Source organism: Nitrosomonas sp. Is37, assembly GCF_033063275.1.
In the GTDB taxonomy this organism is placed as follows: Bacteria; Pseudomonadota; Gammaproteobacteria; order Burkholderiales; family Nitrosomonadaceae; genus Nitrosomonas.
Window position 1 is genome coordinate 1 of sequence record NZ_JAWJYP010000013.1, and the last position, 88,633, is coordinate 88,633.

Consider the following 88,633-nt stretch of genomic DNA (forward strand, 5'->3'; position numbering starts at 1 on the left):
GATCATCACAGGGGGTGGGTTCTTGCTTCTTTGGCTTCATCAATTCACCAGAAATTAGGGGTCAATAGTATTAATTCTGGCAAATTCCATACCTTTTGAATATCCCTCAATGCCAATATTTATGCTGGTTTCTATAGTATTTCAGGGGCGACTAAGTAGTGTCGCACGAACAAAATGAATTTCCATCAAATTATTAACGGTCGAAGCAAATTTGCACTCAGCTCTCAAATCTTGACAGTAGAGCACACCACACAACAATTTCTTTATAGTTCAGCAGTTTATGAATATAAATTAAGGTTAAAGAATTAGATATATACTTTTCTATAACTCGTTAGTATACCAGAAAGCAATCTTAGATATTTCTTACAGTAACAAAAATTCCAAATTACTTTAATTCTTCGCTGGAGCATACGGCTTACAATAAACCCTTGCAGGAAAAGCTTCACTGCGACGCGAGTTTTTAATGACATCTCCCCCATTTTTTATACAAGCCATTGTTGACTTATCAAGGCTAGCAAAATACTCATTAGTTCCAGGAGGTGAAGAGATGGGAGCCACTTCGTCTCGGATCCGCTTGCATGTTTCTGGCTCATCCTCTGCAATCACATCAGTAGTCATTGGAGGTAAAGAGCATAACCGACAGGGATCACCCACACAAAGACATCCCTTACATGATGCCTGTACCAAAGTAGCTAATGAGCTTAAAAAAATACTTAATATTAGTACAATTAATACTCGTATTAAATCAACCAGTTTTAGTTGCATAAAATGATCTCCAAAAATATTTATTCCCAATGTCAGGCAAGAACTGCTGGACAACAAATCGAGGTAATAAAAGAACGATTACGGTATTTTAAACAAAAGGTTGCAGAAGCTGAATAGGGACTCGAAATTGTTTACGAAAAATCAAAAGAAACAAATGCGAGAATGAAATTAGCAAAAAAAAGTAGAATGAGCTCTCAATAAGCTCACTCAAGAATGGAGGAAACGAAAAAACAATAGATAAAAATGAATACGAAAATTATTCAAATGGATGCCTAGAAACGATAGTTTCGTCACGATCAGGACCCGTCGAAATCATATCTATCGGTACCTCACAGATTTCTTCCAGCCTTTTTAGATAATTTTGTGCTGCTTTCGGTAATTGCTCAAAATCTCTTAATCCTTGGGTACTCTTGGTCCATCCAGGCATCTCTTCATAGATAGGTTCACAGGCTATCAACTCTTCAGCGCCTACTGGTAAAATGCTAAGAGATTTTTCCATGGCAGTATTACTGCTATTTAACTTATATCCTACGCAAAGCTTCAAGGTTTCAAGGCCATCAAGAACATCTAATTTGGTAATACATAAGCCCGATACGCCATTGATCTGGGTAGAACGTTTCATTGCTACTGCATCAAACCAACCACAACGGCGGCGACGCCCTGTTGTTGAGCCGTACTCGTTACCACGAGAAGCTAAATACTCACCTACATCATCGTTAAGCTCAGTAGGAAATGGCCCCGAGCCCACGCGAGTCGTATACGCTTTAGTAATACCCAGAACATAATGCAACATCTGTGGCCCTACCCCACTGCCGGATGCTGCCGCACCAGCAATACAATTGCTAGATGTCACAAAAGGATAAGTGCCATGATCAATATCTAGCAACGCTCCCTGGGCGCCTTCAAACAGAAGGTTATTACCTTCTTTATTGGCTTCAAATAGCAATTGCGGCACATCTGCTACCATAGGCCTAATACGCTCAGCCTCAGTGAGGCTTTCATCAATTGTCTTATTAAGATCGACTATAGGCGCTTGGTAATAATTTCTCAAAATAAAATTATGATAATCGAGTATTTCTTCTAGTTTAACAATAAATCTCTCACGGCAAAGTAAATCTTGCAAACGTATTGCACGTCGCGCAACTTTATCTTCATAAGCTGGGCCAATACCACGACCAGTAGTGCCAATTTTGTCTGAACCTCTAGCTATTTCTCGCGCATTATCAAGCGCAATGTGATGAGGTAATATGAGCGGACAAGCTTCACTAATTCGCAATCTTTGACAAACATCGATGCCTGCCTTCTCAAGCATATCAATTTCTTCAAGCAAAGCCTGCGGAGAAAGTACTACTCCATTACCAATATAGCAAACAACGTTCTCGCGCAAAATTCCAGAAGGCACAAGGTGCAAAACAGTTTTTTTGTTGCCGATTACCAACGTATGACCAGCATTATGGCCACCCTGAAAGCGAACGACACCTGCTGCATGATCAGTTAGCCAATCGACTACTTTGCCTTTCCCTTCATCTCCCCATTGTGTTCCAATGACTACTACATTTTTGGTCATATCTCAGAATTCCTTCATCTTGATGTATATGGACAATTTATATTCCCACTACTTGCCATACACCATTGTGCAAGATAATCTTCCTGTCATAGTAGAGGGTATTTTCTTCGCTTTCACTTCCAGGCAATTCTGTTATAACGATATGACCTTCATTTCTCAACTGCTCAATTATTTTTTCCAGTGTTTTATCATCTCTTTTGTAAGGCGCCAGAATTCCTTTAGAGCATGTATCTGATCTGACTAACCTCGACAATTCACGTAAATCCATACTGAAGCCTGTAGCCGGCCTCGCTCTTCCAAACGCTTTGCCTATTTCATCGTACCGTCCTCCCAATGCAATAGCGTTAGCGCTTCCTTGCGTATAAGCTGCAAATACCATACCTGTGTGATAATGATAGCCGCGCAGATCAGATAAATCGAAAGTTATTGTATCTACATATGTCTTTAACTCTTCTTCAACCACCTCAAGCTGATCTAGTGCATTTTCGATTTCTGGATAATCAGGTAGCGTTTTACGAGCGTATGCAAGTATTTTTTTACCACCATATAATTCAGGAAGAAGCATCAGAGCATCTCGAATATGCTTATCTAGCCGTTTATCAAGCCCAGTGCATAGAAGCTCCCTCAGAGCAGCTGTATCTTTAGTTTGTAATACATTGTACAAATCCACTTCAAACTCAGGGAGAATCTCTGAATCCTTAATCAAACTTCGGAAAATATCTACATGACCCAGATCGAGATGAATTTTGTCAACCCCAGACACTGCAAGACATTTCAACATTAAACGTTGAATCTCAAGATCACTTTCCAGACTAGAGTGACCATATAATTCCGCCCCGATCTGAAAGGGTTCACGAGTACGTGTAATTTCGCAAGGAACAGCATGTAACACGCTATTTGCATAGCAAAGACGAGTCACTCCTTTAGCATTCAGTAAATGTGCATCTATGCGTGCAGTTTGGGGTGTACTATCTGCGCGCAACCCCATCATTCTTCCGCTTAATTGATCTAACACTTTAAACATGCGCAGATCCATATCACTGCCACTGCCTGACAATAATGATTCCACGTACTCCAATAATGGTGGAATAACAAACTGATAGCCATGTACAAGAAGTAAATCCAAAATGCAGCGACGCATTTTTTCGATACGTAATGCCTCGGACGGCAGAACATCTTCGACATATTCAGGGAGAAACCAGTTACGCATTCTTGTAATGATTTAGGAGTTGCTTAATTTATCAACTACCAAGCAAAAGAGAAGGTTATAAGAATTTAATTCACTAAATAGAGCACTATTAGCCCTATTACCATTGACGTCAATCCAATGAATCGGATCTGATTATCTTCCAATTCAACAAGTTTTCTAAAAGTATCACGCCAAGCATTAGGGAATGTAAAAGGAAAAATACCTTCCAATACCAACATTAATGCAATGGCCATCAGAAAGATATCCCACATACAACGGTATCTCCAACAAAATTCTTGATGATCCAGCGTTTTCCATAATGAAATCTACTCACCAGATCAAATTCTCCCAAAACTGAGCAAAAAGATCAAAACACTGTTCAAAGTGTTTTGACCTGACTTTTATTTTTTACTTACTGCGTTATTTTTACTTTCTGCACTATTCAAATATTTAAAAAATTCTGAGTTGGGTTCAAGCACTAATATATCCCCTTTTTCCTTAAAGGAATTTTTATAGGCCTCCAGGCTTCGGTAGAACGCATAAAACTCTGGATTCTTTTCGAAGGTGCCTGCATATGTAGCAGCAGCCTGGCCATCACCTTCCCCCATAATCTTCTGAGCGTCACGATAAGCTTCAGCCAATATTACTTCACGTTGCCGATCAGCATCCGCACGGATCTTTTCAGCTTCCGCAGCACCAGTTGAACGCAATTCATTTGCTACCCGTTTTCGTTCAGCTTCCATCCTGCGATACACTGAATCGCTAACCTCTTGGGGTAAATCAACACGTTTCAAACGCACATCAACCACTTCAACACCGATTTTTTTTGCATCCACATTTGCTTTCTGACGCATGATTTCCATGATCCTATCACGCTCACCAGAAACCACTTCATGCACAGTGCGGTTACCAAACTCGTCACGCATACTCGAATTCACTGTTTGTACCAATCGAGTCCGTGCTAATGCTTCATCTCCTCGCACACTAATATAGTATTGCTTCACGTCAACGATACGCCATTTCACAAAAAAATCTACCAAAACGTTTTTCTTTTCTGAAGTAATAAAGCGTTCCGGCTCTTCTGTATCCAAAGTGAGTATGCGTGAATCAAAGTAACGTACATTCTGCGCTACAGGAATCTTAAAATACAACCCTGGCGAAGTTTTTACATCAACCACTTCCCCCAGTTGAAATAAAATTGCTTGTTCGCGCTCATCAACAATAAATATTGCAGAACCTCCCACTAAAACTAATACAGCGACTATGCCCGATAATATTGATGATAATTTTCCCATTTTTATCTTACCTCTCGTTCACGACTGCGAAATGATTCACGTGTACGCGTGCTCACATCAGGAGCTTCTGGAGCTGTTGGCGTGGGCATTGTCATGGGTGGTTTCGAGATGCCACCTTCCCTTTGAATCAATTTATCTAATGGTAAATACAACAAGTTACTACCACTTTTCTGATCAATCAGAATTTTACTCGTATTGGAAAGAACCTGTTGCATCATATCTAAATATAGACGATTGCGCGTCACGACTGGTGCTTTACTATATTCGACGAGAATCTTGTCGAAACGACTGACATCACCTTCTGCGCTTGAAATAACACGCTGCTGATATCCACTCGCCTCTTCCAATAAACGTGCCGCAGCACCTCTTGCTCTAGGAATCACATCGTTGGCATAAGCCTGACCTTCATTACGTTGCCGCTCTCTATCTTGTCCAGCCTTAACTGCATCATCGAATGATGCCTGCACTTGTTCTGGTGGCTGTGCATTCTGCATCGTTACTCTACTGATAGTAATACCTATCTGATAGCGATCCAGAATAGTTTGCATTATTTGTGTTGCCCGGGCGGCTACTTCCTCACGCCCCTCGTACAATACAAAATCCATTTTGCTTTTTCCGATAATTTCACGTATAGCCGTTTCGGCGATTTGCAACACGGCATTGTCTGGATCACGATTATTAAACAAGAAGTTCTCAGGATTATTTAAAATGTATTGGACAGCAAACTGAATATCAATAATGTTTTCATCATCGGTCAACATCAACGACTCTTTCAGCACTTTGCTTCTGACATTATTCCGATAACCAATTTCTATCGTGCGCACTTGGCTAACGTTAACAGTTTCCACTTTCTCAATCGGGTAAGGCATATGCCAACGCAACCCCGCTTGAGTAGTATCAACATGCTTACCGAAGCGAAGCACGACACCGCGCTGACCCTCATCTACAATGTAAAAACCGCTGGCAGCCCAAACAACTAGCAGCAAGAAGATGATGACCATGATATTACCACTAATTTGTCTTTTTGGACCCTCTCCTCCAGGACCCTCACCACCATCGCCCTTTCGGCCAAAAAGCTCATTAATTCTTTTGCTGACATTACGCAGCACATCATCCAGATCTGGAGGGTTAGAATTGCCTTTTCTTCTTCCCCATTGAGGATCATTTAATCCCATGATAATTTAATCCTTCCTCTCGTTCTAAAAAAGGTGTAGCACTGCTATCGTTCACTCTCCCAGCTTCCAAGAAGCTCTCTCTTAAGTCTACAGAATTCTGCGCAATCGCTTCTGCCAGGGCCAATCTAACAAATTCTAGCCCATCGCCGGTCTTAGCACTTAGCTGAATAGATATTATTCTACCATACTCATCCCGCTTATAATCTGCAGTCCTGCTTGATTCGGCACGATCGATTTTATTCAATACCAAAATTTGTGGAATGGTTTCTGCTCCAATTTCTTTAAGCAGTTTATTTACTTCTGCAATGTGCTCATTACGGGATGAATCAACCGCATCAACTACATGTAAAAGTATATCAGCTTGTACTGTCTCTTCTAACGTAGCGCGAAATGCAGCAACCAAAGTGTGAGGCAGTGCACGAATAAACCCAACCGTATCTGAAATAACCAATCCCCCGCAGTTTGGAATAAATAATCTACGTGTCGTCGTATCTAGCGTAGCAAATAATTGATCAGCTGCATATGCCTGAGAACGGGTTAGGCTATTGAACAGAGTTGACTTACCTGCATTAGTATAGCCAACAATAGATACAGACATCACCTTGGTACGCTGCCTCGCCCGTCGCTGGATTTCTCGCTGGCGTTGAAGCTCTATGAGTTTCTCTCTCAGAAATTTAACTCTCTTGGTAAGTAACCGTCGATCTGTTTCAAGCTGCGTTTCACCTGGACCGCGCAAACCTATCCCACCTTTTTGTCGCTCCAAGTGCGTCCACCCTCGTACTAACCGTGATGCAAGATGTTCTAACTGAGCAAGTTCAACCTGCAATTTACCTTCACGGCTTTTAGCACGCTGCGCAAAAATATCAAGAATTAAGCTCGTACGATCAATAACACGACACTGAAGCCGCTCAGTTAGATTTCGCTGTTGTATCGGGGAAAGATCATGATTGAATATTACCAGTGATGCGCTAGTCCGACTCAAAATTTGATAGATTTCATCTAATTTACCACTGCCAACGAAAGTTGCAGGATCAGGCCGTGAGCGCTTTCCTTCCACGACAGCTAAAACTATGAGCTGATCACTCATAGCAAGCTGACGCAATTCTTCTAAGCTTTCTTTATCACTATCGCCTAGATTGAGACCCACTAAGATAGCAGTGTTATTCTTATCTGTTATTAGCTCTGTGTGATCAATCATCACGTAAAACTGGTGTTTCAATTGGGAAAGTAACAGCCCTAGCTGGAACTACTGTAGAGATCGCGTGTTTATATACCATTTGTGTAACTGAATTTTTTAATAGCACAACGTATTGATCAAATGAATCAATATGTCCTTGCAATTTAATACCATTGACCAAATAAATAGATACTGGAATATGTTCCTTCCGTAGAATATTTAAAAATGGATCTTGCAACAACTGCCCCTTAGCACTCATGAACAACCCTCCCTGTTTTGTTTCTAATCATCTCTAATTTTAATTATTAGATAAGAGACTCTACTTTATTTTTCTAAGTTGGCCACATCCGCCCAACAGGATTACCATCGAAATATACAAATAGTAGAATAAGATATTGCAACCGGATATTAACAAATGCAAGAGGTATATTTGAAAAAAATTTAAATGCTGAGTTTGGCAAAGGCAAATAAAGTTAGTATTAGTGCAAATGAGGACCAAGCTTATCAGAATTTAGGCATTTATCCTAAGAACAGCCTATATGCTGGGTTATTGCTTTCATCCCAATATCTATATCCAAGATTGTCAAGAAAATTTTTAAAATCAGTTTTTTCACCGGGTGGCACCTCCATTCCTACCAATACACGCCCAAAATCAGCCCCATGGTTGCGATAATGAAACAAACTGATATTCCAAAGATGGCTCATATTATTAAGAAAATTCATTAAAGCACCTGGCCTATCAGGAAATTCAAAACGATAGAGAATCTCATTCTTGACATCCCTGGAACGCCCTCCTACCATGTAACGAATATGCAACTTTGCCATTTCATTGCCGCTCATATCTTCGGTACGCAATCCACTTGCTTCCAGACTCCCGATCAGATTAAGTGCTTCTTCACGATTATGAACCGAAACCCCAACAAATACATGCGCTTCTTTAGGATCTGCATAGCGATAATTAAATTCAGTAATACTCCTTGTCCCTAACAAGGCACAAAATTTCTTGAAACTACCAGGCTCTTCAGGAATCCTAACCGCCATCAGTGCTTCACGTTGCTCTCCTAGCTCTGCACGTTCAGAGACATGACGTAAACGATCAAAATTCATGTTGGCACCTGACGCTATCGCTACGAGTTTTTTATGAAGTAATTTTTCACGTTCAACATAGGCCTTTAGTCCAGCAACAGAGAGCGCTCCAGAGGGCTCAAGAATGGCACGGGTATCTTCAAATACGTCTTTAATAGCCGCACAAATAGCGTCCGTATCCACTAGAATAATCTCATCAACCAACTCTTTACACAGACGAAAAGTTTCCTTACCAACATGTCTAACTGCCACACCATCAGCAAATAATCCTACTTGCGAAAGTTTAACGCGACGCCCTTTCTGTAACGAACGATACATAGCATCTGAATCAACTGGCTCGACTCCGACAATCTTGATTTCCGGGTATAGTCTTTTTACATAGGCGGCAACCCCGGAAATAAGTCCTCCTCCTCCTACCGGCACGAATATGGCGTGAATTCCTGCTCCATGCTGGCGTAAAATCTCCATACCAATTGTCCCCTGCCCTGCTATTACATCTGGGTCATCATAAGGATGAACAAAAGTAGCATCTTCTTGCTGCGTAAGCTCTAAGGCATGTTCATATGCATCATTATATGAATCACCATAGAGTAACACCGTGGCGCCAAGTGCCATCACTGCATTGATTTTGATCTGAGGAGTCGTCACTGGCATCACAATCGTAGCAGAACAGTCCAATTTCTGAGCAGCTAATGCTACACCTTGCGCATGATTACCAGCCGAAGCGGCAATCACACCACGTTTGAGCATGGCAGAGGATAACTTTGCCATTTTATTGTAAGCGCCACGCAGCTTGAACGAGAATACTCGCTGCATGTCTTCTCGTTTCAAAAATACTTGGTTATGAATGCGTGCTGAAAGATTAACTGCCTCCTCTAGTGGTGTTTCTATAGCGACATCATAAACACGGGCGGTAAGCACTCTTTCGAGATAATCATTCCTCATAAGATTACGCTTTGGAAATGGTAAACAAAGTTAAGAGCATGGATTTGCATGGATTTACAAGATGTGCAGATTCTATCATGCTAAACGAATTGCAATCGGTAAGAGGCAAAATCTCATAATTATTTAAATGAAAAATGAAGCAATATCACCACTAATTGTTGATACATGCCAAAGTTAGGAAATTCTACTAGAACGAGAAAGTGAAAATGCTATAAAAACTGAAGATTTCATAACGTAATCCCCTCATACTTGACACGCTGACACGTCTTACCAAGAATGAGACCGATCAACAAGCTACATGCAAAGAGTAACTACTGACAAAATTGTTGACTTACTTGAAAGACAAATAAAATACATCAAATTACCTAAGGCGTGACTTTTAAATAATTATACGCTAAGGAACAGCATTGGACTAACACTATGTTTGTTGCGACATCAACAACGCTAACTCCATTGCCAGAATCATCCTCAAAATTTACTTTAGGCAGTTAAAGTCATTCTAAATACAAAAAAATAAACTTTTATTGATGAGAAATAAACTGAAAATTCAAACTCAACACAATATATTTTTTTGAAATTTTTAAATTAAAGGATAAAGAACTACTCATTGTAATGCTAGAAAATAAAAATTCCTTACAAATTCACCCAGATCATCATGAGCCTGGGTGAATCAGAAGGTATTTCAAAAATTCCAGATTATTTCTAATCCAAGCGCATTCTTTAAGACCATTTATTCAAATGGCTGAGGTCTTGGGGTTGCATTATTAGAAGGTGGCAAAATAGGTAATTTGAAATCAGGTTGTTTACCAGTCAGTGTTTTCAAGAAGGCCACAATATTGGCAATTTCTTCTTTGCTGAACTCGCGGTTAACTTGGATCTTGCCCATAGTATTTACCGCTTCTTCTAGCGTTGCAGCACCACCATCATGGAAATAAGGGTATGTCATTTCTACATTTCGTAATGTAGGCGCCTTAAATACAAAACGATCTTCTTCCTTACCTGTCACATCCATGCGACCTATTGCAGCACTTTTTGTTTCATAAGGTTTATAAACACCCATTTTTTCAAATGAATTCCCACCAACTGCTGGACCGTTGTGACATTTTGCACAACCTGCACTCTTGAATAATGTGTATCCATCCAATTCTTCCTTAGTCAGCGCACCTTTATCACCTTCGAGCCATTTATCAAAACGAGAATCCGGTGTAACCAAAGTTTCCTCAAAGGTTGCAATCGCGGTAGTAATTCGATCTATATCAACTCCCTCCGAACCAAAAGCCTTCTTAAATTGTTGCTGATATTGAGGCATAGAGTTAATCACTTTTACCGCCATTTCATGAGTGGAAGCCATCTCGCCAGGATTAGCAATGGGTCCGCCTGCCTGTTCTTTGAGATCCTTTGCACGTCCATCCCAAAACTGCGCCAGATTCATGCTCGCATTCAGCACAGTAGGTGCATTGATCGGACCTTGTTGCCATTTATGGCCAATGGAAGTTTTAATGTTATCAGTACCTCCCATGCCCAAATTGTGGCAGGAATTACAGGAAATAAAACCAGATTTTGACAATCGGGTATCAAAAAATAACATCTTCCCAAGCTCAACCATTTCGGCATTTTCTGGTTTTACCGGTTTAATGGGCTGTATCGGCTCGTTAGCAGCAAAAACATGCCCGGACATAAACATTACACCAATCGATAATAGCGAGGCAGTTAGCTTACGCATCATCATTGAGAATCTCCTAAAAAAACACGGCTGTAATGGCGCAGCCGGTTACGCCTAAATGTACTCTCTCAAAATAAAATTCATTAAAAATAGCTGGTTGTAATTTACTTAGCTCATTTTAGGTCATCTACTTTTATATCACTGGCAAAAACTCATTTTTTCTGCCTTTTCACAGAAGCAGCAGTCTTCGAAATAATTTGATCGCCTTCTACATAACCGTAATCACAACCTTGTCCAATATCACAATTAAGCAAGTGAGATAGCTCTATAAGCGCCTGCCGATAGACTTGACGCTTAAATTCCACAACTGAGTCAAGCTCCACCCAATATCGATTCCACCGCCATGCATCAAATTCAGGGTGTGGACTTTTTCTGAGCGATACATCGGTATCACGCCCAAGTAAGCGTAGCAAAAACCAAATCTGTTTCTGACCCTTGTAGCTTCTGCGCCATTCACGCCTTATCCAGCATTCTGGTACGTCATAACGCAGCCACTCCCGAGTGCGCCCCAAAATTTCTACGTGATAGGGTTGTAGCCCTACCTCTTCAGTTAATTCTCGATACATCGCCTGTGTTGGGGTTTCACCTGATTTAATGCCCCCCTGAGGAAATTGCCAAGAATCCTGCTTGACACGTTTCCCCCAGAAAACTTCATTTTTCGAATTCAGTAGAATAATTCCAACATTAGGACGATATCCGTTACGGTCTATCATTTGATTCATCCGTCATTTGAGACGTCAATTACCAGCCATTTTTCCATACTTTTTCCTAGATTAAAAGTCATCATAAAACAAAAAATCAGGACATACCTTCCTTTAATTTTTTCATCTCTCCCTTTCTTAAAACTGGATATGATAGTCGCAGTGAGTTTAAACCACATAGGTAACCAACTTTTTCAGGGTAAAATTACTCTTTCTTATTTTTAATATAACGATAAAACATACGGAATCAATACCCCATGCGTGTTTCTCAATTCTTTATTTCAACGCTCAAAGAAGCTCCTACAGAAGCTGAATTGATCAGCCATAAACTGATGCTCCGGGCTGGTCTCATCAAACGCCTTGGCAGTGGCCTTTATACCTGGATGCCTTTGGGTTTGAAGGTTTTGCGAAAAATCGAGTTCATTATTCGCGAGGAAATGAACAAAAGTAGTGCGATTGAGCTTTTAATGCCCGCAGTTCAGCCTGCAGAACTCTGGCAAGAAACTACCCGCTGGGAATTATTCGGGCCACAAATGTTGAAAATCCAGGATAGACACCAACACAATTATTGTTTTGGTCCTACTCACGAAGAAGTAATCACAGATATAGCACGCAGGGAAATCAAAAGCTATCGCCAATTACCTCTAAACTTTTATCAGATCCAAACCAAATTTCGCGATGAAATTCGCCCTCGTTTTGGCGTCATGAGAGCGCGTGAATTTATAATGAAAGACGCCTACTCATTTCATGCCGACCTGAAAAGTCTGGAGCAAACCTATCGTCTGATGCATGACACATATAACCGCATATTTACCCGTATCGGCCTGAATTTTCGGGCTGTGGCAGCAGACGCTGGCGCGATGGGCGGTAGCAGTTCACATGAGTTCCATGTACTAGCAGATTCAGGTGAAGATGCGATTGCTTTCTGTCCCAATTCGGATTATGCAGCTAACATCGAATTAGCCGAGGCCATTTCTTCTGGAAAAGCTCGCGAGACACCAGATGGCGTAAAGCAAAGAATTTCAACACCCGACCAAAAAACCTGTGAGGAAGTTGCAAATTTTCTTGGTATTCCCATACAAAAAACCGTAAAAACATTGGCTATTACCGCAGATGATCATTTTTATCTCTTGCTGCTACGTGGTGACCATCAGCTAAATGAAACAAAAGTTAGAAAAATCCCATTTTTAAGCAATTTCGAATTGGCAAGTGAAGAAAGAATTCTAGCTGAAATTGGCTGTCGGCCAGGTTATATCGGGCCTGTTGGATTGGAAAAATGCATCATCGCTGACAAAGCTGTTATGGAAATGAGTAATTTCGTCTGCGGCGCAAATGAGGAAGGTTTTCATTTCACTCATGTCAATTTTGAACGTGATTTGAAATTACCTGATCATATTTTTGATATCCGCAATGTCGTTGCGAGGGATCTATCACCAGATGGTAAGGGAGCATTGGAAATTTGCCGGGGCATTGAGGTGGGTCACATTTTTCAATTACGCACAAAATACTCAGAAAAAATGAAAGCTACCTACCTGGATGAATCCGGGCAAATAAACGTAATGGAAATGGGATGCTATGGCATCGGGGTGTCGCGCATTGTAGCAGCAGCCATTGAGCAGAATCATGATGAGCACGGCATCATATTTCCCCTTGCGATTGCTCCCTTCCAACTTGCAATTATCCCAATCGGTCTGAAAAAAAATCCACAAGTACAAGCTGAGACCGAAAGGCTGTATCACGAACTTTCAGCAGCCCATATTGAAGTAATTATAGATGATCGTGATGAACGTCCTGGTGTAATGTTTGCTGACATGGAATTAATAGGCATTCCCCATAGAATCGTTATCAGCGAGCGAGGCCTAAAAGATGCCACGATAGAATATCGTGGACGACGTGATGAAAAATCTCAAATGATCCCTCTGAAGGAGATTACTTCATTTGTCATTTCAAAGATATGTGGAAACTGATTGGCTTTGTTGTAATTCTTACTCCGCCAATTGCTCAGGCAGGCGCCCAAATGCATGAACCTTTGTCCGCCAGTACCAGAACAGTATTACAAAGGGCTGTGAGCGATCAGGCCATTTCGCATTTTATTACACTGCCCGAGGCAGAAAGTAAGGCTTGGCTTACTACCATGTCTGAACAATTAAAAAAGCACATGCCCGATCAAAACGAGCGCGACAACTTCCTCACTACGGTTCATTACGAGGCCACCCGTGCAGGGCTCGATCCACAATTAGTGTTGAGTATTATTCAGGTCGAAAGCGGTTTCAGAAAATATGCTATATCAACCGCAGGTGCGCGCGGCTATATGCAAATCATGCCCTTCTGGGTTGATGCCATTGGCAGCAAAGAGCATAATCTCTTCCATCTACGGGTCAATTTACGTTATGGATGCACGATTCTGCGTCACTACCTTGATATTGAGAGAGGGAATTATTTTCGTGCTCTCGGAAGATATAACGGAAGTCTAGGACAAGCAACCTATCCAGAGCTTGTATTTAATGCGTGGCGCAAATATTGGCACTACCCTATAACCCAAGGGTTAGCACAGAATTAGCAAAATTTCTACTCAGCATGAAGGGGATCAGCTGCCTTCGATGGACTCGTGCTTCCTAAATAATTCTGTATGAATTTTTCAATATCCTCTCGTGTAAGTAATCCAATCTTTCGTGCTGCTGGTTTACCAGTAGGGTCAAATAAATAGGTACTTGGCAGCATCGATAGCTCATCAAGCTGCGAAGCAATCTCTCTGTTACCGAAAACGATCGGATAAGGAACAGACATTGCTTCAGTAAATTTTATTACAGTTTCCGTATCTGCATAATCCATTGCGATGCCAATGATCATGACATCATTCCGCTCTTCATAAAGCGAGATCAGATCGGGAATTTCCTCCAAACAAGGAGGACACCAGGTTGCCCAGAAATTTACCAGCACCCACTTTCCTCTATAATCGCTTAATTGATGTATTTTTCCCTTGCTATCCTCAAATCTGAACTGGAATTCTTCTGCCTGAATATAAAAAGATAGGAAATTCAATAAAAGAAATAAGCAAGGGAAAAAGCGTTTCATTTCATCAGACCTGCGGATGGGCTTTCTCAAGCTTGCTATACAGTTTATTGAATGCGCTGAGATAAGCTTTAGCAGAAGCAACTACAATATCTGTATCTGCTCCATGACCATTTACGATTCTGCCGGACTTCTGCAATCTGACAGTCACCTCACCTTGTGCATCTGTTCCACTGGTAATATTATTCACCGAAAATAATTGTAGTTCGGCACCACTATTCAGAATTTTTTCAATCGCACGATAGGTTGCGTCAACTGGGCCGCTCCCTTCAGACTCAGCATGCAGCTCATTATTCCCGGCAGCAATCACTACCCGAGCAAAGGGGATCTCACCTGTTTCACTATGTGCAATAAGTGAAAGCAATCGATAATGCTCTTCAGGAGTCTGTGCCTCATCCGAGACTAGTGCGTGCAAATCTTCATCAAAAATTTCATGCTTTTTATCCGCCAAATCCTTGAAGCGCATAAACATAGTATTTAGCATTTCTTCTGATTCAAGCTCAATTCCAAGCTCCTTCAAGCGACTGCGAAACGCGTTACGGCCAGAATGTTTACCCAGCAACAATTTATTGGCTCCCCAGCCCACATCTTCCGCACGCATAATTTCATAAGTTTCACGATGTTTGAGTACACCATCTTGATGAATTCCAGATTCATGGGCAAAAGCATTTGCTCCAACAATAGCTTTATTAGGTTGAACTGGGAAGCCAGTGATTCCTGAAACCAATTTACTGGCGGGTACGATATGTGTTGTATCTATGCGGGTATCACATGAAAAAAAATCCTGTCGTGTGCGGACGGCCATTACAACTTCTTCAAGAGCAGCATTTCCAGCACGCTCACCCAATCCATTAATGGTACATTCTACTTGTCTCGCACCATTTTTGACTGCTGAGAGTGAATTAGCTACCGCCAATCCTAAATCATTGTGACAATGAACTGAAAAAACCACTTTATCTGAATTAGGAATACGTTCACGCAATGTCCGAATAAGCTGACCAAACTGATCTGGCATGGTGTACCCAACTGTATCTGGAATATTCAGTGTCTTTGCCCCTGCATCAATCACCGCTTCCAAGACACGGCAAAGAAAACTAATTTCAGAACGACCGGCATCCTCTGGAGAAAATTCAACGTTGTCTGTATACTGACGCGCCCACTTTATAGCCTTCACTGCTTGCTCGATCACTTGCTCCGGAGACATGCGCAATTTATTCTTCATGTGTATAGGTGAGGTAGCAATAAAAGTGTGAATGCGCGCCGCATTAGCACCACACAAAGCTTCACCAGCACGATTTATATCGGCTTCAATAGCGCGCGCAAGCCCACAAACCACACTATCCTTAATCGTATCGGCCACTGCCTTGACTGCTTCAAAATCCCCATTAGAAGCTGCCGGGAATCCTGCCTCAATGACATCTACACCCATACGCTCAAGTTGTCGAGCAATACGCACCTTCTCTTCTTTTGTCATGGAAGCGCCGGGACTTTGCTCCCCATCACGTAAGGTTGTATCAAAAATAATCAAATGATCGCGCATCATTTTCTCCATCGAATGCAATCTAAATTACAAAAAAAAGATTAAAAATTCGGGTTACGAATTTTTTAGATTATCAACAAGAGATCGAAATAAAGTATTGAATTTTAGCGCCCACGGCGCAGCAGGTAGCCTCTTAAGTGTAGCAAGGCCAAAGAAGAGAAGTATAGAGAAGCTGGAGAATTATCTATTAACTTAACCATAATAAAAATATAAAATATTTTCAACATTTCTGCAATAGCAAGATCACTGCGTCATATTCTGATTTTGTGTTTCATCGCTCTTTTTACTTTTACCAAGCCGCCATAGCTTCATGAAATAACCTGATAAAGCATATAGAGAAAACAGACCAAATAACACAACAGGCGGATGACTCGGTATCAATACAAAAAAGAACAATAATAATAATAAAATTGAGAAAAAAGGTACCCGTCTACGCAGATTGAATTCTTTACCGCTATAGTAAGGCAAGTTACTAACCATGGTAAGTCCAGCAAACAATGTGATTGCCCATACCAGCCACTTGATATCCACACCTTGTATTTGAAAGTCCAATGCTACCCATACCAATCCAGCAATCAGGGCAGCCGCTGCAGGACTAGGCAATCCCTGGAAGAAACGCTTATCGACTACTTCTATGTTGGTGTTAAAACGTGCCAACCGTAATGCGGCACAAGCGCAATAAATAAACGCCGCTATCCACCCCAATTTACCCATATCTTTTAGTGCCCACTCATATGCTACGAGTGCAGGGGCAACCCCAAAAGAAACCATATCCGACAAACTGTCATACTCTGCGCCAAATTCACTTTGAGTATGAGTTAGACGCGCCACTCGTCCATCCAAACCATCCAACACCATCGCAATGAAAACAGCTATTGCAGAATGCTCGTAGTTACCATTCATCGCCTGCACGATCGCAAAGAAACCCGCAAACAATGCCGCTGTGGTAAATAAATTCGGCAATAGATAAATTCCTCTGCGTCGTAAGCGGGACTTAAGCACAAAGCGCACTGAGTTTGGTTCATGCATTTTCAGTATGAACTACATAAAACCCAAGGATGGGATATAGAAAAATAAATAGCAAAAAACAGGAAATAAGAAACCTCTGCATAACTGTGTTTTTAGAGTTTTTCTGCGTATGTATTACTCATAAAATCAATCACTTAAAAATACTAAACTATCCAAAAAGCCAGTTATGCAGAGGTCTCAATAATATTATCCTCCCAACAAACTGTTACACAGCAATGATAAGCATGTTACACAACAATAATAAGCAAATTTGGCTAACTGCGTAACTCAGCTAATATCGTTAGTGTCGCATAGACTTTGTCACCAATATTGACATTGATTTTAGTATCTGTAGGAAGATAAACATCTACTCTTGAACCAAAACGAATAAATCCAAACCGCTGTCCACGCGAAAGATGATCCCCAGGTTTGGCATGACATATAATGCGTTTCGCAATCAACCCCGCAATCTGCACACAAGTAACATCAAGACCTCTACCTGTTTTTATCCAGAGAGCATTACGTTCATTTTCTAATGAGGCCTTCGGTAAGCTAGCATTAATAAATTTACCCGGAAAATACCAACGGTCTTTTACTTCACCATCAACAGGGCTACGATTGGAATGAACATTAAATACATTCATGAATACACTTACTTTAATCGCCTCACGATTAAGAAAAGGATCCTGTGTTTTCTCGACAGCCACAATCCGACCATCTGCAGGGGCTAATATAGCATTAGCCTGTAACGGAATGATACGCGGGGGATCACGAAAAAACTGCAAGACGAACAGTGCAATTAACCAGAAAGGTAGTGCCCACAACCAGCCTAAAAATAGGTGGACAAATAAAGAAATTAGAAACGCTACGGTGATATGAACCCAACCTTCGCGGGCAATGATAGGATGCGGATAAGGTGACATGAGTAACTTAGATAGAAGATTAGCCCGATATTTAATGGAAATATCGGGTTAAAAATGCGAAGTATTTTAAATAATTTTAGACAAAAATGTGCAGATTAATTCCTCACTAATTCTTTCCTTGATCGACTAATTTATTTTTCTTGATCCAAGGCATCATATCGCGCAATTTTGCGCCAGTTGTTTCAATCGAGTGCTCAGCTGCAAGGCGACGACTAGATTTCAACATAGGCGCTCCCGCATGGTTCTCCAGTATAAATTCCCGTGCATACTGACCTGTCTGAATTTCACGCAGAATCTTGCGCATTTCTGCACGAGTTTCTTCAGTAATTATACGAGGACCACGCGAAATATCCCCATATTCAGCATTATTAGAAATAGAATAGCGCATATTAGCTATGCCACCCTCGTAGATTAAATCCACAATCAGTTTTACTTCATGGAGACACTCAAAGTAAGCCATTTCAGGTGCATAGCCAGCTTCTACCAATGTCTCAAAACCAGTTTGAATTAATGCAGTAAGACCGCCACACAATACTACTTGCTCACCAAATAAATCTGTCTCTGTTTCTTCGCGGAAAGTTGTTTCAATCACGCCGCCGCGTGTACCACCATTAGCAGCTGCATAGGATAGGGCTAAATCGCGTGCATGCCCTGACTTGTCTTGATGAATCGCAATAAGTGAAGGCACTCCCCCGCCTTGAGTATATGTTGAGCGTACAAGATGTCCAGGTCCCTTAGGCGCAATCATAATGACATCAAGATCTTCACGGGGAGTCACTTGTCCATAATGAATATTAAAACCATGGGCAAATGCTAGCGTTGCATTACTTTTTAAACCTGCCTCGATCTCTGATTGATAGATAGCAGCAATTTGCTCATCTGGAAGCAGCAACATCACCACATCTGCATCCTTAATTGAGGAAGCAATTTCTTTTACTGTAAAACCAGCTTTTTTTGCCTTTTCCCAAGATGCTCCACCCTTACGCAAACCTACTGTAACCTTGACACCGGAATCACGCAAATTGTTAGCATGTGCATGTCCTTGGGATCCATAGCCGACTATCGTTACTTTCTTTTTTTTAATTAGAGACAAATCGGCATCTTTATCGTAATAAACTTTCATTATGCTCCTTTAATAATATGTACCCAGCTGGCGCAAAAAATATCAAAATAAAATTTTAATAACTAACACTGCATAGGATCAGTTAGTTATCTTTATCGAATCAATCTGTTATATCTTCAAGATTCGCTCTCCACGACCTAAACCGGAAGCACCAGTTCGGATAGTCTCTAGAATCATATTTCGCTCTATTGTTTCAAGAAATGCATCAAGTTTTGAGCTTGTGCCTGTCAACTCTATGGTGTATGACTTGTCTGTTACGTCAATAATATTGCCGCGAAAAATATCTGCCAATCGTTTCATTTCTTCACGATCATCTCCAATGGCTTTTATTTTCACCAGCATAAGCTCTCGCTCGATATGATCTCCTTCGCTCAAATCAACTATTTTGACAACCTCAATTAATTTATTCAGTTGCTTAGTAATTTGTTCAATAACTTCATCCGAGCCTATTGTGACCAATGTCATACGAGACAAAGTTGGATCTTCAGTCGGCGCTACATTGAGTGACTCAATGTTATAACCTCGTGCCGAAAATAAGCCTGCTACTCGAGACAGAGCACCGGCCTCATTTTCCATCAATAAAGAGATAATATGTCGCATTTCTTATACCAGAATCATTTCAGACAAACCTTTACCACCTGGCACCATAGGAAATACATTTTCCGTCTGGTCAGTAATAAAATCCATAAAAACTAATCGCTCTTTGAGTTTAAAAGCTTCCTCCAAAGCGCCTTCGATATCTTCTGGTTTCTCTATCTTCATTCCGACATGACCATAGCTCTCAGCCAGTTTGACAAAATCTGGAAGTGCATTCATATAGGATTCTGAATAACGATTTCCATGAAAAAATTCCTGCCATTGCCGAACCATGCCCATATACCGATTATTAAGATTAATGATTTTAAGTGGCAAGTGATACTGTTTACAGGTTGATAATTCCTGGATGCACATTTGTATACTTGCTTCACCTGTAATACAGGCTACTACTCCATTGGGATTAGCTAATTGCACACCCATTGCTGAAGGCAACCCAAATCCCATGGTACCTAGTCCACCCGAATTAATCCAACGGCGAGGCTTATCAAATCGATAAAACTGCGCAGCCCACATCTGATGCTGTCCAACATCTGACGTAATAAATGCATCGCCCTTTGTCACCGCATAAAGTTTTTCCACGACCATTTGCGGTTTAATAACTGTACTCGTACGATCATACCTTAGGCAATCTCGTTCGCGCCATAAATCTATTTGCTTCCACCATTCCGTGAGTGCATGAGCATCTGTTTTTTCTTTACTGGCCTTGATCAATTTAATCAGCTCATTCAATACTTCGGAAACACTCCCCACTATTGGAACATCTACCTTGACACGCTTGGAAATAGACGAAGGATCAATATCAATATGAATTATCTTTCGCTCTTCACTGTAAAAATGCTTGGGATTACCAATGACACGATCATCGAAACGCGCGCCCACTGCAATCAATACATCACAATATTGCATCGCCATATTGGCTTCATAGGTTCCATGCATACCTAGCATACCGACAAACTGTTTATCTGTCGCAGGATAACCGCCAAGTCCCATTAATGTGTTAGTACATGGAAAATTCAGCGAGCGCACCAATTCTGTCAAAGCTTCAGATGCATCATCCAGAATCACACCTCCCCCTGAATAAATCATCGGCCGCTTTGCACTCAAAATCAATTGCGCCGCTTTTTTTATCTGTTGGGAATTCCCGTTGCTAACCGGATTATAGGAACGCAAACTCACACTGCTCGGGTAATCAAATATCGTCTTTTGTTGTGTGACATCTTTCGGAATATCAACTAAAACGGGCCCCGGACGGCCGGTTGACGCAATATAAAAAGCCTTTTTTATCGTTGATGCAAGCTCAGTGATGTTTTTCACCAAGAAATTATGTTTTACACAAGGACGCGTAATTCCAACTGTATCCACTTCCTGAAACGCATCTTGGCCAATTGCTGCTGTAGGAACCTGTCCACTAATAATAACGAGGGGAATAGAATCCATATAAGCAGTCGCAATACCTGTCACAGCGTTCGTTACCCCAGGTCCCGATGTCACTAAAGCAACACCCACATTGTTACTGGACCGAGCATAGCCATCCGCTGCATGAAGGGCTGCTTGCTCATGGCGAACCAGAATATGCTTTACTTTATCTTGCTTAAATAGCTCATCATAAATAAACAACACTGCACCGCCAGGATAGCCAAAAATATATTTCACCCCTTCTTCCTGCAGGCAACGCACCGTAATCTCGGCACCTGTTAGTTCTACACTCATCCTTTGTGTATCCTGGTATCAAAAAAAAATCTAAAATCTAAAAATAAGAACTTAGTTAAATGCATCTTCGCTCTGCTATTTTCTATCACTACTATATCTCATATATCTCGGATATCTCAGTCATAATTTAATTATGACTTTTAGTTAGTCCTCAGTTAACTCTCAGTTTTTTTAAACTCAAGCTGCAGGAATCAATCCTGTTAACAAACGATAACGCCTATATCATCAGACAAACCGCTATTCGTTTTACAATACAAAGAAATGCATGCATCTGCATATATTACTAGGAATCTGGGTTTTATTCCCGACTAACTGACGCTGAGAAAATATCCTGGATTTATAATTAATCAGCAGTAAGATCGCTGACTCCGTCAACCGCCTGTTCCTCCCACGGTTAATCCTTCCACTCGCAATGTTGGCTGCCCAACGCCTACTGGCACACTCTGTCCCTCTTTCCCACATGTGCCGACTCCTGGATCAAGCGCCATATCATTACCTATCATGGAAACACGTGTCAGAACATCTGGGCCATTACCGATTAAAGTTGCGCCCTTTATTGGGTAAGAAATTTTCCCATTCTCTATCATGTAAGCTTCTGCAGCAGAAAAGACAAATTTACCACTCGTGATATCTACTTGCCCACCTCCAAAATTTGCGGCATACAATCCATGTTTCACTGACGCAATAATTTCTTCTGGATTTTTATCTCCATTGAGCATATAGGTATTTGTCATGCGTGGCATGGGAATATGTGCAAAAGATTCGCGTCTACCATTACCTGTAAGGGGTTGCTTCATGAGTCTTGCATTTAGGCTGTCTTGTAAATAGCCTTTGAGTACACCATTCTCAATCAATACCGTACATTGGGTTGGATTCCCTTCATCGTCAATATTCAAAGATCCACGACGATTAGCAAGCGTACCATCATCCACTACAGTCACACCATCGGCCGCAACTCGTTCACCAATGCGTCCAGAAAAAGCCGAGCTACCTTTACGGTTAAAATCGCCTTCCAATCCATGACCAATGGCCTCATGCAGCAGGATACCAGGCCAGCCATTTCCTAAAACTACTGTCATAGTGCCTGCCGGAGCAGGCCTCGCATTCAGATTTACTATCGCTTGGTGTACTGCCTTTTGTGCATAGTCGTTTAATATTTCATCAGTGAAATAGGTGTAATCAAATCGCCCACCACCGCCAGCAACGCCTTGCTCACGCCGGCCTTTTTCTTCTGCTATCACCTGTAATGACATTCGCACTAATGGCCTCACATCAGCAGCTAGTAAACCATCGCTACGTGCAACCATGATAACCTCGTACTCACCCGCAAGCGATGCCACAACCTGAATGACGCGTTTATCTATCGCACGCGCAAATCGTTCAAGTCTCTCCAACAATGCCACCTTGTCGCTATCTTTAAAGTTTGCAATGGGGTCCTGAGGAAGGTAAAGCGACCTACTGTTATAGGATGCCACCTGCTTAGCAACTCGGGCCGGATGCATGCTTCTCTGACCAGCAATGGCGCGCGTTGCTTTTGCTGCAGATACGAGTGCATCAAGACTGATCTCATCTGAATAGGCGAACGCCGTTTTTTCACCACTGATTGCGCGCACCCCTACACCTTGGTCAATATTAAAGCTACCTGATTTAACGATACCTTCTTCGAGAACCCAACCCTCAGAACGGTTATATTGAAAATAAAGATCGGCATAATCGATCTTGTGTGTAAGTATTTGCCCAAATATCTGATGCAATCTATTCGCATCCAGCTCATAGGGCATCAATAGGCAACGATCAGCAATGGTAAAAAACTCGTTCATCTTAAAATTATATTCACTTCTATATCACACATTCTAACTTTTTGGGTAAGAAACAGATTAAAATCTATCATTCTTCAATACCTCTACTCACCCACCCTGTTCATAGTGAACAGTCTTCCTTTCTGCATTTAACATGGGTATAAGCATAAGCAACGATGTTCTAGTGCGGGCAAACTTGCGCGCACGCTAGATTGGTATGCACGATCCAACGTTGCCACCACAACTCCGGATCCACGTGCCAGTCGATCAATCACAACACCCCAGGGATCAACAATCATACTATCTCCATTGGTTTCACGGCCACTGACATGAAACCCTCCCTGAGCTGGCGCAATCACATACGCCTGATTCTCTATAGCACGTGCACGGATCAAAGTTTCCCAATGTGCTTTACCAGTAATTGCAGTAAAAGCAGATGGGGCAAGAATGATATCAACCTTTCCCATCAGACGATAAAGTTCGGGGAATCGAAGATCATAGCAAATAGATAAGCCTATACGCCCAAAAGGAGAATCTATTGCAACTACTTTATCTCCGGCTTTGATTGTTTTTTCTTCTGCGAAGCGTTCTTCACCCAATTCAAGGCCGAACAAATGAATCTTATCGTAGCGTGCTACTTGCCTGCCTTCATTATTATAAACCAGGCAACTATTATAAATCTTATCAGATATCTGGCTCTCCAATGGCACTGATCCGCCCACCAACCAAATCCCAAAACGTTTAGCCGTCTCGCTCAAAAATGATTGGACCATACCTTCGCCTGGCTGTTCACGAACACTTAACTTATCGGTATCGCGCAACCCCATAATACAGAAATATTCCGGAAGTACAACCAGCTTTGCTTCTTGTGATACCGCCAGCTCAATCAAGCGGAACGCCTCTTCCAGATTTGCAGATACACTTGGCCCTGATGCCATCTGAATAGCCGCAACACGTAATGTATTGTTACTCTCTTTTTCTGGCAGTTCCTTTGAGAAAATGCCCGAATGATTCAACATAACTTCCTCCCGTACGAGTCCCCATTTTCACTGAATTCGGGCAAGAACAGAATTTTGCTCACAAAAGCAATAAAGTAGCTCATAATATGCCTCTCCCCAAAAAGCAATCCATACCAGTCAATTCTCATTACGCTTGAATTCTTGTTGTGATTCCTTAATTTCTTGTGAATTTTGCGATTTAACCACTACAGGCTTATCCCACGTACCCGTTATAACATATTCATTAAACAAAACACGATCAAATGGATCTTTCAGCGACTGATTCGCAATCATGGAAGCAATCCCTACTACTGGTGTAGCCAACCCAAGCGAAGGAAACGTTTTGACCAGGAGCGCTTGAGTTTCTTCTGTCAGATCTATTTCTCCACTCACAGCAAGATAGGCTGCGCTTCCTGCAATTTGCAGTTCATCCGTCACCGCTACCCCTCTGGTAATTCTAACATCGCCCAATATATCATCGAAACCAAAACCTTGACTAAATACATCATAAAAATCCAATGTCAGTCTGCGAGGAAGTGATTTTAGATCAAAAATACCCAGCAATTTGCTCACCCCTGGCTTGAATCTGGTAAATTGACCACGTTGTGCAGCCACTCTCAGATTGCCAGACAGAGAAGGGAAATCTATGGAAAAAGGCTCCCCCATCCATACCAATGAACCCGCCACTTCACCTTTTCCGCGTGCAATACGCCCCGGATAGCCCAGGCGCGCCAGAAATTTGCCTATACTCTTTGCTCGCAGTTCGACTTCCGCTTGCATTTGAAAAGGGGTAATACGATTCTGCCACACTCCCTGCATCAAAAGAGAACTGTCGGCGTGAGTAATTTGCAGTTGATCGATATGCCAACCATCTATCTGCTGATGAGCCAACAAAACTAATTTACCTAATAGCCTTTCTCCAACATAGAACTCGTCAGCATGTAGATCCATGATTGGCCAATCCTTGGGTTGGTTCTTTTTTTTCACGACTGAGTCAGACTCCGGAATGGTTTCTGGTTTTACCATTTTTTTTAATCGTGCAAATGCTTCCTTCCTGACAGAATCCCAAACAATATCACCGATGACCTCTTTACTTACAACAGAAGTATGCCATTGCCCACCGTGTTTATTGGCATTCAATACAAACTCATTAAAACGGCTTCCTAAAAAGTCTAGTCTGCCGATGTTTAAATTGAAATTGACCCGATCAGTCAGTAATGCCTTAATTCCTCGACCAGCTTGTCCTGATCGGGCAGTAATTTCATCATGCCGATCGAAAAGTGCTTTCCACCGATCCCATTCCAACACGGGAATCGTACCATGTACGAATGTGACGGTATCTTTCGGCAATTCAGCTGGTGCAGCTCGAAAATTCATCGCACCACGTGCTGGATAGTAATGACCATTTTCTCCTCGTACTCGTTGAATTTCTGCCGTTACTACCTCGCCATAACGAAAGCGCAGAATCTCATGTTCTGAATCAATGGATTTCTTCTCAAAACTAAAAGGAATCATTTCTCCAGCAGTTTTGGCAAAAGGTTCAGGTAATGAAGAAGCGGCTCCCACTAACGGTGATTCGACCTTCACATCGATTCCTTTTTCACTAATATCAAAAACTGCTGACCAATCAGTGACTCCCTGCATAAACTGCAGCCACAACTGCAGAGTACTCGCCGAATGATCAGGTTTAGGTGAATGCAAGTGATCGAAATTAGCCTTGCCTGCCGCTACAATGCGCATACCTTCGTTCGGCAAGGCAATAGAATTAATCTTCACCGGCCCTCCCATCATTTGCGCACGCACATCTTCAATTGTCAAAGTAGACTCAGTAAAAGCAAGCAACCCATTAACCTTACTCAAAGCAGGCAAATCATGACCTAAATCAATCTTGTTATCGATAAACTGATAATGACCCATTAGCTCGATATGTTTACTTTTATCTCGATATAATTTTATCGGCATGGCTAATTCCAGGCGCAATTTTCCATTGCCGGTAATATTGCCTTGATAAGAAAAATCAGCAGCATGGAGATTAAGAGGACTTTTTTCAATCAAATTAATTATATTTTGAGTGGCGCCTTCGGCCCCTCCTTTCAGTTGTAAAATTGGTTGTGGTGCATCTAAATCTGCAATTCGCAGCCGTGTATCCTTCACTACAATATCGGCCATTCTTGCTCGCGAAATCGCCATTTCGAGCTGATTATCCTGAAACGAAAGATCGGCTTGAATATCTGTCACGCTCGGCCATCCTTCTGGTAAATTTACCGTTGTGTCAGTGATTTTGGTTATCAACTTCAAAGCAAGCTTATCGCGTAGCTCCGAAGAAGATTTACTCAAATCACCCTGAATAGCAAATTTGACCTCCTCCAACCGCCCCCCTACGATTACCTTATCCAGCCAATTTTGCGCAGCTTCCCGATCAGCCACGACCGCCAGATACCTCTTGACATAACTTACTTCTGCATTCGTCAACTCTCCAGCCAGATCGATTGTACCTAGTTGCTCACTGGCACCACTATGGTAGCGACCGTGCATCGTTCCGGACACATAGCGATTAGCAAATGCAATGTGATTGAATTTAAACAAAGTCTTATCCTGATCAGGCGATATCTTCCAATCAACCTGCGCGATGAGTCTATCGAGTTCAAGTGGTTCATCCAATGCCTCAAACAATTTCATGCTGGCTCTATCTGAATCAAGACTGAGCGATCCACCTTGCTCAGATACCTTGACGCTGCCACTTATTCCACTCACTGGGGGCAGCTTGCCAAACTCTTTCATGGCCAAATTGTGGAAACTTCCTTCCATAGTGAATGATAAAGGCCTTGTCCAATCCCCTTGCCAATAGATTTGGGCATGCTCTATTGCTCCCTTTGGAGATAATTCACTGAAGTGCTTTTGCAAGGAATTCTCAATAGGCAGGTAACTTATCAAGGAAGCAACAACGCTCAAATCAAGATCATCTATCCGTAATTTATTTTCTTCAGATATCTCTCCATCCAATTCCCATCTTTGCCATAAAATATTTACCGGTTTGACAAGCAATTCATTTTCAATGGCAACACTCAACTGCTGGGCAAACCATTCATCTTCCCGCTGATCCGCGTCGCTATTTCTTTTCCACCCCACGCGACCACGCAAATGGGTAAGATCAAGCCTTGGGAGATCCTTTGCCCAATGCATATATGCTTCATGAAGATTGACATCAGCTATCCAGGATGTGACAGACTTACCCTCCATGCCAATCCACGCACGAAAAGCTCCACTGCCACGATCAAATTCCAGCTCGCCTGGAAACGATAACCAAGTTTGCAAGGCACCGAGATCGACATGATTCAATTGGGCAAATAAGCGCCCGCGCCACTGATCCAATGCATTAACCGATTCACCCGTAAAATCACCGCGTATATCGATGGGAGCGGCCACTTTATCTGGCGGAGTTAGCCGCAACCCAAAACGGTGTTGGCCATCTTTATTATGCATACGTAAACCTACTTTTTTCAGATACAGGACTGGCGCAGCACGTGGTTCATCCAGCCAATAAACATCAGCGTCATTGATGAGCAGCTGGCGCTGACTTAACAGCCAATCGAAAAAGCCATTGTCAGCATCCTCTTGATCAAACGTACCGCCTGCGATGTGTATTACACCCTCTGCATCACGATGGATGTTCAGAACGGGTCGCTCAATTCTAATTTCACGGAAGAGCAATTCTCCGTATAGCAGCGATCGCCAGGAAAGTGACCCATCCAGCTCGGTCAGAATTAAAACAGGAATTCCTTGCTTATCATGCACTCGCACACCATACAAGCGTAAATATGGGTGTAATCCATCCCAGTTTGCATCAATGCGCTCTATACTGATTACTTGTCCTGCAACCTGAGAAATAGCGGCAGCGATGTTTGGTCGGTAGCGCTCAATATCGGGAAGCAGCCAATAACGCAATGACAACAGCAGCAGGAAAAAAAACATTGTGACAGCAAACACAGCCCACCCGAGCCTACGCAAAGTTAAGATGCTATGCTTAATAAAGGAATGCATCATGGCACAATTTAACCTAGATTTTCAGTTGAGCAGGATAGAGTGTGTCGTTCTGCAAGTGCAGGGTAAGGCGCAACGGCGCGGAAATAGTCGTCCCATTCCAAAGAGTTGCAACGCAGCCATGTGCTTGCAAAATCGCACAATCGGCACCGGAGCAGAAACACCCACAAGGTAAGGATGAAACTTATAGGAAAGGTTATTATATTCATAATATTAACACCAGAACCAGCAATCAACTAAAGTATCCAGGTTTAATATGAAACTCAGCTTTTAATCTGAGAAAAACTGCTTAATCCTTAGAAAACAAAAAGAAGAGTTTGATCACAATGAGTATCTAATATGAAACAGGAACATTTTCCGGTCCGGAAACCCACACAAAACACTCATTCTATCTACATATCGATATAACTGGTTTCAGCAAACCAAAAATGTTTTATTTCAACCTTGAATATGTTTTTACATCCCAACGATTCATCACCTGAATTAGCGCTGAAAAGCATTCTTCGCTTCAGCCGCTATGCGCGACGTCTCCTAGAAAGCGAGCCCGATTTACGCACCTATCTGGCTGAAAATCTCCATTGTCCTTTTGCACGAGAGGAAATGCTCACATTCCTAAACACAGCCTGCTCGATCCAAACCTTAGATGAAACGGGTCTGCATAGCGCCCTGCGTAAGCTTCGTAAACGGGTCATTCTGCGTCTGGCTGCACGCGATCTGGCTGGCATGGCTGATCTGACTGAAGTCATGGTCACGATGACCAATTTAGCAGAGGTCACCATTCGTTTTGCACTCGCGCATCATCAAAACTGGATGACCCACCCAAATCAGTTTGGTTCACCTATTGGTGAAAAAAGTTTAACCCCGCAGCAATTATTAGTCGTTGCCATGGGCAAACTGGGAGGAGGAGAGCTCAACGTTTCCTCCGACGTCGATCTGATTTTCATCTACCCCGAAGATGGAGAAACGAATGGCAGAAAATCTATCTCCAACCATGATTTCTTTACTCGCCTGGGACGCAAGCTAATTGCCAGCTTGAATGATTATACAGTGGATGGCTATGTGTTTCGAGTCGATATGCGTTTGCGTCCGCACGGAGAAAACAGCCCCCTGGCAATCAGTTTCGCAATGCTAGAAGAATATTTTGTTACGCAGGGGCGAGAATGGGAGCGGCATGCCTGGCTCAAAAGTCGGGTTATTGCAGGCCCCGCTACACCAACCGCGATCCTGATGGAGGAAATCACACGCCCTTTTGTCTTTCGCAAGTATTTAGATTTTGAGGCCTATGAAGCCATGCGTCGCCTGCATGCGCAACTACGCAAGGAAGTAGATCGTCGCGAAATGCATGACAACATTAAACTGGGTCCTGGCGGGATCCGTGAAATTGAATTCATTACCCAGGTTTTTCAACTGATACGCGGTGGACGGGACGCAGATCTCTGTATACGACCTACGCTAACTGCTCTGCAACGCCTGCAGCAGAAACAGCCTGTCCCTGCTCAAACCTTCACTGAACTCATCGATGCCTATCGCTTTCTGCGTAAGCTGGAACATCGTCTGCAATATCTGGATGACCAGCAAACCCAGAATCTGCCTGAAAACCCTGAAGATCAGGAATTAATTGCAGCAGCCATGGGATATCCCAGTTTTGCCGATTTCCTGCAACAGCTCGATATCCACCGCAACAATGTCACCCGCCATTTTGAATTGATCTTTGCTGCCCCACGCAAATCTCCAACCCATGACATCCTGGCAAGCCTCTGGCAAGAGCAGGCTGGAGACAGAACTCAGGTGGAAGCTGCCACCACTCAGCTGACGACGTTGGGGTTTACCGAGCCTGAAAAAATCTCGGCGCGTATCCAGCAATTCTATGGCGGTTATTTTTTCCAACAATTACCACCAGCCAACCAGCCAAAAATCAAATCATTGATGCCCATCCTGGTAGAAGCGATTGCTCAGTTTCCGCCGGTGGAAGCCACGCTGGAGCGTATGCTGCAACTGCTGGAGCATATCAGTCAGCATGCAGCCTACCTGGCCTTATTGTTGGAACACCCACAAACCCTGCCTCGGGTCACCAAGCTGGTCAGCGCCAGTCAATGGGCAAGTAATTATCTAGGCAGGCATCCCATCCTGCTCGATGAGCTGTTAGCACCACGGGGGCCGTCGCAACTGCCCGATTGGCCTGCGCTTAGGCAAGAGCTGGCACGCCAGCTCAACCATGTCGACAGCCCCAAAAGCAATATCACCGAATGGCAAATGGATGTCCTGCGGCATTTCCAGCATGCACAGGTTTTTCGGTTACTGGCGATCGATCTGGAAGGAAAGCTGTTACTGGAAACGCTCAGCGATCATCTGACCGAGCTCGCCGATCTCATTCTCGACAACGTACTCAACCTTGCCTGGAGAGGACTCAAGAGAAAACATTGCAAACAGCCTGCTTTTGCCATCATCGGCTACGGCAAACTGGGTGGCAAAGAACTTGGCTACGCATCAGATCTCGACATCATTTTCCTATACCAGGATAACCATCCTGATGCGCAAGAGATTTACACCAAACTAGGACAAAGCACCAATACCTGGCTAACCAGCCACACCTCGGCCGGAGTCTTGTATGAAACTGATTTACGCTTGCGCCCTAACGGTACCAGCGGTCTCCTGGCCTGCTCTATTGAAGCATTTACCCAATATCAGCATACACAAGCCTGGGTATGGGAGCACCAGGCATTGACGCGCGCCCGCTTTGTCACGGGTGATCAGCAGATTGGGACAATATTTGAACAAATCCGCAAGGAAATTCTATGTAAACAGCGTGATCTCGCTCAGCTCAGACAGGATATCTTGATGATGCGCGAAAAAATGCTGGATGCCCACCCTAATCCAACCACGCTGTTCGATATCAAGCATGACCGAGGAGGCATCATTGATGTGGAATTTATCGTGCAATATCTGGTGCTTGGCTACGCGCACAAGTACCCGCAACTCACCGGCAATATTGGCAATATCGCTCTGCTGAAACTTGCCGGTGAACTGGGGCTTATTCCAACTGAAACAGCCCAGCAAGTGCTGACAGCCTACCGCGAATTTCGTCGCTTGCAACACCGCTTACGATTAAATGCCGACCCTGAGCTTGCGGGCTCCGTTGCTTTCCAAGAAAAACCGGATGGTTTTGCCCGGATCGAAGCCGATTATCTAAGCCATGCACGCATGGCGGTATTGCAACTATGGGAACAGGTATTTGGTATATAGGGGTAGCCAACTCTAAGTAGTTTACTCAGTGCTAATTTGAGAAAAGCACCCAATAAACCGCTTATTTCAAAACACACTTTTTTCCTGAATGCCATTATGATGCCAACAGCATTCTTTTAAGTAAAAGATATTGCGCGAATTCTGCTCATATTATCCCATGCACTCAGTGGGCCGTTTTTTTCAACCCAAAGGAGAATGATTCATGCAACAAATGCAAAAAGGTTTTACCCTGATCGAGTTAATGATTGTCGTGGCCATTATTGGTATTTTGGCGGCGGTGGCGATTCCGGCTTATCAAGACTACACCATCAGGGCGCGAGTCACAGAAGGCTTAAGCTTGGCGTCCTCTGCCAAATTGGCTGTCTCTGAAACGACAACTAGCAATAATGCACTGCCTGCGACTCAAGCGGCAACGGGTTATGTAAGCCCAGATGCAACGCCAAATGTAACAAGTATTGCTATTGCAAACGATGGTACCGCTGCTATTACAATTACTTACACTGCCACAGCAGGTGGTGGCACCATAATGATGACACCGACTCTCTCGGCTAACAGCAGAGATGTTACTTGGAATTGTACCGGTGGTACCTTAATTGCTAAATATCGTCCAGCAAATTGTCGCGTATAAGATAACCTGCGTAAGGCCCAACCCCCGATCGGGTCGGGGTAACGGATTGTATCCGTTACCCCTCCCACACCACCGGATGTGCGGTTTTTAACCCGCGTAAGCGCGTAGGGCGCAATAACCAACTCGCGTAAGGTGCAACCCGCGTAAGCCCGCGTAGGGCGCAATAACCAACGGGCATTGCGCCGTATGTGCCTCACTTATCCATCCGGTGCTACAAGTTGTACCCCACCACATGAACCGCCCTCGAAAAACCCTGGGCGGTTTTCTTACATTAGGATGTTATTCTGGGCTGGGATAGCCAGCGTAGGGCGCAATAACCAGCCCGCGTAGGGCGCAATAACCAGCGGGCATTGCGCCATATGTGCCTCACTTCATCATCCGGTGCAATGCGCTGCGCTTATTGCACCCTACAAGCTGGGCGGTTTTTTTACATCCGGATGTTATTCTGGGGTGGAACTCGCGTAAGGTGCAACCCGCGTAAGGCGCAATAACCAGCGGACATTGCGCCGCATGTATCTCACTTATTATCCATCTGGTGCAATGCGCTACGCTTATTGCACCCTACAAGCTTATTGCACCCTACAAGCTGCATCCTCAAGAAGGGAAGGCTAGTCTTCATAGTTCAAGGTATCTTCCGCTCCACCAGCCCAATCTGACGGATAGACACCTCGTGCTACCCATCGATGAAATGTTGAATAGGGCCAATCTGCGACACGCTCTACTAATCCATGCTTCACTGGATTGATATGGACATAATCCATATGCGCCCTGTAATCAGCTTCATTCCGAATCAGGTGCTCCCAATAGCGGCGCTGCCAAATGCCTCGCTCACCTCGTTTTGCTCGTACTGTGGATAACCGCTCCAACTTTGGTAGCGCCTTGGAAAAGCCCATCTTGATCAAACGCCAACGCATAGCAAAATCCGCATCGCCTGGCGGCAACTCTATCACACAGTGTAAGTGATCAGGCAATACCACCCAGCCATGAATTCGGAAGGGATGGCGCTTTCGAGCCTGGCCAACAACGTTACGCAATACGTTAATATGCCGGATCAGCAAATTATTTTCATGTCGTTGTAGCAGATTAACAGTGAAAAAATAGATTCCACCCGCATGCCAAAGTCGACGATAATCTGACATAGTAACGACCTCACACGAGACGGCGCAATGCCCGCTGGTTATTTGCGCCCTACGTCATAGAGAAAATTATTCCATTTCCAAATCAAACATGACGCAAGAGCGAGCCGCAGACAGTATAAGTAATACGGCAAGGTGAGCTGACAAAGCCAGGTTTGATTTAGAAATGAAATTACTTGATGCACACCGCCCTCACCTGATGAATGTCAGTAATACCCTGCAGCACTTTATCGATGCCATCCTGTTTCAAGGTGCACATACCATTAGTGAGTGCAGTCACCAGCATCTCGGCTACGCGCGCATGTTCCTGAATGTTCTTTTTCAGGGCATCGGTTGCAGTCAGGAGTTCATGCAACGCTACGCGCCCTGAATAACCCGTGCCGTTGCATTGATCACAACCGACTGCTTCGTATAGGGTAATCTGTTTTTGCTCATCCCCATATTCTTGCATCCAGCGGTCTTCAATTTGCTGATAAGCTGCTTCAGGGTTAGCTTTGAAATGCTCGATATTTTTCAATTCTTCGCAATATTCCATGAGTAGCATCCTGATTTCTTCCTGACTGGCAGTATGCGGTTTTTTGCATTTGCATAAACGTTTCGCCAGGCGTTGCGCCAGAATGCCAAGTAAGGCATCAGAGAAATTGAATGGATCCATGCCCATATCCAGCAGACGGATGATCGACTCTGGCGCGCTGTTGGTATGCAAAGTAGCAAACACCAGGTGGCCAGTCAGTGACGCTTCAATAGCGAGACTGGTCGTTTCCTTGTCACGCATTTCACCCACCATGATAATATCCGGATCCGCCCGCAGAAAGGATTTCATTATCATGGCAAAGGTGAGGCCAGCCTTGACATTGATCTGCACCTGACGCAATCCTTTCTGGGTGATTTCAACGGGATCCTCAGCTGTCCAGATTTTGGTTTCTGGCGTGTTGAGGTGTTTCAGAATCGAATGCAGCGTGGTCGTTTTACCAGAGCCGGTCGGACCACAGACGAAAAACAAGCCATAGGGTTTACTGATAATTGATTTGAGTTCTTGCAGATTGCGGGCAGTAAAATTCATTTTATCGAGTGGAATCGGCTCTCCCGCTGACAGAATACGCATGACGACGTCTTCCAGCCCGCCGGCAGAAGGAAGCGTAGCTACCCTTAGTTCAATATCAAGCGGCGCAAACCTTCTGAATTTTATTTTGCCATCTTGCGGTTTGCGCTTCTCAGCAATATCCAGGTCACACATGATCTTGATCCGCGTTACCAGCGCATTGCGATAGCTGGCCGGAATTTCGATATAAGGCATCAGCGAGCCATCCTTGCGAAAACGAATTTTGGTTTTTTCTTTGCCAGGATAAGGCTCAATATGGATATCGGAAACACCCATTCTATAGGCGTCCATGATGATCTTATTGACCAGCTTGACCAGCTCGTTTTCAGAAGCTGCAGAAGTTTCATCTATTTCGACTACCGACTCTTCCTCGTTCTCTTTGAGCTTGGAAAGCATATCATCGATATTACCGATATCTTCAAAGGCAATGCCTTTACCACTCCCATAAAACAAATCCAATGTCGCCTTGAACTCTCGCTGGGTACAGACTGTATAAATAATTTTATGCTTGGGAAAAACCTGATTGACTATGCGCAGCGCTTTGATTTTTTCCGGATCTAGCGTCAATACCACCAAACCCTCCCGAGTTTCATCAATCGGTAGCCACTGGTTACTCTCAGCAAAATCCCGCTTGAGATTCCTCAAGACCTCGATCGGTTTAACCCGGTCAGCCCGGTATGGCTCATAGCGTACTTGGAAGTAATCAGCTAATGCTTCGCCAATTTGAGCGGGGCTGATCTGAAACTCATCGATGAGCACATCTTCCAGATCACCTCCTTTTTCACGCGCAGATCGTGCTGCCAACTCAAGCTCAGATGCGGATATGACAGCGTCTGATATCAAATGATCATATCTGGATTTTACTAATAATTGCTGTTTCTGACGTTGCTTGAAAGCAACGGCCAGTAACTGGCAAACTTCACCCATGCTCTCAACGATGATGTCAGGGAAAGGCTTATCATCCTTATGGTTAATGGCTTGTATGACACCCAGTAATTCGTTTTCCCCTCCATTCAAGATCGGTGCCATCAGCATTTGCTTGGTCCGATAACCGGTTAGTTTATCTACCTCCTTGTGAAAGCATAATTGCGCGTCCAGTTTCATCAATTCATGCCGATCGTAAACATCCTTCAAATTGATGATTCTTTTGTGCAGACTGACAAAACTTACGATGCTGTGCTCGCTAATCGGCAGCTTCAACTCCTGAAATAAACCGGATCCAGTCTTAACGCGTGAAACAATGGATGATTTGTCTTCACTCACTGTATAAATAGTCAGTCGATCCGCGTTGAACAAAGTACAGATGTCCTTACTCACTTCCGGTATGAACTCATCGAGACTACTGGCAGCCTGAATCTTGCTGGTGATCTCCTGTAATCTCTGCGAGAAATTCTGCTGGCCATTGGTTTCAGTAAAATTGTCTGGCAATGATTTAAGTGCAACTTGCATACTCATCGTGATATTTATTCAAGAAGATTAACATTCAAAAGATTGCACCTACTAACCACTGCCAGGTGCAATCAACCGATCGTTATTGGGAATGTAAGTAAAACGGAGCCAAATAAATCCACTAAACGTGCTCAAAGCATGTTTGTTTTTATCAGCTACCTGGATTCAGATTGCTATAACCTATACTCTGAATTGCAAGACGTGGTTTCTTGTCTAGATATTTAACACGATTTGCCTATTGGGCATTCTCGGTAATAGCAGAGGAATTACACCCGATTCCTGTTATTTGATCAAAAGAACTGGAATCGGTGAAAGATGTATCAGCTTACTGGCGATCGAACCCAACATCAAACCTTGTACTGTGCCAAGACCACGTGGTCCAATAACAATTTGATCACATTGCTTTTCACTCGCAAATTGAACGATCATTTTTGCCGGATCACCTACAATTATGTGGTACTGATAAGCAATGCCAGCCTGGTCCAATAAATCGCGTGCCGATTTTAAATCCTTCAAGCCTTCTTCTTGGTGATATTGCTTGATGTTTTCCTGATTGATAAACATGGAAACATCACCATGCAATGGAAGCTGGACATTGAGTAAATGAATTTCTGGTACTTCCTTATACCACTTGAGCAACTGGATAAAATGGACAATGGCCTTGTAGCAGGCAGTGGAGCCGTCAACTGGTAGCAGTATTTTTAACATGAAACACTCCTTTAAATTGTGTTTTTCATCACTTACCTAATTGTCACACTGGTTTATTCGTATCCTTCATGAGATCAACTAAAGCTATATTTTTCTGCGCTCTAGCTGCCAGCCACTTGCCAGTAACGATCACGGCTAATGCAGTACAAATCGGCATGAGCCAGTGTAGAAAAGCAGCATGCACATTGACCCATTCTTTAGTCACCGAATCGGTAATTGCCATGTCACCCGCGATCCAGCCAAGCAATCCAGCTCCAACAAAAATGGTAAGGGGGAAACGATTCATCAGTTTCATGACCAGTTTACTGCCCCAGACAATGATCGGAACACTCACCAGGAGGCCAAAAATAACCAGGGCAAGATCACCTTGAGCAGCGCCAGCAATACCTATCACATTATCCAGGCTCATGACGGTGTCAGCGATGATAATCGTTTTAATAGCTCCTAGCAGAGTTGTGCTGGCATCAATTTCATGTCCATCATCTGTCGATTCTGGTAGCAGTAGTTTGATCCCTATCCAAAGCAGCAGCAGCGCGCCAATAAGTTTCAGAAAAGGAAGTGTCAATAGATTAAGCGCAAAGAAAACCAATATGACGCGTATTGTTATCGCACCAAATACTCCCCAGAAAATTCCTTGGTTGCGCTGCTTCTCAGGCAATCGCCGGCAAGCAAGCGCAATGATCACTGCGTTATCTCCTCCAAGTACAATATCAATTGCAATAATTTGTAATGCTGCAACCCAGAATTGGGGATCAGAAAAATCCATATTTAATTTCTCTCAAGACATAGTAATGAATTTAAGAATTTCATCTTGATGTTGCATCGTGTCACGATAGCCAAGATCAATCAAGGCACGACAATAAGAAGCTTCAAATAAAACATAGCTCAACAATCTCGAACCACTCGGACTCAATGCGCCTACTGCACGATATAAATAGCGCATGGTGCGTGGCAAGGAGTGAGCATGCTGCAGGGCAATTTCGTTGATTCTTTCGCTAGGTGAAATCACCATCGATTCTATTGGACGCAGCAAAATACTTCCCTCTTTTTTTGTTTCAGGCGGAATGAGCGCTAAAGTTCCATTAATGCGCTGCAAACGCTCCAGATCAATTTCCAGGCTATCAACAAAAATACTACTCATCATATGACCCGCGATTTGTGCTACGGGCGGATAACTCGTTACTTTAACACGCTCAAGGGGAATTTCTCTTTTTTTGGTCACACTGATCACCAGGATTCGATCTGCCCCGAGATGTAGCGCTGGACTTAGCGGTGCGAGTTGTCGCATAGAGCCGTCGCCAAAGTATTCGCGGTTTAGCCGAATCGCTGGGAAAATGAGAGGAATAGCCGAAGAAGCAAGCAAATGCTGGATACCAATACGCGTTGCCACACCCACACGCATCACCCGGCTCCAGGGTTTGATACTTTCATGGCCTTGATAAAACGTTACCGATTGCCCTGAAGTATATCCCCAAACGGTCACACCCAGTGCATGCAAGGCGCCGAGATGGATACTTCGCTGGATACCACGAAACGGCAGACGGGAGCTAAGCAGCTTTCTTAACGGAGCATTATCTAATAGCGAAAAAGGTGTTCTAACCAGATCACTCGACAGTAATGAGCCAACACAACGAGCTGTGTTACGGATCACACCGAGTAGGTCTGCCCGGTGCACTTGATCAACATGCAAATCCCCCCACACTGCCTCCAGTTGTCGCACACCCGTGGCAAAATGGGTGGCCGACATGGCCAAACCAGCTGCATTAATGGCGCCTGCTGAGGTTCCACAAATAATAGGAAAAGGGCTACGCGCATGAGAAGGTAACAATTCAGCGATTGCGCGCAGCACACCTACTTGATAAGCAGCACGCGCTCCCCCACCTGTCAAAACCAGGCCTAATTTTGATAATCGTGCGGAAGTATTATTCAGCTCGCTCACTGGCAATCAGCTTCTTTCTCAGCTTTTCAAGCGCATCACACAAAGCTTTCTCAGAAAAATTATTCGCACTGAATGATAACGCATTAGCATACTGAACTCACAACAACATTTTCAGGTATTTCTATTTCTGCTATCAACATTAAACACTTACATCCTGTCTTTAGGTATGCATCATAATCATTTCCTTTAACCAGGTATACTGAATCAATGATTATTCTGCTTTAACAAAAAATTATCCTAAAAACCGCAGCTGATCGCTTGATTGAGGTGCATCATATGTCGCTCCAGGCACGAATGCGATGTTGCTCTTCGTTGCAGGGAACCACTCTGCGACCTCATCGCGCCTTGCCTCGCACCTGGATCATCACATACTCCACCCCGTTCAACTACAGTTTTTAGGATTATCTCGAGCAAATAACAAAATTCAGTAATTTGTTTTGCTTTTCCAGTATCTCCGCAATCAGTAAACTGCCAAATTTATACCATCAATAATAGAGGATGACATGTCACATAATGAGCTTTACCCAGAAATCGAGCCCTATCAACAAGGAATGTTGCCAGTCGATGCGCGGCATACCCTATATTGGGAGCAATCAGGCAACCCTGATGGCATACCTGTCTTGTTTCTCCATGGTGGTCCAGGTGCTGGATCAACACCCAATCATCGTCGCTTCTTTGATCCTGCTCACTACCGCATCATTATTTACGATCAGCGTGGAGCGGGACGCTCGATGCCTTTGGGTGAAATTCAAGACAATACCACGCCCCATCTTATCGAGGATATCGAAACACTGCGACGGTCTCTAAGTATCGAACAGTGGCTGGTATTCGGGGGCTCTTGGGGCAGCACATTGGCACTGGCGTACGGAGAAGCGCATCCCTCACGTTGCCTGGGATTCATTCTGCGAGGCATCTTTCTTTGCCGCAAAAGTGAAATCGACTGGTTTCTTTATGGGCTGCGCCATTTCTTTCCCGAACCCTGGCGAGATTTTGTCGCACCGCTCTCTCCCCATGAGCGAAAAGATATACTGGCAGCTTATTATCAACGCCTGATGGATCCCGATCCTGCCATCCATATGCCTGCCGCCCGTGCATGGAGTAGCTATGAAGGCAGGTGCTCCACTTTGCTACCCAGCCCAGAAACCGTCAATTACTTTTCAGGTGATACGGTTGCACTCGGGCTTGCACGCATGGAAGCCCATTATTTCAGTCACGATATCTTTTTGCCGCAGAATTCGTTGCTGGATAATGTCAAAAAACTCCACGGCATTCCTGCTATCATCGTGCAGGGACGTTATGATGCCGTTTGCCCGATCATCAGCGCAGATGACTTACACCAAGCCTGGCCTCAAGCCGAATATATCATTATCGAGGATGCGGGTCATTCTGCGTGGGAACCCGGTATTCGATCAGCATTAATCCAGGCCACGGAAAAATTCAAAACTATACTCAAGCTGGTGAAATAGTAGCCCTGCCAGCTGTTCAACTCCATAGAGGCTGTGAAGAAATCGTAACGAGTGCACCAAACGCAAGGCGGACGGAACGGAGCTACGAGAAAACGAACGAAGTGAGTTTCGATAAAACGAAGTTTTAGCGAAACTGCGTTTTAGCGTAGCTACATATCAAATAGATAGGCGAGGAGCGAGTACCGCCCAACACAGTGATTGGTGAGCGCAGTAGATTTATTCACAACCTCACAAGTGCGTGATATCGAGCAAGCTGGCGTATTCTCTCGCCGCTATTTTTTCGCTAAACGGCAAAACGCCAAGCAAAGGACAATTAAGGCGATGTTGCAAGGTATGAATGTTTTCTGCTTGACTCTCCATATGAGGATCAATCTGATTGGCTACCCAGCCTGCCAGGGATAACCCGCTTACATGAATAGCACGGGCAGTCAATAAGGCATGGTTGAGGCAACCCAACCGCAATCCTACTACCAGCACCACGGGCAATCCCAATGTACGCGCCAGATCGCTGCTATCGTATCGATCATCAAGTGGCACCAGAAATCCTCCTGCCCCTTCGACAATGACGACTTCTGCCATTTCCTGCAACGCTTTAAAAGCCCGTTGAACAGTTGCTATATTAATAACGATACCAGTTTGCCTAGCCGCGATATGCGGTGCAATCGACTGTACCAACGCATAAGGGTTAATCAATTCACGCGCTGCTGGTACGTTGCTGGCCTCAACAAGGCGCTCCACATCTATCCATTTACCATTTTCGCAACCTGCCGCAATTGGCTTCATGCCAATCGCCGATTTACCAGCCATGGCAAACGCGTGTAGCAACGCGCAACTTGTGAGGGTTTTACCTACACCCGTATCCGTTCCGGTCACGAAGTAACCCACTGGCATAGCGTTCAATACGATAATTTATTCCAGACCGAGCTTCTGTCTGGTTTCGGGTTTAAGAACATTTTGTCGTGGTTCTGGTTTCCAGGCATGACCATAGACTACTTCGAAGGTCGCAGGCAGCCTCCCTGCCTGACGCAATGATTCGTAATGCTTCATCACCTGTTGCCATCTTCCTTTTCCAGTCAAGCCACGCTGCCTGCCATAAGTCACATTGTGTGCACCGATCGCTTTGAGGTCACGCATGATATCCATGACTTCATGGTAAGTGAGCGTGATGTATTCCATATCCATTACGGGTGTGGCAAAACCGTTATAAACCAGCAGATCGCCGATATCGTGCATATCCATAAATCGGTTGATATGACTGTAACTGTCCACCGTTTTAAAAGCCTGCTTTAATTCTTTCAAGGTATCTGGGCCAAAGGTGCTAAACATCAGCAGTCCTCCGCTTTTCAGAACACGATGTGTTTCCGCAAAGGTTTGCTTGAGATCATTACACCACTGAATGGTTAGATTCGACCAGATCATATCCATGCATGCATTCCGCAGCGGAAGCTGTTCGATATCCGCGCCTACATAATGAGTAATAGAGCGTTTTGCCAGCGGCAACCACTGCTGCCATCGAGGAAGCGAAGGACGCGCTTGGAGATGCATTGCGAGCGCGATATCCACCGCCACCAATTTGCTGCGTGGATAACGCTCGATAAGCTTACGACTGCCATAGCCGGTACCGCTGCCCATATCGAGTATCCAACCAGGAGTATGTTTGATGTAATCGAGGCGTGATAACATGCGTTCGCATACTTCCCGCTGCAGAACGGCCGCTTGATCATAGCTGGCTGCAGCTCGTTCAAATGCTTGACGCAACTGACGCTTATCTAAAATGTGTTCATAAATCATACAGACTGGTTACAAACTGATTCGGATGCGATAAAAACGGGGCATGACCACAGTGTGGAAAGCCGATTAATTTTGCGTGAGGCAAATGCTGGTGCATCCATTTGGCTGCATCCACATGCGTGATCACATCATTTTCTCCATGCAAGAGCAAGACAGGCTGAGAAACATCAGCTAATTTTTCACGTAAATCGGTTGTCAACAAAATCTGTAAACCAGCTCTGAGCGCGTGACCATCAGGTTGTTTATGTTGAAAAAAATGGTTGCGTATTTGTGCTAATACGCTTGTCATGTCACAACCACCATTTACCTGCAGGGTAAAAAAACGGCTTAGAGTCTGAGCATAATGGCGCTCCAGATTCTCCATAAAAAGCAGCAGCGTAGATTGATCCATTCCCCACTGCCAATCATTCCGTTTGACGAAACAAGGTGTGGTCGCCACCAAAACAAGTTGACTCACTTGCGTTGGCATAGATAAAGCTAACTTTATGGCTACCTGCCCGCCGAGTGACCAGCCGCATACGATACTTTCCGCAGGCAAAATCTCCGCAACACTTGCCACGATTTCTTCGAGTGAATACGACTTCCATACCGGACTCTGGCCATGCCCTGGCAGATCGACCAAATGCAGCCGGAAATGCAGCGCCAGCTGGTCGCGGACACTGTCCCAGATACCACTATGCATTGCCCAGCCGTGCAACATCACGAGATCTGGTCCCTCCCCTAAAATTTCTACATGCAACCGATTCATATCACACTGCTATTTTTCATATTAAGTGTTTTGCTTGTTTCCAGTTAAATGATTTTTGCCAAATCATGTAAAGCTTCGATTAATCGCTCAACATCCTCTTCACAGTGTGCAGCCGATAAGGAAATCCGCAATCGAGCTTTTCCCTCCGGAACAGTAGGTGGGCGGATTGCAGGCACAAGGATTTCTCTGTCACGTAACGCTGCACTTAAATGCATGACTTCGTCACTGCGCCCTACCACTAATGGCTGAATGGGCGTCATGGAAGGCATTAATGACCAACGCAATGATTGCAACCCGGTTTTCAATTGAGTTATAAGTTTTATTAATTTTTTGCGTCGCCATGCTTCCAGTTCGATCAATGACAAACTGGTCATGAGAGTATGAGCCAATAACGCAGGCGTAGCAGTGGTATAACCATAGGTGCGCGCGAATTGGATGAGCGTTTCTATTATTTCGGGTTGAGCAGCCACAAAAGCACCGGAAACACCCGCTGCTTTACCGAGTGTAGCCATGTAAACGAGGAGAGGTGAGCGCAAATTAAATTTATCAAACGTATGCAGCACGCCGTTACCGTTTTTGCCGAGTACTCCGAAGCCATGCGCATCATCCAGTAACAACCAGGCGTGATACTGCTCACATAACGTCAATAGCTCAACAACAGGAGCGATATCGCCATCCATACTGAACACTGCATCGGTTACTACGAGTTTACATTTTGCTTCCGATTCAGCCAGATACCTTTCCAACTTGGCTAAGTCAAGATGGGGATAACGCGTAAAGGTTGCCTTAGAAAGCAGCGCTGCATCATTGAGTGAAGCATGATTGAGTTTATCGGCGAAAATGGTATCCCCGCGACCAACCAACGACGTTATCACCGCCATATTGGCCATATAGCCGGTAGAAAATAATAATGCCTGGGGTAAACCTACAAAGCTTGCCAGTGCTTCCTCAAGCGTGTGATGTGCCGAAGAATGGCCGCAGATCAGATGGGAAGCGCCTGATCCCACGCCATATCGTTGTGCTCCCGCACAAGCCGCTTCAATCAATGCTGGATGGTTGGCAAGCCCTAGATAATCATTGCTACAGAAAGCAAGATACTGCTTTCCCTCAATCGTAGGATGAATCGTCTGAGGGCTTTCGAGCATCAGTCGGCGACGATACAACCCCGCGTTTTCCCGCTCCCTCAGTTTAGCTGAGAGATTTGTTAGCATTCCGGTTTCCGGTTATAAGGTGCGTAACCCCAATTTCTCAAATAGCGCTTTGTCGCTGTCTGTTTCGGGATTACCTGTTGTCAGCAGCTTGTCTCCATAAAAAATGGAGTTAGCTCCCGCAAGAAAACACAATGCTTGCATAGTCTCTGCCATTTGCCGTCTTCCCGCAGACAATCTGACCATCGCTTTCGGCATAGTAATACGGGCTGCTGCAATGGTACGTACAAACTCGAACGAATCAAGTGCTTCCGTACCATAAAGCGGTGTACCCTCAACTTGCACAAGATAATTGATCGGCACTGATTCAGGGTAAGGATCTAGATTTGCCAGCTGGGCAATCAATCCGGCGCGAGCCAGCCGGGATTCACCCATACCCACAATACCACCACAGCATACATTAATGCCTGCCCTGCGCACTTCTTCAAGTGTATCAAGGCGATCCTGGTAGTCACGTGTGGTAATGATTTCTCCATAGAATTCTGGAGACGTATCCAGATTGTGATTGTAATAATCCAAACCAGCCTGTTTGAGTTGCTCAGCCTGCCCTGGTTTCAGTATGCCTAAAGTGGCACAGGTTTCAAGTCCCAGATCCTTTACGGCCTCTATGATTTCGGTCATGCGGTCAATATCTCGTTGCTTAGGGCCACGCCAGGCTGCTCCCATACAAAACCGTGTCGCTCCTTCCGCCTTGGCTGTCTGTGCAGCTGCCATAATGGTACCCAGCGACAACATATCCTGATTCTCAACACCGGTATGATAGCGCGCGGCCTGGGGACAATAACCACAATCTTCCGAGCAGCCACCTGTTTTCACAGAAATCAGGGTAGATAATTGAACTGCATTGGCGTCATGGTATTGCCGATGAATCGATTGCGCTTGATGAATCAAATCAGGAAAAGGTAAATCCAATAAGGCCCGGATTTGTGGAACACTCCATTGCGCCACACGACTACGATCTTGTTGATCACCAATAGTTTTCTTTTTCTCGCTTGAAACACACTTTGTACTGGATTCAATCATAATAAGGTCAGAAAATTTTGCTCGATTTATAATACGATGCTAGGAATCATCAAGGATCAGACCTCAATTGTCAAATTTTCTTTCAAGATTTTTGAACAGGCGATTAAATTTTATGCAAACCCTGTTCCCAGCAAATTGCCTTTTATGCTTGGCAGCCTGCGAAAGTGATCTGTGTCACGCATGTTATAATAACTTACCCCAATTACCTTCTGAGCATTGCCCTTTGTGCTTATTGCCAACAAAAGATTCACGTGTCTGCGGTAATTGCCTGAAGAATCATCCAGTATGGACACGTACGATCGCAGCATTACAATACGCTTTTCCCGTCGATGCCATGATTCGTTCGCTTAAATATCAAGAAAATCTGACCCTGGCGCCCATCTTGGCCAATCTATTGATTGCAAAAACGAATAATTGCCCTCCACCCGATGTCATCATCCCTGTTCCCCTCCATCCGATTAGATTACAAGAGAGAGGCTTTAACCAAGCGCTAGAAATAAGTCGACATATATCCAGGCAAATGAATATTCCACTGTTGCCTCATGCCTGTGTACGTACCAAAGACACGCTTTCTCAAACTGAATTATCCTGGAAGAAACGACAAACTAACATGCGAAATGCATTTGAATGCACAACGAATTTGGCGCATAAGCATGTTGCCTTACTGGATGATGTCATGACTAGCGGTGCAACATTGAATGAATTGGCAAAAGTGGTACGTAAACAAGGAGCAATCGAGGTAAGTGTATGGGTGATCACCAGAGCGATTCCGTCAACCGCTTTAATCAAAACAACTGAGCATCAGACTATTTTGTAGAATATGCCTTATGCTTGATGTTATTCTCTATCAACCTGAAATTCCTCCTAATACCGGCAATATCATCCGACTTTGTGCAAATACAGGAGCGACACTTCATCTGATCAAACCGTTAGGTTTTCTCCTGAATGACAAGCAACTACTCCGTGCCGGACTGGACTATCATGAATTTGCTAATGTAGTCCTACACAAAAATTGGGAAGAATGTATTCACAGCTTACCAGGACGGCGTATTTTTGCTGTGTCCACTAAAGGAACACAGCGCTATGATCAGGTTAGGTACCACACTCAAGATGTTTTTCTGTTTGGTACAGAAAGCCGCGGATTACCGATTGAGATTCTGGAGAGTTTTTCGAATACCCAACGTATCCATATTCCAATGCTACCTGACCGTCGCAGCTTGAATCTTGCTAATGCAGTTTCTATTGTAGTCTTTGAGGCTTGGCGACAACTTGGGTTTATCGTGGACAAGAAATTCTAATCCTTTAGCGCACACCTAAATTTTCATTCAAGATCCGGGGAGTAACAAAAATTAGGAGCTCCCGTTTATCATCCCGTTTTGAATTATTCTTGAAGATATTACCAAGTATCGGTACATCACCCAGCAAAGGGACCTTGTTATTAGCTATATTTTCTTGTCGCTCGAAGATCCCACCAATTACAACCGTTCCACCATTCCCGATTAATACTTCGGTTGTAATTTGTTTGGTATCAATCGCTGGTCCAGCGGGCGTATCTTGACCACGGGTGTCCTGATTGACTTGCAGTTTCATAATAATGTTGTCATCCGGAGTAATCTGCGGCGTTACCCTAAGAGCCAGTACAGCCTTTTTGAATTGAATCTGCGGCCTGCCGAGCTGGCTGACAATCTGGAAAGGTATTTCGGTTCCCTGCTCAATGGTCGCTTCTACGCGATTAGCTGTTACTAGACGTGGACTGGCAATCACTCTACCTTTACTGTCTGATTCTAGCGCGGATAGTTCTAAATTGATCAGCGAATCATCATTGATCTTGATTAAACTGAGCGCTAAAGCAGCAGGCCCTCCGGCTGCACCCGCAATTGCAGCAGCGGGTAAATTGACGTTAAGATTCTGACCACCGCTCGGGGCAGCGCCAGCAGCAAGAGCGCTGGAATTATCCAGATTGCCAGAGATTCCCAGATTACGGTTTCCTATCTGATGAGCACTTTGTACGCCAAATCGGGCACCCAGATTGCGACTAAATGTATCCGTCGCAACCACGATACGGGACTCAATCATGACTTGACGCACAGAGGTATCAAGATTTCTAACATGTTTGGCGACCTCTGCCAGTCTGATAGGGATATCGGTGACGGTCAAAGTATTACTGATATCATCAACTTCTACAGTTCCACGTTGACTCAAAATTCCTTTGAGAGGAATTGAACTGGCTGTCCGATAATTTAACTTGAAAGTTTCAGTATGCAAAGGTTCTAATTCAGAAATTTGCTGACGAGACTCCAGTTCAATTTTTTCCCTGGCAGCTAATTCCTCACGTGGAGCAATAAAAATTACATTACCCACTCGACGCTTATCGAGCTCTTGGGATTGAAGTACAATATCCAAAGCTTGATCCCAAGGAACGTCTTTCAGGCGCAAAGTAAGATTTCCTTTAACTGAATCGCTGGCAATAATATTCAGATTAGTAAAATCAGCCAGAACCTGCAAAACTGAGCGGACCTCCACATTCTGAAAATCAAGCGATAGTTTCTCACCAGTATACCCTCCCGTGACCAATTTCTTGTGGGCAGGAACATCTGCACTCTCGACGATCGGTTTGACGTCTAGAATAAATCTAGTCCCTGCGTGATAGGAAGTATGCTCCCACCGCCCTCTGGGTTTTATGATCATCTGTACGTTATTGTCTTTTGTCATTGTTTCTATGGTTTGCACAGGTGTGGCAAAATCCACCACATCCAAACGCCGCTCTAAATGAGGGGGCAAATAAGCCTTGATGAATTCGACCAGGATCCGATTATCCTGTTGACGAACATCGATTCCTGTACCTGACGCGGAAAGATCGACTTCCACACGGCCTTCGCCATTCAGACCACGCTTGAAATCGATATCTTGCAGGCTAAGTAGCTTTTTTTCCTGAATATCTATGTTGTTAGGAGGATGAACGGAAGCACTGGCAGCTTTTTTTGCATTAAGTCCATTGAGCGAAATAAGCAGGTGATTTCCGACAATTTTAGTCTCATATGTCATAGGCCTTAACAAGTTCATCACCATGCGGGTACGATTTTCAGTTTGAACAATGTTAATGCTATTCAAATCTCCTTCACCTACTTCTTGTATTCTTTTACCAAGTGCATTAACAGTATTGATAAAATCAAAATAAATCCTGTCCGGATTATTTAAAGAAATGCCTACAGGAGCAGTATCAAGCAGTTGATCAAGCGATACTTTAACCATGATTTGTCTGCTTCGATTGCTAACCACATCAATTGCATTGATTCTGTTCTGCTGCGTTGACCCCGCACGTGCCAAATTATCCGCCGTGACGATAGGAATCTGAAATAATATGAATAATAGTATGAGTTGGGATGCATATCGCCACCTATAGAAAAATTCTCTCGCTATCGTCATTTTCATTATTTCTGCTCCTGCACTTGCAATGCAAGAGTACTAAGACGCTCGGCCCAATCATTGGCACTGTCTTGTATGATTTCTTCTAGTTTGACTTCTGTCTCAGAAATACCTGTAATCAATCCAAAATTCTGACCCAAGTAGTTACCAACCTTGACACGATGCACGGTATTATCAGGCGTTCTCACTAATGCAAAAATTTGCTTGTTTCGCTGCAATGTTCCAACCATTGTCAAATTTTCCAGCGGAAAATTCTCCAACGCTTCCTTGCGCCGCTTCAGGTCAGGCTGAAGAGTGTCATGCTTCTTGGATTGAATATTTTTTTGAGCATTGAAAGGATCTCGAATATTAAATGCTTCATAATTGAACTGAGTAAAAGACTTGATCTGAGGTAATGGATCTACTTTGCCACGCAACCCATCCCCCGATTTATTCACAAACTCCTCCAGATCACTGTAGTTACTTTCACTGCAGCCAGAAACCATAACAAATAGTGCACACCATAAATAATAAAACCGCTTAATCATTTATTCCCCGCACTATTACTCTTCTTCTGATTAGCAAGCTCCTCATCATCGAGATAGCGAAAAGTCTTTGCGACAGCGTTCAATACCAAATATTGCTCCTTCCCAGGAGTAATATTGAGATCATTTAACGTCACAATACGTGGTAATTGGGAAACATCGCTTGCAAAAGCTCCAATATCGTGATAATTGCCTATCACACGTACCGTTACAGGTAATTCAGCATAAATTTCCTTGATCGTCTCGCTAGCTGCGGGCTTAAATAATTCAAATTGCAATCCTCGTCCCAAACCAGCCCGATTAATATCTACCAGCAAAGCGTCTATTTCAGATTTATTGGGCAATTGTTTCAGCATGATACTTAGCGTCTGCTCGAGCTCCTGTAATTGCTGCCGCATAATATCCAAATTAACAGCGTTCCTCTTTTTGATCAGGTAAGTTTCTTTGAGCGTGACTTCCTCTGCTTTAACCCTTTCAAGAATTTCCGATTGTTCCTGCCAATCCAGAAAATAACCTATAACGACAATTGCTATCAGCAAGCTGGTTAATGCACCAGCCTTGATTGCTACTGGCCAGCTACCTGGATCATTGGGGTCAAGTAGTCGCAATTGTTCGAACAAATTCATCGTCATCTACCTTCTTAACTGATTGGAAATATTTGCCGGTGTATGTTCATTATCGAAGCCAGTCAACACCTCGGCGAGCCTCACATTCAAATCAAATTCATTCATGCGCATAGTATTGACATTAACTGCCTTGATCTCGATCAACAGAGGAGATTGAAATATGGGTGACGCGTCTAAATTTCGCATTAAGGTAGATACCCATGCATTTGATTGCGCATAGCCAGAAAGATGAATGTGCTGATCAGTTTGCTTGAGGCTCTTGAGATATACCCCATCTGGCATTAGTTTTGCCAGCTGATCTAATATATGAACGACATTAGTACGATTGACTTGTAATGTCTCCACTACCTCTTTGCGCGCTAGCACTTCCTGGAGTTGCTGCTTGATTTTTTTGATTTCTGCAATTTGCTTATCGAGAATAGCAATCTGGCTCTGCAAGTATTGATTACGCCCATTCTGATACTCAATTTTTCCGAAGATAGCCTCATGCCCTGCCCAGACAATCAATATTCCAAGTACACAAGCGACTCCAGCCAGTATGGCAAACTGCTGCTGGCGTGCCTTACGTTTGAGCTCACGGTGTGGAAGTAAATTAATGCGGATCATGATGGATCAAAGCTCCGCATTGCTAATCCACAGGCAATCATTAATAAGGGTGCATCTACTTTCAGCTGCCTGAGGGCGATACGGTTAGATAGCTCCATATTTACAAAAGGGTTAACGATTTGTGTCATAACTTGAGTGCGTTCAGTCATAACCTCCTCCAAACCAGGAATCACTGCACACCCACCAGAAAGAAAAATATAGTTAACCTGTGTATATTGAGTAGAAGAAAAAAAGAACTGCAAGGCACGTGTCACTTCCTGCGCAAGTGTTTCGCAAAAAGGTTGCAACACATCCGTCTGGTAGCTTTTAGGTAAATTCCCATTGCGCTTGGCTACCTCTGCTTCTTCAAATGTCAAATTAAACTGATTCTGAATCTCCTGAGTTAACTGATCTCCTCCAAATGGCTGATCACGTGTATAAACAAATTCCCCATTGTGAAGAACATTTAAACGAGTAATGCTCGCACCGATATCGACCAGGGCAATTACTTGGCCCTTGCCTCCTTCAGGCAACTGACGTTCAATTAACTCAAAAGCAGCTTGGGCAGCGAAGTGCTCGACATCTATCACTACTGCTTTTAGACCGGCAGTTAATGCAGCAGCAACACGATCTTCCACTTTTTCTTTGCGTGCAGCAGCGATCACCACTTCCACTTCATTCGGATTTTCAGGTATTGCTCTGACTACCTGAAAATCCAGATTTACTTCGTCCAGCGTAAAAGGGATATACTGGTTCGCCTCTGTTTCAACTTGAAAAACCAGATCATCTTCTCGTTGTCCAATTGGCACAATAATTTTTTTGGTAATGACAGCAGCCGCAGGTAGTGCAAGTGCGACATTCTTTACACGTGTCTCCATGCGCTTCCATGCACGACGGATACTGTCTCCTACCCCTTCTAGATTATTGACATTTCCATCAAGAATGGCTTCTTTCAGCATCGGCTCAATTACATATCTCTCAAGACGTAATGTGTTCTCAGCTTTGTTAACCATGGAAAGCTCGATTATTTTCACCGACGAAGAACTGATGTCTATACCTAGGAGCCGTGACGACTTTGTAGAGAAGAAATTAAGATTGATATCAAAGCTTTTATTAAACATTGATTTATTAGAAACAATACCTTAAAGTAAAGCGGTTTCATTATCAGATTACATGCAAAGATTTTCATTGGTATGCTGAAACCTTCGGGTCAATCCTACTTTCTTTAGCGCGCTGCTAGACGGGGTGAAATTCTGGCAGATTCCAAAACAGTTTGATTTATACAAAAACAGCAGATATACCCTCTATAATTAGAGATTGATTTTTATCCCACATAGTTAGAAACTTTACATCCCATGTTATTTCGTTGGCTGGCCTATTCTTTTCTAGCAGTGCTGGCTGCAAGCTTGATTGGAGTTTTGCTGATCGTTTTTGCAGCACTTGTGATTATCCCTACACTACCTTCACTTGAGGTTTTAACGGATTATCGACCGAAAATACCGTTACGGATCTATAGCGCAGATGGACTATTAATCGGAGAATTTGGAGAAGAGCGTAGAGATTTTGTGAAAATCAATGAAACGCCAGCCTATCTTAGACAAGCTATCCTAGCTGCTGAAGATGACCGTTTTTATCAACACGGCGGAGTCGATTACATCGGTATTCTGCGAGCAGCTTATTCCAATTTTTCTGGAGGAGGTGCTCTTCAAGGTGCGAGTACGATTACTATGCAGGTTGCGCGTAATTTTTTTCTGACCAAGGAAAAAACCTTGACCAGAAAATTCAGTGAGGCATTACTGTCATTTAAGATTGAGCACAGCCTGAGTAAAGATAAAATTCTAGAGCTCTATATCAATCAGATATATCTTGGTCAAAGAAGCTACGGTTTCTCAGCTGCAGCCCAAACTTATTTCGGAAAGCCACTAGATGAAATTAATCTAACTGAAGCAGCCATGCTGGCAGGATTACCTAAAGCCCCCTCACGATTTAACCCAGTTGTTAATCTAAAACGTGCAAAGATACGTCAACGTTATGTGCTGAAACGGATGCACGAGCTCAACTATATTACCAGCGAACAATTAGCCATGGCAGAAAAGCAACCGTTATCTATCCATCGCCAAGTACGGAATTTTGCCATGCCGGCTGAGTACGTAGTTGAAATGGCTCGACAGGTAATGTATCAACGTTTTGGCGAAGAAGCATATACAAGCGGCATTAAAGTTTATACAACTGTGAGAAAGTCAGATCAAGATGCGGCTTATGAAGCACTCCGTAAAGGCATATTAGAATATGATAACCGCCATGGTTATCGAGGACCAGAAGGTTTTGTTGAGTTACCCAGAAATGATACAAACGATACAAACCTGAAAAAAAATCTGGAAGAAGCTCTGCAAGCATTTCATGATAGCAACGATATTCTCATTGCTGTTGTGCTATCCGCTAATTTAAATTCTGTTAAAGCCTATCACAAGGGTGGAGAAGTTATTCAGATTAGCGGGGATGGACTCAAGTTTGCTAAAAGATTTCTTACCGATGATCCTAAAATTGGTAATAAACGTATTCGTCCTGGGGCATTAATTCGGATACAAAAGAATGAGAAGAATGTCTGGAAAATTGTCCAACTTCCACAAATTGAGGCCGCGCTCGTTGCAATTGATCCAACCGATGGGATGATTCGTGCTTTGGCCGGAGGATTTGATTTCAATCTCAATCAGTTTAATCATGTCACTCAAGCGTGGCGACAGCCAGGTTCTAGCTTTAAACCATTCATTTATTCAGCTTCACTGGAAAAAGGATTTACACCCGCGACCATCATCAATGATGCTCCTTTATTTTTCGATGCGGCACAAACTGGCAGTAAGTCTTGGGAGCCTAAAAATTTTGATGGCAAGTTCAGTGGTCCAATACGTATGCGCACTGCCCTGACTCATTCAAAAAATCTTGTCTCCATTCGAATTCTTCAATCAATTGGATTACGCTACGCACAGGATTACATTACTCGCTTTGGTTTTGACAGTCATCGTCACCCACCTTTTCTGCCTATGGCACTTGGAGCAGGCTCTGTAACACCCCTGCAAATGGCTGTAGGCTATGCAGCATTTGCTAATGGTGGTTTCCGCATTCATCCTTACTTTATTGAGAGAATAGAAGATGATGAAGGTAGAATTCTTGAGCATGCTCAACCTGTCGTTGCCGGCAAAAGCGCCAAGCAGGTGATTGATTCACGGAATGCATTTCTTATGACAAGTATGATGCAAGACGTTATTCAACGAGGAACAGCCACTATGGCAAAACGACTCGGTCGCAATGATATCGCCGGAAAAACAGGTACGACTAGCAATTTTATTGACACCTGGTTTTGTGGTTTTCAAAAAAATCTAGTCACAATAAGCTGGGCAGGTTTTGATGAGCCTAAGACATTGGGTAAGAACGAAACTGGGGGACGTGTAGCATTACCCATCTGGATAAACTACATGGAGAAGGCGTTAAAAGACATACCTGTTGCGACTTATACCCCTCCCCCAGGAATCACGATAGCTAGAATCAATCCGGAAACCGGTTTGAGAGAAGCGGGAGGAGCGATGACTGAATATTTTTTCAACGAACAACTCCCCCCTGAGGCTGATTTACCTGCTGAGGATTTTGGATCGATAGAAGAACTGTTGGAACAGTTATTTTGATAAACTGAATACAGACTTATAGATTTTTTCTCAACCAAGTAGCAGCATCAATTGCAAAATAAGTCAAAATTGCATCAGCTCCAGCACGCTTGCATGACAGCAAGGATTCTATGACACAAGCCTCCTCATCTAACCAGCCATTCATTGCAGCTGCCTTGAGCATGGCATATTCACCACTGACCTGATAAACAAGCGTAGGTGCTCCAAATTTTTCCTTTATTCTGCGTACGATATCAAGATAAGGCAAACCTGGTTTTACCATGACCATATCGGCCCCTTCTTGCAAATCCAACCCTACTTCCCATAATGCCTCATCCGAGTTGGCTGGATCCATTTGGTAAGTATATTTGTTACCTGACCGCAGATTAGCAGAAGATCCCACTGCATCACGGAATGGGCCATAAAAACTGGAAGCATATTTTGCCGAATAAGCGAGAATGCGAGTATGAATAAACTTATTGTTATCCAATCCTGCACGAATAGCAGCAATCCTCCCATCCATCATATCCGAAGGGGCAACTACGTCCGCTCCTGCCTGTGCATGGACAAGTGCCTGCTGTTCCAGGACCCTAACTGTTTCATCATTCATCACATAACCATTAGCATCAATCAGTCCATCTTGACCATGGCTGGTATAAGGATCAAGTGCAATGTCAGTAATAATCCCTAACTCTGGAAAATTCTTCTTCAACTGACTGACAGCTTGTGGTACTAACCCTTCCGGATTGAATGCTTCATCTGCAGTCAAATTCTTGAGTGAAGAGTCAATCACTGGGAAAATAGCTATAGCGGGAATTCCAAGTCGCAAGCACTTTTCAGCCTGAGGCATGAGCAAATCAACACTTAACCGCTCAACACCCGGCATAGAAGTTACTTTTTCTTCTCGTTTCTTTCCCTCTAGAACAAAGACAGGATAAATTAAATCGTCTGTTCGCAAATGATTTTCTCGTACCAAACTGCGGGAGAAATCGTCACGACGTAAGCGTCGCATTCTCTTTTGTGGAAACTGACTAATGAATGACATGATTACTCATCTAAAAAATAAAAATATTAATTGGGAGGGAACTTACTAAGAAATTTTATCTCATATAGATAGACGATATTTTTAATCGTCTCTCGCCTTCCCTCCCTGAGGCGAGGCCTTTGATATAAGGCGATTCCCCCCGGTTTTTTCCCCTTTAACCGGGGTTTTTTTTGTCTCTAGTTCGATAGTATGCTGATGAATCTTTGCTCCGGCTGACCCGAACCAATCAGTTAAAATGGCGGTAGCTTCTTCAATACCATATCCCACCATGCTAGAAAAAAGTTGCACTGTACAGTGTGGATATCGTTCTGTTAAGAAATACTTTACTTCTTTCAACGCATAAGCAGCTTGACTGCGACTCAGTTTATCTGATTTAGTTAACAGAACATGCACTGGTTTTTTTGTGAGCGAAAACCATTCTAGCATCTGTAGATCTAGCTTGGTCAAAGGATGGCGGATATCCATAATGAGTACCATACCGTACAGCACATCACGAGTCTGCAAATAAGTGCTGAGTAAATGCTCCCAATGCTGACGAATTGCTAAAGGCACTTTGGCATAACCATAACCAGGAAGATCAACCAGGAAGTTACTATCCTCAAGCCGGAAAAAATTAATATGCTGGGTCCGCCCAGGTGTTTTACTCACATAAGCAAGACGACCACGTTTGGCAAGAGTATTGATTGCACTGGATTTACCCGCGTTAGAACGCCCAGCAAAAGCAACTTCCACACCGGATGCCCGAGGTAAATCCCTCAGCTGATTGACGGTAGTATAAAAACTGATATTCTGAAATAACGACATATACCTATTTTCTACTGAACTATTTCAGACTTTTCTTGAGCAATAACCTTTAATCCTTCCAGTACTAAGTAGTCCACAATCATAGTAGGAATTTTAATATAAGGTAACAATAAAGCAGCACCTCCACCGCTGATAATGCAATTTAAAGTATCGCGACCCAAATTAGCTGAAAGCAACGTATACATATGGTCTAGTGCACCCGTCAATGCATGAACTACTCCGCTGTGAATGGCATCCGCAGTGTTAACCGGAAAATCTTGGAAACGACCTTCTTTTAACGTTAATAATGCAGTCTGGTTCGCGAGCGCCTGCTTCATTAAATTAAAGCCAGGCAAAATAATTCCACCTAAAAATTCTCCTCTATCAGAAAGAGTATCTACTGTCATTGCAGTACCTACATTGACCACAAGACAACCTTGTTGCCTCATTCTCCAAGCAGCGATCAAAGCCGCCCAGCGATCGCTACCCAATTGTGCTGGATTTGAGTAATGATTCCTGACACCACATTGATAAGCAGTTGCCGAAATCCAATGTGGTATTGCTTTCCAAATAGCAAACAAATTTAACAGCGCCGCTTCAGCAGAAGATCCCGCCACATTGGAAACGATAATAGCTGACGGCTCCGGTACATCTTGCCAAATTTGGCTCAGCAATAGGCGTTGGTTCTGAGCAACGATTCCTCGCTCATGCCAGTCATTACCATTGTGCAACCCCCACTTGATAGTGGTATTACCAGAATCTATAGCTAAAAGATAAGACATGGATTTTGTTTCAGTCTAATTTACGCAGACTGATCTCACCACCATTGAAACTTTGCTCGCCGATCAAAGTACTTACCAGTAATGATCCATCAGACGCAACACCACGGGCTATGCCTCGCTGTATAGAACCATTCGGTAAATGTAGCTCAATCAGTTTATTCTCAAAGGCATGATAACGTACCCATTCATCTCTAAATAATGAAAAACCCTTCTGATCGAAAGTATTCAATGTCGCTACCAATTCTCTCAATAAAACAGCCAACAATTTATTGCGATCAGGTATCTCATGAACAATGGTATAGATGTCTGTCGTCTTTTGATCTATCTTATTTTTAATATGATCAGGTAGCCTTAGATTGATCCCTATACCGATTACTGCAATAGCCGGTCCAAGCATGTCACCCTGCAACTCAATTAACACTCCCCCTAACTTGATAAACTCAAATAGTAGATCATTAGGCCACTTTAGAGTCACACCTTTGATCCCGACTGATATCAATGCTCGAACGACTGCAACACCTATCGCTAAACTCAAGCCAGATAGAAAATTGACACCTCGCTGAAACTGCCACGACAACGAAAAAGTCAGGCTGTCTCCTAAACCTGTATACCATTGCCGACCACGGCGTCCCCGCCCCTGAGTTTGCAGTTCGGCAGCAATGACATGAACTCTTCCATCATGAATGATGCTCTCTCTTGTAATCTCATGCAGCAGTAAAGTGTTAGTCGATTCAGTAACATCCAGGACTTGAATATGAAAGCGATCTGATTCTCCGGCCAGATGCGTCTGAATCACGGTTGTATCTAACCATTGCACAGGATTAAGCCAGCGATAACCACGGCCTGGAATTTTGTGAATAACCAACCCTAATCTGTCAAGATCATGCAAAGCATTTGAGATACTTGTGCGCGACATACCCAAAATCTGGGAAAGTTCTGTTCCTGAATGAAACTCGCCATCACTTAATCGTCTTAAAATAGCAAATGTAAGCGATTTCACATTTAGATCTGTGTAAAAATTTACGAGTATCCCAGAAAAAATGCTTTTATCCAGGTGAAATGGAAAGCGGAGTAATTTCTGATTGAGTATTCATGCTAATGGTTAATCTTACCACGAATACCTTCATATAGTGGCGTCCCCAAGGGGATTCGAACCCCTGTACTCACCGTGAAAGGGTGATGTCCTAGGCCTCTAGACGATGGGGACCAGAATATCTTAACAATGACTATCGAGAGATACTGGTGGAGATAAGCGGGATCGAACCGCTGACCTCTTGCATGCCATGCAAGCGCTCTCCCAGCTGAGCTATACCCCCGACTGAAGGAGAAAGGATTATACTGGTGCACTTGATTATTGTAAAGTTGAAGATCAATCTGGAAAGTAAGATATTTGTTGATTTATTCGTTTGAGGGTCTCTGTCCTCCCCAGTAACTCCAATATCGCATCAATTGAAGGCGTTTGTGTCTCGCCTGTTACAACTATACGCAAAGGCATGGCTACCTTTGGTAATTTGACATTAAATATTGTGGCTGCTTTTTTAATTTCATCATGGATAGCCTGGCGACTCCAATCAATAGAGGTAAATTTATCGATTAAATAAAGCAATATGGATTTTGCCTCCTGATTGAAATACTGAACTTTGAGTTCATGAGATGGTTCTAGTGGGCGGAAAAAATAAACAGCCGCATCAGCAAGCTCGCTAATCGTACTGACCCTTTCTTTAAGCAAGTTAATTATTTTCAATAAATATTGCTCATTAGGGATATTACAACCGTCTTTCTCAAGAAACGGTGTAATCATTTTGGCTATATGTAAATCATCTTCGTTTTTAAGATAGTGCTGATTAAGCCACATCAGTTTCTCCGGGTTAAATTTTGCTGGAGAACGACTTATTGTTGCTAAATCAAACCACTCGATCAGCTTATCAGTACTGAATATTTCTTCATCACCGTGAGACCATCCAAGTCGTGCGAGATAATTGACCAAAGCTTCAGGCAAATAGCCTTCTTCATGATAATTCATCACTGAAACTGCTCCATGCCGCTTAGATAGTCTTTCACCATCTGCCCCTAATATCATTGGCACATGTGCATACTGAGGTATAGGAGCGCCAAGTGCTTTAAGAATATTAATTTGGCGGGGTGTATTGTTGACATGATCATCTCCACGAATGACATGACTGATATTCATATCCAGATCATCCACAATAACACCAAAATTATAAGTGGGTATGCCATCACTTCTCAGCAGGACCAGATCATCAAGCTCACTATTGGCTACAACAATTTGGCCCTTGACCAAATCTTCAAAGACTACATGTCCATCTGTGGGATTCTTAAAGCGTATAACTGGCTTGACTCCATCTGGAGGAGTTTGTTTCGCATCACGCCAGCGTCCATCGTATCTTGGTTTTAGCCCAGCAGCACGTTGTTGCTCTCGTAACGAATCCAACTCTTCTTTGCTGGCATAACAGCGATAAGCTAGATTGTTCCGTAGTAATTGTTCAGCAACTTCATGATAACGCGCCAATCTCAGCATTTGATAGAAGGGACCTTCATCATAATCAAGACCTAGCCAAGCCATCCCATCAAGGATAGCTTGCACAGATTGTTGAGTTGAGCGTTCAAGATCGGTATCTTCAATTCTTAAAATAAATTTACCACCATGTTTGCGGGCAAATGCCCAAGAAAAAAGGGCTGTCCGAGCCCCTCCAATATGAAGATAGCCAGTAGGACTGGGAGCAAATCGTGTACGTACCATTATGAAAATGCTATGAGTAATATCAATTAGAAACAGAACAGTTTACGCAATTACGAAAGATAGTGTTCTATTGGAATATATTTTTTAATTTATATTTTTATTCTTAATAAAAAGCTCGAAATAAGTACAACTTAATGATCTTGCTTTATTCTTTTATTTAATCTCACACTATTTGCTATACTGAGCAACTTTAAAAAATTTCAAACAACATGAGTGAATATCTTTTTACTTCTGAATCTGTTTCTGAAGGACACCCTGACAAGGTTGCAGATCAAATATCAGATGCAGTTTTAGATGCTATATTAAGTCAAGATTCAAATGCGCGGGTAGCCTGCGAAACGATGTGCAGCACGGGGTTAATTGTTTTATCAGGTGAAATTACAACACATGCGTCAGTCGATTACAATGTAATTGCACGTGAAACAGTTAAAAAAATAGGTTATACCAGCTCCGAGATTGGTTTTGATTGGAATACCTGTGCTGTATTAACAGCATTTAATAAGCAATCACCTGACATTGCACGAGGAGTTAATCGTAGTAAAGAAGAAGAAATGGATCAGGGCGCGGGGGATCAAGGATTAATGTTTGGTTTCGCATGTGATGAAACCCCACAATTAATGCCAATGCCAATTTATTATGCTCATCGTTTGGTGGAAAGACAATCACAATTAAGAAAGAATGGACGGTTGCCATGGTTGCGGCCTGATGCCAAATCTCAAGTGTCGGTGAGATATATCAACGGTAAGCCGCAGCGGATAGATACAGTTGTCATATCAACTCAACATGATCCAGATATCTCTCATGCTACCCTGAGCGAGGCGGTTATCGAAGAAATTATTAAGCCTGTACTTCCCAAGGAAATGTTAAGTGGAAATATCCTGTATCTGATTAACCCAACGGGACGTTTTGTTGTCGGCGGACCTATGGGTGATTGCGGTCTAACAGGCCGTAAGATTATTGTGGATACCTATGGCGGTGCTGCTCATCATGGTGGCGGTGCTTTCTCTGGTAAAGATCCCTCCAAGGTAGATCGTTCTGCAGCTTATGCTGTACGTCATGTAGCAAAAAATATCGTAGCAGCTGGACTTGCCACTAAATGTGAAGTACAAGTTGCTTATGCTATCGGCGTTGCACGCCCAGTCTCTCTAATGGTTGAAACTTTCGGTACCGGAAAAATACCTGACGAGGAACTCGTTAAACTAATAGAGCAACACTTTGATTTGCGCCCAAGAGCAATTATCCACAAACTTAATCTATTACGACCGATTTACGAGAAAACTGCTGCCTATGGTCATTTTGGGCGGGAAGATCCAGATTTTACTTGGGAAAAAACTGATAAAGCGGCGCAGCTTCGCGTTGATGCTGGAATCTAATTGATTCAATTTCAAGAATAAAATCTACTTACTGAGATTACCATTCCCTATTTAAGTGTAAGCTTGAATTGTTCCCATAAACTGAGGAGCGCTGCAACGGCTATCAATCCGTCAGGCTCAGTTTATAAGGATAGCGAAAAAACGGCGCTCGTTCATTTTAGGAGAATTTAACTATGAACGGTCAATTCATTGATTACAGCGTTGCTGATATTTCCCTAGCAGAGTGGGGAAGAAAAGAAATTGCTATTGCTGAAACAGAAATGCCAGGCTTGATGGCATTGCGCCAAGAATATGCAGAACGAAAACCGCTGACAGGTGCACGAATAGCGGGATCATTGCATATGACAATTCAGACAGCAGTATTGATCGAAACACTTATTACTTTGGGCGCAGAGGTTCGCTGGGCCTCCTGCAATATCTTTTCAACACAAGATCATGCAGCAGCAGCCATTGCTGCAAAAAATATTCCGGTATTTGCCTATAAAGGTGAATCACTGGAAGATTACTGGGAATATGCTCACCGTATTTTTGAGTGGTCGAAAAGTGAAAAAACCAGCAACGCAAATATGATTCTGGATGATGGTGGCGATGCGACCTTACTACTAACACTTGGAAGTAAAGCCGAGAAAGACCCTTCAGCTATTGCAAATCCTACCAATGAAGAAGAACGCATGCTTTTTGCAGCGATCAAATCACGAATTAACAGTCAACCCAACTGGTATTCTGAAAAGCTTGCCAGCATCAGAGGCGTCACTGAGGAAACGACCACAGGTGTTCATCGTTTATATGAAATGCAAAAAAAGGGAGCTTTGCCATTCCCTGCATTTAATGTTAACGATTCAGTGACCAAATCAAAATTTGATAACCTTTATGGTTGCCGAGAATCGCTGGTGGATGGTATCAAGCGTGCTACCGATGTCATGATTGCCGGTAAAATTGCAGTGGTATGTGGCTATGGTGATGTGGGCAAAGGCTGTGCACAATCACTGCGGGGTTTGGGAGCGACTGTCTGGATTACTGAAATCGACCCAATTTGTGCACTACAAGCCGCTATGGAAGGTTATCGCGTAGTAACCATGGATGATGCATGCGATAAAGCGGATATTTTTGTGACTGCAACAGGTAATATCCGCGTGATTCATCATGATCACATGCTGAAAATGAAAAATCAGGCGATTATTTGTAATATTGGACATTTTGACTCTGAAATAGATATTGCCTCAATTCAGCAATATCAATGGGAAAATATCAAGCCACAGGTTGATCATGTCATTTTCCCGACAGGCCGTCGGATTATCGTATTAGCTCAAGGTAGATTGGTCAACCTGGGCTGTGCGACGGGTCATCCTTCGTTTGTCATGTCCAGCTCCTTTACCAATCAGGTACTGGCACAAATTGAGCTCTGGCAAAATGGAGAAAACTATCAGAAAAAAGTTTATGTATTGCCTAAGCACCTGGATGAAAAAGTAGCGCGCCTACACCTTGGAAAGTTGGGTGCAAAACTGACCGAATTAACCGACGAACAAGCACAATACCTTAATCTGGATAAAAATGGTCCTTACAAACCAGAAGCATATCGATATTAATCATGTATTAAAAGCAGGAACAATTTGAATATAATAAGATTCTTGCTTAAATAATACTTTTTGATAGAGGGGGGGTAGGTAATCATTTTTACTATCTTAGTAAGATTGCCCCCTTAACTTTGTAATGATCACAGATACTATAAGTTGAAATCACAGAAAGCTTTTTCGCCTACTTTTAGCTTTGAACTTTTCCCCCCACAAACCCCAGAAGGGGTGGAGAAATTACGAGCTGCGCGCCGCCAGCTTGCTCAGTTTAAGCCAAAGTTTTTCTCGGTCACCTTCGGTGCAGGGGGCTCCACTCGCGACCGGACATTTGAGACAGTATTAGAAATCCTGGCAGAAGGTCATCCTGCTGCGCCACATCTTTCCTGTATTGGTTCTACTCGAGAAAATATTTATTCAATCTTGAGAAAGTACCAAGAAAATGGGATTCATCACATCATTGCACTGCGTGGAGATTTACCTTCTGGAATGGCTCAACCGGGTGAATTCCGTTATGCAAACGAATTGGTTACATTCATTCGCAATGAGTTTGGAAATACCTTCAAGATGGATGTCGCAGCTTATCCAGAATATCATCCACAGGCTCGATCTGTTCAAGAAGATTTCAGGAATTTTAGAAATAAAATAGAAGCAGGTGCAGACTCAGCTATTACGCAGTTTTTTTATAATGCAGATGCTTATTTTCATTTTGTTGATATGTGCGAGGCTGCCAATCTGAATGTACCGATTGTCCCTGGTATTATGCCAATCAACAAATTTTCTCAACTAGTTAGATTTGCGGATAATTGCGGTGCTGAAATTCCTCGCTGGATCAGAAAAAAACTTGAAGGATATGGAGATGACATTGCTTCTATCCATGCTTTTGGGTTAGACGTGGTAACCGATTTATGTGAGCGGTTGCTTAAAGCAGGTGCGCCTGGACTTCATTTTTATACCCTTAACTCAGCTGTCCTGACTACAAAGATTTGGCAACGCCTTGGTTTATAAATCTATACCGCTCTTCTGCAGAATTTTTCTGATTTAACTGCCTCTATAAGCTTTGGGTATTATTGGAGGAAAATATAGATACAGCCATAACAGTTGAATAAAAAGATCACTCAGGTACACGCAATGACAACATTGTATTGGCATGATTATGAAACTTTCGGCTCTGATCCCAGATGCGACCGACCAGCTCAGTTTGCCGGTTTGAGAACTGATGAAGCACTTAATGAAATCGGTGATCCTCTAGTCATTTATTGCAAACCATCAAAAGATATTTTGCCACAACCCGATGCCTGTTTACTGACCGGAATTACGCCTCAAATAGCCGATCAACAAGGTCTCCCTGAGCCAGAATTCATTGCAAAAATTCACAAAGAACTGGCACAGCCCAGGACTTGTGGTGTTGGCTACAATACATTGCGCTTTGATGATGAAGTTACGCGCTTCACCCTATATAGAAATTTTTACGATCCTTATGGGCGTGAATGGCAACAAGGGAATTCGCGCTGGGATCTCATCGATTTGGTGCGCATGACTTATGCTCTCAGACCTGAGGGAATCATATGGCCTAGGCATGATGATGGTAGGCCCAGCTTCCGTCTCGAGGATCTAACAGCAGCCAATAATATTCATCATGATTCTGCCCATGATGCGCTATCAGATGTCAAAGCAACCATCAAGCTGGCGCGTTTGTTATGTGATAAACAACCACGTCTATATAACTGGTTTTTTCAGCTTCGCAACAAGCATAAAGCAGCTTTATTATTGGATCTAATCAATCACACCCCTGTTATCCATACTTCTCGTATGTATCCCTCAGAAACTGGCTGCACTACAATAGTAATGCCAATGATTCAAGAGCAGGGAAACGGTAACAGTATTTTGGTTTATGATCTGCGCCACAATCCAGCACCTTTTATAGAATTGAGTGTAGAGGAACTGGCAATACGCTTGTTCACACCCCAATCAGCATTACCTGAGGAAGTGTCACGCTTGCCTGTGAAATCAGTAAAGATTAACAAATGTCCTGCACTTGCTCCTCAGAATGTTCTCGATAAATCTACTGCATCACGAATTAATCTTAATGTAGAGGTTTGCAATCAACATTGGCAAATATTGCATAAAAATACGGCATTTATGCAGCGAGTAGCGCAAGCCTATTCTGGTATGGGATTTGAGACAGCTAGAGATGTAGATCTGGCACTTTATGATAATTTTTTCAGTGAGAGCGATCGCATTCTCATGACTGCAGTACGCGATGCATCGCCCTGGCAGCTTACACATAATCATTTTAATTTCCAGGATAAGCGACTCCATGAACTACTATTTCGATACCGTGCACGTAATTGGCCAGATACCTTATCGGCAAAAGAATTACAGCAATGGAGAGCGATATGCCATCAACATCTTACAGAGAAAAATTGTGGCAATAGTATTACTTTAATCGAATTCACCGAGAAAATAAGGTGTCTGCGTGAAACGCATGCAGAAAATGCTCATATTTTGCAAATATTGAACGCCATTGAGACATGGGGTAAAGAATTAGCTACAGCCAATAACATACCTTGGGATTTATTTAATATGAAAGAATAACTCCCATAGTAAATTCACATTCCTTAGAATTAACCCATGCCCTCTAATTACTCTCCATCGGAATCACATATGGGCTCAAACCAGGCTAATTTTTGATGTAATTTGACCACTTCTCCAACAATAATGAGCGTTGGGGGAACCAAGTTAGCAACCGAAGCAAGGGCAGGTAATGTTTCTAGCGAGCCAATTACGACGCGCTGTTTGTGAGTGGTTCCCTGCTGTATAATGGCTGCTGGTGTAGATGCTGGAAGACCATGCGCGATAAGCTGCTCGCACAGTACGGGTAATCCAAGCAATCCCATATAAATCACGATAGTCTGTTGCGGTCTGGCTAATGCCTGCCAATCTAAATTGATAGTGTTGTTTTTGAGATGCCCCGTAACAAAAATGCAGGATTGGGCATAATCGCGATGAGTAAGCGGAATACCTGCATAGGAAGCAACGCCTGATGCTGCTGTGATTCCTGGCACTACCTGAAAAGGAATATGATGCTGAGATAATGTTTCAATTTCTTCGCCGCCTCGGCCAAAAATAAAAGGATCACCTCCTTTCAGTCGAAGTACTCGCTTTCCTTCTTTTGCTAATCTTACCAATAAATGATTGATTGATTCTTGTGGTAAAACATGCTTATCGCGCTCCTTCCCTGCATAGATACGCGTTGCGTCGCGTCTTACCATATCGAGTATGGCTGGAGATACTAAACGATCGTATACGACAACATCAGCTTGCTGCATTAAACGCATCGCACAAAAGGTAAGTAAATCGGGATTACCTGGTCCGGCACCTACCAAATATACTTCTCCGCAAGGTAGTTCGCTTGTTTCGTGCTCAAGCGAGCTAAGCAAATATGCTTGCGCCTCCTGATCTTTTCCCGAGAAAATCATTTCAGCAAATGGGCCTTGTAAAATTTTTTCCCAGAATAGACGTCGCTTCTTGGGAGAGCTGAAACGGCGCTTGACATGCTCACGGAACTTAGTAGCATAATGGGCCAAACGACCATAAGCTTCTGGTATCAAAGTCTCCAGTCGTGCGCGTAATAACCTTGCTAATACAGGTGATGTTCCCCCACTAGAAATGGCCACTAGAATAGGGGAACGATCCAATATCGACGGCATGATAAATGAGCACAATGCGGGATCATCAGCGATATTAACCGGTATACCAAGTCGATTAGCGGTTTCAGAAACATATTGATTGACTGAGCGTTCATTCGTTGCAGCAAACACCAATACCACATCTCTCAGATGCATGGAGTTAAAAGTATCTGCATGATAAGCAATGCTGCCTCGCTGGAGAAGATTACTTAGCTCATCATTAAGATTTGGAGATACGACGCTGACTTGCGCTCCTGCTTTCAATAATAATACGGTCTTCCTGGCAGCAACCTCTCCTCCACCGACGACGAGACAGTTACGTTCTTTAATATTAAGAAAAATTGGCAGAAAGTCCATAGAATCGATAAATTTCTTATTTTGTTTATTGCTCGTTATAACATTCTCGTATATTGAAAAATTCTTGAGCTTCAATTTTTCCCGATAAGTAGATTTAACAGCGATAGGTTGATTAGCAATATACTAAATAAGTTATGTCGTTAAATCATAATCTCCTTTTTAGTTTTAGTACTTCATCAATTCTGAGATCCAATTTGCCTCGTTACCCAACAACTTGATCTTTTCATTAAGCCATGCTGGGTTAATTTGATTCTACTTGGTTATTTATCCCTGGACCGATGGCTCTCATATTTTTTTCGGCTCGACATCAGCAAGTCCTTCATACTAATTATTTACAAATTCTTTATAGGATATCAAGCGTTATTGAGCATGAGTACTGAGGTACGATCCCCCATCATTTATATCTTTTATCTATTGTAAATTAGCAGCAAGCTGAACCGCATTAGCAATCTGTTCTGCCCAATGATCAACTTTTTGCTTCATCCTGCCTTCTACCATTACCCTGATGAGTGGTTCAGTCCCAGACGCACGAAGTAATATTCGTCCATCGCTTCCAAGATCACTTTCTGCCTGCTGTGTAGACAAAGTAATCGTTACATCATTACGAAAATCAAAGCCTTTGGGAACATTCACATTAATTAACCGTTGCGGATATAGTACTACATCCTGCGTAAACTTCGCCAAAGTCAAGGATGTATCACGTAATGCATACAAAATTTGCAGCGCTGTAATGATTCCATCACCTGTTGTATGCTTATCGAGACATACAATGTGCCCAGAACCTTCTCCACCTAATTGCCAGTTATTCTTTATCAGTAATTCAAGCACATGACGATCACCAACGCGCGCTCTCATAAAAGGAATACCAAGCTCCCCAAAAGCTTTCTCAATAGCTAGGTTTGTCATGAGCGTGCCAACCACACCACCTTTCAGAATATTCTTTTGCTGACGATGTTTAGCAATAATATAAAGCAAAACATCCCCATCATAGATAGTTCCATCTTTATCAACCATCAATACACGATCACCATCACCATCGAGCGCGATACCAAGATCAGCTCCATGTTGCTTAACTGAATTCTGTAACGTGGTGATATGGGTTGCTCCACATTCGTGATTGATATTAAAACCATCTGGTTCTGCACAGATAGTGATGACATCTGCTCCCAGCTCAAGCATTACATGTCCAGCAATATGATAAGCCGCCCCATGAGCACAATCTACTACAATACGTAAACCACGAAGATCAAGATCATAAGGAAAGGTACTTTTGCAAAACTCGATATAACGCCCTGTTGCATCATTAAGACGTTGTACTTTCCCCAGTTTTGCTGAAGGCATTGTTTGAATTGGATTGTTTAATCCTGCCTCTATTTTAATTTCTATGTCATCAGGTAATTTGGTCCCTCCTGACGAAAAGAATTTCACGCCATTATCTTCGAACAGATTATGCGAAGCAGAAATGACAATTCCAGCTTGAAGGCGAAGAGCCCGGGTTAAATAAGCAATTGCAGAGGTAGGTAATGGTCCGGATAATAAGACATCGACACCTGCGGCAGAAAACCCTGCTTCCAGAGCAGACTCAAACATATAACCTGATACCCGCGTGTCTTTTCCTATCAGAACTGTTGGTCGTTCTCCTTTTGCAAGATGCCAATCAGAGGCGGCTAGTATTTTCCCAGCCGAATAACCAAGATGCATGATAAATTCAGGTGTGATGGGGAATTCCCCTACTCGTCCACGAATACCATCAGTTCCAAAGTATTTTTTATTCATTTTGCGAATTGAATCCTTAAAGCCAGAAGCTAATTACCCTCATTATTTCTTGTAATTAATGCATTATGAACCATGATAGCGTCCTTTGTTGCCTTAACATCATGGACACGTAGAATTTTGGCACCTTTAGTGACAGCAAATAAGGCTGCCGCTACACTCGCATGAACTCGGTTATCCACATCATTCCCAGTAATTGCTCCCAGCATGGATTTTCGCGATAACCCTGCCAGGATGGGCACGTTCATTTGCACAAACTGATCGAGATTTCGGAGTAACTCAAGATTATGTTTGAGTGTTTTACCAAAACCAAAGCCGGGATCTATGATGAGACGATGGTATGGAATACCACCTGAGACTGCAATATCAATGCGATGCTGGAGAAAGCTTTTAACTTCAGAAACCACATCAACATAATGAGGGCTTTCTTGCATGCTTCTTGGTTTTCCCTGCATATGCATTAAGCAGATTATTGCCTTACTTTTTGCGACAATTTCGATAGCACCTGGCGCCTGCAACGCATTCACATCATTTATTATGGACGCACCAGCGCTTATCGCAGCTTGCATGACTTCCGGTTTAGAGGTATCTACAGAAATTGGAATATTTTTTTGAGACAGAATCTCTACCACAGGTATTACACGGCGTAGCTCTTCTTCAAGACTAACACCTAAACTTCCAGGTCGCGTTGATTCACCTCCAATATCTAATATATCTGCGCCTTCTTGAATCAAACGTTCAGCAAGCTCAAGAGCCTTATCTGTTGTTGCGTAGAGGCCGTGATCGGAAAATGAATCAGGTGTTACATTAATGATCCCCATTACATAAGGACCATCAGTCAGTTTTAATTGTTGCAATTGGTTCACTGTAAGACTAAGAAAATCAGGTACCTAGCAAAATACCAAAAGATATACTATCTGGATAAAAAATATGGTCTGCGTACTAATTGATACGCAGACCATTTGATCTAGGAAAGCCTTTATTGATTATACTTCAGCTTCTTGTGCCGGTGTTTCAGTTGCAATAGCTCCTGCAGATTGCTTACCTTCTTTCTCCTTAACTGAAGCTGGAGATTGTGGCGATTGTGGGGGACGTGGTGGTCGTCCTTCCATAATGTCTTTGATTTGCTCGCTATCGATAGTTTCCCACTCAAGCAGTGCTTTAGTCATGGCTTCTATTTTATCACTGTTTTCCTCTATAAGTTTACGAGCAAGCGCATATTGCTCATCAATGATACGGCGAATTTCCATATCAACTTTTTGCATAGTCGCTTCACTTACATTCTTATGAGTAGTTACTGATCGCCCCAGGAACACTTCACTTTCATTTTCGCCGTAAACCATTGGTCCAAGTGTATCAGACATGCCCCATTGGGTAACCATTCTTCTGGCAGTTTCAGTAGCACGTTCAAAGTCGTTGGAAGCACCTGTAGTCATTTGATTCATAAATATCTCTTCTGCGATACGCCCCCCAAACATTACTGCGATAGTTTGCAGAATCTGGTCACGATCCATACTATATCTATCCTCAGCTGGCAGCTGCATCGTCACACCCAGTGCTCGTCCACGAGGGATGATTGAAACTTTGTGCACAGGATCAGTTTTTGGTAAAAGATAAGCTACCACAGCATGCCCCGATTCATGATAAGCAGTATTACGCCGTTCATTTTCAGGCATAACCACCGAGCGTCGCTCAGTACCCATCAGGATCTTATCTTTTGCGCGCTCAAAATCCTCCATATCAACTAAACGTTTGTTAGCACGTGCTGCAAACAACGCCGCTTCATTAACTAGATTTGCAAGATCTGCACCTGACATCCCAGGTGTTCCCCTTGCAATAATATCTGCATGGACATCTGGAGAAATAGGCACCTTCCGCATATGAACCTGAAGTATTTGCTCACGACCACGAATGTCAGGAAGTGGAACTGTAACTTGCCTATCAAAACGACCTGGACGTAACAAAGCGGGATCAAGTACATCAGGACGATTGGTTGCCGCAATCACGATTACACCCATATTGCCTTCAAAACCATCCATCTCTACCAGTAATTGGTTCAGTGTTTGCTCACGTTCATCATTTCCACCACCTAAACCAGCACCGCGTTGGCGACCAACTGCATCAATCTCATCAATAAAAATAATGCAAGGCGCATGTTTCTTGGCTTGTTCAAACATGTCTCTTACCCTGGATGCACCAACACCCACGAACATCTCGACAAAATCCGAACCCGAAATACTGAAAAAGGGAACTTTCGCTTCTCCTGCTATAGCCCGGGCTAATAATGTTTTTCCAGTTCCTGGATTACCCACCATTAAAACACCTCGGGGGATACGTCCACCTAATTTCTGGAATTTTGTAGGATCTCTCAGAAACTCAACTAACTCTGCTACTTCTTCTTTTGCTTCTTCGCAACCCGCAACATCTGCAAATGTCACGTGATTACTATTTTTATCCAACATCCTGGCTTTACTTTTACCAAAAGAAAATGCTCCGCCACTTCGTCCACCACCTTGCATTTGACGCATGAAGAAAATCCATACTCCAATCAGCAATAGCATAGGGAACCATGAAACGAATATGCTCATTAGCATAGAAGGCTCTTCTTCTGGTTTAGCTTCGACGATCACCCCTGCTCTGAGCAGATCACTGACTAGCCACGGATCTGACGGTGCATAAGTTATAAATTGCCGACCATCTGATTTGGTTCCTTTAAGCGTGCGCCCATCAATAATCACTTTCGCAATCCTGCCTTGATTCATTTCATTGATGAACTGAGAGTACTCCAGCGGCGCCTGTAATGATTGACGTACAGTGAATTGATTGAATACTGTCATTAGCACCAACGCAATCACCAGCCAAATAGCCATATTTTTAATTAGATTATTCATGATAGCCCCTTGGTTTGCACCTTAATGATGTGCCAGAATGTTAAATTTCTCATTCTAATCCTATTTTGTAATATTTGTGACAAAACTGGTTATTTGAAAGTATCTGGTTAAAACAAAACTTAATATCCGCCATTCAATTGACAAAACGAATATTCAGTCTAACAGATTTTCCCTAACCCCAATAAATATAGTTCGCTACTCCGATCTCGTGATGCCTTAGGTTTACGAATAACTACTTTTTTAAAGCTTGCTCGCATATCCTTCAGATATTGATCGAAATTACTTCCTTGAAAAAATTTGACAAGGAAATTCCCACCAGGGTTCAATTGCTCCCTGGAGAACATCAATGCCAATTCAGCAAGATAAGTACTGCGTGCATGGTCACTGACTCCTATACCAGCTATATTTGGTGACATATCTGAAATTACAAGATCTATGGAATAATTTCCAAGACAAATTTTAAATTTTTTCAGAATTGCTTCTTCGCTGAAATCACCCTGGATAAAAGTAACACCTGATAAGGAGGGCATCTCGAGTATGTCTAATGCAAAAACTCTCCCACTTTTTCCTATTTTTTCAATTGCTACTTGTGACCAACCGCCAGGTGCTGCGCCCAAATCTATAACTGTCATTCCTGGTTTAAAAAGTTGATCGCGCTCAGCAATTTCTTTTAATTTATATGCTGCTCGCGAGCGATAACCTTCTTTTTTTGCTTGTTTGACAAAAAAATCATTAACATGTTCTGTCATCCATGCTTTACTAGTTTTAGCAGACTTCATCACGTAGTAAAATAGAACTTTATAAAGAATTTATCTATGTTGAAACTTAATACTTCCCAACGCCGATCGCTTGCTGCGCAAGCTCATCACATTAATCCAGTCGTGATTATAGGTAAAGATGGTCTATCAACAGGCGTAATAAACGAACTCGATAGAAGTCTCTCAAGCCACGAGCTTATCAAAATTAAAATATTGAATGGAGATAGAAAAGAGAGAGCCATATTGCTTGAAGAAATCTGTCAGCGATTGGAAGCCTTTCCTATAAATCATATTGGTAAAATTCTAGTCATTTATCGTCCAGAACCCGAAGAAAGAGAGTCACCCGCTAAGATTTCTCAAGAAACCACCTTAATCACAAGAAACTAATCATTATCCTTCTAGAAGGTTCTAGAAGGAATTAATCAATACCCTAAATGTATTTTACATCCAGAATTTCATATTCCCTGATACCTCCTGGCGCTTCTACTACTGCTATATCACCCGCATACTTACCGATCAATGCACGGGAAATTGGAGAGCTGATAGAAATCTTTCCTTCTTTAATATCAGCCTCGTCATCCCCTACAATTTGGTAGGTTACTATCACTTCACTGTTCATATCCTTAAGATCAATCGTAGCACCAAAAACACAGGCGCCATCCGCATTTAGCAGCTCAGGGTTGATGATCTGAGCGTTTGAAAGCTTGGCCTCCAGTTCAGCAATGCGTCCTTCAATAAACCCTTGCTTTTCCTTTGCCGCGTCATATTCAGCATTCTCAGAAAGATCACCATGAGCACGCGCTTCTGCAATAGCGGCAATGACAGCAGGGCGCTGTACAGTTTTCATTTCATGTAATTCTGCACGCAGTTTTTCTGCGCCTATCACGGTTAATGGAACTGGACTCATAACACTTTTCCGCCTTTTATTATCGATTTTATATTATTTATTTGGAGTTCAATCTTTTTCATTATGCATGTAGTTTTTGTAAGTTATAGGCTTGCAACTCACGCATTTCAGCGATACCCATACACGCTGCACGAGCTCCAGCCATAGTCGTGTAATATGTAACTCTCGCTTGTAACGCAGCATGCCGGATCGAATATGAATCCTGAACTGCACTTCGCTTGTCGGAAACTGTATTAATAATCAGACAAATTTCTCCATTCTTGATCATATCAACGATATGTGGCCGACCCTCTGCAACCTTATTTATTTTATTAACCACTAAACCAGCCTCAGCCATCGCTTCAGCAGTACCATGAGTGGCATAAATATTGAATCCTAGTTTTGCAAATTTTTGAGCAATACTAACAGCCTCTGGTTTGTCACTGCCTCGCACGCTGATAAAAATTTTGCCAGTCATGGGCAACCGAACACCAGTAGCAAGTTGCGATTTAACGAATGCCTCTGCAAAAGTAGAACCCACTCCCATGACTTCCCCTGTAGATTTCATCTCAGGTCCCAATATAGTATCTACGCCGGAAAGTTTAGCAAAAGGGAAAACCGCTTCTTTCACTGAAAAAAAGGACAATTGAACTTCTTTTAAAATACCTTGATCGGCTATTTTCTTACCAACCATGCAGCGTGCAGCAATCTTTGCTAGCTGAAGGCCAGTTGCCTTAGAGACAAAAGGAACCGTACGAGATGCCCTGGGATTGACTTCCAGTACAAACACAGTCTCATTCTGAATAGCAAACTGTACGTTCATTAATCCTTTTACATTGAGAGCACGAGCCATCATTCCGGTTTGCCGACGCAATTCATCTTGCATGGCTGAGGAGAGATTAAAGGGAGGAAGAGAACAAGCAGAATCCCCTGAATGGACACCTGCCTGCTCAATATGCTCCATTATTCCACCAACTAAAACGGTTTCTCCATCAAATATTGCATCGACATCTACTTCAGTCGCATTGGTAAGAAAATGATCTAGCAGAACGGGTGAATCATTGGATACTTTGACGGCTTCACGCATGTAGCGCTCGAGATCACGTTGCTCATGAACAATTTCCATAGCACGACCACCAAGCACATAACTGGGACGAACGACTAAAGGATAACCAATGTCACTTGCTGCTGACAAGGCAGCCTCAGCGCTGCGCACTGTACGATTAGGCGGCTGTTTTAACCCTAACTTGTGAAGCATCTCCTGAAAACGCTCACGATCTTCGGCACAATCTATCATATCTGGACTGGTACCAATAATGGGGACACCATTAGCTTCAAGTTCCCGTGCAAGCTTAAGAGGCGTTTGACCACCATATTGCACAATAACGCCCGCCGGTTTCTCTATTGCTACAATTTCAAGCACATCTTCCAGCGTAAGCGATTCAAAATACAGTCGATCAGAAATATCATAATCTGTGGATACCGTTTCTGGATTACAATTGATCATGATGGTTTCATATCCATCTTCACGTAAAGCAAGCGATGCATGAACACAGCAATAGTCAAATTCAATTCCTTGACCAATTCGATTAGGCCCGCCACCTAGCACAACAATTTTCTTTCTGTCGCTGGGATTTGCTTCGCATTCCTCTTCGTAAGTGGAATATAAATAACTCGTATAGGTAGCAAATTCTGCTGCACAGGTATCAACATGCTTGTAAACAGGGCGTAAATTTTCTTGATGCCTACGTGCTCGCACAGCCGTCTCACTTGTATTAAGCAATTTGGCCAACCGCCGATCGGAAAAACCACATCGCTTCAATTTACGCAATGCCTGTAAATCGAGTGAGTCTAGCTTTTTATCTCTAAGCGCTTGCTCTTGTCTCACTAAATCCTCAATTTGTGAGAGAAACCAAGGATCAATATGTGTGAGATGATGAATTTCATCAAATGAAATATTACAACGGAATGCATCAGCAATATACCAGATGCGTTCAGAACCAGGATGACCTAACTCAGTTTCAATGGTTTCGATATCAGTGGTTTTTTCATCCAAACCATCTACGCCAGTTTCCAATCCACGCAATGCCTTTTGTAGTGATTCCTGAAAAGTACGGCCAATAGCCATTACCTCTCCTACGGATTTCATCTGGGTGGTTAGACGATCATTAGCTTGAGGAAATTTTTCAAAAGCAAAGCGTGGAACCTTAGTTACCACATAATCAATTGTTGGTTCAAAAGAAGCAGGCGTCATCCCTCCGGTAATATCGTTACCAAGCTCATTGAGCGTATATCCGACCGCCAGCTTGGCAGCAATTTTAGCGATGGGAAATCCTGTTGCTTTGGACGCCAATGCTGAAGAGCGTGATACACGTGGATTCATTTCAATAACCAACATACGACCATCTTGCGGATTGATGGCAAATTGCACATTGGAGCCACCCGTCTCTACACCAATTTCACGCAACACTGCAATAGATGCATCACGCATGCGCTGATACTCTTTGTCAGTGAGCGTTTGTGCTGGCGCAACTGTAATCGAGTCACCGGTATGGATACCCATTGGATCAAAATTTTCAATAGAGCATACAATGATGCAGTTGTCATGTTTATCACGCACCACCTCCATTTCAAATTCTTTCCAGCCAATGACTGATTCTTCGATAAGGAGCTCCTTAGTTGGGGAAATATCCAATCCACGCTCGCAAATTTCAACGAATTCTTCACGATTATATGCAATACCTCCCCCGCTGCCACCCAAGGTGAATGATGGCCTAATAATAGCAGGATAACCAATCATGGCTTGGACTTGTAATGCTTCTTCCAGGCTATGCGCGACTGCAGAACGTGCTGAATTTAACCCAATTCGCGACATCGCCTCTTTAAATTTTTCCCGATCTTCAGCTTTATCAATGGCCTCACGGGACGCGCCAATGAGCTCCACACCATATTTTTCGAGAACACCATGTTTAACCAGATCAAGCGCGCAATTCAGGGCTGTTTGCCCCCCCATTGTTGGCAATAGGGCATCAGGACGCTCAATCTCAATAATCTTCTCAATCATCGTCCAAGTGACGGGTTCGATATACGTTGCATCGGCTATTCCTGGATCAGTCATAATAGTCGCAGGATTGGAGTTAATCAGAACAATACGATAACCTTCTTCACGCAAGGCTTTGCATGCCTGCACACCGGAGTAGTCGAATTCGCAGGCCTGACCAATGACAATTGGCCCAGCTCCGATGATGAGAATGGATTTTAAGTCAGTACGTTTAGGCATATTCCTCTAACCAGGCAATCTGTAAAACTGAGTATGTATACAAGCTACTATGATTCAAATTGGCTTTTTTTACGTTGATTCATCTGACCGATAAAACGATCGAATAAATAATCCACATCGTGCGGACCAGGACTCGCTTCCGGATGCCCTTGAAAAGTAAAAGCCGGATTTTCAGTAAGTTCAAAGCCTTGCAAGCTATTATCAAATAGCGAAAGATGGGTAATACGTGCGTGGGATGGAAGCGTATTTATATCTACAGCGAATCCATGGTTCTGACTTGTGATGATCACTCGACCATTGTCCAGATCTTGGACAGGGTGATTTGCACCATGGTGACCAAATTTCATTTTGATTGTTTTAGCGCCAATTGCAAGTGCAAGTATCTGATGGCCCAGGCAAATACCAAAAAGTGGGATTTTTTCTTCCAGCAACCTTTGGGTAGTATTAATCGCATAATTACAGGGTTCTGGGTCACCAGGTCCATTTGATAAGAATATACCATCAGGCTGCAAGGCTAGAATTTCATTTACCGGTGTTTGTGCTGGAAATACTGTTACTTTGCAATGACGTTGCACCAGCTTTCGCAATATGGTGCGTTTAATTCCATAGTCAAGAGCAGCAACATGGAAGTGTGTTGTTTGCTGGATATGATACCCACCCCCCAACTTCCATTCACCCTCCTTCCATTCGTACGCTTGATTGCAGCTAACGACCTTCGCAAGATCCATACCGGCTAACCCTGGAAATGCTCTAGCTTCCTGCAATGCTTTGGATTCATCGATCTTACCAGCCATAATACAGCCTGCTTGAGCCCCTTTTTCTCTTAAAATACGTGTAAGCTTACGGGTATCAATCTCAGCAATGGCAACAACTTTCTGATTTTTGAGAAAGGTAGGGAGTGATTCAGTTTTTCGCCAATTACTAGAAACGGCAGGTAAATCACGCACCACTAAACCGGCAGCATAGACTTTGTCTATATTTGATGATTCTATATCTTCTGAATTAGTCCCAGTGTTACCAATATGGGGATAAGTAAGTGTGATGATTTGACGACAATAGGAAGGATCAGTAAGAATTTCTTGATAACCTGTCATAGCTGTATTAAAAGCAACCTCGCCAGTAGTTACCCCTTCAACACCGACAGAAATTCCATGAAAAACAGTGCCATCTTCCAAAACGAGGATAGCACGTGGATGTTGTGACACAAAAGGCTCCTTGTGGATCTGACCAGACATAAAGACGTAAACTTGCAATGTCCACGTTCAAAATCTCTATTGATTATACGTGAGATAAAGTGAGTTTTCTATGAACAGTAAGCATACTGTCAAGTAAACAAAATTATAGCATTATCAACAAAACACTTTTTAGTTATTATCAGCCCTCTAAATTAGGTGTGATCAGATCAATTTTTTGCTGACAGAAAGAAAATAATATCCTTAAAGGAGATTGAGTGATAAATAATATTGGCTTTATTGGTTTAGGTATCATGGGGACGCCCATGGCAGGACATCTTATTCGTGGTGGGCACAAATTATTTCTGCACTCTCGTAGCGGCGTACCTGAGGAACTTATCAAACAAGGCGGCAAGAATTGCGCTTCACCCAAAGAAGTCGCTCAAAATGCAGAAATTATTTTTCTGATGTTACCTGATACACCTGATGTTGAAAAAGTTTTATTTGGTCATAATGGAATCGCTGATGCTTTGAATGAAAATCCTGCTAAAAAAATAATTGTGGATATGAGTTCTATCTCTCCTCTCGAAACCATAAAATTCGCGACCAGAATCAATCAACTAGGTTGTGATTATGTGGATGCTCCTGTTTCGGGAGGTGATGTGGGCGCGAAGAATGCTACACTAACCATCATGGTCGGAGCCGACGAAAGTGTATTTGAAAAAATAAAGCCCATACTTGGTTTGATGGGACAAACAATCACGTTGATAGGTGCTAATGGTACGGGTCAAATTTGCAAAATTGCTAACCAGATTATAGTTGCGCTTACAATAGAAGCGGTAGGCGAGGCACTCCTGTTTGCATCCAAGGCGGGCGCTGATCCGGCAAGAGTGCGACAAGCTTTGCTGGGAGGTTTCGCCTCCTCACGTGTTCTTGAGGTTCATGGAAATCGCATGATCAAACGTTTATTTGATCCAGGATTCCGGATCGAATTGCAACAGAAAGATCTCGCTATCGCCCTTTCATGTGCATCTGACTTAGGCGCAAGTTTACCCAATACAGCTACAACCCAATCGCTTTATAATGCATGCATTGCTCATGGAGGCGCCAAGTGGGATAACTCCGCCCTTGTTTGTATTCTTGAAAAATTAGCCAATCATCAAATAAAAGAATGATATCGACCTATGTCCCGTTTCGAATTAGTCAGTAAACTGCGCTCCTTTCTTCCTCATAATGCTGTTCTATATGAAACGGAGGATTTAAAACCGTACGAATGTGATGGTTTATCTGCATATCGGCAAACCCCGATGATCGTTGCGCTCCCTCAAACAGAAGAAGAAGTGATCAAGATTCTACAGATTTGCCATGCCACCAAAACTCCGGTAGTTGCGCGTGGTGCAGGAACGGGTCTATCTGGTGGCGCGCTGCCTCATAATGAAGGTATTTTGCTATCGCTTGCCAAATTGAAACACATACTTGAAATCGATCCAGTAGCACGCACGGCACGTGTACAACCAGGGGTAAGGAATTTGGCGATTAGTGAGGCAGCTGCACCATACGGTTTGTATTATGCTCCTGATCCTTCATCACAAATAGCGTGCACGATTGGTGGTAACGTAGCTGAAAATTCTGGCGGAGTACATTGTCTGAAATATGGATTGACGGTACACAATATTCTCAAGTTACGAGTGCTAACCGTGGAAGGCCAAGCAATCGAAATTGGAAGTAGCGCACTCGATAGCCCAGGCTATGATTTGCTGGCTTTAATGACAGGCAGTGAAGGACTGCTAGGTATCATCGCCGAGATCACAGTTAAACTCCTTCCCAAACCTGAAAAAGCACAATTAGTGATGGCAGCATTTAATGATGTCCAAAAAGCTGCAGACGCTGTAGCTAACATCATCAGCGCCGGAATTATTCCGGCTGGTATGGAGATGATGGATAAAATCACTATCCATGCAGTGGAGGATTTTTTGCATGCCGGCTATGATTTAGATGCTGCTGCCATCCTATTGTGCGAAGCCGATGGCATGACAGAAGAGGTCGCAGATGAAATTCAAAAGATAAGTACAATCATGCAGGATAGTGGCGCAATCAAAATCAGCATTTCACGCGATGAATCAGAGCGACTGCGTTTCTGGGCGGGACGCAAAGCCGCTTTTCCCGCTGCCGGTAGAGTATCTCCCGATTACTACTGCATGGATGGCACGATTCCTCGCAAGCGCTTAGCCCAAGTATTACGTGACATTGAAACCCTTTCTGCTGAATATGGATTGCGCTGTTTGAATGTTTTCCATGCGGGTGATGGTAATTTACACCCTCTAATACTTTATGATGCCAATCAACCTGGAGAATTAGAGAAAACCGAAGCTTTCGGAGCTAGAATATTGGAAATATGTATCGAAGCTGGCGGAACGATCACTGGAGAGCATGGCGTTGGAGTAGAAAAGTTGGATCAAATGTGTCTTCAATTCAAATCTGCAGAACGAAACCTATTTCATGCAATCAAACAAGCTTTTGATCCAGATGGCTTACTAAATCCCGGAAAAGCTATTCCATCGCTTCATCGCTGCGCAGAATTAGGAGCTATGCATGTACATCGTGGAAAAGATAAATTTCCAACGATACCTAGATTCTGATTGAGCAATGCACTAGGAAAATCCCTCCAAACCACATTATCTTTTCTACCTTATGCCAAAGGCGGTTGAACACTTTATTCATGCTATTAATGCTGCGGTGAAAAACAAAAAACCGCTCTATATACGTGGCGGTAACAGCAAACATTTTTATGGTGGCCAGTTGACTAGTCAAGCGTCCGACACACTCGATGTAGCAACTTATTCCGGTATCGTAAATTACGAACCGAGTGAACTTGTCGTAACCGCACGAGCAGGTACACGCTTGGCTGATCTTGAAACGATATTATCCGAACATCATCAGATGCTGGCTTTTGAGCCGCCTCATTTTGGTGAAAATGCAACATTGGGTGGCTGTATCGCTACCGGGCTATCTGGACCCCGAAGAGCATATACTGGAGCAGTCCGTGATTTTGTGCTCGGGGTACGCATGCTTGATGGCAGAGGGGATGATTTACATTTTGGCGGGCAGGTAATGAAAAATGTTGCTGGTTATGATGTTTCACGTTTTGTAACAGGCGCAATGGGGACCCTAGGAGTTCTGTTGGAAGTTTCACTCAAGGTATTGCCGCTACCATCAATGGAAATAACTCTAGGCATGCAGATGAAAGAATCCGAAGCGATTGACAAGATGCATCAATGGGCAAGTAAACCATTACCTATTTCTGCCACCTGCTTTTATAATGATAATCTTTTTGTGAGACTCTCCGGCGCCGAGTCTGCCGTGCATGCCGCCCGTCTTAAACTTGGTGGAGAAGAAATTAAACAAGGAAAATCGTTCTGGCAATCCATACGTGAGCATACTCACCCCTTCTTTCATTCGGGGGGGAGACTGTGGCGCTTATCAATCAAATCTTCTACCCCGAAGCTATTATTGCCAGGACAACAATTATTAGAATGGGGTGGTGCATTGCGCTGGCTGGCGAGCGATGAAAATTTAAATGAAAAAGCAATTCGATCGCAAGCAGAAGCTGCAGGCGGACATGCCACCTTGTTTTATGGTGAAAAATCCTCTGCTCAGGTTTTTCATCCCTTAACTACTTATATGATGACACTCCATAAGCGCTTGAAACAAAAATTTGATCCTGCCGGAATATTCAACCCAGGACGAATATATTCGGAGTACTAAACCAATGCAGACTAATCTTGCTGATTTTATTAAACACACCCCAGAAGGCCAGGAAGCTGATGCCATATTGAGATCCTGTGTACATTGCGGCTTTTGCCTGGCCACGTGCCCCACTTATCAATTATTGGGAGATGAACTGGATAGCCCACGAGGTCGCATTTACTTGATGAAACAAGTCCTGGAAGGGCAGCCAGTCACTCAGAAAACACAGCGTCATCTTGATAGATGCCTTACTTGCCGCGCTTGTGAAACAACCTGTCCCTCTGGCGTACGATATGGTCGACTACTCGATATTGGGCGAGGTGTTATTCACAAAAATGTAACACGTGGTATGCGTGAGAGAAGCATCCGCTATTTATTGAACAAAACGTTGCCTAACCGATATTTATTTAAATCATTGTTCAAAATAGGCCAATTTTTCCGCCCTTTATTTCCGGGCAAATTAAAAAAATCAATCCCTCCCAAGATTCAAAATAACAAAAAGTGGCCAACAAAAAAACATCAACGAACCATGCTCGTACTCGATGGATGCGTGCAGCCGGAGCTTTCACCTAACATCAATATTGCTACCGCGCGCGTTCTCGATAAGCTTGGAATTTCGCTAATTACGGCAGAAAAAGCAGGCTGTTGTGGCGCGCTCTCTTACCATCTTGATACTCAGCAAGATGGATTGAATCACATGCGCCGCAATATCGATGCTTGGTGGTCACTTATTGATGAAAAAAAGAATACACAGCCGATAGAAGCCATCGTGATTACAGCAAGCGGTTGTGGAGTCACAATCAAGGATTATGGGCATTTATTGCACCACGATCCAGCTTATGAGGAAAAGGCTACACAAATCTCAGCATTAGCCAAAGATATCAGTGAAATCTTAGCAGCAGAAACAGATAACCTGGCCACTCTCCTTGAAAAATCAGAACCATATGACAAAACAAAGCTTGCGTTTCATTCTCCTTGTACGCTCCAGCATGGTATGCAGATTCGCGGTGTTGTCGAGAAAATACTAGGTATTGCTGGTTTTACGCTTTGTTCTGTTAAAAATGCTCACCTTTGTTGTGGTTCTGCTGGCACTTACTCCATCCTTCAGCCAAAATTGTCTCAACAATTGCTCAAAGAAAAATTAATTAACCTTACTGCCGAGAAACCAGATCAACTCGTAACTGCGAATATTGGTTGCTTAATGCATCTACAAAGCGGCACCTCATTACCCGTCAGGCACTGGATAGAAGTTTTGGATGAAATACTAAGTAACATCCCCCAAGATCATAAATAAACCATCTCTATGCCTTTATCGTAGTTTTAAGCGATATTTATATTCTTTTCTAGCTTATCTTTGATATTCTTTCCTTGCTATCTATTTCATCTGCCTTGCTTCTGCTTCAGCTCGCCCCTATATCTAAACTTTCCTTACAATTTTTTCACATTCTTTCAGGTAAAGTTTAAAGCCTCTGCTCCTGTTATATAACGGAAATCGCAGGTTTATTACTATGAGATTAGTTCAGTAACTAAAACAATCTTAGTTAATCGGATTAATTACTTTTTATTCAATAAAAATAAAATATTAGGAGCGGTTTCAGTTTATTATTAAAAATACCTATGATAGAGTTTTTGTGTGTATCAAAATAAATTTTTAAGCAATTTTATTTAGTGAGGAGAATTTCAGAATGAAAACAAAGACTGCTAATCTGATGATAATAGTTTTTTCGCTATCGCTTGCGATTGGTTTATTAGGCTGCCAACCGAGGGGCAAAATTGTAGATGCAAAACAAAGCCAATCAGAAGCTGAGGAGAAAGGGGAGAAGAAAGCTGAGAAGAAAGCTGAGTCTGAAATAATCGCAGATTCCACGAAAGGCACGCCAGAATCATTTCCAAGTGATAGCGAGGAAATTTCTAAAGAAACAACTATATCAGCTGATCAAACCATTGATACCATGCCAAATGAATTAATTGAATCTGAAAACTCATCATTAGCATTCATAAATGAAACTCAGTCGTTAGCAAAAAAATCAGAGCAGCCAATTGAAAAATATGAAGATTTGAGCGAAGTTGTCAAGGCAACCCCTGAATTAATTCGTAAAGTTCAACAGGCTCTAGCTGATGCTGGATTTAATCCTGGTGCAATTGATGGAAAAAGTGGGGCTAAGACTATAACTGCATTGAAAAATTTTCAAAAACAGAACAATCTTACAGTAGGTCAGCTAACTAAAGGAACGCTGCAAAAGCTTAATGTATCCTATCAATAGGTTTTGACAAGAAATTCGTTTCAATACAGACTGGAAAAAGATGGCTACAGATTATTCTGAAAGCATTTCTCTCAAATTAGAGAATTAATTCATTATAAAGATCTATTTTTCCAGTCTGTATCTTTATAATTATTAATTGTCACTAATTAATTTAATATATAAATATGATGATCAGATTTTTATATAAATTTAGGAATTAGAAGAATTAATATTTTTATTCTAGAATCGTTGCTTTGGTTTATAAAATATACATGCTAGCATATCGATACCTAGTAGAATAATGACAAATAGAATAGCGATTTTATTTTAAAATATTTTTATTCATAATTATTATTAAGCTATGAATTACATTGAGACTTCTTTCTTTTCATAAAAAAAGAAATGGTATTGCATTAATTAACCAGAATAAGAAAAAGATAAAAAGATGGTGTTCAATTTGTGAACAAGTTGGTAATTCCTATTTTATCGTGAAATAAAAAATAAAATTAGTACTAAAAAATAGCGGAGAGAAATTAAATGGGCATTCCTTTTTTACAAAAATACCGTGTTGGTAGTTATATATTAAAGCAGAAGATTCAAGGTAATAAACGTTATCCTTTAGTACTAATGTTGGAGCCTTTATTTCAATGTAATCTGGCATGTGCAGGTTGTGGCAAGATTGATTATCCAGATGATACTTTACGACGTCGAATGAGCGTACAAGATTGTCTAGCAGCCGTTGATGAATGTGGCGCACCCGTCGTCTCAATCGCTGGTGGAGAGCCACTCATTCATAAAGAAATGCCACAGATTGTAGAAGGTATTATCAAACGAAAAAAATTCGTCTATTTATGTACCAATGCACTATTACTAGAGGATCGAATGGATGATTATCATCCTTCGCCGTATTTTACTTTTTCAATACATCTTGATGGCAACAAAGAACGTCATGACACATCAGTTTGTCGTGAAGGAGTTTATGATAAGGTAATTCCGGTTATTCAAGAAGCTCTCAAGCGCGGCTTCAGAGTCACAGTGAACTGTACGCTCTTTCAAAATGAAACGGCAGAAGAAGTTGCAGAATTTTTTGACACTGCTACTGAATTAGGAGTAGAAGGGATCAATGTATCCCCAGGATTCAGTTATGAACATGCTCCACGCCAGGATGTTTTTTTGCAGCGATCAGTTAGCAAGCGCCTTTTTCGCTCAATCTTTCAAGAAGGGAAAAAAAGAAAGCAGGCATGGAGATTCAATCACTCCAGTCTTTACTTAGATTTCCTCGCAGGCAATCAAAATTATCAATGCACTGCATGGGGTAATCCCACACGCAACCTCTTTGGTTGGCAACGGCCTTGTTATTTATTGGTAGATGAGGGTTATGCAGCCAGCTTCCGTGAATTAATGGAAGAAACAGATTGGGATAAATACGGTGTAGGCAATAATCCCAAATGTGCTAATTGTATGGCTCACTGTGGATTCGAGCCGACCGCGATTAACGATACATTTGCTCACCCCCTTAAAGCACTGCGCGTAAGCCTTCGTGGACCACGTCTTGATGGGCCTATGGCACCCGATCCTTCACAAAAGAACTTAATCTCCCCTAAAGTTAATGCCTCGCAGAAGGAATTTCCAATACCCGTAGTAGTTGAACAAAAAACAAATACCTCAACCGCTTCATCAAGCAATCTAACTCGCTCTGATGGATAGCATAGAATATCTTATTTGCGACCTAATTATATAAAGTAGCAAAGGATAGCGCTTTTACTCTGAATTAGTTCCAAGAAGTTTGATTTAGATAGGACGATGATAGAGCTTGCAATATATTTAGCTTTTGTGGGTACTTTTCTTTGGTGGATGATAGTGCTGGTTCCTTGGCGACCATGGAACACACAAGAATCTTTGGAGTCAACAAATGATGAAAAGCTACCTTTAGATGATATTACAGTGCTTATTCCCACACGCTCCATGCTTTGGGTAATGGCACTTCCTATTATCGGTACTTTGTTTTTACTGATGACATGGACTTCAGCATTCCGATTCTGGCGTGGTGAGCGTGCTCAATGGAAAAATCGTCGATATGAGATCTCTGCTTGAATTTAGAAGCATCAAATATGTCTTAATTACACTCATCTTACTGTCATTGGCTACTGTGGCCAGGGCTCAAGATTTCCAATCCGACACCCCAGAACATGTCATCCAGGGATTACAGGAAACATTCATTCAGGCGATGAAAAAAGGAGACGAGCTAGGTTATCGCGGCCGCTTAGAGCTCATGACACCTGCCATCAATCGCTCGCATGATATGGATACCATAATACGTTCAATACTGGGAGCTAATTGGAACAAACTAGATGGGAAGCAACAACAGAAAATCAATGAAACCTTCCGTAAACTCAGCATTGCAACTTATGCTGAAAGGTTTAATCGTTATGACAGAGAACGTTTTGAAATTATAGAGCAGCGCTCGTTACCGCGGGATCAGATATTAGTAAGAAGTAAATTGATTCAGGCGGATGGTAATTCCATAAACTTTGATTATGTATTGCATCAAAGCAAAGAAGGATGGCTCATTATTAATATTCTAGTGGATGGTGTCAGTGATCTTGCCATGAAGCGGGCTGAATATAATGCAATCTTAAAACGAGATGGTTTCGAAGCACTGATCGCGATGCTTGAGCAAAAAATACTTCAAACGGAGCAGAATTAGCATAGTAATGAAAGAATCGAGTATGTGAGCAAGGAGCATGCAGGGATAAGCGCATGAAGAGTAGAATTTGGAGCACATCAATTTAACTTGGAAAAAGAGACAGCATTGGGCAGTCCTGCAATGTGCTTATATAGTTACTTAAGTTTGATGCATCCACCATGGCTCAAATCACTTGACAAAAGTCACCAATTGCACAGAAAATCGTTATTGTATTCATCCGAATCTGACTCCTCTAATGATGAAACTCTTTTTAAGAACCGCTTCATCATAAGGAATTTAGTTTCCTTTTACAGCTTTTCTTATGTTGAACTCACGTTAATATTAATACTAGAACGAGCGATCAACTGAGGAATCTAGGTTAATAGGGCTGGTAATTTTCTTACCTTTTCAAATGGGTCACAAACACTTCTCAAGTGCATCGATCATCATTCCTGCTACGTTAAATCCAGTCTGATTGGTAATTTCCTGCATTCCGGTTGGACTCGTAACATTGATTTCGGTCAACGAGTCACCAATTACATCAAGCCCTACAAGCATCAATCCTTGTTTGTATAATTTCGGACCTACTGTATTTGCGATTTCAAGATCGCGCTTAGATAATGGTTGCGCTATACCAATACCACCAGCAGCAAGGTTGCCACGTGTTTCACCTGGTTTGGGTTTACGGGCAAGTGCAAAAGGAACAGGTTCTCCAGCAATGAGTAAAATGCGCTTGTCGCCTTGGCTGATCTCGGGTAGAAAACGCTGCGCCATGATGGTACGAGTGCTGTAATGGGTAAGCATTTCAAGAATAACGCTAATATTATGATCAGCGCGATGAACACGAAATACACTCGCCCCCCCCATTCCATCAAGTGGTTTTAATACAATATCTTCATGCTTATCGAGAAACTCTCTAATCAGAATCTCTTGTCTTGTTACTAGAGTGGGTGGAATAAATTGAGGAAAATTTGCAATGGCAAGCTTTTCATTATGATCACGTATACTTCTTGGACTATTGACAACAAATGCGCCTTGCTGCTCAGCAAGTTCCAATAGATAAGTACTGTACACATATTCCATATCAAATGGCGGATCTTTGCGCATTAATACCACATCAAATTCTTGTAGTGGTATTGCCTCTGACAGACCTTCTTGGTACCAGCGAGATTTTTTGTTCTTTTGATTAGCTAGGGTCAATTTCCGTGAGAATCCGGTCACTAGCTTATCTTTCCAGACAACGTCTCCTTGTTGCATGACAAATAGTTGATGATCGCGGCTGGCCGCTTCACGCATCATGGCAAAACTTGAGTCTTTGTCAATTTTAATTGAATCAAGTTGATCTAGTATGAAAGCAAGCTTCATTGAGTGCTAGCTCCGCAATGTTTCTAGAGTTTGGTTAGGAGGCACTCTTATGTGGCGCTCTAATTCTAGCGAAGCTGCCAGCAATGCTAGTCGTGCTACCACACCGTAGGCATAAAACCGGTTTGGCGCGGAATCTGGAAGAGCAGCATGGTTAGGTAGCACACAGGAAGTATCAAAAGCTAACGGTACAAAATGCATACCCGGAGCATTTAAATTTTCATCAACACCTCTTCCTGTATGAACACGATAAAAACCTCCTACTACATACCGATCTATCATGTAAATAACAGGTTCGGCAACTGCCTGATTGATGCTCTCAAAAGTATACACACCTTCTTGTACCAGTACGTGTGTAACCGATAAGCCTTCTTTGGTTATTGCCATTTTATTGCGCTGCTTACGATTGAGTTTATACACATCCGCACTATCTTTAACGGTCATAATACCCATACCATAGGTACCAGAATCAGCTTTAACAATAACAAAAGGTTTTTCTTTGACGCCATACTGAGTGTATTTCTCCTGGAGATCTTTCAGTATTTCATCAACTGCTGCAGCAACACAATCCTCCCCTTTTTTCTCACGAAAATCAATTTTGCCACAGGAGCCAAAATAGGGATTAATTAACCATGGGTCGATTCCAATCAGCTCGGAGAATTCTTGAGCTACACTGTCATACATGGAAAAATGCTGAGACTTTCTGCGTGTCGACCAACCTGCATACAATGGCGGAATGACGATCTGATCAAGATCCTTCAAAACTTCTGGAATACCACTCGAAAGATCATTATTGAGTAAAACAGCGCATGGTTCGAAATTTGCCACAGACAGCCTATTATTCTTGCGTTGTATCGGCTCTAATACCAAAGTATTCCCATCAGGGAGGTGAATCGTCGTCGCACTAGTAATTTCTGGCAAGAGGGAACCAACACGAACATGCATGCCCGCATGCCGCATAATGTCTTGCAGTATAGCAACGTTCTGCAAGTAAAAAATATTACGAGTATGATTTTCCGGTATAAGCAATATGCTATGTGCATCAGGGCAAATTTTCTCAACAGCAGCCATCATGGCTTGAACGCATAGCGGTAAAAATTCTGGATTGAGATTATTGAATCCACCAGGAAAAAGATTGGTATCAACCGGTGCAAGTTTAAACCCGCTATTGCGCAAATCTACAGAACAATAAAAAGGAACGGTATGTTGTTGCCATTTGCCACGCAACCAATGTTCAATAGCAGGCATTGCTTCAAGAACACGTTTTTCCAGTTCGAGAATTGGGCCGCGTAGCGCAGTTGTTAGATGAGGAACCGGCATGAAATATATGTATTTAAAAATAATAGATTATAACATTACAAGTGATTCGAGCTAATCATTGCCATTGGAGCGAGAATATTCAGCCATGAGATCATGGAAAAAACACAGGCATCTCTGCAATCGTATTTTTCCAGCCTTAAGGACGCAGGCATTTGGATACAGCTAGGGTCTGTTAACGTTTTGAGATAAGTTATTCCATAAATAGAAAGCAAACTCGTAATACTGAGGTTCTCACACCACTAATAAAACGAGTTTGCGATGCCTCGACTGATGCTCACTGATGAGTTCTGGCCGAAGCTGGAGAAGATTCTGCTTCAAGAAGCGATTTATAACAAGCGCAATCTGCGCATGACAGTAGAAGGTATGCTATACCGAATGCGGATTGGTTGTCCGTGGCGAGACTTACCTGAGGTGTTTGGATGCTGGAATTCCATTTATAAGAGATTCAATGCTTGGTCA

74 protein-coding genes, 2 tRNA genes and 1 riboswitch are annotated in these 88,633 nt (G+C 42.8%); of the genes, 23 read left to right on the forward strand and 53 right to left on the reverse strand.

Going from position 1 to position 88,633, the window contains the following annotated elements; all coding sequences use genetic code 11:
- Positions 1 to 390: 390 nt before the first annotated feature.
- The 11 genes from R2Q26_RS07570 to R2Q26_RS07620 form a co-directional block, all read right to left on the reverse strand.
- The gene (locus R2Q26_RS07570) at positions 391 to 765 is read right to left on the reverse strand and encodes a hypothetical protein (protein WP_317535728.1); all 375 of its coding nucleotides are present in this window, start codon (positions 763 to 765) and stop codon (positions 391 to 393) included.
- A 256-nt stretch (positions 766 to 1,021) separates the two neighbouring features.
- Complete coding sequence (locus R2Q26_RS07575; RefSeq protein WP_317535729.1) at positions 1,022 to 2,332, reverse strand: adenylosuccinate synthase; 1,311 nt, start codon at positions 2,330 to 2,332, stop codon at positions 1,022 to 1,024.
- A 37-nt stretch (positions 2,333 to 2,369) separates the two neighbouring features.
- A complete protein-coding gene (locus R2Q26_RS07580; RefSeq protein ID WP_317535730.1) occupies positions 2,370 to 3,542 on the reverse strand; it encodes an ATP phosphoribosyltransferase regulatory subunit in 1,173 nt (390 codons plus the stop codon).
- A gap of 65 nt (positions 3,543 to 3,607) precedes the next feature.
- Entirely contained in the window at positions 3,608 to 3,793 is a 186-nt protein-coding gene (locus R2Q26_RS07585) for a DUF2065 domain-containing protein (protein WP_317535731.1), read from the reverse strand.
- Between the two features lie 129 nt (positions 3,794 to 3,922).
- Positions 3,923 to 4,816 (reverse strand): protease modulator HflC, encoded by an 894-nt coding sequence (gene hflC, locus R2Q26_RS07590; protein ID WP_317535732.1) that lies wholly within the window; start codon positions 4,814 to 4,816, stop codon positions 3,923 to 3,925.
- 2 nt (positions 4,817 to 4,818) lie between these two features.
- A complete protein-coding gene (hflK, locus tag R2Q26_RS07595; RefSeq protein WP_317535733.1) occupies positions 4,819 to 5,991 on the reverse strand; it encodes an FtsH protease activity modulator HflK in 1,173 nt (390 codons plus the stop codon).
- Positions 5,978 to 7,189: a GTPase HflX gene (gene hflX, locus R2Q26_RS07600; protein ID WP_317535734.1), complete on the reverse strand. Its 1,212-nt coding sequence runs from the start codon at positions 7,187 to 7,189 to the stop codon at positions 5,978 to 5,980. The genes hflK and hflX overlap by 14 nt, the downstream gene beginning before the upstream one ends.
- Positions 7,182 to 7,427 (reverse strand): RNA chaperone Hfq, encoded by a 246-nt coding sequence (gene hfq, locus R2Q26_RS07605; RefSeq protein WP_090566622.1) that lies wholly within the window; start codon positions 7,425 to 7,427, stop codon positions 7,182 to 7,184. The genes hflX and hfq overlap by 8 nt, the downstream gene beginning before the upstream one ends.
- 260 nt (positions 7,428 to 7,687) lie before the next feature.
- Positions 7,688 to 9,199 (reverse strand): threonine ammonia-lyase, biosynthetic, encoded by a 1,512-nt coding sequence (gene ilvA / locus R2Q26_RS07610; protein ID WP_317535735.1) that lies wholly within the window; start codon positions 9,197 to 9,199, stop codon positions 7,688 to 7,690.
- Between the two features lie 730 nt (positions 9,200 to 9,929).
- Positions 9,930 to 10,928 carry a cytochrome-c peroxidase gene (locus R2Q26_RS07615; RefSeq protein WP_090566616.1) on the reverse strand — a complete coding sequence of 333 codons (999 nt, stop codon included), beginning with the start codon at positions 10,926 to 10,928 and terminating at the stop codon, positions 9,930 to 9,932.
- Positions 10,929 to 11,074: 146 nt separating this feature from the next.
- A complete protein-coding gene (locus R2Q26_RS07620; RefSeq protein WP_317535736.1) occupies positions 11,075 to 11,635 on the reverse strand; it encodes an RNA pyrophosphohydrolase in 561 nt (186 codons plus the stop codon).
- Between the two features lie 245 nt (positions 11,636 to 11,880).
- Between R2Q26_RS07620 and R2Q26_RS07625 the strand changes: the two genes are divergently transcribed.
- A complete protein-coding gene (locus R2Q26_RS07625; protein ID WP_317535737.1) occupies positions 11,881 to 13,590 on the forward strand; it encodes a proline--tRNA ligase in 1,710 nt (569 codons plus the stop codon).
- On the forward strand, positions 13,578 to 14,183 hold the full coding sequence (locus R2Q26_RS07630) for a lytic transglycosylase domain-containing protein (RefSeq protein ID WP_317535738.1): 606 nt from the start codon (positions 13,578 to 13,580) through the stop codon (positions 14,181 to 14,183). Before R2Q26_RS07625 ends, R2Q26_RS07630 begins: the two co-directional genes overlap by 13 nt.
- A gap of 8 nt (positions 14,184 to 14,191) precedes the next feature.
- On the opposite strand, the gene R2Q26_RS07635 is transcribed toward R2Q26_RS07630, so the two are convergent.
- From R2Q26_RS07635 to R2Q26_RS07680, 10 genes are all read right to left on the reverse strand, one after another.
- Positions 14,192 to 14,698 (reverse strand): TlpA family protein disulfide reductase, encoded by a 507-nt coding sequence (locus R2Q26_RS07635; RefSeq protein ID WP_090566607.1) that lies wholly within the window; start codon positions 14,696 to 14,698, stop codon positions 14,192 to 14,194.
- A gap of 4 nt (positions 14,699 to 14,702) precedes the next feature.
- Positions 14,703 to 16,235 carry a 2-isopropylmalate synthase gene (locus R2Q26_RS07640; RefSeq protein ID WP_317535793.1) on the reverse strand — a complete coding sequence of 511 codons (1,533 nt, stop codon included), beginning with the start codon at positions 16,233 to 16,235 and terminating at the stop codon, positions 14,703 to 14,705.
- Positions 16,236 to 16,478: 243 nt separating this feature from the next.
- Positions 16,479 to 17,264: a CDP-diacylglycerol--serine O-phosphatidyltransferase gene (gene pssA, locus R2Q26_RS07645; protein ID WP_090566601.1), complete on the reverse strand. Its 786-nt coding sequence runs from the start codon at positions 17,262 to 17,264 to the stop codon at positions 16,479 to 16,481.
- A gap of 254 nt (positions 17,265 to 17,518) precedes the next feature.
- Positions 17,519 to 18,166: a phosphatidylserine decarboxylase gene (locus tag R2Q26_RS07650; protein ID WP_090566599.1), complete on the reverse strand. Its 648-nt coding sequence runs from the start codon at positions 18,164 to 18,166 to the stop codon at positions 17,519 to 17,521.
- 106 nt (positions 18,167 to 18,272) lie between these two features.
- Positions 18,273 to 19,289 carry a ketol-acid reductoisomerase gene (gene ilvC, locus R2Q26_RS07655; RefSeq protein ID WP_317535739.1) on the reverse strand — a complete coding sequence of 339 codons (1,017 nt, stop codon included), beginning with the start codon at positions 19,287 to 19,289 and terminating at the stop codon, positions 18,273 to 18,275.
- Positions 19,290 to 19,397: 108 nt separating this feature from the next.
- Entirely contained in the window at positions 19,398 to 19,889 is a 492-nt protein-coding gene (gene ilvN / locus R2Q26_RS07660) for an acetolactate synthase small subunit (protein ID WP_317535740.1), read from the reverse strand.
- A gap of 3 nt (positions 19,890 to 19,892) precedes the next feature.
- Entirely contained in the window at positions 19,893 to 21,596 is a 1,704-nt protein-coding gene (locus tag R2Q26_RS07665) for an acetolactate synthase 3 catalytic subunit (RefSeq protein ID WP_317535741.1), read from the reverse strand.
- Positions 21,597 to 21,967: 371 nt separating this feature from the next.
- A complete protein-coding gene (gene tldD / locus R2Q26_RS07670; protein ID WP_317535742.1) occupies positions 21,968 to 23,416 on the reverse strand; it encodes a metalloprotease TldD in 1,449 nt (482 codons plus the stop codon).
- Positions 23,417 to 23,544: 128 nt separating this feature from the next.
- Positions 23,545 to 24,414: a carbon-nitrogen hydrolase family protein gene (locus R2Q26_RS07675; protein ID WP_317535743.1), complete on the reverse strand. Its 870-nt coding sequence runs from the start codon at positions 24,412 to 24,414 to the stop codon at positions 23,545 to 23,547.
- A gap of 117 nt (positions 24,415 to 24,531) precedes the next feature.
- Positions 24,532 to 28,437: a YhdP family protein gene (locus tag R2Q26_RS07680; protein ID WP_317535744.1), complete on the reverse strand. Its 3,906-nt coding sequence runs from the start codon at positions 28,435 to 28,437 to the stop codon at positions 24,532 to 24,534.
- Here R2Q26_RS07680 and R2Q26_RS07685 point away from each other — a divergent pair.
- From R2Q26_RS07685 to R2Q26_RS07695, 3 genes are all read left to right on the forward strand, one after another.
- A complete protein-coding gene (locus tag R2Q26_RS07685) occupies positions 28,436 to 28,609 on the forward strand; it encodes a hypothetical protein (protein WP_317535745.1) in 174 nt (57 codons plus the stop codon). The genes R2Q26_RS07680 and R2Q26_RS07685 overlap by 2 nt on opposite strands.
- 275 nt (positions 28,610 to 28,884) lie before the next feature.
- Positions 28,885 to 31,677 carry a bifunctional [glutamate--ammonia ligase]-adenylyl-L-tyrosine phosphorylase/[glutamate--ammonia-ligase] adenylyltransferase gene (glnE, locus tag R2Q26_RS07690; protein ID WP_317535746.1) on the forward strand — a complete coding sequence of 931 codons (2,793 nt, stop codon included), beginning with the start codon at positions 28,885 to 28,887 and terminating at the stop codon, positions 31,675 to 31,677.
- A 202-nt stretch (positions 31,678 to 31,879) separates the two neighbouring features.
- Positions 31,880 to 32,305, forward strand: a complete 426-nt coding sequence (locus R2Q26_RS07695) for a pilin (RefSeq protein ID WP_317535747.1) — start codon at positions 31,880 to 31,882, stop codon at positions 32,303 to 32,305.
- A gap of 608 nt (positions 32,306 to 32,913) precedes the next feature.
- Here the strand turns inward: R2Q26_RS07695 and R2Q26_RS07700 are convergent.
- From R2Q26_RS07700 to R2Q26_RS07720, 5 genes are all read right to left on the reverse strand, one after another.
- A complete protein-coding gene (locus tag R2Q26_RS07700; protein WP_317535748.1) occupies positions 32,914 to 33,444 on the reverse strand; it encodes an REP-associated tyrosine transposase in 531 nt (176 codons plus the stop codon).
- A 169-nt stretch (positions 33,445 to 33,613) separates the two neighbouring features.
- Positions 33,614 to 35,998, reverse strand: coding sequence for an ATPase, T2SS/T4P/T4SS family (locus R2Q26_RS07705; protein WP_411182330.1), 2,385 nt, complete (start codon positions 35,996 to 35,998; stop codon positions 33,614 to 33,616).
- A 276-nt stretch (positions 35,999 to 36,274) separates the two neighbouring features.
- Complete coding sequence (locus tag R2Q26_RS07710; protein ID WP_317535749.1) at positions 36,275 to 36,700, reverse strand: universal stress protein; 426 nt, start codon at positions 36,698 to 36,700, stop codon at positions 36,275 to 36,277.
- Positions 36,701 to 36,743: 43 nt separating this feature from the next.
- Positions 36,744 to 37,466 (reverse strand): TerC family protein, encoded by a 723-nt coding sequence (locus R2Q26_RS07715; RefSeq protein WP_317535750.1) that lies wholly within the window; start codon positions 37,464 to 37,466, stop codon positions 36,744 to 36,746.
- A gap of 12 nt (positions 37,467 to 37,478) precedes the next feature.
- On the reverse strand, positions 37,479 to 38,639 hold the full coding sequence (locus R2Q26_RS07720; RefSeq protein ID WP_317535751.1) for a patatin-like phospholipase family protein: 1,161 nt from the start codon (positions 38,637 to 38,639) through the stop codon (positions 37,479 to 37,481).
- Between the two features lie 503 nt (positions 38,640 to 39,142).
- Between R2Q26_RS07720 and pip the strand changes: the two genes are divergently transcribed.
- Positions 39,143 to 40,105: a prolyl aminopeptidase gene (pip, locus tag R2Q26_RS07725; RefSeq protein ID WP_317535752.1), complete on the forward strand. Its 963-nt coding sequence runs from the start codon at positions 39,143 to 39,145 to the stop codon at positions 40,103 to 40,105.
- A 228-nt stretch (positions 40,106 to 40,333) separates the two neighbouring features.
- Here pip and bioD read toward each other — a convergent pair whose 3' ends face one another.
- The 5 genes from bioD to bioB are packed head-to-tail and all read right to left on the reverse strand — an operon-like array spanning position 40,334 to position 44,875.
- Positions 40,334 to 40,996 (reverse strand): dethiobiotin synthase, encoded by a 663-nt coding sequence (gene bioD / locus R2Q26_RS07730; protein ID WP_317535795.1) that lies wholly within the window; start codon positions 40,994 to 40,996, stop codon positions 40,334 to 40,336.
- An 18-nt stretch (positions 40,997 to 41,014) separates the two neighbouring features.
- Positions 41,015 to 41,896: a malonyl-ACP O-methyltransferase BioC gene (gene bioC / locus R2Q26_RS07735; RefSeq protein ID WP_317535753.1), complete on the reverse strand. Its 882-nt coding sequence runs from the start codon at positions 41,894 to 41,896 to the stop codon at positions 41,015 to 41,017.
- On the reverse strand, positions 41,886 to 42,644 hold the full coding sequence (gene bioH, locus R2Q26_RS07740) for a pimeloyl-ACP methyl ester esterase BioH (RefSeq protein WP_317535754.1): 759 nt from the start codon (positions 42,642 to 42,644) through the stop codon (positions 41,886 to 41,888). Before bioH ends, bioC begins: the two co-directional genes overlap by 11 nt.
- 44 nt (positions 42,645 to 42,688) lie before the next feature.
- On the reverse strand, positions 42,689 to 43,855 hold the full coding sequence (bioF, locus tag R2Q26_RS07745) for an 8-amino-7-oxononanoate synthase (protein ID WP_317535755.1): 1,167 nt from the start codon (positions 43,853 to 43,855) through the stop codon (positions 42,689 to 42,691).
- Positions 43,856 to 43,867: 12 nt separating this feature from the next.
- Positions 43,868 to 44,875 (reverse strand): biotin synthase BioB, encoded by a 1,008-nt coding sequence (gene bioB, locus R2Q26_RS07750; RefSeq protein WP_317535756.1) that lies wholly within the window; start codon positions 44,873 to 44,875, stop codon positions 43,868 to 43,870.
- A 112-nt stretch (positions 44,876 to 44,987) separates the two neighbouring features.
- Between bioB and R2Q26_RS07755 the strand changes: the two genes are divergently transcribed.
- Positions 44,988 to 45,692, forward strand: a complete 705-nt coding sequence (locus tag R2Q26_RS07755; protein ID WP_317535757.1) for a double zinc ribbon domain-containing protein — start codon at positions 44,988 to 44,990, stop codon at positions 45,690 to 45,692.
- A 10-nt stretch (positions 45,693 to 45,702) separates the two neighbouring features.
- Positions 45,703 to 46,173: a tRNA (uridine(34)/cytosine(34)/5-carboxymethylaminomethyluridine(34)-2'-O)-methyltransferase TrmL gene (gene trmL / locus R2Q26_RS07760; protein ID WP_317535758.1), complete on the forward strand. Its 471-nt coding sequence runs from the start codon at positions 45,703 to 45,705 to the stop codon at positions 46,171 to 46,173.
- Between the two features lie 4 nt (positions 46,174 to 46,177).
- Here trmL and R2Q26_RS07765 read toward each other — a convergent pair whose 3' ends face one another.
- From R2Q26_RS07765 to R2Q26_RS07785, 5 genes are read right to left on the reverse strand one after another with little or no spacing between them, the layout of a single operon-like run.
- Positions 46,178 to 48,307, reverse strand: a complete 2,130-nt coding sequence (locus R2Q26_RS07765; protein ID WP_317535759.1) for a type IV pilus secretin PilQ family protein — start codon at positions 48,305 to 48,307, stop codon at positions 46,178 to 46,180.
- A complete protein-coding gene (locus R2Q26_RS07770) occupies positions 48,307 to 48,828 on the reverse strand; it encodes a pilus assembly protein PilP (RefSeq protein WP_317535760.1) in 522 nt (173 codons plus the stop codon). The genes R2Q26_RS07765 and R2Q26_RS07770 overlap by 1 nt, the downstream gene beginning before the upstream one ends.
- Positions 48,825 to 49,451: a type 4a pilus biogenesis protein PilO gene (locus R2Q26_RS07775; RefSeq protein WP_317535761.1), complete on the reverse strand. Its 627-nt coding sequence runs from the start codon at positions 49,449 to 49,451 to the stop codon at positions 48,825 to 48,827. The genes R2Q26_RS07770 and R2Q26_RS07775 overlap by 4 nt, the downstream gene beginning before the upstream one ends.
- Before the next feature lie 6 nt (positions 49,452 to 49,457).
- Positions 49,458 to 50,057, reverse strand: a complete 600-nt coding sequence (locus tag R2Q26_RS07780; RefSeq protein ID WP_317535762.1) for a PilN domain-containing protein — start codon at positions 50,055 to 50,057, stop codon at positions 49,458 to 49,460.
- The gene (locus R2Q26_RS07785) at positions 50,054 to 51,157 is read right to left on the reverse strand and encodes a pilus assembly protein PilM (RefSeq protein ID WP_317535763.1); all 1,104 of its coding nucleotides are present in this window, start codon (positions 51,155 to 51,157) and stop codon (positions 50,054 to 50,056) included. Before R2Q26_RS07785 ends, R2Q26_RS07780 begins: the two co-directional genes overlap by 4 nt.
- Positions 51,158 to 51,391: 234 nt before the next feature.
- On the opposite strand from R2Q26_RS07785, the gene R2Q26_RS07790 reads away from it, so the two are divergent.
- On the forward strand, positions 51,392 to 53,716 hold the full coding sequence (locus R2Q26_RS07790) for a penicillin-binding protein 1A (RefSeq protein WP_317535764.1): 2,325 nt from the start codon (positions 51,392 to 51,394) through the stop codon (positions 53,714 to 53,716).
- Positions 53,717 to 53,732: 16 nt separating this feature from the next.
- On the opposite strand, the gene hemB is transcribed toward R2Q26_RS07790, so the two are convergent.
- From hemB to gltX, 7 genes are all read right to left on the reverse strand, one after another.
- Positions 53,733 to 54,740, reverse strand: a complete 1,008-nt coding sequence (gene hemB, locus R2Q26_RS07795; RefSeq protein WP_317535765.1) for a porphobilinogen synthase — start codon at positions 54,738 to 54,740, stop codon at positions 53,733 to 53,735.
- Positions 54,741 to 54,821: 81 nt separating this feature from the next.
- Positions 54,822 to 55,544 (reverse strand): ribosome biogenesis GTP-binding protein YihA/YsxC, encoded by a 723-nt coding sequence (gene yihA / locus R2Q26_RS07800; RefSeq protein WP_317535766.1) that lies wholly within the window; start codon positions 55,542 to 55,544, stop codon positions 54,822 to 54,824.
- A gap of 11 nt (positions 55,545 to 55,555) precedes the next feature.
- The gene (locus R2Q26_RS07805; protein ID WP_317535767.1) at positions 55,556 to 56,305 is read right to left on the reverse strand and encodes a type III pantothenate kinase; all 750 of its coding nucleotides are present in this window, start codon (positions 56,303 to 56,305) and stop codon (positions 55,556 to 55,558) included.
- A gap of 10 nt (positions 56,306 to 56,315) precedes the next feature.
- Complete coding sequence (locus R2Q26_RS07810; RefSeq protein WP_317535768.1) at positions 56,316 to 57,305, reverse strand: biotin--[acetyl-CoA-carboxylase] ligase; 990 nt, start codon at positions 57,303 to 57,305, stop codon at positions 56,316 to 56,318.
- Between the two features lie 131 nt (positions 57,306 to 57,436).
- Positions 57,437 to 57,512: transfer RNA gene (locus R2Q26_RS07815), tRNA-Glu, on the reverse strand.
- Positions 57,513 to 57,545: 33 nt separating this feature from the next.
- A tRNA-Ala gene (locus tag R2Q26_RS07820) sits at positions 57,546 to 57,621 on the reverse strand.
- A 53-nt stretch (positions 57,622 to 57,674) separates the two neighbouring features.
- Positions 57,675 to 59,066, reverse strand: a complete 1,392-nt coding sequence (gltX, locus tag R2Q26_RS07825) for a glutamate--tRNA ligase (RefSeq protein WP_317535769.1) — start codon at positions 59,064 to 59,066, stop codon at positions 57,675 to 57,677.
- 209 nt (positions 59,067 to 59,275) lie between these two features.
- On the opposite strand from gltX, the gene metK reads away from it, so the two are divergent.
- From metK to sbcB, 4 genes are all read left to right on the forward strand, one after another.
- Complete coding sequence (metK, locus tag R2Q26_RS07830; RefSeq protein ID WP_317535770.1) at positions 59,276 to 60,439, forward strand: methionine adenosyltransferase; 1,164 nt, start codon at positions 59,276 to 59,278, stop codon at positions 60,437 to 60,439.
- A 77-nt stretch (positions 60,440 to 60,516) separates the two neighbouring features.
- A riboswitch (S-adenosyl-L-homocysteine riboswitch) is annotated at positions 60,517 to 60,596 on the forward strand.
- 16 nt (positions 60,597 to 60,612) lie between these two features.
- On the forward strand, positions 60,613 to 62,025 hold the full coding sequence (gene ahcY, locus R2Q26_RS07835) for an adenosylhomocysteinase (RefSeq protein ID WP_317535771.1): 1,413 nt from the start codon (positions 60,613 to 60,615) through the stop codon (positions 62,023 to 62,025).
- Between the two features lie 144 nt (positions 62,026 to 62,169).
- Entirely contained in the window at positions 62,170 to 63,015 is an 846-nt protein-coding gene (metF, locus tag R2Q26_RS07840; protein ID WP_090566500.1) for a methylenetetrahydrofolate reductase [NAD(P)H], read from the forward strand.
- A 123-nt stretch (positions 63,016 to 63,138) separates the two neighbouring features.
- Complete coding sequence (gene sbcB, locus R2Q26_RS07845; protein WP_317535772.1) at positions 63,139 to 64,605, forward strand: exodeoxyribonuclease I; 1,467 nt, start codon at positions 63,139 to 63,141, stop codon at positions 64,603 to 64,605.
- Positions 64,606 to 64,652: 47 nt separating this feature from the next.
- Here the strand turns inward: sbcB and cysG are convergent, their stop codons facing one another.
- The 5 genes from cysG to R2Q26_RS07870 form a co-directional block, all read right to left on the reverse strand.
- Positions 64,653 to 66,056 carry a siroheme synthase CysG gene (gene cysG, locus R2Q26_RS07850; RefSeq protein WP_317535773.1) on the reverse strand — a complete coding sequence of 468 codons (1,404 nt, stop codon included), beginning with the start codon at positions 66,054 to 66,056 and terminating at the stop codon, positions 64,653 to 64,655.
- 411 nt (positions 66,057 to 66,467) lie between these two features.
- Positions 66,468 to 67,832 (reverse strand): phosphoglucosamine mutase, encoded by a 1,365-nt coding sequence (gene glmM / locus R2Q26_RS07855; RefSeq protein WP_317535774.1) that lies wholly within the window; start codon positions 67,830 to 67,832, stop codon positions 66,468 to 66,470.
- Positions 67,833 to 67,861: 29 nt separating this feature from the next.
- The gene (folP, locus tag R2Q26_RS07860; protein ID WP_317535775.1) at positions 67,862 to 68,695 is read right to left on the reverse strand and encodes a dihydropteroate synthase; all 834 of its coding nucleotides are present in this window, start codon (positions 68,693 to 68,695) and stop codon (positions 67,862 to 67,864) included.
- Positions 68,696 to 68,815: 120 nt separating this feature from the next.
- The gene (gene ftsH / locus R2Q26_RS07865) at positions 68,816 to 70,720 is read right to left on the reverse strand and encodes an ATP-dependent zinc metalloprotease FtsH (RefSeq protein ID WP_317535776.1); all 1,905 of its coding nucleotides are present in this window, start codon (positions 70,718 to 70,720) and stop codon (positions 68,816 to 68,818) included.
- A gap of 158 nt (positions 70,721 to 70,878) precedes the next feature.
- The gene (locus tag R2Q26_RS07870) at positions 70,879 to 71,499 is read right to left on the reverse strand and encodes an RlmE family RNA methyltransferase (RefSeq protein WP_317535777.1); all 621 of its coding nucleotides are present in this window, start codon (positions 71,497 to 71,499) and stop codon (positions 70,879 to 70,881) included.
- 36 nt (positions 71,500 to 71,535) lie between these two features.
- Here R2Q26_RS07870 and yhbY point away from each other — a divergent pair, with 36 nt between their 5' ends.
- Positions 71,536 to 71,865, forward strand: a complete 330-nt coding sequence (yhbY, locus tag R2Q26_RS07875) for a ribosome assembly RNA-binding protein YhbY (RefSeq protein WP_317535778.1) — start codon at positions 71,536 to 71,538, stop codon at positions 71,863 to 71,865.
- Between the two features lie 43 nt (positions 71,866 to 71,908).
- Here the strand turns inward: yhbY and greA are convergent, their stop codons facing one another.
- From greA to carA, 3 genes are all read right to left on the reverse strand, one after another.
- A complete protein-coding gene (gene greA / locus R2Q26_RS07880) occupies positions 71,909 to 72,385 on the reverse strand; it encodes a transcription elongation factor GreA (RefSeq protein ID WP_317535779.1) in 477 nt (158 codons plus the stop codon).
- Between the two features lie 61 nt (positions 72,386 to 72,446).
- Positions 72,447 to 75,644, reverse strand: a complete 3,198-nt coding sequence (gene carB, locus R2Q26_RS07885; protein WP_317535780.1) for a carbamoyl-phosphate synthase large subunit — start codon at positions 75,642 to 75,644, stop codon at positions 72,447 to 72,449.
- Positions 75,645 to 75,691: 47 nt separating this feature from the next.
- Positions 75,692 to 76,849, reverse strand: a complete 1,158-nt coding sequence (gene carA, locus R2Q26_RS07890) for a glutamine-hydrolyzing carbamoyl-phosphate synthase small subunit (protein ID WP_317535781.1) — start codon at positions 76,847 to 76,849, stop codon at positions 75,692 to 75,694.
- 248 nt (positions 76,850 to 77,097) lie between these two features.
- Between carA and R2Q26_RS07895 the strand changes: the two genes are divergently transcribed.
- The 8 genes from R2Q26_RS07895 to R2Q26_RS07930 all read left to right on the forward strand — a co-directional run bounded on the left by R2Q26_RS07895 (position 77,098) and on the right by R2Q26_RS07930 (position 85,513).
- Positions 77,098 to 77,991 carry a 2-hydroxy-3-oxopropionate reductase gene (locus R2Q26_RS07895; RefSeq protein WP_411182331.1) on the forward strand — a complete coding sequence of 298 codons (894 nt, stop codon included), beginning with the start codon at positions 77,098 to 77,100 and terminating at the stop codon, positions 77,989 to 77,991.
- A gap of 9 nt (positions 77,992 to 78,000) precedes the next feature.
- Positions 78,001 to 79,455 carry an FAD-linked oxidase C-terminal domain-containing protein gene (locus R2Q26_RS07900; protein WP_317535783.1) on the forward strand — a complete coding sequence of 485 codons (1,455 nt, stop codon included), beginning with the start codon at positions 78,001 to 78,003 and terminating at the stop codon, positions 79,453 to 79,455.
- 52 nt (positions 79,456 to 79,507) lie between these two features.
- Entirely contained in the window at positions 79,508 to 80,581 is a 1,074-nt protein-coding gene (gene glcE, locus R2Q26_RS07905; protein ID WP_317535784.1) for a glycolate oxidase subunit GlcE, read from the forward strand.
- A 4-nt stretch (positions 80,582 to 80,585) separates the two neighbouring features.
- The gene (gene glcF, locus R2Q26_RS07910) at positions 80,586 to 81,857 is read left to right on the forward strand and encodes a glycolate oxidase subunit GlcF (protein ID WP_317535785.1); all 1,272 of its coding nucleotides are present in this window, start codon (positions 80,586 to 80,588) and stop codon (positions 81,855 to 81,857) included.
- Positions 81,858 to 82,248: 391 nt separating this feature from the next.
- Positions 82,249 to 82,827, forward strand: a complete 579-nt coding sequence (locus R2Q26_RS07915) for a peptidoglycan-binding domain-containing protein (RefSeq protein ID WP_317535786.1) — start codon at positions 82,249 to 82,251, stop codon at positions 82,825 to 82,827.
- A gap of 516 nt (positions 82,828 to 83,343) precedes the next feature.
- Positions 83,344 to 84,513 carry an adenosyl-hopene transferase HpnH gene (gene hpnH / locus R2Q26_RS07920; protein WP_317535787.1) on the forward strand — a complete coding sequence of 390 codons (1,170 nt, stop codon included), beginning with the start codon at positions 83,344 to 83,346 and terminating at the stop codon, positions 84,511 to 84,513.
- Positions 84,514 to 84,609: 96 nt separating this feature from the next.
- Positions 84,610 to 84,900 (forward strand): hypothetical protein, encoded by a 291-nt coding sequence (locus tag R2Q26_RS07925; RefSeq protein WP_317535788.1) that lies wholly within the window; start codon positions 84,610 to 84,612, stop codon positions 84,898 to 84,900.
- Positions 84,884 to 85,513 carry an HpnM family protein gene (locus R2Q26_RS07930; RefSeq protein WP_317535789.1) on the forward strand — a complete coding sequence of 210 codons (630 nt, stop codon included), beginning with the start codon at positions 84,884 to 84,886 and terminating at the stop codon, positions 85,511 to 85,513. Before R2Q26_RS07925 ends, R2Q26_RS07930 begins: the two co-directional genes overlap by 17 nt.
- Positions 85,514 to 85,909: 396 nt before the next feature.
- On the opposite strand, the gene gshB is transcribed toward R2Q26_RS07930, so the two are convergent.
- Both gshB and gshA read right to left on the reverse strand, forming a co-directional pair.
- On the reverse strand, positions 85,910 to 86,857 hold the full coding sequence (gene gshB, locus R2Q26_RS07935) for a glutathione synthase (protein ID WP_317535790.1): 948 nt from the start codon (positions 86,855 to 86,857) through the stop codon (positions 85,910 to 85,912).
- Between the two features lie 6 nt (positions 86,858 to 86,863).
- Positions 86,864 to 88,174 carry a glutamate--cysteine ligase gene (gene gshA, locus R2Q26_RS07940; RefSeq protein ID WP_317535791.1) on the reverse strand — a complete coding sequence of 437 codons (1,311 nt, stop codon included), beginning with the start codon at positions 88,172 to 88,174 and terminating at the stop codon, positions 86,864 to 86,866.
- 258 nt (positions 88,175 to 88,432) lie between these two features.
- On the opposite strand from gshA, the gene R2Q26_RS07945 reads away from it, so the two are divergent.
- The coding region (locus R2Q26_RS07945) for a transposase (protein WP_317535792.1) at positions 88,433 to 88,633 on the forward strand (201 nt) is incomplete at its 3' end.

Bases quoted from the DNA above. Each gene is read 5' to 3' on its own strand.
- R2Q26_RS07705 (WP_411182330.1), bottom strand. From the start codon at position 35,998: ATGAGTATGCAAGTTGCACTTAAATCATTGCCAGACAATTTTACTGAA.
- R2Q26_RS07635 (WP_090566607.1), bottom strand. From the start codon at position 14,698: ATGAAACGCTTTTTCCCTTGCTTATTTCTTTTATTGAATTTCCTATCT.
- gshB (WP_317535790.1), bottom strand. From the start codon at position 86,857: ATGAAGCTTGCTTTCATACTAGATCAACTTGATTCAATTAAAATTGAC.
- bioF (WP_317535755.1), bottom strand. From the start codon at position 43,855: ATGCTAACAAATCTCTCAGCTAAACTGAGGGAGCGGGAAAACGCGGGG.
- R2Q26_RS07695 (WP_317535747.1), top strand. From the start codon at position 31,880: ATGCAACAAATGCAAAAAGGTTTTACCCTGATCGAGTTAATGATTGTC.
- R2Q26_RS07715 (WP_317535750.1), bottom strand. From the start codon at position 37,466: ATGGATTTTTCTGATCCCCAATTCTGGGTTGCAGCATTACAAATTATT.
- bioD (WP_317535795.1), bottom strand. From the start codon at position 40,996: ATGCCAGTGGGTTACTTCGTGACCGGAACGGATACGGGTGTAGGTAAA.
- ahcY (WP_317535771.1), top strand. From the start codon at position 60,613: ATGAACGGTCAATTCATTGATTACAGCGTTGCTGATATTTCCCTAGCA.
- R2Q26_RS07785 (WP_317535763.1), bottom strand. From the start codon at position 51,157: ATGTTTAATAAAAGCTTTGATATCAATCTTAATTTCTTCTCTACAAAG.
- pssA (WP_090566601.1), bottom strand. From the start codon at position 17,264: ATGCATGAACCAAACTCAGTGCGCTTTGTGCTTAAGTCCCGCTTACGA.
- greA (WP_317535779.1), bottom strand. From the start codon at position 72,385: ATGAGTCCAGTTCCATTAACCGTGATAGGCGCAGAAAAACTGCGTGCA.
- R2Q26_RS07615 (WP_090566616.1), bottom strand. From the start codon at position 10,928: ATGATGATGCGTAAGCTAACTGCCTCGCTATTATCGATTGGTGTAATG.
- bioC (WP_317535753.1), bottom strand. From the start codon at position 41,896: ATGATTTATGAACACATTTTAGATAAGCGTCAGTTGCGTCAAGCATTT.
- bioB (WP_317535756.1), bottom strand. From the start codon at position 44,875: ATGATTGAATCCAGTACAAAGTGTGTTTCAAGCGAGAAAAAGAAAACT.
- hfq (WP_090566622.1), bottom strand. From the start codon at position 7,427: ATGAGTGCTAAGGGGCAGTTGTTGCAAGATCCATTTTTAAATATTCTA.
- R2Q26_RS07570 (WP_317535728.1), bottom strand. From the start codon at position 765: ATGCAACTAAAACTGGTTGATTTAATACGAGTATTAATTGTACTAATA.
- R2Q26_RS07755 (WP_317535757.1), top strand. From the start codon at position 44,988: ATGCAAACCCTGTTCCCAGCAAATTGCCTTTTATGCTTGGCAGCCTGC.
- R2Q26_RS07870 (WP_317535777.1), bottom strand. From the start codon at position 71,499: ATGAAGTCTGCTAAAACTAGTAAAGCATGGATGACAGAACATGTTAAT.
- R2Q26_RS07680 (WP_317535744.1), bottom strand. From the start codon at position 28,437: ATGATGCATTCCTTTATTAAGCATAGCATCTTAACTTTGCGTAGGCTC.
- R2Q26_RS07665 (WP_317535741.1), bottom strand. From the start codon at position 21,596: ATGAGTGTAGAACTAACAGGTGCCGAGATTACGGTGCGTTGCCTGCAG.
- R2Q26_RS07625 (WP_317535737.1), top strand. From the start codon at position 11,881: ATGCGTGTTTCTCAATTCTTTATTTCAACGCTCAAAGAAGCTCCTACA.
- ilvA (WP_317535735.1), bottom strand. From the start codon at position 9,199: ATGAGGAATGATTATCTCGAAAGAGTGCTTACCGCCCGTGTTTATGAT.
- gshA (WP_317535791.1), bottom strand. From the start codon at position 88,174: ATGCCGGTTCCTCATCTAACAACTGCGCTACGCGGCCCAATTCTCGAA.
- gltX (WP_317535769.1), bottom strand. From the start codon at position 59,066: ATGGTACGTACACGATTTGCTCCCAGTCCTACTGGCTATCTTCATATT.
- R2Q26_RS07805 (WP_317535767.1), bottom strand. From the start codon at position 56,305: ATGTCTTATCTTTTAGCTATAGATTCTGGTAATACCACTATCAAGTGG.
- hflC (WP_317535732.1), bottom strand. From the start codon at position 4,816: ATGGGAAAATTATCATCAATATTATCGGGCATAGTCGCTGTATTAGTT.
- tldD (WP_317535742.1), bottom strand. From the start codon at position 23,416: ATGAACGAGTTTTTTACCATTGCTGATCGTTGCCTATTGATGCCCTAT.
- R2Q26_RS07700 (WP_317535748.1), bottom strand. From the start codon at position 33,444: ATGTCAGATTATCGTCGACTTTGGCATGCGGGTGGAATCTATTTTTTC.
- R2Q26_RS07790 (WP_317535764.1), top strand. From the start codon at position 51,392: ATGTTATTTCGTTGGCTGGCCTATTCTTTTCTAGCAGTGCTGGCTGCA.
- R2Q26_RS07575 (WP_317535729.1), bottom strand. From the start codon at position 2,332: ATGACCAAAAATGTAGTAGTCATTGGAACACAATGGGGAGATGAAGGG.
- glmM (WP_317535774.1), bottom strand. From the start codon at position 67,832: ATGAATAAAAAATACTTTGGAACTGATGGTATTCGTGGACGAGTAGGG.
- glnE (WP_317535746.1), top strand. From the start codon at position 28,885: ATGTTTTTACATCCCAACGATTCATCACCTGAATTAGCGCTGAAAAGC.
- R2Q26_RS07620 (WP_317535736.1), bottom strand. From the start codon at position 11,635: ATGATAGACCGTAACGGATATCGTCCTAATGTTGGAATTATTCTACTG.
- R2Q26_RS07675 (WP_317535743.1), bottom strand. From the start codon at position 24,414: ATGTTGAATCATTCGGGCATTTTCTCAAAGGAACTGCCAGAAAAAGAG.
- cysG (WP_317535773.1), bottom strand. From the start codon at position 66,056: ATGGACTTTCTGCCAATTTTTCTTAATATTAAAGAACGTAACTGTCTC.
- R2Q26_RS07685 (WP_317535745.1), top strand. From the start codon at position 28,436: ATGGCACAATTTAACCTAGATTTTCAGTTGAGCAGGATAGAGTGTGTC.
- R2Q26_RS07650 (WP_090566599.1), bottom strand. From the start codon at position 18,166: ATGTCACCTTATCCGCATCCTATCATTGCCCGCGAAGGTTGGGTTCAT.
- R2Q26_RS07770 (WP_317535760.1), bottom strand. From the start codon at position 48,828: ATGATTAAGCGGTTTTATTATTTATGGTGTGCACTATTTGTTATGGTT.
- hflX (WP_317535734.1), bottom strand. From the start codon at position 7,189: ATGATTGATCACACAGAGCTAATAACAGATAAGAATAACACTGCTATC.
- yhbY (WP_317535778.1), top strand. From the start codon at position 71,536: ATGTTGAAACTTAATACTTCCCAACGCCGATCGCTTGCTGCGCAAGCT.
- R2Q26_RS07930 (WP_317535789.1), top strand. From the start codon at position 84,884: ATGAGATCTCTGCTTGAATTTAGAAGCATCAAATATGTCTTAATTACA.
- glcE (WP_317535784.1), top strand. From the start codon at position 79,508: ATGCCAAAGGCGGTTGAACACTTTATTCATGCTATTAATGCTGCGGTG.
- R2Q26_RS07585 (WP_317535731.1), bottom strand. From the start codon at position 3,793: ATGTGGGATATCTTTCTGATGGCCATTGCATTAATGTTGGTATTGGAA.
- R2Q26_RS07765 (WP_317535759.1), bottom strand. From the start codon at position 48,307: ATGAAAATGACGATAGCGAGAGAATTTTTCTATAGGTGGCGATATGCA.
- ftsH (WP_317535776.1), bottom strand. From the start codon at position 70,720: ATGAATAATCTAATTAAAAATATGGCTATTTGGCTGGTGATTGCGTTG.
- ilvC (WP_317535739.1), bottom strand. From the start codon at position 19,289: ATGAAAGTTTATTACGATAAAGATGCCGATTTGTCTCTAATTAAAAAA.
- sbcB (WP_317535772.1), top strand. From the start codon at position 63,139: ATGACAACATTGTATTGGCATGATTATGAAACTTTCGGCTCTGATCCC.
- R2Q26_RS07915 (WP_317535786.1), top strand. From the start codon at position 82,249: ATGAAAACAAAGACTGCTAATCTGATGATAATAGTTTTTTCGCTATCG.
- bioH (WP_317535754.1), bottom strand. From the start codon at position 42,644: ATGAATCGGTTGCATGTAGAAATTTTAGGGGAGGGACCAGATCTCGTG.
- R2Q26_RS07775 (WP_317535761.1), bottom strand. From the start codon at position 49,451: ATGAATTTGTTCGAACAATTGCGACTACTTGACCCCAATGATCCAGGT.
- R2Q26_RS07710 (WP_317535749.1), bottom strand. From the start codon at position 36,700: ATGTTAAAAATACTGCTACCAGTTGACGGCTCCACTGCCTGCTACAAG.
- hemB (WP_317535765.1), bottom strand. From the start codon at position 54,740: ATGTCATTCATTAGTCAGTTTCCACAAAAGAGAATGCGACGCTTACGT.
- hpnH (WP_317535787.1), top strand. From the start codon at position 83,344: ATGGGCATTCCTTTTTTACAAAAATACCGTGTTGGTAGTTATATATTA.
- R2Q26_RS07630 (WP_317535738.1), top strand. From the start codon at position 13,578: ATGTGGAAACTGATTGGCTTTGTTGTAATTCTTACTCCGCCAATTGCT.
- carB (WP_317535780.1), bottom strand. From the start codon at position 75,644: ATGCCTAAACGTACTGACTTAAAATCCATTCTCATCATCGGAGCTGGG.
- trmL (WP_317535758.1), top strand. From the start codon at position 45,703: ATGCTTGATGTTATTCTCTATCAACCTGAAATTCCTCCTAATACCGGC.
- hflK (WP_317535733.1), bottom strand. From the start codon at position 5,991: ATGGGATTAAATGATCCTCAATGGGGAAGAAGAAAAGGCAATTCTAAC.
- glcF (WP_317535785.1), top strand. From the start codon at position 80,586: ATGCAGACTAATCTTGCTGATTTTATTAAACACACCCCAGAAGGCCAG.
- ilvN (WP_317535740.1), bottom strand. From the start codon at position 19,889: ATGCGACATATTATCTCTTTATTGATGGAAAATGAGGCCGGTGCTCTG.
- R2Q26_RS07580 (WP_317535730.1), bottom strand. From the start codon at position 3,542: ATGCGTAACTGGTTTCTCCCTGAATATGTCGAAGATGTTCTGCCGTCC.
- yihA (WP_317535766.1), bottom strand. From the start codon at position 55,544: ATGTCGTTATTTCAGAATATCAGTTTTTATACTACCGTCAATCAGCTG.
- R2Q26_RS07780 (WP_317535762.1), bottom strand. From the start codon at position 50,057: ATGATCCGCATTAATTTACTTCCACACCGTGAGCTCAAACGTAAGGCA.
- metK (WP_317535770.1), top strand. From the start codon at position 59,276: ATGAGTGAATATCTTTTTACTTCTGAATCTGTTTCTGAAGGACACCCT.
- pip (WP_317535752.1), top strand. From the start codon at position 39,143: ATGTCACATAATGAGCTTTACCCAGAAATCGAGCCCTATCAACAAGGA.
- R2Q26_RS07900 (WP_317535783.1), top strand. From the start codon at position 78,001: ATGTCCCGTTTCGAATTAGTCAGTAAACTGCGCTCCTTTCTTCCTCAT.
- R2Q26_RS07925 (WP_317535788.1), top strand. From the start codon at position 84,610: ATGATAGAGCTTGCAATATATTTAGCTTTTGTGGGTACTTTTCTTTGG.
- R2Q26_RS07640 (WP_317535793.1), bottom strand. From the start codon at position 16,235: ATGCGCGATCATTTGATTATTTTTGATACAACCTTACGTGATGGGGAG.